The sequence below is a fragment of the Sideroxyarcus sp. TK5 genome (assembly GCF_054601595.1).
In genome coordinates this window covers 1-115,343 of the sequence record NZ_BAAHSJ010000005.1, presented here as the reverse complement: position 1 = coordinate 115,343, position 115,343 = coordinate 1, and the positions used below count along the sequence as shown (strand labels likewise).

100 protein-coding genes (1 of these 100 running past the window's edge) are annotated in these 115,343 nt (G+C 60.7%); 60 read left to right on the top strand and 40 right to left on the bottom strand.

Going from position 1 to position 115,343, the window contains the following annotated elements:
• Positions 1-275, bottom strand: the 5' portion of a protein-coding gene (locus tag ACYPYQ_RS09945) for an ArsR/SmtB family transcription factor (protein WP_459723676.1). It extends 373 nt beyond the left edge of the window; the window shows 275 of its 648 coding nt (coding positions 1-275); the start codon lies at positions 273-275; the stop codon falls past the left edge of the window.
• Positions 276-395: 120 nt separating this feature from the next.
• On the opposite strand from ACYPYQ_RS09945, the gene ACYPYQ_RS09940 reads away from it, so the two are divergent.
• Genes ACYPYQ_RS09940 through ACYPYQ_RS09930 form a run of 3 tightly spaced genes read left to right on the top strand, consistent with a single transcriptional unit; the run spans position 396 to position 2,792 of the window.
• Positions 396-746: a DsrE/DsrF/TusD sulfur relay family protein gene (locus ACYPYQ_RS09940; RefSeq protein WP_459723675.1), complete on the top strand. Its 351-nt coding sequence runs from the start codon at positions 396-398 to the stop codon at positions 744-746.
• Positions 747-762: 16 nt separating this feature from the next.
• Positions 763-1,494, top strand: coding sequence for an MBL fold metallo-hydrolase (locus ACYPYQ_RS09935; protein WP_459723674.1), 732 nt, complete (start codon positions 763-765; stop codon positions 1,492-1,494).
• 2 nt (positions 1,495-1,496) lie between these two features.
• Positions 1,497-2,792, top strand: coding sequence for an MFS transporter (locus ACYPYQ_RS09930; RefSeq protein ID WP_459723673.1), 1,296 nt, complete (start codon positions 1,497-1,499; stop codon positions 2,790-2,792).
• A 70-nt stretch (positions 2,793-2,862) separates the two neighbouring features.
• On the opposite strand, the gene ACYPYQ_RS09925 is transcribed toward ACYPYQ_RS09930, so the two are convergent.
• The 6 genes from ACYPYQ_RS09925 to ACYPYQ_RS09900 form a co-directional block, all read right to left on the bottom strand.
• On the bottom strand, positions 2,863-3,384 hold the full coding sequence (locus tag ACYPYQ_RS09925; RefSeq protein WP_459723672.1) for a cytochrome b: 522 nt from the start codon (positions 3,382-3,384) through the stop codon (positions 2,863-2,865).
• 81 nt (positions 3,385-3,465) lie between these two features.
• Entirely contained in the window at positions 3,466-4,674 is a 1,209-nt protein-coding gene (locus ACYPYQ_RS09920; protein ID WP_459723671.1) for a TIGR03862 family flavoprotein, read from the bottom strand.
• Complete coding sequence (locus ACYPYQ_RS09915; protein WP_459723670.1) at positions 4,671-5,198, bottom strand: hemerythrin domain-containing protein; 528 nt, start codon at positions 5,196-5,198, stop codon at positions 4,671-4,673. Before ACYPYQ_RS09915 ends, ACYPYQ_RS09920 begins: the two co-directional genes overlap by 4 nt.
• A 10-nt stretch (positions 5,199-5,208) precedes the next feature.
• Positions 5,209-5,583 carry a SirB2 family protein gene (locus ACYPYQ_RS09910; protein ID WP_459723669.1) on the bottom strand — a complete coding sequence of 125 codons (375 nt, stop codon included), beginning with the start codon at positions 5,581-5,583 and terminating at the stop codon, positions 5,209-5,211.
• Between the two features lie 2 nt (positions 5,584-5,585).
• On the bottom strand, positions 5,586-6,293 hold the full coding sequence (locus ACYPYQ_RS09905) for an HPP family protein (RefSeq protein WP_459723668.1): 708 nt from the start codon (positions 6,291-6,293) through the stop codon (positions 5,586-5,588).
• Complete coding sequence (locus ACYPYQ_RS09900; protein WP_459723667.1) at positions 6,290-6,715, bottom strand: RrF2 family transcriptional regulator; 426 nt, start codon at positions 6,713-6,715, stop codon at positions 6,290-6,292. The genes ACYPYQ_RS09905 and ACYPYQ_RS09900 overlap by 4 nt, the downstream gene beginning before the upstream one ends.
• A 176-nt stretch (positions 6,716-6,891) precedes the next feature.
• On the opposite strand from ACYPYQ_RS09900, the gene ACYPYQ_RS09895 reads away from it, so the two are divergent.
• From ACYPYQ_RS09895 to ACYPYQ_RS09825, 15 genes are all read left to right on the top strand, one after another.
• Positions 6,892-7,251 carry a hypothetical protein gene (locus tag ACYPYQ_RS09895; RefSeq protein WP_459723666.1) on the top strand — a complete coding sequence of 120 codons (360 nt, stop codon included), beginning with the start codon at positions 6,892-6,894 and terminating at the stop codon, positions 7,249-7,251.
• Complete coding sequence (locus ACYPYQ_RS09890) at positions 7,252-7,845, top strand: c-type cytochrome (RefSeq protein ID WP_459723665.1); 594 nt, start codon at positions 7,252-7,254, stop codon at positions 7,843-7,845.
• A gap of 2 nt (positions 7,846-7,847) precedes the next feature.
• Positions 7,848-9,293: a cbb3-type cytochrome c oxidase subunit I gene (locus ACYPYQ_RS09885; protein ID WP_459723664.1), complete on the top strand. Its 1,446-nt coding sequence runs from the start codon at positions 7,848-7,850 to the stop codon at positions 9,291-9,293.
• 78 nt (positions 9,294-9,371) lie between these two features.
• Complete coding sequence (locus ACYPYQ_RS09880; RefSeq protein ID WP_459723662.1) at positions 9,372-11,087, top strand: cytochrome D1 domain-containing protein; 1,716 nt, start codon at positions 9,372-9,374, stop codon at positions 11,085-11,087.
• 61 nt (positions 11,088-11,148) lie between these two features.
• Positions 11,149-13,383, top strand: coding sequence for a TonB-dependent receptor (locus ACYPYQ_RS09875; protein ID WP_459723660.1), 2,235 nt, complete (start codon positions 11,149-11,151; stop codon positions 13,381-13,383).
• A gap of 17 nt (positions 13,384-13,400) precedes the next feature.
• Positions 13,401-14,612: an NnrS family protein gene (locus ACYPYQ_RS09870; protein ID WP_459723658.1), complete on the top strand. Its 1,212-nt coding sequence runs from the start codon at positions 13,401-13,403 to the stop codon at positions 14,610-14,612.
• Positions 14,613-14,999: a hemerythrin domain-containing protein gene (locus ACYPYQ_RS09865; RefSeq protein WP_459723656.1), complete on the top strand. Its 387-nt coding sequence runs from the start codon at positions 14,613-14,615 to the stop codon at positions 14,997-14,999.
• 71 nt (positions 15,000-15,070) lie between these two features.
• Positions 15,071-16,234, top strand: a complete 1,164-nt coding sequence (locus ACYPYQ_RS09860) for an efflux RND transporter periplasmic adaptor subunit (protein WP_459723654.1) — start codon at positions 15,071-15,073, stop codon at positions 16,232-16,234.
• A gap of 3 nt (positions 16,235-16,237) precedes the next feature.
• A complete protein-coding gene (locus tag ACYPYQ_RS09855) occupies positions 16,238-17,419 on the top strand; it encodes an ABC transporter permease (protein ID WP_459723651.1) in 1,182 nt (393 codons plus the stop codon).
• 4 nt (positions 17,420-17,423) lie between these two features.
• Entirely contained in the window at positions 17,424-18,131 is a 708-nt protein-coding gene (locus ACYPYQ_RS09850) for an ABC transporter ATP-binding protein (RefSeq protein WP_459723649.1), read from the top strand.
• A gap of 15 nt (positions 18,132-18,146) precedes the next feature.
• Complete coding sequence (locus tag ACYPYQ_RS09845) at positions 18,147-18,761, top strand: TetR/AcrR family transcriptional regulator (protein WP_459723647.1); 615 nt, start codon at positions 18,147-18,149, stop codon at positions 18,759-18,761.
• Positions 18,762-18,793: 32 nt separating this feature from the next.
• Positions 18,794-19,195, top strand: a complete 402-nt coding sequence (locus tag ACYPYQ_RS09840) for a hypothetical protein (protein ID WP_459723644.1) — start codon at positions 18,794-18,796, stop codon at positions 19,193-19,195.
• A gap of 226 nt (positions 19,196-19,421) precedes the next feature.
• The gene (locus ACYPYQ_RS09835) at positions 19,422-21,404 is read left to right on the top strand and encodes a methyl-accepting chemotaxis protein (RefSeq protein WP_459723642.1); all 1,983 of its coding nucleotides are present in this window, start codon (positions 19,422-19,424) and stop codon (positions 21,402-21,404) included.
• 96 nt (positions 21,405-21,500) lie between these two features.
• On the top strand, positions 21,501-22,904 hold the full coding sequence (locus ACYPYQ_RS09830; RefSeq protein WP_459723640.1) for a DEAD/DEAH box helicase: 1,404 nt from the start codon (positions 21,501-21,503) through the stop codon (positions 22,902-22,904).
• Positions 22,905-22,934: 30 nt separating this feature from the next.
• Entirely contained in the window at positions 22,935-23,831 is an 897-nt protein-coding gene (locus tag ACYPYQ_RS09825; RefSeq protein ID WP_459723638.1) for an AEC family transporter, read from the top strand.
• Here ACYPYQ_RS09825 and ACYPYQ_RS09820 read toward each other — a convergent pair.
• Both ACYPYQ_RS09820 and ACYPYQ_RS09815 read right to left on the bottom strand, forming a co-directional pair.
• Positions 23,805-25,139, bottom strand: a complete 1,335-nt coding sequence (locus ACYPYQ_RS09820) for an ATP-binding protein (protein ID WP_459723635.1) — start codon at positions 25,137-25,139, stop codon at positions 23,805-23,807. The two genes, ACYPYQ_RS09825 and ACYPYQ_RS09820, sit on opposite strands and share 27 nt — an antisense overlap.
• The gene (locus ACYPYQ_RS09815; RefSeq protein ID WP_459723633.1) at positions 25,136-25,846 is read right to left on the bottom strand and encodes a response regulator; all 711 of its coding nucleotides are present in this window, start codon (positions 25,844-25,846) and stop codon (positions 25,136-25,138) included. The genes ACYPYQ_RS09820 and ACYPYQ_RS09815 overlap by 4 nt, the downstream gene beginning before the upstream one ends.
• A gap of 162 nt (positions 25,847-26,008) precedes the next feature.
• On the opposite strand from ACYPYQ_RS09815, the gene ACYPYQ_RS09810 reads away from it, so the two are divergent.
• From ACYPYQ_RS09810 to ACYPYQ_RS09800, 3 genes are all read left to right on the top strand, one after another.
• Entirely contained in the window at positions 26,009-26,368 is a 360-nt protein-coding gene (locus ACYPYQ_RS09810; RefSeq protein WP_459723631.1) for a hypothetical protein, read from the top strand.
• A 65-nt stretch (positions 26,369-26,433) separates the two neighbouring features.
• On the top strand, positions 26,434-26,739 hold the full coding sequence (locus ACYPYQ_RS09805; RefSeq protein ID WP_459723629.1) for a hypothetical protein: 306 nt from the start codon (positions 26,434-26,436) through the stop codon (positions 26,737-26,739).
• 15 nt (positions 26,740-26,754) lie between these two features.
• Positions 26,755-27,582: a hypothetical protein gene (locus ACYPYQ_RS09800; RefSeq protein WP_459723627.1), complete on the top strand. Its 828-nt coding sequence runs from the start codon at positions 26,755-26,757 to the stop codon at positions 27,580-27,582.
• 5 nt (positions 27,583-27,587) lie between these two features.
• Here the strand turns inward: ACYPYQ_RS09800 and ACYPYQ_RS09795 are convergent, their stop codons facing one another.
• The 3 genes from ACYPYQ_RS09795 to ACYPYQ_RS09785 form a co-directional block, all read right to left on the bottom strand.
• Entirely contained in the window at positions 27,588-27,953 is a 366-nt protein-coding gene (locus ACYPYQ_RS09795) for a YajD family HNH nuclease (protein ID WP_459723625.1), read from the bottom strand.
• Positions 27,954-28,023: 70 nt separating this feature from the next.
• Entirely contained in the window at positions 28,024-28,938 is a 915-nt protein-coding gene (locus ACYPYQ_RS09790; protein ID WP_459723623.1) for a response regulator, read from the bottom strand.
• 14 nt (positions 28,939-28,952) lie between these two features.
• Complete coding sequence (locus ACYPYQ_RS09785; protein ID WP_459723621.1) at positions 28,953-30,278, bottom strand: sensor histidine kinase; 1,326 nt, start codon at positions 30,276-30,278, stop codon at positions 28,953-28,955.
• A gap of 198 nt (positions 30,279-30,476) precedes the next feature.
• On the opposite strand from ACYPYQ_RS09785, the gene dbpA reads away from it, so the two are divergent.
• Entirely contained in the window at positions 30,477-31,895 is a 1,419-nt protein-coding gene (dbpA, locus tag ACYPYQ_RS09780; RefSeq protein ID WP_459723618.1) for an ATP-dependent RNA helicase DbpA, read from the top strand.
• A gap of 196 nt (positions 31,896-32,091) precedes the next feature.
• On the opposite strand, the gene ACYPYQ_RS09775 is transcribed toward dbpA, so the two are convergent.
• From ACYPYQ_RS09775 to ACYPYQ_RS09760, 4 genes are all read right to left on the bottom strand, one after another.
• A complete protein-coding gene (locus tag ACYPYQ_RS09775) occupies positions 32,092-33,648 on the bottom strand; it encodes an ankyrin repeat domain-containing protein (RefSeq protein WP_459723616.1) in 1,557 nt (518 codons plus the stop codon).
• A gap of 296 nt (positions 33,649-33,944) precedes the next feature.
• Positions 33,945-34,493 carry a M48 metallopeptidase family protein gene (locus tag ACYPYQ_RS09770; RefSeq protein ID WP_459723614.1) on the bottom strand — a complete coding sequence of 183 codons (549 nt, stop codon included), beginning with the start codon at positions 34,491-34,493 and terminating at the stop codon, positions 33,945-33,947.
• Positions 34,490-35,326, bottom strand: a complete 837-nt coding sequence (locus tag ACYPYQ_RS09765) for a peptidoglycan DD-metalloendopeptidase family protein (protein ID WP_459723612.1) — start codon at positions 35,324-35,326, stop codon at positions 34,490-34,492. Before ACYPYQ_RS09765 ends, ACYPYQ_RS09770 begins: the two co-directional genes overlap by 4 nt.
• A 77-nt stretch (positions 35,327-35,403) precedes the next feature.
• Complete coding sequence (locus ACYPYQ_RS09760; protein ID WP_459723609.1) at positions 35,404-38,229, bottom strand: adenosylcobalamin-dependent ribonucleoside-diphosphate reductase; 2,826 nt, start codon at positions 38,227-38,229, stop codon at positions 35,404-35,406.
• 173 nt (positions 38,230-38,402) lie between these two features.
• Here ACYPYQ_RS09760 and ACYPYQ_RS09755 point away from each other — a divergent pair, with 173 nt between their 5' ends.
• Both ACYPYQ_RS09755 and ACYPYQ_RS09750 read left to right on the top strand, forming a co-directional pair.
• On the top strand, positions 38,403-41,729 hold the full coding sequence (locus ACYPYQ_RS09755) for an ABC transporter substrate-binding protein (RefSeq protein WP_459723606.1): 3,327 nt from the start codon (positions 38,403-38,405) through the stop codon (positions 41,727-41,729).
• A gap of 139 nt (positions 41,730-41,868) precedes the next feature.
• The gene (locus tag ACYPYQ_RS09750) at positions 41,869-42,588 is read left to right on the top strand and encodes a diguanylate cyclase domain-containing protein (RefSeq protein WP_459723604.1); all 720 of its coding nucleotides are present in this window, start codon (positions 41,869-41,871) and stop codon (positions 42,586-42,588) included.
• 74 nt (positions 42,589-42,662) lie between these two features.
• Here ACYPYQ_RS09750 and serB read toward each other — a convergent pair whose 3' ends face one another.
• Positions 42,663-43,502: a phosphoserine phosphatase SerB gene (gene serB, locus ACYPYQ_RS09745; protein WP_459723602.1), complete on the bottom strand. Its 840-nt coding sequence runs from the start codon at positions 43,500-43,502 to the stop codon at positions 42,663-42,665.
• Between the two features lie 169 nt (positions 43,503-43,671).
• On the opposite strand from serB, the gene rlmF reads away from it, so the two are divergent.
• On the top strand, positions 43,672-44,628 hold the full coding sequence (gene rlmF / locus ACYPYQ_RS09740; protein WP_459723601.1) for a 23S rRNA (adenine(1618)-N(6))-methyltransferase RlmF: 957 nt from the start codon (positions 43,672-43,674) through the stop codon (positions 44,626-44,628).
• 49 nt (positions 44,629-44,677) lie between these two features.
• Here the strand turns inward: rlmF and ACYPYQ_RS09735 are convergent, their stop codons facing one another.
• The 3 genes from ACYPYQ_RS09735 to ACYPYQ_RS09725 are packed head-to-tail and all read right to left on the bottom strand — an operon-like array spanning position 44,678 to position 45,604.
• Entirely contained in the window at positions 44,678-44,932 is a 255-nt protein-coding gene (locus tag ACYPYQ_RS09735) for a SemiSWEET transporter (protein ID WP_459723599.1), read from the bottom strand.
• 55 nt (positions 44,933-44,987) lie between these two features.
• Positions 44,988-45,377, bottom strand: a complete 390-nt coding sequence (locus tag ACYPYQ_RS09730) for a DUF5615 family PIN-like protein (RefSeq protein ID WP_459723596.1) — start codon at positions 45,375-45,377, stop codon at positions 44,988-44,990.
• On the bottom strand, positions 45,374-45,604 hold the full coding sequence (locus ACYPYQ_RS09725) for a DUF433 domain-containing protein (RefSeq protein WP_459723594.1): 231 nt from the start codon (positions 45,602-45,604) through the stop codon (positions 45,374-45,376). The genes ACYPYQ_RS09730 and ACYPYQ_RS09725 overlap by 4 nt, the downstream gene beginning before the upstream one ends.
• A 335-nt stretch (positions 45,605-45,939) precedes the next feature.
• Between ACYPYQ_RS09725 and ACYPYQ_RS09720 the strand changes: the two genes are divergently transcribed.
• The 4 genes from ACYPYQ_RS09720 (at position 45,940) to ACYPYQ_RS09705 (ending at position 50,683) form a co-directional block, all read left to right on the top strand.
• Complete coding sequence (locus ACYPYQ_RS09720; RefSeq protein ID WP_459723592.1) at positions 45,940-47,190, top strand: helix-turn-helix transcriptional regulator; 1,251 nt, start codon at positions 45,940-45,942, stop codon at positions 47,188-47,190.
• Between the two features lie 305 nt (positions 47,191-47,495).
• Positions 47,496-48,515, top strand: coding sequence for a hypothetical protein (locus tag ACYPYQ_RS09715; protein WP_459723590.1), 1,020 nt, complete (start codon positions 47,496-47,498; stop codon positions 48,513-48,515).
• A 48-nt stretch (positions 48,516-48,563) separates the two neighbouring features.
• Positions 48,564-49,466, top strand: a complete 903-nt coding sequence (locus ACYPYQ_RS09710; RefSeq protein WP_459723588.1) for a formylglycine-generating enzyme family protein — start codon at positions 48,564-48,566, stop codon at positions 49,464-49,466.
• Entirely contained in the window at positions 49,463-50,683 is a 1,221-nt protein-coding gene (locus tag ACYPYQ_RS09705) for a hypothetical protein (protein WP_459723586.1), read from the top strand. Before ACYPYQ_RS09710 ends, ACYPYQ_RS09705 begins: the two co-directional genes overlap by 4 nt.
• Positions 50,684-50,742: 59 nt before the next feature.
• On the opposite strand, the gene mfd is transcribed toward ACYPYQ_RS09705, so the two are convergent.
• Positions 50,743-54,147 carry a transcription-repair coupling factor gene (gene mfd, locus ACYPYQ_RS09700; protein ID WP_459723584.1) on the bottom strand — a complete coding sequence of 1,135 codons (3,405 nt, stop codon included), beginning with the start codon at positions 54,145-54,147 and terminating at the stop codon, positions 50,743-50,745.
• 107 nt (positions 54,148-54,254) lie between these two features.
• Between mfd and ACYPYQ_RS09695 the strand changes: the two genes are divergently transcribed.
• From ACYPYQ_RS09695 to ACYPYQ_RS09630, 14 genes are all read left to right on the top strand, one after another.
• A complete protein-coding gene (locus tag ACYPYQ_RS09695; protein WP_459723581.1) occupies positions 54,255-56,759 on the top strand; it encodes a PAS domain S-box protein in 2,505 nt (834 codons plus the stop codon).
• Positions 56,760-56,788: 29 nt separating this feature from the next.
• On the top strand, positions 56,789-57,469 hold the full coding sequence (gene ispD / locus ACYPYQ_RS09690; protein WP_459723579.1) for a 2-C-methyl-D-erythritol 4-phosphate cytidylyltransferase: 681 nt from the start codon (positions 56,789-56,791) through the stop codon (positions 57,467-57,469).
• Between the two features lie 2 nt (positions 57,470-57,471).
• Complete coding sequence (gene ispF, locus ACYPYQ_RS09685; RefSeq protein WP_459723820.1) at positions 57,472-57,945, top strand: 2-C-methyl-D-erythritol 2,4-cyclodiphosphate synthase; 474 nt, start codon at positions 57,472-57,474, stop codon at positions 57,943-57,945.
• Positions 57,945-58,619, top strand: coding sequence for a tRNA (adenosine(37)-N6)-threonylcarbamoyltransferase complex dimerization subunit type 1 TsaB (gene tsaB / locus ACYPYQ_RS09680; RefSeq protein WP_459723576.1), 675 nt, complete (start codon positions 57,945-57,947; stop codon positions 58,617-58,619). Before ispF ends, tsaB begins: the two co-directional genes overlap by 1 nt.
• Positions 58,616-59,056, top strand: coding sequence for a ribosomal protein S18-alanine N-acetyltransferase (rimI, locus tag ACYPYQ_RS09675; RefSeq protein WP_459723572.1), 441 nt, complete (start codon positions 58,616-58,618; stop codon positions 59,054-59,056). Before tsaB ends, rimI begins: the two co-directional genes overlap by 4 nt.
• On the top strand, positions 59,053-59,811 hold the full coding sequence (locus ACYPYQ_RS09670; protein ID WP_459723569.1) for a uracil-DNA glycosylase: 759 nt from the start codon (positions 59,053-59,055) through the stop codon (positions 59,809-59,811). Before rimI ends, ACYPYQ_RS09670 begins: the two co-directional genes overlap by 4 nt.
• 7 nt (positions 59,812-59,818) lie before the next feature.
• A complete protein-coding gene (locus ACYPYQ_RS09665; RefSeq protein ID WP_459723564.1) occupies positions 59,819-64,921 on the top strand; it encodes a bifunctional diguanylate cyclase/phosphodiesterase in 5,103 nt (1,700 codons plus the stop codon).
• Positions 64,922-65,015: 94 nt separating this feature from the next.
• Positions 65,016-65,987 carry an ABC transporter substrate-binding protein gene (locus ACYPYQ_RS09660; RefSeq protein ID WP_459723561.1) on the top strand — a complete coding sequence of 324 codons (972 nt, stop codon included), beginning with the start codon at positions 65,016-65,018 and terminating at the stop codon, positions 65,985-65,987.
• 4 nt (positions 65,988-65,991) lie between these two features.
• Complete coding sequence (locus ACYPYQ_RS09655; RefSeq protein WP_459723558.1) at positions 65,992-69,207, top strand: EAL domain-containing protein; 3,216 nt, start codon at positions 65,992-65,994, stop codon at positions 69,205-69,207.
• 6 nt (positions 69,208-69,213) lie between these two features.
• The gene (locus ACYPYQ_RS09650) at positions 69,214-70,185 is read left to right on the top strand and encodes a diguanylate cyclase (protein ID WP_459723556.1); all 972 of its coding nucleotides are present in this window, start codon (positions 69,214-69,216) and stop codon (positions 70,183-70,185) included.
• A gap of 223 nt (positions 70,186-70,408) precedes the next feature.
• Positions 70,409-71,650, top strand: coding sequence for an HD-GYP domain-containing protein (locus tag ACYPYQ_RS09645; RefSeq protein WP_459723553.1), 1,242 nt, complete (start codon positions 70,409-70,411; stop codon positions 71,648-71,650).
• A gap of 21 nt (positions 71,651-71,671) precedes the next feature.
• A complete protein-coding gene (locus ACYPYQ_RS09640; RefSeq protein WP_459723551.1) occupies positions 71,672-72,160 on the top strand; it encodes a macro domain-containing protein in 489 nt (162 codons plus the stop codon).
• Between the two features lie 37 nt (positions 72,161-72,197).
• Positions 72,198-72,869: a response regulator transcription factor gene (locus ACYPYQ_RS09635; protein ID WP_459723548.1), complete on the top strand. Its 672-nt coding sequence runs from the start codon at positions 72,198-72,200 to the stop codon at positions 72,867-72,869.
• Positions 72,866-74,221 carry a diguanylate cyclase gene (locus tag ACYPYQ_RS09630; RefSeq protein ID WP_459723545.1) on the top strand — a complete coding sequence of 452 codons (1,356 nt, stop codon included), beginning with the start codon at positions 72,866-72,868 and terminating at the stop codon, positions 74,219-74,221. The genes ACYPYQ_RS09635 and ACYPYQ_RS09630 overlap by 4 nt, the downstream gene beginning before the upstream one ends.
• A gap of 20 nt (positions 74,222-74,241) precedes the next feature.
• Here the strand turns inward: ACYPYQ_RS09630 and ACYPYQ_RS09625 are convergent, their stop codons facing one another.
• On the bottom strand, positions 74,242-75,411 hold the full coding sequence (locus ACYPYQ_RS09625; protein WP_459723542.1) for an HD domain-containing phosphohydrolase: 1,170 nt from the start codon (positions 75,409-75,411) through the stop codon (positions 74,242-74,244).
• Positions 75,412-75,636: 225 nt separating this feature from the next.
• On the opposite strand from ACYPYQ_RS09625, the gene ppk2 reads away from it, so the two are divergent.
• The gene (gene ppk2 / locus ACYPYQ_RS09620; protein ID WP_459723538.1) at positions 75,637-76,803 is read left to right on the top strand and encodes a polyphosphate kinase 2; all 1,167 of its coding nucleotides are present in this window, start codon (positions 75,637-75,639) and stop codon (positions 76,801-76,803) included.
• Complete coding sequence (locus ACYPYQ_RS09615) at positions 76,787-76,972, top strand: hypothetical protein (RefSeq protein ID WP_459723534.1); 186 nt, start codon at positions 76,787-76,789, stop codon at positions 76,970-76,972. The genes ppk2 and ACYPYQ_RS09615 overlap by 17 nt, the downstream gene beginning before the upstream one ends.
• On the opposite strand, the gene queD is transcribed toward ACYPYQ_RS09615, so the two are convergent.
• From queD to ACYPYQ_RS09590, 5 genes are read right to left on the bottom strand one after another with little or no spacing between them, the layout of a single operon-like run.
• Positions 76,973-77,413: a 6-carboxytetrahydropterin synthase QueD gene (queD, locus tag ACYPYQ_RS09610; RefSeq protein WP_459723530.1), complete on the bottom strand. Its 441-nt coding sequence runs from the start codon at positions 77,411-77,413 to the stop codon at positions 76,973-76,975.
• 29 nt (positions 77,414-77,442) lie between these two features.
• Entirely contained in the window at positions 77,443-79,380 is a 1,938-nt protein-coding gene (locus ACYPYQ_RS09605) for a transglutaminase TgpA family protein (RefSeq protein ID WP_459723526.1), read from the bottom strand.
• Positions 79,377-80,345, bottom strand: a complete 969-nt coding sequence (locus ACYPYQ_RS09600) for a DUF58 domain-containing protein (protein ID WP_459723522.1) — start codon at positions 80,343-80,345, stop codon at positions 79,377-79,379. Before ACYPYQ_RS09600 ends, ACYPYQ_RS09605 begins: the two co-directional genes overlap by 4 nt.
• A gap of 10 nt (positions 80,346-80,355) precedes the next feature.
• Positions 80,356-81,273 carry an AAA family ATPase gene (locus ACYPYQ_RS09595; RefSeq protein ID WP_459723519.1) on the bottom strand — a complete coding sequence of 306 codons (918 nt, stop codon included), beginning with the start codon at positions 81,271-81,273 and terminating at the stop codon, positions 80,356-80,358.
• Between the two features lie 9 nt (positions 81,274-81,282).
• Positions 81,283-81,654, bottom strand: a complete 372-nt coding sequence (locus ACYPYQ_RS09590; RefSeq protein ID WP_459723516.1) for an Mth938-like domain-containing protein — start codon at positions 81,652-81,654, stop codon at positions 81,283-81,285.
• Positions 81,655-81,786: 132 nt separating this feature from the next.
• Here ACYPYQ_RS09590 and ACYPYQ_RS09585 point away from each other — a divergent pair, with 132 nt between their 5' ends.
• The 6 genes from ACYPYQ_RS09585 to ACYPYQ_RS09560 are packed head-to-tail and all read left to right on the top strand — an operon-like array spanning position 81,787 to position 87,859.
• Positions 81,787-83,016, top strand: a complete 1,230-nt coding sequence (locus tag ACYPYQ_RS09585) for a pyridoxal phosphate-dependent aminotransferase (RefSeq protein ID WP_459723514.1) — start codon at positions 81,787-81,789, stop codon at positions 83,014-83,016.
• Between the two features lie 19 nt (positions 83,017-83,035).
• Entirely contained in the window at positions 83,036-84,349 is a 1,314-nt protein-coding gene (locus tag ACYPYQ_RS09580; protein WP_459723819.1) for a homoserine dehydrogenase, read from the top strand.
• A 22-nt stretch (positions 84,350-84,371) separates the two neighbouring features.
• Positions 84,372-84,872, top strand: a complete 501-nt coding sequence (locus tag ACYPYQ_RS09575) for a hypothetical protein (protein WP_459723512.1) — start codon at positions 84,372-84,374, stop codon at positions 84,870-84,872.
• Positions 84,873-84,901: 29 nt separating this feature from the next.
• Positions 84,902-86,335: a threonine synthase gene (gene thrC, locus ACYPYQ_RS09570; RefSeq protein WP_459723510.1), complete on the top strand. Its 1,434-nt coding sequence runs from the start codon at positions 84,902-84,904 to the stop codon at positions 86,333-86,335.
• Between the two features lie 22 nt (positions 86,336-86,357).
• Positions 86,358-87,263: an AEC family transporter gene (locus ACYPYQ_RS09565; protein WP_459723507.1), complete on the top strand. Its 906-nt coding sequence runs from the start codon at positions 86,358-86,360 to the stop codon at positions 87,261-87,263.
• Positions 87,260-87,859 (top strand): SAM-dependent methyltransferase, encoded by a 600-nt coding sequence (locus tag ACYPYQ_RS09560; RefSeq protein ID WP_459723505.1) that lies wholly within the window; start codon positions 87,260-87,262, stop codon positions 87,857-87,859. The genes ACYPYQ_RS09565 and ACYPYQ_RS09560 overlap by 4 nt, the downstream gene beginning before the upstream one ends.
• 6 nt (positions 87,860-87,865) lie before the next feature.
• On the opposite strand, the gene ACYPYQ_RS09555 is transcribed toward ACYPYQ_RS09560, so the two are convergent.
• The 4 genes from ACYPYQ_RS09555 to ACYPYQ_RS09540 all read right to left on the bottom strand — a co-directional run bounded on the left by ACYPYQ_RS09555 (position 87,866) and on the right by ACYPYQ_RS09540 (position 93,168).
• On the bottom strand, positions 87,866-88,891 hold the full coding sequence (locus ACYPYQ_RS09555; protein ID WP_459723501.1) for a GGDEF domain-containing protein: 1,026 nt from the start codon (positions 88,889-88,891) through the stop codon (positions 87,866-87,868).
• 76 nt (positions 88,892-88,967) lie between these two features.
• Entirely contained in the window at positions 88,968-90,275 is a 1,308-nt protein-coding gene (locus tag ACYPYQ_RS09550) for a phenylacetate--CoA ligase family protein (protein ID WP_459723498.1), read from the bottom strand.
• A complete protein-coding gene (locus tag ACYPYQ_RS09545; RefSeq protein WP_459723494.1) occupies positions 90,272-91,030 on the bottom strand; it encodes a class I SAM-dependent methyltransferase in 759 nt (252 codons plus the stop codon). The genes ACYPYQ_RS09550 and ACYPYQ_RS09545 overlap by 4 nt, the downstream gene beginning before the upstream one ends.
• A gap of 29 nt (positions 91,031-91,059) precedes the next feature.
• Complete coding sequence (locus ACYPYQ_RS09540; RefSeq protein ID WP_459723492.1) at positions 91,060-93,168, bottom strand: sulfotransferase; 2,109 nt, start codon at positions 93,166-93,168, stop codon at positions 91,060-91,062.
• A gap of 229 nt (positions 93,169-93,397) precedes the next feature.
• Here ACYPYQ_RS09540 and ACYPYQ_RS09535 point away from each other — a divergent pair, with 229 nt between their 5' ends.
• The 4 genes from ACYPYQ_RS09535 to ACYPYQ_RS09520 are packed head-to-tail and all read left to right on the top strand — an operon-like array spanning position 93,398 to position 103,177.
• On the top strand, positions 93,398-100,057 hold the full coding sequence (locus tag ACYPYQ_RS09535; RefSeq protein WP_459723490.1) for a two-partner secretion domain-containing protein: 6,660 nt from the start codon (positions 93,398-93,400) through the stop codon (positions 100,055-100,057).
• Between the two features lie 10 nt (positions 100,058-100,067).
• Positions 100,068-101,654 carry a ShlB/FhaC/HecB family hemolysin secretion/activation protein gene (locus tag ACYPYQ_RS09530; RefSeq protein ID WP_459723488.1) on the top strand — a complete coding sequence of 529 codons (1,587 nt, stop codon included), beginning with the start codon at positions 100,068-100,070 and terminating at the stop codon, positions 101,652-101,654.
• 14 nt (positions 101,655-101,668) lie between these two features.
• Entirely contained in the window at positions 101,669-102,259 is a 591-nt protein-coding gene (locus ACYPYQ_RS09525) for a FecR family protein (RefSeq protein ID WP_459723486.1), read from the top strand.
• Positions 102,260-102,283: 24 nt separating this feature from the next.
• Positions 102,284-103,177: a FecR domain-containing protein gene (locus ACYPYQ_RS09520; RefSeq protein WP_459723484.1), complete on the top strand. Its 894-nt coding sequence runs from the start codon at positions 102,284-102,286 to the stop codon at positions 103,175-103,177.
• Between the two features lie 48 nt (positions 103,178-103,225).
• On the opposite strand, the gene ACYPYQ_RS09515 is transcribed toward ACYPYQ_RS09520, so the two are convergent.
• The 5 genes from ACYPYQ_RS09515 to ACYPYQ_RS09495 form a co-directional block, all read right to left on the bottom strand.
• Positions 103,226-103,426 (bottom strand): hypothetical protein, encoded by a 201-nt coding sequence (locus tag ACYPYQ_RS09515; RefSeq protein ID WP_459723482.1) that lies wholly within the window; start codon positions 103,424-103,426, stop codon positions 103,226-103,228.
• On the bottom strand, positions 103,405-103,839 hold the full coding sequence (trxC, locus tag ACYPYQ_RS09510; protein ID WP_459723478.1) for a thioredoxin TrxC: 435 nt from the start codon (positions 103,837-103,839) through the stop codon (positions 103,405-103,407). The genes ACYPYQ_RS09515 and trxC overlap by 22 nt, the downstream gene beginning before the upstream one ends.
• Before the next feature lie 195 nt (positions 103,840-104,034).
• Complete coding sequence (gene nadC / locus ACYPYQ_RS09505; RefSeq protein ID WP_459723476.1) at positions 104,035-104,871, bottom strand: carboxylating nicotinate-nucleotide diphosphorylase; 837 nt, start codon at positions 104,869-104,871, stop codon at positions 104,035-104,037.
• A gap of 3 nt (positions 104,872-104,874) precedes the next feature.
• Entirely contained in the window at positions 104,875-105,810 is a 936-nt protein-coding gene (locus ACYPYQ_RS09500) for a bile acid:sodium symporter family protein (RefSeq protein ID WP_459723818.1), read from the bottom strand.
• Between the two features lie 61 nt (positions 105,811-105,871).
• Positions 105,872-106,342, bottom strand: coding sequence for a hypothetical protein (locus ACYPYQ_RS09495; protein ID WP_459723473.1), 471 nt, complete (start codon positions 106,340-106,342; stop codon positions 105,872-105,874).
• A gap of 105 nt (positions 106,343-106,447) precedes the next feature.
• Between ACYPYQ_RS09495 and clpB the strand changes: the two genes are divergently transcribed.
• The 3 genes from clpB (at position 106,448) to ACYPYQ_RS09480 (ending at position 110,150) form a co-directional block, all read left to right on the top strand.
• Positions 106,448-109,033: an ATP-dependent chaperone ClpB gene (clpB, locus tag ACYPYQ_RS09490; protein ID WP_459723471.1), complete on the top strand. Its 2,586-nt coding sequence runs from the start codon at positions 106,448-106,450 to the stop codon at positions 109,031-109,033.
• A 66-nt stretch (positions 109,034-109,099) separates the two neighbouring features.
• On the top strand, positions 109,100-109,408 hold the full coding sequence (locus ACYPYQ_RS09485; protein WP_459723468.1) for a hypothetical protein: 309 nt from the start codon (positions 109,100-109,102) through the stop codon (positions 109,406-109,408).
• A 166-nt stretch (positions 109,409-109,574) separates the two neighbouring features.
• A complete protein-coding gene (locus tag ACYPYQ_RS09480) occupies positions 109,575-110,150 on the top strand; it encodes a CZB domain-containing protein (RefSeq protein ID WP_459723465.1) in 576 nt (191 codons plus the stop codon).
• Positions 110,151-110,171: 21 nt separating this feature from the next.
• Here the strand turns inward: ACYPYQ_RS09480 and ACYPYQ_RS09475 are convergent, their stop codons facing one another.
• Positions 110,172-111,227 (bottom strand): RNA methyltransferase, encoded by a 1,056-nt coding sequence (locus ACYPYQ_RS09475; RefSeq protein WP_459723463.1) that lies wholly within the window; start codon positions 111,225-111,227, stop codon positions 110,172-110,174.
• Between the two features lie 234 nt (positions 111,228-111,461).
• Here ACYPYQ_RS09475 and ACYPYQ_RS09470 point away from each other — a divergent pair, with 234 nt between their 5' ends.
• Entirely contained in the window at positions 111,462-111,707 is a 246-nt protein-coding gene (locus ACYPYQ_RS09470) for a hypothetical protein (RefSeq protein ID WP_459723461.1), read from the top strand.
• Between the two features lie 39 nt (positions 111,708-111,746).
• On the opposite strand, the gene ACYPYQ_RS09465 is transcribed toward ACYPYQ_RS09470, so the two are convergent.
• On the bottom strand, positions 111,747-112,421 hold the full coding sequence (locus ACYPYQ_RS09465; RefSeq protein WP_459723459.1) for an SIMPL domain-containing protein: 675 nt from the start codon (positions 112,419-112,421) through the stop codon (positions 111,747-111,749).
• A gap of 248 nt (positions 112,422-112,669) precedes the next feature.
• Between ACYPYQ_RS09465 and ACYPYQ_RS09460 the strand changes: the two genes are divergently transcribed.
• Complete coding sequence (locus ACYPYQ_RS09460) at positions 112,670-113,068, top strand: S24 family peptidase (protein ID WP_459723457.1); 399 nt, start codon at positions 112,670-112,672, stop codon at positions 113,066-113,068.
• A 181-nt stretch (positions 113,069-113,249) separates the two neighbouring features.
• Here ACYPYQ_RS09460 and ACYPYQ_RS09455 read toward each other — a convergent pair whose 3' ends face one another.
• A complete protein-coding gene (locus ACYPYQ_RS09455; protein WP_459723455.1) occupies positions 113,250-114,689 on the bottom strand; it encodes a hypothetical protein in 1,440 nt (479 codons plus the stop codon).
• Between the two features lie 127 nt (positions 114,690-114,816).
• On the bottom strand, positions 114,817-115,095 hold the full coding sequence (locus ACYPYQ_RS09450; RefSeq protein WP_459723452.1) for a hypothetical protein: 279 nt from the start codon (positions 115,093-115,095) through the stop codon (positions 114,817-114,819).
• Positions 115,096-115,343: the final 248 nt, after the last annotated feature.

Sequence of the window (115,343 nt, the reverse complement as noted above, 5' to 3'; positions counted from 1 at the left end):
TGCACCCACAGGTCGGCCACCGATCTGTTGGCCAGACGGTAGAGGATGTTCTTTCCCTGCCGCTCGGTCTCGACCAGTTGCGCCATGCGCAATTCGCGCAGATGCGAACTGGTCAGCTTCACGCTGATCGATGCTTCGCGCGCGAGGGTCTCCACCGTCTTCTCACCCTGACAGAGCAATTCGATCAGCTCCAGCCGTTTGGGGCTGGAGAACACCTTGCCGATGCGGGCGACCTGTTCGTACAACAGATCCTTGATCTTGCGGGCGTCTTTCATTTTATCAATCCATTGATTTGCAGAATGTATGGCGGCCACTGTAATACAGATTGACACGTGCGAACAAGCGATGCTCTAATCATTCCAGCAAACACTAGAATGATAATTCGGGAGGTCATCATGAATCACCTGTACATCCTCAACGACGCCCCATACGGCAGCGAACGAACCTATAACGCCCTGCGTCTGGCGGGTGAGGTCTCCAAAGTGGAAGGCAACACGGTGCGCGTGTTCCTGATCGGCGACGCCGCTACGGCCGCTAACAAGGGGCAGAAGGTGCCGCATGGTTTTTACAACGCCGAAGTGATGCTCGGCAATGTGGTGCGCCACGGCGGCGAGATCGGCATCTGCGGCACCTGTATGGATGCGCGCGGCATAAACGAGAACGGGATCGCCGACGGCACCCGTCGTAGCACCTTGGCCGAACTGGCCGAATGGACCATCTGGGCCGACAAGGTTCTGGTGTTTTAACTTCAGGGAGAGAGCGATGTTCTTCAAGCAACTGGCAACAAAGGAGTCTTCACTGTCGTATTTCTTCGGCTGCGGCACCAAGGGCAAGTCCATGGCGGTGGACGTGGTCGCGGGCGACGAGGCGTGGTATATCGAAGAGGCGAAGAAAGCGGGCGTCACCATCAATTATGTGATCGACACCCACGTGCATGCCGACCACTACTCCGGCGGCCGCAAGCTGGCACAGATGGTGGGTGCGCCTTATTGCCTGCATGAATCGGACAAAGGCCGGGTCAAATTCGACTTCGAACCCCTGACCGACGGACAATCGCTCAACCTCGGCAACGTCAACGTCGAAGTGCTGCACACGCCGGGCCACACGCCGGATAGTGTCTGTCTGCTGGTGACCGACATGCGTCGCGGCGAACTGCCCTGGTTCGTCATCACCGGCGACACGCTGTTCGTCGGTGCCATCGGTCGCCCCGACTTGCTCGGTCGCGAGAAGGAGATGGCAGCGCAGCTCTACGACAGCATCCATGCCAAATTGCTGACCCTGCCTAACGAGGTCGAGATCTATCCCGGCCATCAGGCAGGCAGCGTCTGCGGTGCCGGTTTGTCCGGCAAGCCGAGTTCGACCATCGGTTTCGAGAAACGCTGGAATTCAGCCCTGACGGGCAGCAAGGAAGCGTTCGTCGAATCCCTGTTGCAGGAGATCCCGCCGCGCCCCGCCGAGATGGACAAGATGGTTGCCGCCAACATCGCGGGATGATGATGACGCACGCCACACTGACCCACGGCATCCGCGACAACCTCTCCCAGTTCCTGCACCAACTGCTGCAAGTCATGCTGGTGGGTTTCACCATCGGCATGATGCGCACGGTGGTGCCCGCGCTGTCCGAATCCGAATTCGGCGTGCCGAAGGATTCCTTCATGCTGCTCACCGCTTTCGTGGTGGCGTTCGGGCTGGTCAAGGGCACGCTCAATTTTGTGGCGGGTCGCCTGTCCGAACGCATCGGCCGAAAGCAGGTGTTGCTGCTGGGCTGGGCGGCGGCACTGCCCATTCCCCTGCTGGTTTACTTTGCGCCGTCGTGGAACTGGATCGTCGCGGCCACGGTGCTGCTCGGCATCAACCAAGGCTTGACCTGGTCGATGACGCAGACTTCCAAACTCGACATCACCCGGGCCGACCAGCGCGGTCTGACCATCGGTCTCAATGAGTTCTCCGGCTATGTCGGGCTGGCGCTGGCGGGCATCATCACCGCCTATTTGGCGACCATGCTGGGGCCGCGCAGCGGTCTGCTGTTGTTCGGCATGACCACCATCCTGCTCGCCATCCTGCTCACCCTGTTGTGGGTCAAGGACACACTGCCCTGGGCCAAGAGCGAAGCGGCGAAACACAAAGCCGGTTTGAGTAGCGGACCGCTGGCGCGTTACCCGACCAACATCAGCGCACAGCCGACGACGTGGGAAGTGTTCACGCTGGTGTCGTGGCGCGACAAACGCCTCGCCGCCATCAGTCAGGCCGGGCTGGTGGAGAAGTTCGTCGATGCGCTGGTGTGGGTGTTCTATCCGGTGTTCCTCTACCAGCGCGGCATCAGCCTGCCCGACATCGGCTGGATCGTCGGCGTGTACGGCTTCGTCTGGGGCGGTTCGCAATTCTTCACTGGCAAACTCTCCGACCACATCGGCCGTTATATTCCCAATGTCCTCGGCATGTGGATATGCGCTGCGGGCGTGGCGATGATGCTGTTCGGCGAAGGCATGGTGTGGTGGTCGTTCTCCGCCGCCGTCTCCGGTATCGGCATGGCGCTGCTGTATCCCAACCTGTCGGCCGCCATCGCGGACATCTCCCATCCCAACTGGCGCGGCTCGGCCATCGGCATCTACCGCTTCTGGCGCGATCTGGGTTACGGCATCGGCGCACTCGGTCTCGGCCTCGCTGCGCATTTCAGCGGTTCGGTGGAGGCGGCGTTCTGGTTCGTGGCGATCTCGATGTTCCTGTCGGGAGGTTTTCTCTTGCTGTTCGGAGAGGAGACGCATCCGCGTATCAATCCGCTGCAACCGTAAGATTGGCGCAGCGACTGGAAACAAAAAAGCCCGGAATGCCGGGCTTTATTGTTGAGAGGCGTGTGTACGCTCAGTCTTCGAAGCGTCTCACCATGATGCGGCGCAGCAGGTTGTCCTTGACGATGAACTGGTGATACAGCGCGGCCGCGACGTGGAAGGCGATCAGCAGCAGCATGACGGCGATGAACATCTCGTGGAACTCTTTGGCGGCCACCGTCTTGAAATCGGGGATCAGTTCCGCGTTGCCGGTCTTCAGCGCTTCGATCACGCCCGAGGTGGCGGCGGTGGCGATGCCGGAGACGACCACGGCGATCAGCGACAGGTTGAGCAGCTTGTGGGTCGCGTCAGCGACCTTGTTCAGCAGCGGGTTGGCGTTGGCCGGGGCGGGTTCGCCGTCCTTCTTGCGGAAGTAGAGACGGATCAGGGTGAGCAGCAGGACCAGGTCGCCGATCAGGAAATGCATCGGGTACATGGAGAGTTTTTCCGCCCCGTTCTGTGATTCATGCACCTCGTGGCCCAGATAGAAGGCGATGCACACCAGTGCGAAGATGATCCAGTGGAACAGTGCGATGCGTTTGCTGTATTGCTTCATTATCGATCCTTGATGTGGTGAAGAAGACGGCGCGCATTGTAGCGCAGCAATTCCCCGGAAGCTGTTACAGCCCTGTAGTGATCAGGGCTTTAGCAGCCATTGCGACACGCCGTTCCCTGCGGCATGTCCGCTGGCGAAACAGGCCGTCAGCAGGTAACCGCCGGTGGGTGCCTCCCAGTCCAGCATCTCGCCGCACACGAACACGCCAGGCAGTCTGTTCAACATCAGCTTCGCATCCACTTCCTCGAAACGCACACCGCCTGCGGTGCTGATCGCTTCGGCCAGCGGGCGCGTCGCGGTGAGGCGCAGCGGCAATCTCTTGATGGTCTGGCTCAGCAGTTTCGCATCCTGCACCTGTTCGGCACTCAACACTTCGCGCAGCAGATTGGCCTTCGCGCCTTTCAATCCTAGGCGGCTTTGCAGATGGCTGGAGAGTGAACGCGAACCTCGCGGATGCACGACCTCTTTTGCTATGCGCTCCGGTGTCCAGTCCGGCAACAGGTCCAGATACAGCATGGCATGGCCGTTGGCTTCGATCTCGTCGCGCAGCGCGGCCGACAGCGCGTAGATCAATCCGCCCTCGATGCCGTGCGCATCGATCATGCATTCGCCCTGTTTGCGTATCGCACCGAATTCGGCGACCACCGATTTCAGCGGCTCGCCCGCATGGCGATCACGGAAGTGTGGACTCCATGCGATCTCGAAGCCGCAGTTGCTCGGGCGCATCGGGGCGATGGCGATGCCGCGCTGAGCCAGCAGCGCCGTCCATGCGCCGTCTGAACCGAGCTGCGGCCAGCTTGCGCCACCCAGCGCGAGCACCACGGCCTCGGCTGAAATACTGTGTTCGCCGTCCACGGTGGCGAAGCGCAGCGCGCCCGCCACATCCCAGCCCAGCCAGCGATGGCGCATGTGGAAGCGCACGCCGTGTTCGCGCAGCCGGTGTAGCCAGGCGCGCAGCAGCGGTGCGGCTTTCATCTCCTTGGGGAACACGCGGCCGGAAGTGCCGACGAAGGTTTCGACGCCGAGGCCGTGTATCCAGTCGCGCAGCGCCTGCGGCGGAAAGGCTTGCAGCAGCGGTGCGATCTGTTCACGCCGCGCGCCGTAGCGCATCAGGAAATCCTCGAACGGTTCGGCGTGGGTGATGTTCATGCCGCCTTTACCCGCCATCAGGAACTTGCGCGCCGCGCTGGGCATGGCGTCATATACATCGACTCGCAGGCCGCGTTGCGACAGCACCTCGGCGGCCATCAAACCGGCCGGGCCGGCGCCGATTACCGCCACATGCTTCAATCCGCCACCCCGCGACGCTCGGCCATGCAGCGCCCCAGCAGCTGCAGTTGCTGCGTATCCAGCAAAGTTGTCGCCAGCGGCAGCAACAGGCTGTTCTCGAATGCGATGTGTCGCGCGTAGCTGTCGATGAAATGTGCGGCGACGTCTGCATCCAGCGTGTTGGCATTATCTTCCGCGATGGCGATCAGCAAAGGGCGCAAAGCCTGCCAGGCGGCATTCATCACCTTGTGTTCGGCCAGCAGGCGGGCGACGTATTCGCTGGCAGACGGGTTACCGCTGGCGAGCAGCGCGGGGAACAGGTCCTGTTCCTCATCCTGATGGTGATACTGGCCTGCCGTATCGAAGTAGCGCAGGATGGCGCGCGCTGCCTGTCCGGCTTGTTCGTCGTTGCCGTGCGTCTGCAAGTGTGCAACCAGTCGCTGCAGGGTGTCGCACTGTGCCGTGATGCGACCATGACAGGCTTGCAGCATCTCCAGCGGATCGTCGAAGCCAGGCGCGGCCGGGGTGTTGAAAGGATCACTCATGATCGGCGTATTACAGCGAGAGTAGCGGGTCGTGCGTGATCGCGGCGGCCACGATGTAGCCGAACACGAGCAACGCACCCAACCATGCGGTGAGGCGCTGCGCAGTCGTGCGCGCGAAGCGGAACGCCAGCATGCCTAACGCTATATACACCAGAAGTGCGACGATCTTTGCAGCCAGCCAGGGGGAATTGAACGGTGTGACACCGAGTTGCCAGGCGAGCGCGATGGCGCTGACGAGCAGGACGGTATCCACGCTGTGCGGGGCGATCTTCACCCAGCGCTGCCGCATGACGGGCGAGGCGCGCAACAGCCAGACGCCGCGCAGGAAGAACAGCGTGAAGCTGATGACCACCGCGCTGATGTGGATGAGTTTGAGCGTGACCATGCTCAGCCCTTGCGTGTCGCAGCCTCGAAACGGAACTGCGCGCGACGTTGTGCCGCGTTGTACAAGCCGGTCAGGTCTTCCGCGCTGATGTCCAGCATGCTGTCTTCCTGCGCCAGTGCCCATTCGATGTCCTGCTGTTCGGGCAGCACGCGTATCGCCGGCGGGGGCGGGGCGGGGGCAGCAGGTGCCTGCGGATAGTGGCGGCGCGGCAGGGCATTGTTGATGGTCAACGCCAGCAGCAGCGAGAGGAAGGCATTGGCACCCACGATGGTCAGTGTCCACCCCGCGCCCATCTGCAGGAACTGCGTTGCGCCAAGCACCAGCGTCAGTGCGGTGGCCGCGCCGGGCGGATGCAGACAATCCAGCACATACATCAGGAAGATGGCGCAGCCGACCGCGAGTCCGGCCGCAGCCAGCGGGTCATGCACGAAGCTGATGGTGAGCCAGCCGGCCAGTGCCGAGATCAGGTGGCCGCCGATCAGGTTCCACGGCTGTGCCAGCGGACTGTGCGGGACCGCGTACAGCAACACTGCCGATGCCGCCATCGAGCCCAATAGCAACAGGGGAAGTTCGGGCTGCGGCAACAGGTGCAGCGCCCAAGCCAGCAGGAAGATGCCCAGTCCACCGGCGAAGCCGCTGCGCAGGCGTTCGGCGAACGGGGCAGGGGAGCGGTGCGGGGCGAACGATCTCAGCAAGGTGGGGATGTTCATGGCTTCACCTTGATGGGTTTGCTTGGCAACAGATCGCTCAGGGTGCTTTCGTTGAGCGAGGCCAGGAACGCCTTCTGTGCCTTGCCGAAGGTCTTCTTCAGTTTGCAGCCCGGCAACAGCGGGCAATCCGTCTCGGTCGCGTCCGGCCGCATGCAATACACCAGCGCCATGCTGGGCTCCATGGTCTGCACCACATCTCCGATGCGTATCTTGGCGGCGTCGCGCGCGAGGCGGATGCCGCCATTGCGGCCGCGCTCGCTGGTCACCAGTCCCTGTGCGACCAGTGTCATCGCCACCTTCATCAAATGGGTCTTGGCGATGCCGAATGCGGCGGACACTTCGGCGATGGTGGCGGGCGCATCCTTCTGGCCCAGATAGATCAGCGTGCGTAGCGCGATGTCGGTGGAAAGGTTGAGTTGCATGCCGGGTCACTCCTTTTCTGTCGGCGCGATTATAGGCGGGCGGCTGTGGTTAGTGGCGCTGAATATTAATACATTCATAAAGCTTGCATAATTAAAAAAACAGGAATACATTGACTCGCAATGAATCTTTGAATGAAGCGGGGCGGGTAGTCCGATCCGCCGCACAAGGGGGCAACATGATAGAGCCGGCCGGTCTTGCCGATTTCTTCACCATCTTCTTTTCCTCGGCCATGGTCATCCTGCTCGGCGCGCTGTACGCGCTGCTGTTCGCCTACGCGCGCATCCGCTCCATGCCTGTGCTGATGCCGCTGGCCTATCTGGCCTATGCCGGCCTGTCCATCTCCACGCTGTTCCTGGCGCAAGCCGCCAACCTGTTGTCGCACCCGCTGTGGGCGACGGTGGTGGCGTGCATGCTGCTGGGCTATCTGCTGGCGCCGCACGGTATCTGGCATCTGTGTGTGGGGACGCATGCGGCTGGCACAGAGAAAGATGCAGTAACGGAAGTGATCCCTGAATCAATGACTAAGGAGGCGTAAATGGCGACGAATCAATGGTGGGCGTCGGAATCTTTCTGGCGCAAGACGGCGATATGGGTGACCGGCGGTTCGTTCGTCGTGCTCATGCTGCTGACGATGGATACGCTGTCGCAGATCAGCACGGGAACGACGCGCGTCCCGGCGTATTCGGTGATCAATCATCGCATCGAGTACAAGTTCGACGAGCAGCGCCGTGTGCAGGTGCCGGTGATCGGCGTCAAGGAGCCGCTGTTCGGCAAGGAGCTGAGCGAAGAGGAGGCCGAGGCGCTGGTCAAGCTGGGCAAACTGACCACGCAGGCCAAGAACTGCATGAACTGCCACACCCTGCTCGGCAACGGTGCCTACTACGCACCCGACCTGACCAAGTCCTGGCTGGACCAGTACTGGGGGACCTCCGAGATCCGCGAGGTGCAGATGGTCGAGTTCATCAAGGACCCTTCCGACAAGCTGCACAACAGCATGGGGCGTCGCATGCCCAAGCTGGGCATCACCGACGAGGAAGCGCGCGGTGTGGTGGCCTTCCTGAAATGGATGTCCAGCATCGACACCAACGGTTTCCCCTATAACTTCAAATCCATCGAACAGGAGAATTGATCATGGCTACGCCAGGAATATGCGACAGCGCCAACCTGAACGGTGGGCAAAAACTGGCGGTGAAGTATTTCACCGTCGCCATCACGCTGTTCGGTGCACAGGTGCTGTTCGGCCTGCTGGCCGGACTGCAATATCTGATGCCGGACTTCCTGTACGGTGTGCTCGATTTCAGCGTCAACCGCATGGTGCATATCAACGCGCTGGTGGTGTGGATGCTGTATGGTTTCCTCGGCTCGGTGTACTGGCTGCTGGAGGAGGAGTCGCAGCATGAGGTGGTCGGCCTGAAACTCGGCAACCTGATCTTCTGGGTGCTGACATCGGCGGTCACCGTGGTCGTGCTGGTCTACCTGCTGGTGCAGGTCGGGCCGGGCAAGGAATCCACCATCTGGCTGATCAACGAAGGCCGCGAATACATCGAGGCACCGCGCTGGGCCGACATCGGCATCGTGGTCAGCGTCTTGGTGGTGTTCTACAACGTCGCTGCAACCTTCGCCAAAGGCCGCTACACCGGTATCGCCGGGGTGCTGGTGCTGGATATGCTGGCGCTGTTCGGTATCTATCTGGCCGGTATGTTCTACACCACCAACATCTCCATCGACCAATACTGGTGGTGGTGGGTGATCCATCTGTGGGTGGAAGCGACCTGGGAAGTGATGGTCGCCTGCATCATGGCTTACGGTCTGATGAAGGTGCTGGGTGTACGCCGCAAGATCGTGGAGACCTGGTTGTACATCGAGGTGGCGCTGATGTTCGGCTCCGGCATCCTCGGTCTCGGTCACCACTACTTCTGGATCGGCACGCCGGAATACTGGTTCAGCATCGGCGGCTTCTTCTCCGCGCTGGAACCGATCCCGCTGGTGGCGATGGTGGTACATGCGGTGTTCGACGCGGGCGCGCGCCATGCCAAGAACTCCAACCATCCGACCATGGCCTGGCTGATCGCGCACGCCTTCGGCAACTTCTTCGGCGCGGGCGTGTGGGGCTTCATGCACACCCTGCCGCAGATCAACCTGTACACCCACGGCACGCAATGGTCGGCCTCGCACGGTCACCTCGCTTTCTTCGGTGCCTACGCCACCATCATCATCGCCATGTTCTACCTCGCGGTGCAGAAGTGGCGCGGCGACGTGTGGATGTCGGGCGATCTGCCGGGTAACGGCTGGAAATGGAAATGGGCGCTGGGCTTGCTCAACCTGGGCATGGTGGGCATGACCATCTCCATGCTGGTGTCCGGTTACGTGCAGTCGCAGATCGAACGCGCCATCGAAGGCTCCAGCTGGATAGGCTACTTCGCCGCGCAGGCGCATCCGTGGTTCACGCAGGGCATGTGGTGGCGCGAACTGTTCGGCGTGATGTTCACAGTCGGGTTCGTGTTGCTGGTGTGGGACCTGATGACCATAGGTCGCGGTGAGAAGCGCACGCTGGTGCCGGCTGAGTCGGAAGCATAACTGCCACGCTAACTGCCCGCATCGTGTGCGGGCAGTTAGCGATGGCAACGGATACAGGTTCAACTTCAGGAGACGATGATGAGAACGTACACAGGCAAGACACTCGCGGCACTGGCGGTGCTGACCGCACTGCCGTTCATGGCACAGGCCGCGCCGCGCGTCGCGGCGGAAGACGCCGCGCACCACACCGGCACGTCGCCGGTCGGCTCGGCACTCATGCACAAGAATGCCAACACCTCGGCGCCGCCGATGACGGTGGCCGAGTTCGATCAGGCGCGCCAGCTTTATTTCGAGCGCTGCGCGGGATGTCACGGCGTGTTGCGCAAGGGCGCGACCGGCAAGGCATTGACGCCCGAGACCACGCTGAACCAGGGCACGGAATATCTCAAGGCCTTCATCGGTTACGGTTCGCCCGGCGGCATGCCGAACTTCCTGACCTCGGGTGACTTCAACGAGAAGGAAGTCGACCTGATGGCGCGCTATCTGCAACAGGAGCCGCCTATCCCGCCGGAGTGGGGCATGAAGGAGATGACCGAGAGCTGGAAGCTGGTGGTCAAGCCGCAGGACCGCCCGAAGAAGCAGATGAACAAGATCAACCTGAAGAACGTGTTCTCGGTGACCCTGCGTGATGCGGGCGAGGTCGCGCTCATCGACGGCGACACCAAGAAGATCTGGGGCATCGTCAAGACCGGTTACGCCGTGCATATCTCGCGCGTTTCCGCCTCGGGTCGCTATGTGTATGTGATCGGCCGTGACGGGAAACTGGACCTGATCGACATGTGGTACAAGCAGCCGACCGTGGTGGCCACGCTCAAGGTCGGCATCGAGGCGCGTTCTGTCGAGACATCCAAATTCAAAGGGTTCGAGGATAAGTATGCAGTCGCCGGTTCCTACTGGCCGCCGCAATACGTGATCACCGAGGGAGATACGCTCAAGCCGCTGAAGATCGTGTCCTCGCGCGGTATGACCGTCGATGGTGAATATCACCCGGAGCCGCGCGTCGCTTCCATCGTGGCGTCGCCGCACAAGCCGGAGTGGGTGATCAACCTGAAAGAGACCGGCATGATCCAGCTGGTGGATTATTCCGACATCAAGAACCTGAAGACCACCACCATCGAGTCGGCCAAGTTCCTGCATGACGGCGGTTGGGATTCGACCAAACGCTACTTCCTGGTGGCGGCCAACGCGTCCAATAAAGTGGCGGTGGTGGATACCAAGCTGGGCAAGCTGGCTGCGCTGGTGGAGACTTCACCCAAGCCGCATCCGGGGCGCGGGGCGAACTTCGTGCATCCCAAGTTCGGTCCGGTGTGGGCGACCTCGCATCTGGGCTCCGATGTCGTCACGCTGATCGGCACCGATCCGGTGAAACACAAGCAATACGCCTGGAAAGTGGTGCAGGAACTGAAGAACCACGGTGCCGGATCACTGTTCGTGAAGACGCATCCCAAGTCGAACAACCTGTGGGCGGATGCACCATTGAATCCGGACAAGGAATTGTCCGAGTCGGTCTCCATCTACGACATCGCCGATCTGAGCAAGCCCCCCGTGGTGCTCAATCTGGTCAAGCTTTCCGGTCTGCCGGAGAGCAAGCTGGTGAAGCGTGTGGTGCATGCCGAGTACAACCAGGCCGGTGACGAAGTGTGGTTCTCGCTGTGGGCCGGAAAGGACGAGCAGTCGGCCATCGTGGTGATGGACGACAAGACGCGCAAGGTGAAGACTGTCATCACCGACCAGCGTCTGGTCACGCCGACCGGCAAGTTCAACATCTGGAACACGCAGGAAGACATCTACTGAGCCGCCCTGAAGCAAACCGAAGGGCGGGGAATCCCCGCCCTTTTTTATGAGACAGACCGCCATGCGCATCCCCCGAATACGAATCGCCCTTTGCGGCCTGCTGCCTGTCGTGTGCTGCACAGCGGCGCAGGCGCAGGAGACGCAGATGCTGCCCGAGCTGGTGGTGACGGCGACCCGCAGCAGCAGTGCGGCGGAGCGTGTGCCGGCGGCGGTGACCGTGGTTGAAGCGGAAGCTATCGCGGAACGTGACGTGACGCGGCTGGGCGATGCGCTGGAGCAGGTGCCCAGCCTGTACCTGCGCGGCGGGGCGCTCGGGCAATCGCAGGGCACACAGGGCACCAGCAGCATGTCGCTGCGCGGCATCGATCAGTCGCGCACGCTGGTGCTGCTGGACGGGCAGCCGCTGCAGGATGCCGGCTCGGGCAAGGTGAACTGGCGTGTGCCATTCGTCGACGACATCGAACGTATCGAAGTGGTGCCCGGTGCCTACTCGGCCCTGTATGGCAGCAATGCCATAGGCGGCGTGATCAACATCATCAGCAAGCGTCCGGACCGCGAGGAACGCAGTGTGCGCATCCGCCAGGGATGGGGCGATGCGCAGGGCACGGATGCGAGTCTGTATCTGCGCGACAGACTGGACGAAAGCTGGGGCATCGTCGCCGGTCTGGGCTATCAGGACCGCGCCAGTTATGTGAACGAGTTCGTGGTGAAGTCGCCCTCGTGCCCACCACCGCCTGCTCCCTGCACGCCGGGTATCCCGGTCAGCGGTGCACAGGCGATCACCACGCGTGACGGCACGCCGGGTTATGTGGTGGGCGACCTCGGCAGGACGCCGTGGCGCACCCTGAACACCACGGCCAAACTGTTCCACGAACTGGATGCGCGCTCGACGCTGTACACCGCCATCAGCCACCAGCAGACCGACCAGCACCAGACGATGTTCAATTCCTGGCTGCGCGATGCGGCGGGCGATACGGTCAGCAGCGGCACACTGGATATCAATGGAGAGCGCGTCGCGCTGAGCGCTTATGATTTCACCCTGTTCTCCTTCCAGCCGCTGCACGAGGCCAGCACGCAGTATCGGCTCGGCTACGACGGCACGCTGGGCGACGATATGCTGCTGAAAGCCGAACTGGCGAGCATGGTGCGCGCATACCGCTATGCCCTGGCCAGCCCGACCGCCACCTGGGACAGCGGCAACGGCACGCTTGCCGATACGCCCAACCATGCGCTGGATGGCAATGTGCAACTCAGCTTCCCGCTGGCTGAACGCCATTTCATGGTGAGCGGTGTAGCGGTGCATCAGGATGCGGTGGACCAGAATCTGCTCGCGCTCTCCGCATGGCGCGACCCTTCCTCGGTTACCGCCGTGAACGGCGGATATCACGGCCGTTCCACCACCTGGTCGCTCTATGCGCAGGACGAGTATGGCGCGTCGGACAAGCTCACGCTCTATCTCGGCGGGCGCTGGGACACATGGCGCACGCGCGGCGACAATTTCAGCAACGGCACGACGCCGGTGAGCAACGTCTACGCGGAACGCACAGTAAACGCCCTCAGCCCCAAACTGTCGGCCGTCTACCGCCCCGATACGGCGCTGACACTGCGCACTTCGTATGGCCGCTCCTTCCGCGCGCCCACCCATCAGGATCTGTACACCACCTCCACCAGCCGTGGCCGCACCACCTCCGGCGATCCGGACTTGCAGCCGGAGCAGGGCACGACCTGGGAGATCGGCGGGGACTGGCGGCCCCGCGCTGCGAGCAAACTGAGTGCGACGCTGTATTCGACCGAGTTGCGCGATCTGATCTATCTGCAACAGTTGTCCGCCACGCAGTCGCTGCGCATCAATGCCGGACGGGCGCGGGTGAACGGTGTCGAGCTCGCACTGGAGACGCGGCTGACGAACTGGCTCACGCTGGGCGCGAACTATGCGCGCATCGACACCCGCATGCTGGAGAACACGGCCGACCCGGCCAGCGTCGGCAAACGTCTCACCGATGTGCCGGATCGCATCGCCGGCCTCATGCTGAAGGCGCAGCAAGGCACATGGGACGGACGGCTGGAGATGCGGCATGTCAGTCATGTGTACTGGACGGCGCAGAACACAGATGTGGTCGAGGGCGTGCCGGGCAGTTATGACGGACATACCCTGGTCGATGTCGGTGCCGGTTACGCGCTCTCGAAACAAGTCCGCGCCAGCCTGGCTATCAACAATCTGTTCGACCGCAAGGCCTATGCCTATTTCCTGTTGCCGCGCCGCACCTTGAGCGCCGAACTTCGCTTTACGTACTGAACCACTGGAAGGTAATCATGTTGAAAAGCTTCATCGCTGCACCCCATCGTGTCATGTTCTTAGGCGGGGCCGTGCAGACCCTGCTCGCCATGTCGTGGTGGCTGTTAGAACTGGGTACCCGTTATCTGTTGCCGCAATACAGCGTGAGCTGGCCGCTGTTCCCGACTGCCGCCCATATCTGGCTGCTGCTGTTCGGCATGTTGCCGTTCTTCTTCTTTGGCTTCCTGATGACCACTTTCCCGCGCTGGATGGCGGGGAACGAGATTCCGGCGTCGCGCTACGTGCCGGCCTTCGTGTTCATGTTCGCCGGTGTGTCGCTGTTCTACGCCGGGCTGTTCTTCGCACCTGTGTTGCTGATACTGGCGAGCGCATCAATGCTGGTCGGCTGTGGCGTTGGACTGTACGCACTATGGCGTGTGCTGCGCGATACGCGACCCGGCGACAAGCGCCATACCGGCGTGCTGTTCGCTGCGTTCAGCATCGGCTGGCTGGCGCTGGCAGCCTTCCTGTATTGGCAAGTGACCGGCAGGCACGAAGCGCTGCAACTCGCGCTGCGCGCAGGACTGTGGGGTTTCGTGCTGCCGGTGTTCACCACCGTGGCGCATCGCATGATCCCGTTCTTCACCTCCAGCGCGCTGCAGCAAAAGGAAGTGCCGCGCCCGTTCTGGCCGTGGTGGACCATGCTGGCGGCCAGTCTCGTGCACGGCCTGTTGGAGTTCTTCGGTCTGCCTGCCTGGTTGTGGCTGGCAGACTTGCCGCTGGCGTTCTCCGCACTCACGTTGAGCTGGTTGTGGGGCTTCCGGCGCAGTTTCAAGAATCCGCTGCTGGCCGTGCTGCATGTGGGCTTCGTCTGGCTGGGCATCGCCATGTTGCTGTATGCAGTGCAAAGCCTGTGGTTGCTCACGCACGACGGCAGCGGCTTCATCCTCGGGTTGGCACCCCTGCACGCGCTGACCATAGGTTGCTACGCCACGCTGGTGATCGGCATGGGCACGCGCGTCACGCTGGGGCATTCCGGTCTGCCGTTCGCCATCGATACGCCGGTCCAGCTGATGTTCGCCGGCATCCAGCTCACCGCGCTGCTGCGCATCGCGGCCGACCTGCTGCCGTCACAGTCAAGCTGGCTCTATCTCGCCGCCACCCTGCTGTGGCTGGCCTGTTTCGGCCCGTGGGTACGGCGCTACCTGCCCGCCTACTGGCGGCCGCGCGCGGACGGGCAACCGGGCTGAATGATGCAACGGAGTCCCTTGCTGCAGCCGTTGTCGCGTGAACATCATCAGGCGCTGAAGCTGGCGAAACGATGCGCGCGCGCGGCCGCAACGGGCGATGCGGAGCAGATCGCGCAGGCTTGCGAAGCCGCCTTGAAAGCGTTTGCAACGGAGCTGGAGCCGCATTTCCAGTTCGAGGAGCGCGAGCTGTTGCCGAACTTGCATACGGATGCGGGTCTGGCGCTGGTGCAGCGTACGCAGGCGGATCATCGCGTCTTGCGCGAACTGTGCGCAGGTTTGCAACATCGAGATGGGGCGGCACTGGCTGAGTTTTCCAGGTTGTTGCATGCGCATGTGCGTTTCGAGGAGCGCGAACTGTTCCCCTATATCGAGGCTTTGCTCGACTGAAGATCGTTGCATCTTGTGTGTTGCCATTTATCCGACTAAGATAGTAACCAATTACTTATTTGGTGGCTGACATGTCCGGGCAAAAGATCAAACTTCTGGTGGTGGGTGGCGCTGTGCTGGCGCTGTTCGTGTGGGTCGTCTTGACGCAGGGGCCGCTGGCATCGATCAAGGTCACGGTCGAGCAGGTGCAGACTGGCGATCTGACGAACAGCGTGTTCGGCGTGGGTACGGTGCAGGCGCGGCACCGCCACGATCTGGCGCCGACCATGACCGGCAGGGTGAAGAGCGTGCGCGTCGATCAGGGCGATACGGTCAAGGCAGGGCAGGTGCTGGCAGAGATGGACCCGGTCGATCTGGACGACAAGCTGGCTGGCGGGCGGCGCATGGTCGACAAGTCGCTCAATGCGATCCGGGTGGCGGAGGCGCAGTTGAGCGAGGCACAGAGCCGGCTCAAGACCGTGGAGGCCACCATGGTTCGCTATCAGGAGTTGCGCAGCGGCGGCTTCGTCAGCAAGGAGATGTTCGATGCCAAGCTGCACGAACAGAGCGCGGCACAGGCTGCGGCTGTCGCAGCCGTCGCCAATCTGGCCTCAGCACGCGATGAAAATGCACGGGCGCAAGCCGAACTGCGCGGCATCGGCAAGGCACGTGCGCAGATGCAGTTGATCAGCCCGATCGACGGCGTGGTCACGCTGCGCCGCATCGAGCCGGGCAGCACAGTGGCCGGTGGGCAGCTCGCATTGCAGGTGGTCGATACATCCCGATTGTGGGTCGAGACGCGCATCGCACAACAACAGGCCGGACAGGTGCATGCCGGACAGATGGCGCAGATCGTGCTGCGTTCCCGCCCGCATGCGCCGGTCGCAGGCAAGGTCGCGCGCGTGGACCGGGTGAGCGATGCGGTGACCGAGGAGCGCATCGTCAACGTCACGCTCGATATGCCGGATGCCAGCCTCGGCGAATATGCGGAAGTCACCATCGCGTTGCCGGTCATGAAACAGGTGCGCAGCATCCAGAGCGCCGCTGTGAAGACGGTGAGCGGCCAGACCGGCGTGTGGGTCCTGCAAGACGGTGAAGTGCGCTTCAAGCCGGTGCGTATCGGCCTCGCCACGCTCGACGGACGCAGTCAGATCCTGGAGGGGTTGGATGACGGCGAGACAGTGATCGTGCACAGTCAGCAATCCCTGCGTGTGGGCTTGCCAGTGAAGGTAGTGCCTGCGCTGGTGCGGGGCTGATCCGTGATCAATCTGGCGAGTCGCGACATCCTGCACGGCTGGGGGAAGTTCGTCTTCACCGGCATCGGGCTGGGTCTGCTGATCGGTGTGACGCTGACCATGGCCGGCGTCTATCGCGGCATGGTGGACGATGCGCGCGTGCTGATCGAGAACGCGGGTGCCGACCTGTGGGTGGTGCAGCAGGACACGCTGGGGCCTTATGCCGAGCCGTCCAGTGTGCGCGACGATGTGGCGCGTGACCTGCTGGGGCTGCCGGGCATACGCGAGGCCGGCAACGTGACTTACCTGACCATGCAGATGAACCATGCCGGCAAGGATATCCGTGTGATGGTGGTCGGTTTCGAAACCGGCAAGCCGGGCGCGCCGGGCTATCTGGTGGCGGGTCGTCCGGTCACCCGCTCGCATTACGAGGCGGTCGCGGACATCAAGACCGGTCTGGCGCTAGGTGACCGGGTCAACATCCGCCGCCACGAATACACGGTGGTCGGCCTGACGCGGCGCATGGTCTCGTCCAGCGGCGACCCGATGATCTTCATCCCGCTGCAGGATGCGCAGGAAGCGCAGTTCCTGAAAGACAACGATGCGCTGCTCAACGAGCGCGCGCGTACTGCCGCCAATCCCGCTTTCAATCGTCCCGGTGTGCTGGAGGCGGTGCAGGCCAGCCAGACCTCCAGCCATCTGGTGAACGCGGTGCTGGTGCGCACCGCGCCGGGCGAGGAAGCGGCGGTGGCCGCGCAGATCGAACGCTGGAAACATCTGCAGGCCTATACCAAACCGCAGATGGACGAGATCCTGGTGGCGCGCCTGATCGCCACCTCGTCCAAACAGATCTTCATGTTCCTGGTGATCCTTGCCGTGGTCAGCGCGGCCATCGTCGCCTTCATCATCTACACCATGACGCTGAACAAGGTGCGCGAGATCGCGGTGCTGAAACTGATCGGCGCGACCAACTTCACCATCAGCGGCATGATCCTGCAGCAGGCGCTGGGCCTTGGGCTGATCGGCTTCATGGTGGGCAAGCTGTCTGCCACGTTGTGGGCGCCGCTGTTCCCCAAGTTCGTGCTGCTGCTGCCGGGCGATGCGGTGACCGGTTTCATCCTGGTCATGCTGATGTGTGCTGTCGCCAGCGTCTTCGCCATTCGCGCCGCATTAAGCATAGATCCGGCCACGGCGATTGGAGGATAGCCATATGCGCGAACCCGCTATCCATATCGAAAATTTGAAGAAACGCTACGGCGAGGGCGAGACTGCCGTGGACGCGCTAAAGGGTGTGGACATGACCATCTGGCCGGGCGAGGTGGTGGGACTGGTCGGGCCCAGCGGCTCAGGCAAGAGCACGTTGCTCAAATGTCTGGGCGCGGTGATCGAGCCCACCGCCGGGCGCATGACGCTGGGCGGGCAGACCATCTTCGACGGGAAGTGGCTGATCGACGATCTGCGCGAACTGCGCCGCGACCGCATCGGCTTCGTGTTCCAGGCACCGTACCTGATCCCCTTCCTCGATGTGACCGACAACGTCGCCATCCTGCCCATGCTGGCCGGCATGGCGGATGCGGACGCGCGCAAGCGTGCGCTGGAACTGCTGCAGGCGCTGGACGTGGGCCATCGCGCACGGGCCGCCGTCTCGCACCTGTCGGGCGGCGAGCAGCAGCGCGTCTCCATCGCGCGCGCATTGGCCAACCATCCGCCGGTCATCCTGGCCGACGAGCCGACGGCGCCGCTGGACAGCGAACGCGCGCTGAACGTGGTGCGCATCCTCAACCAGATGGCGGAGCAGTACCAGACCGCGATCATCGTGGTGACGCACGACGAGAAGATCATCCCGACCTTCAAGCGCATCTATCACATCCGTGACGGACGCACCTACGAGGAAGCGGGCGAGGGTAAACATGTATAAGACAGGAGGCAGTGCATGAGCCAGGAAACAGTGAAACGCAGACTCAGTACGGAGGAACGGCAGAGCGAGATCATCCGCGTGTCGATCGAGCTGGCGGCCGAGAAGGGCGTGGACAGCGTCACCACGCAGGACATGGCCGATGCCATGAACCTGACGCAGGGCGCGATCTTCCGCCACTTCGCGACCAAGGACGATATCTGGGTCGCGGTCATCGTGTGGGTGCGCGAACGGTTGATGAAGGTGCTGGACAAGGCGGCGAGCGGGGCGTCCGACCCCCTGCAGGCGATCGAGCTGATGTTCTTCGCGCACATCGCGTTCATCAGCAAGCATCCGGCCATCCCGCGCCTGCTGTTCTCCGAACTGTTGCACAAGAAGAACAGCAAACTGCGGCAACTCATCGAGGGCATCATCTCCGGTTACGAGGCCAAGGTGGCGGGCCTGCTGGAACAAGGCAAGGCGCAGTCACTGGTGTCCGCCGACCTCGACAGCCAGAGCGCGGCCGTGCTCTACATCGGCATGATCCAGGGGCTGGTCATGCAGTCGTCCATCTTCGGCGGCAAGCGTGCCTTGCAGCGGGAAGCGGAAAAGATATTCCCGATCTACCTGCAAGGCGTACGCGCCCGCAGTTGATCCATTCTTTCTCAACATACCAAGGAGGCAACATGGAAGCAGCAGCACATCAACGCGGCATCACAGTCTGGCTCATCGCGCTGGTCGCGGTCGGTTTCGGATCCATGACACTCAAGGGCGGCGGCGCAGTGTTGTTCGGCGACGAGGCGGCGCGCATCGCGGCCGGTAATTATGTGCCGCTGCTGCTGTGGTTCAACTTCCTGTCCGGCTTCGTCTACATCGCCGCCGGCGTCGGGCTGTGGCTGCAGCAGCGTTGGGCGGTGCGGCTGAGCATGGTCTTGGCTGCGGCCATCGCACTCGCATTCGTGGCGTTCGGCCTGTACATCCTCTCCGGCGGTGCCTACGAGCAGCGCACCGTCATCGCCATGAGCGCGCGTCTGGGCGTGTGGGCCGTGATCGCGGCGGTGGCTTATCGCCTGTTGCGGCGCGGGTGATCGTCGGCCGTTGTCTCTGATTGGCGGTTCCACTCAGCCCCGGTTCGCAGCCGGGGCGGGCCGTGTCCCATGATGTTCTTTCTAAAGTTATCCGCTTGCCTGCCGACAAATCAATACATTCAAACATACGGAATGTATTATCCTGACACAGGGATGTAGGGATCGCCTGCGCGTCGAAAGCGGCCGCTTGCCGGTTGTCTGAATAACACGTGCGGGGGAGCACTGAATGAATCTTTCTTCTATCAAGAATCGGCTGATCCTGCTGGTGGCGGTACCGCTGCTTGCACTGGTCATGATGGCAGGTGTCCTGCTCAATCAATCCTTCGGGACCTATCGCAACAGCATCCAGACGCATGCGCTGATGGAGGTTTCCGTGAGCGCGGGAAATCTGATCCATACCCTGCAGATCGAGCGGGGTGCCACGGCGGGTTTCCTGCAGTCCAAAGGACAGAAGTTCGCCGACGTGCTGCCGCAGATGCGCAACCAGACCAGTGAGCGCCTGGCGGCGTTCACGCGCCAGGCGGCTGCCATCGATGCCAAGAGCATGCCGCTGCTGGCCGCTGCCGTCAGCGCTGCCCGCAGCGAACTGGACAAGTTGGAGACGATCCGCCAGCGCGCCAGCGACCTGTCGCTCACCGTCCCCGAAGAGGTGGCCTATTACACCGGCACTATCTCCCGGCTCATCGAAGCGATGAGCGTCGGTGTCGAACTGAACCGCGATGCCGCGATCTCGCAGCAGATGATCGCGTATCTGGGTTTCGTGCGCGCCAAAGAGAACGCCGGACAGGAGCGCGCATTGGTGACTGCCGCCTTCGCCGCCGACCAGCTTAATCCTGCCCAGTATCGCAACATCCTGACCAGGATCAACCATCAGGAAGCCTATCTGAACATGTTCAACAGCCTCGCCAGTGAGGAGCTCAGGACCTCACTGGCAGCCGTGCTGGCGGGGGATCCGGCGCAAGATGTGGCGCGCTATCGTGACCTGCTGATCAACCGCGCGGCGGAAGGCGGTTTCGCGGTCGATCCTACCGTATGGTTCCAGACCATCTCCGCAAAGATCGATGCACTGCATGCCACCGAAGACCAGATCACGCGCAAGATCATGGCGGATGCCGCATCACTGCAGGCTTCCGGCCGCAATGCGCTGATCCGCTTCCTGTTGCTGGCTTTGCTGGCGCTGGGGCTGACCGTGGTGGTGTCCTGGTGGGTGGGGCGCAGCATCAGTGCGCCACTGAACGCGATGGTGCATTTCACCGAGCGGGCGATCGCCGACGATGATTTCTCCGGCAAGGTGCCGGAGCAGGGGGCCTCGGAGGTGGTGCGCACCGGACGCGCCCTGAACCAACTGATAGAAAAGTTCCGCAAGATCATCCTGGATGCCAAGCAATCCAGCGAACGGATCACCGCTGCCGCCCATCAACTGGCAGTGTCGAGCAAGTCCGTCACGGAGAACTCATTGGTGCAATCCACTGCGGCAGAATCGGTGGCCGCTGCGGTCGAGCAGTCGTCTGTCAGTATCACCGAGACGGCCAGCAATTCGCAGGCGGCGGCGCAGATGGTCCTGCATGCCCGCAAGGACAGCGAACATGCCGGGCAGGTCATGAAGGAGACCGTCAAGAAGATGGACGAGGTCGCCAAATTGATCAAGGAGTCGGGTGCGAGCGTGCATCACCTCGACGAGAGCTCGCAGCAGATCGGCAACATCGTGAAGGTGATCAAGGAGATCGCAGACCAGACCAACCTGCTGGCGCTGAATGCCGCCATCGAGGCGGCGCGTGCCGGCGAGCAAGGGCGGGGTTTCGCGGTGGTGGCGGACGAAGTGCGCAAGCTGGCGGAACGCACCGGCCAGGCGACCGGCGAGATCGCCGGGCTGGTGCAGGCCATCCAGGGCGGCATTGGCGATACCGTGCTGTCCATGCAGAAAGCCAACGAGCATGCCGCGTCCAGTCTGGCGCTGGTCAATGATTCGGCCAACGAACTGACCAAGATCGACGAGGACGACCAGGAGGTCTCGGTCAATGTGCAGAACATCTCCAATGCGCTGGCCGAACAGGATGCGGCCATCCGCCAGATCGCCGTGAACGTGGAACAGATCGCCCAGATGACGGAAAGCAACAACAGCGCCTCGATGCAGAACGACAAGACCGCCAGGGAACTGGATGAGCTTGCGCGGCAATTGCGTGACGCGGTGTCGGTCTACAGGGTGTAGCGGTCTGCGGCGGCTGGCGGGCGAAGGAGGGGGCCGGGCGGGTTTGCGGCTGAAAAGCGCGATGCACCGGCTAGCCGCGTATAATGCCGCCTACTTATGACGACAACCGCAGAGACCTCTACATTGAACACTGTCAGTTTTGCCGACCTGAAGCTCGCCCCCGAGATCCTCAAAGCCCTCACCGAAGCCGGTTACAGCACGCCCACGCCGATCCAGGCGCAGGCCATCCCGGTCGTGCTCAGCGGCGAGGACCTGATGGCGGGCGCGCAGACCGGCACCGGCAAGACCGCCGCGTTCGCTTTGCCGCTGTTGCAGCAGTTGCTGCCGCACGCCAGCGCCAGCACTTCGCCGGCCAAGCATCCGGTGCGCGCATTGATCCTGGTGCCGACGCGCGAGCTGGCGGTTCAGGTCGAAGAGAGTGTGAAGATGTATGCCAAGTACACCAACCTGCGTTCGCTGGTGGTGTATGGCGGGGTGGACATCAAGACCCAAACGCCGCACCTGAAGACCGGTGTGGAGATCCTGGTGGCGACACCTGGCCGTTTGCTCGATCACATTGAACAGAAGACCGTGCTGTTGAACCAGGTGCAGATGCTGGTGCTGGACGAGGCAGACCGCATGCTGGACATGGGCTTCATGCCCGCGCTCAAGCGCATCCTCGCGCTGCTGCCGCGCCGCCGCCAGAGCCTGATGTTCTCCGCTACCTTCTCCGACGACATCAAGAAGTTGTCCGAGGATTTCCTCATCTATCCCTCGCTGATCGAAGTGGCGCGCAGCAACGCGACCTCCGAGAACATCAAGCAGAAGGTCTTTCTGGTGCCAAGCGAGGACAAACATGCGCTGCTGGCAAAACTGCTCAAGGGCGACGACGCCAAGCAGGTGATCGTGTTCACCAAGACCAAGCTCACCGCCAGCCGCCTGACGCGTCAGTTGCAGCGCGAAGGCATCGAAGCCGATGCCATCCATGGCGACCGCAGCCAGCTCGAACGCCAGCAGACGCTCGAAGCGTTCAAGCAAGGCAAGGTGGCAGTGCTGATCGCCACCGACGTGGCCGCGCGCGGACTGGACATCGACCATCTGCCGATGGTGATCAACTACGAGATCCCGCATGCGGCGGAAGACTATGTGCACCGCATCGGCCGCACCGGCCGCGCCGGCGCGAAGGGCACGGCGCTGTCGCTGGTGTCGCCCGAGGAAGAACGTTATCTGGTCGACATCGAGAAACTGATCAAGACCAGCATCGAGAAAGAGCAGGCCAGCGTGCAACATGCGCCGCGCAGTGAAGCGCGACCGCAACGCGAACCGCGTGAACAGCGAGAGCCACGCGAACCGCGTCAGGCCTATCACAAGCCGGTGCCGAACAAACCGGCGCACGATCCCTGGTTCGACCAGCCTTATGTGCCCAAGGTCACTGAGCCCGCACCCTCGACCAGCAAGCCGGAGCTGCCTGCAGCCAAACCCAGGGCGGCGATCCCCGCCCTGTTCCGGCGCTCCAGCTAAAAGTCCCTTCCGCGCGGCAATCATCCAGCCATGACCGTCGCGCAGACCATCGTTCCCATCTTCCTGCTGATCCTGCTCGGCGCGTCCATGCGCCGCTGGTTCGGTCTGCGCGACGAATTCTGGCCGCAGCTCGACCGCCTGATCTACTACGTGTTCTTCCCCGCGCTGCTGTTCCACACGCTGTCCCACTTCACCATCGATCTTGGGACGGCGGCACCGATGATGGGCGTCGCTGTCCTGTTCATGGGCGCGGGTATCCTGCTCGGCCTGCTGGCGAAACCGCTGTTCCATGCGCCGCCCAAGGTGTACGCCGCCACCTTCCAGGCGACGTTCCGCTTCAACAGCTATGTCGGCCTGTCCATCGCGGGCAGCTTGCACGGTACGACAGGTCTGGCCGCCATCGGTCTGCTGATGGGATTCATGGTGCCCATCGCCAACGTCGCCAGCGTGCTGATGCTGGCGCGCCACAGCGAGAGCCACTGGCTGCGCGAGATCATGCTCAATCCCTTGATCCTTGCCACGGCGGGCGGCATCGCCTTCAGCCTGAGCGGGCTGCACCTGCCTTCCATGCTCAACACCACGCTCGCGCTGTTGTCGCAGGCCTCGTTGCCGATGGGCTTAATCGCGGTCGGTTCGGCATTGCGCCTGAAGGGCTTGCATCAGCAGCGCGGCACATTGTGGTACGGCGTGCTGGTGAAGTTGCTGCTGCTGCCCGCCATCGCCTGGGCATTGGCGACGTTGTTCGGGCTGGAGGGGGTGTATTTCAATATCGCGGTGCTGATGGCGGCGCTGCCGGTCTCGACGATGGCCTATGTGCTGGCGACGCGCATGGGCGGCGACGGCGACACCATCGCGGCACAGGTGGTGTTGAGCACCTTGCTGGCCGCGCTGACGCTGCCCTTATGGCTGTTCCTGCTGGGCTTCTGAAAGCGGCAATCTGAGTTCGGCCACCGTGCCGCCGCCTTCGCGCGCATGCAGCGCGACCTGCCAGCCGTTGGCCGTGCACAGTTGCTGCACGATGGCCAGTCCCAGGCCGCTGCCGCCGGTATCGGCGTTGCGCGAAGACTCGATGCGGTAGAACGGGCGGAACACTTTTTCCATCTCATGCGGCGGGATGCCGGGGCCGCGATCCAGTATCTCGATCACCGCTGCGTTTTCCTTGCCTTGTGCTTCGATCCGCACCGGCTTGCCGTCGCCGTAGCGCACGGCGTTGCCGAGCAGGTTCTGCAGCACGCGATGCAGCGCGAGCGGACCGGCGCGCACGCTCAGGCCAGGCTGTACATGACATTCGACCTGTGCGCGCTGCGCCTCCTTCTCTTCCGCCAGCTCGCGCAGCATCGCTGCCAGTTCGATCTTCTCCGGCGCTTCCTGTTGCAGGTCGCGGCTCAACGCCAGGAACTCGCCGATCAGCACATTCATGTTCTCGATGTCGCGGCGCAGACGCTGGACGGTCTTGGTGTCGCTGTTCTCGGGCAGCATCTCCACCGCCAGCCGCATGCGCGCCAGCGGCGTACGCAAGTCGTGCGAGATACCGGCCAGCAGCGTGGTGCGGTTGGCCAGCAGTTCGCGCACTTGCAGCGCCATCTGGTTGAAAGCGGCGGCCAATTCAGAAAGTTCCTGCACGTCGTTGTCGGGCAGGTCTTCCGGGATGCCGCCTGCGCCGATGCGTTGCGCGGCCTGCGAGAAACGCGCCAGCGGCCGCGTGATACGGCGCGCCAGGATATAGGCGGTGAGCAGGCTGAGCATGGCCGTGGCGATCAGCGCGAGCAACAGCATCATGGGCGGGTCGGTGAGCAGGCGCGACCTGGGGAAACCGATGCGGATCAGTTTGCCGCCGGCCGGAATCTCGGCCCAGAACCAGACGGTATCGAGGTCGGTCATCTTTACCGAGACAGGCTCGCCCAGGCGCGCGGACAGGGCATCGTCCAGCAGCGCGAGATAGGGCAATGTGAAGGCGCGATCGGGCAGCGGCGCGGCATCGTCGAACAGCATGAACTGATGTTCGCGGATCAGTTCCAGTTCGAAATCCTTGCGCGTTTCCGGCGGCAGTTCCACCCATGTCCTGGCGGACAGGATCATCAGTGCCGCCAGATCGTCGGCGCTGCGCTGCGCCATGGGCAGCACGACGTAATGCACGGTGGCGGCGATGAGGATGATCTGGAACACCAGCAGCGCGGCAGCCACCGTGCGCACGGTGCTGTAGAACAGGGAGCGCGGCTTGCGGGGGCGGCTCATGGCGAGTTCGTGCCGTTGGGCGAGAACAGGTAACCCTCGCCCCACACGGTGCGGATGAACACCGGCGCGTTCGGATCGTCCTCGATCTTGCGCCGCAGGCGCGTCACCCGCACGTCAATGCTGCGGTCGAACGGAGAACGCTCATAGCCTTTGAGCATGTCCATCAGGTTGTCGCGCCCGAGCACGCGGTTGGGGTGTTCGGCGAAGATGCGCAGCAGATTGAATTCGCCGGAGGTGAGCTGCACGGTCTGCGCGTGCTTGTGCAGCACGCGTGCATCCACATCCATGCTGAACGGGCCGAAGCGGCGCACGTTGCTCTCTTCAGGCTTGAGTTGTCCCTGCGCGTTGCGGCGCAGCAGGGCGCGGATGCGTGCCAGCAGTTCGCGCGGGTTGAACGGTTTGGCCAGATAATCGTCCGCGCCCACTTCCAGCCCCACGATGCGGTCCACATCCTCGCCGCGCGCGGAGAGCATGATGATGGGCAGGCTGCTGCGGGAACGCAGGCGGCGCGCCAGCGACAATCCGTCTTCGCCGGGCAGCATCAGGTCGAGGATCAGCAGGTCGACCGGATGTTGCGCCAGATGCGCATCCATCTGCACCCCGTCGGCCACGGTCGCCACCTGCAAGCCCTGCGCGGAGAGATATTCCTGCAGCAATTCGCGCAGGCCGGCATCGTCATCCACCACCAGTATGTGTCTGCTTTCCATGCGCTCACTATAACCGAAGCAAATGGCTTAAGGCAGGGCGCGGGCGGGGCGGTAACACTCTGTTACAAACTGTTGCAATGCGGAAATCGCCGGGTAACGGCTGGCGCGCACCATGCAGCCATCAGAGATCGTTCTGATATCCAAACAACCAAGGAGAACATCATGAAGACCACCTCAATTTTGCTGAACAGCCTGCTCGCTTTGACCCTGGCCGGTATCGGCAACGCCTACGCTGCCGAAGAGGCACAGGTGCAGACCCGCGAAGAGATCCGTGCGCAGCACCGTGAAGAGACAGCCGGTATGACTGCGGCGCAGCGCGAGGAATATCGTCTGCAGAAACAAACCGAGATGACTGCCGAGCAGCGCGCCGCACTGCGCGCCGAGAAGCAGAAAGCCAAGGCCGAGCAGAAGAAGAACAAGTCTGCGACCAAACAAGGCGCCGGTAACGGCACCATGTTGCGCGACGGCTCCGGTGCCGGTTCGCAACGCGGCAGCCAGGGCGGCATGGGTATGGGGCGCTGAGGGCGGATCGTGCGAACCGCTGATCTGGCGGTTCGCACTTTTTCAACCGACATCTGGAGCGTGAAATGAATATGCGGCATCCATATTTTTTGGCATCACTGTTGTTCGCCTTGCTGGCGAGCGGCGTTGCCCGCGCGGAAGAAACGCCACCAGCGTATCCGGCCATGGGCGAGATGACGCAGGAAGAATATGCCGCCTATCGCGCACGCATCAGCAAGCAGCTGGAAGAGAAAGAGCAATCCGGCAGCAGCGAAGCAAAGGAAACCAGGATTAGAAAACCTGCAAACGGCTACGGTCAGGGTTATCGTGCGCGCCAGGAGCGTGCCAGAGATGCCGGCATGATGGGCCGCGCGGCGGGTCGCAATCGCTGATTGAAGGAGAGAGTGATGAAACAACGATTTATGTGGATCCCGGTGGCCGTGTGGATGGCGGCAAGCAACAGTGCCTGGGCGGAGGGTGACGGTTATCTTTCGCTGGGGATCGGCTTTGACCGCAGTTCCGGCAAGTACGGCGGCACCTCGACGATAGAGAGCACCTCGATCCCGATCTCGCTGCGGTATGCGCGCGATGATTGGTCGCTCAAGCTGACTGTGCCTTACCTGTCGGTGACCGGTGACGGTTCGGTGATCATCAACGGCATACGCGGCAGCGGCAGCGGCGGCATGCGCATGGGGATCGGCATGGGGGGCGGAGGCGGTACAAGCACGTCCACTACCACCTCGTCCAGCCGTGTCACCAACAGCGGATTGGGCGATGTGTCGCTGTTCGCCAGCTATGCGGTATGGCAGAACGAAGAAGGTGATGCCGGTCTGGATGCGGCTGCGCGCGTCAAATTCGGCACGGCCAGTACCACGCTCGGCAGCGGCGAGAACGACTATGCGGCACAGCTTGCAAGCTACGCCTCGTTCGGTGATTTCACGCCCAGCCTGATGATCGGCTATGAGAAGTTGGGCAGTACCGCAACGGCACCGCTGGACAACGCCGCCTATGGCTCTGCCGGTTTGGACTATCTGCTGAGTGATGAATCGAACATGGGGGTGGAGTACTGGTATGCGCAACAAGCATCGGCCACCGGCTTCGCGCAGAAGGAGCTGTCGCTGTATGCCGCGACGCAGATCGGCGATGCCGCAACGCTGCGCGCTTATGTGATGAAAGGTCTGTCGGACGGCAGTCCGGATAGCGGCTTGGGCGTGTCGCTGTCGAGCGGGTTCTGACCGGTTTATTTCTTGAGCAACGCCTTCAAGTCTGCAAAGGGATTATGCGTGGCCGGTGCCGGGCCGCTCTCCTTGCGATCCCGTACCGCCTCGTCCATCACGCGCGAATGCTCGTTGTCGTGGCAGTAGAGGCATAACAACTCCCAGTTGCTGCCGTCCGGCGGGTTGTTGTCGTGGTTGTGGTCGCGGTGATGCACCGTCAACTCGCGCAAGCGCGCGCCCGCAAACTCCCGTCCGCAACGCCCGCAGATGTGCGGATAAATCTTGAGCGCGCGTTCGCGGTAACCCGCTTCGCGCTGTTCGCGTTGCTTGCGGGCCTCGGCCACGACGCGGTCGAGGCGGGCATGGTCGGGTGTGGTGTGCTTTGGCATGGTGTCTCCCTCGCGAAGTTACCGTGACTATAGCAGGGGAGATTGCGCCAAAGAAATCCGCATGCGGCTGTCAGACGCCCATTCTGGAACGCAGCCTGCCCAGCATGCCGATGAAGTTCCCCGCATTGACTCTTTCCTTCGGGTCGCTGATCGGTTCGACGGCCTGCCGTTTTTGCAGCACCGGCTGGCTGCGCACCAGATGGAAACGTTCCAGCATGGATTCCAGATTGCGCGCGAGGATGCCTTTGCTGACCGGCTTGGGCAGGAAGCGGGTGATCTGCGCCTGGTTGATGAGCTCGATCAGGCGCGAGGTGTCGTTGAATGAGGTGACCACGATGCATTGCGTCTGCGGGTTGAGCTGCTTGATGGTCTTCAGGATGTAGCCGACATTGGTCTCGCCCAGCATCAGGTCGGACACCACTACCGACACATCCTGTTTCGCCAGTTCCTCCATCGCGTGCTGGGCATCGGATGCCCAGACGATCTCGCAACGGTCGCCCAGTGTCTCGTGTACTGTTTTTGCGGTCGCTTCATCGTGATCCATGATGAGCACGCGCGGCTTGCTGCCGACAGTTTCGGCTGACGGTTCCGCGTGCGATTGCACGGCGAAGCTGGCTTCCGCGATGGCAGCCGCTTCGGACACGACCTTTTTAACGTCTTCCGCGTTCCACGGCTTCATCAGATAACGAAAGACCTCGCCTTCGTTCACGCTGGCGATGGAGGCATCGAGGTCGGAGTAGCCGGTGAGCAGGATGCGCATGGTGGCGGGCGAGGTCTCGCGTGCGATGCGCAGCAGCTCGGAACCTTGCATCTTCGGCATGCGCTGGTCGCTGACGATGACATGCACTTTTTCTTCGCGCAGGATGCGGATGGCTTCGCCCGGTTCGGTGGTGGTGCGTACGTTGTAGCCGACGAAGAACAGCATGCGCAGCGAGCGCAGGATGCGCTCCTCGTCGTCGATCAACAGCAATGTGGGTTTGCTCATGGAGTCGTCCTTTCTTAAGCCATCTCCGCCAGGGCGGAAGCGTTGGATTTTGCGTGGCCGTCTAGCGGCAGGCTGATATGGAAACTGGTACCTTCTCCCGGACGGGATTCGACGCGGATGCTGCCGCCGTGCTGCTGGATGATCTGGTGGCTGATCGCCAGTCCGAGTCCCGTGCCTTCGCCGACCGGCTTGGTGGTGAAGAAGGGATCGAAGATGCGCCCGATGATGTCCGGCGGTATGCCCTTGCCGTTGTCGCTCACGCCGATGTGTATGCTGTCGGCGTCATGCCAGGATTTGATGAACAGCTTGCCCTGCGTCTCCATCGCCTGCGCGGCATTGGTGAACAGGTTGAGGAACACCTGGTTGAGCTGCGAGGGCGCGCACATGATCTCGGGCAGCTGCGCCAGGTCTTTCACCACTTCCACCTTGTTCTTGAGCACGTTGCGGCCGATGTTGAGCGCACTCTCGATGCAGTCGTTCAGGTTCGCCAGATCGTTGGCGGCGGCATCCATGCGCGAGAAATTCTTCAGGTCGTGCACCAGGCCGGAGATCTGCTCGATGCCGTACAGCGAGTCGGCCATCAGTCCGTTCATCTCTCCCAGCATCTCCTGCATGTTCGCATCGCGGCGCATCGCGGCGGCGAGCTGCATCTGCGCGGCCAGTTGCTCTTCGTCCGCATTGCCGTCCAGCAACTGGTCGATCAGCGACTCGTAGGTGCCGAGCACGCCCTGCATCTGGGCGAACAGTTCCTGTCCGATGGCGACATTGTTCTGCACATAGCCCAGCGGCGTGTTGATCTCGTGCGCGACACCGGCCACCATCTGGCCCAGCGACGCCATTTTCTCCGACTGCACCAGTGCCAGTTGCGACGACTTGAGCTGCGCATAGGCTTGTTCCAGTTCCGCCGTGTTGGCGCGCATCTGCACTTCCATCGCTTTGAGCAGATCCATCACGAAGCCGATGCCCAGATAGCGTCCGCGACGCGTCACGATGAAATCCTCGGTCAGCGGAAACTGCATGTTGGCCGCGACATGCTGCGCCGCCTCGGCCAGCGGCTGATCCAGCTCCACCAGCAACGGGGTGTTGTTGATGAATCCGCGCAGCGGACGCTTGCCATACAGCTCGCGCGCGTAGAGCTTGAGGTAGATGTTCATGAACTGATAGCGGCTGATGACCCCGATCGGGCGGCCGTTCTCCACCACGGGCAGCGAGAGCAACCTGGCATTGCGCGGGTCGGCGAACTGCTCGGCGACTGCTTCCAGCGGAAGGTCGGGCGACAGCGCATCGATAGGGATGACCAGCGAAAATATGCTTTCGCCGGGTGTGCTCGGGTTGTTCATGCTGCCTCCTGTGTTGCTGTTTTTTTTGTTTGTGACGCGGCAGGATTCTAGATTTCAACTGTTACAGTCCGGTTAAACGCTGCCGAAAATCGGGTCGGGTGCGCGCATCGCACCTTCAACGGCACATGATCCGTGGCCGTCCATGCCGATTGTTGCGGTATCAGTGGCAGTACGCAGCATAGTCGCGGATAATCGCGCATGACCAAAACAAGCCCAACCCCCACCCCGACCGCCAGCGGTCCCGCTTTCAACACACTGAAACTGCCGTCCGCCATGCTGGACAACCTGCAGCAGCTTGGCTACCTCACCATGACGGCTATCCAGGCCGAGAGCCTGCCCATCACGCTGGCCGGCCAAGACCTGATCGCACAGGCCAAGACCGGCAGCGGCAAGACCGCCGCCTTCGGCCTGCCGCTGCTGACCAAGCTCAACCCGAAATACATGGGCGTGCAGGCCATGGTGCTGTGTCCCACGCGCGAACTGGCCGACCAGGTCACGCAGGAACTGCGCCGTCTGGCGCGCTACATGCACAGCATCAAGATCCTTACGCTGGTCGGCGGCAGCACCATGCGTCCGCAGCGCGAGAGTCTGGGCTTCGGTGCGCACATCGTGGTCGGTACACCGGGCCGCATCATGGACCACATCGAACGCGGCACGCTGGAACTGAACGCGATCAACACGCTGGTGCTGGACGAAGCCGACCGCATGCTGGACATGGGTTTCTACGACTACATCGCCTTTGTGGCGAAGCGCTGCCCGGACCGTCGCCAGACCATGATGTTCTCCGCCACTTATCCGGACGGCGTCACCAAACTGGCGCGCCAGTTCATGCACCAGCCGCAGGAAGTGAAACTGGTCGAACAGCACGACGAGAACAAGATCCGCCAGCGTTTCTACGAAGTGCGCCACGAGAGTCGCCTGCCCGCGGTCGCCGCCTTGCTCAAGCATTACCGTCCGGTCAGCACGCTGGCCTTCTGCAACACCAAACAACAATGCCGCGACTTGCTCGATGTGCTGCATGCCGAAGGCATCCACGCACTCACGCTGAACGGCGACATGGAGCAACGCGAGCGCGACCAGGTGCTGATCCAGTTCGCCAACCGCAGTTGCTCCGTGCTGGTCGCCACCGACGTTGCCGCGCGCGGGCTGGACATCGCGCAACTGGAAGCCGTCATCAACGTCGACGTCACCCCCGATCCCGAAGTCCACATCCACCGCATCGGCCGCACCGGGCGCGCCGACGCAGAAGGCTGGGCGCTCAACCTGGTCAGCCCCGCCGAGATGAGCCGCGTCTCCAACATCGCCAAGATGATGGGCATCGAACCCGAATGGGAAGAACTGGAAAAACTGCAGCGCGAACACAACGCCCCGCTGGTGCCGCCCATGGTCACGCTACAGATCCTCGGCGGCCGCAAAGAAAAGATGCGCCCCGGCGATGTGCTGGGCGCGCTCACCGGCGAAGCCGGCTTCACCCGCGAACAAGTCGGCAAGATCACCGTCACCGACATGTCCACCTACGTCGCCGTCACCCGCGACATCGCGCGCGAAGCCGTGAAGCGACTGAACGCGGGCAAGGTGAAGGGCAAGTCGGTAAAGGTGAGGGCGCTGGAGGATTGAGAGTTTAGTGGCGGTCTTGCCGAACACTACAGTCTCATCAACCAAGATATTGAGGTAACTCTTCGCCAAAGGTGAATTGGGAGTGACAGAGACCTTATTTGTATCATCTGCCGAGAGAGGTTTATTGTTAACCGCTGAGGCTGATAGAGAATTCTGACCGACCTCGGGAGTCTTCTTACCCCTTTTAAATTTATACTTATTTACGATATATCCATACAGTGAGATCAACGTTGTAATCGGAAATTGCAATAGACACTGCGCCTTTTCCGGTTCCTCCCTTCCATTCATAACCTGGGAAATTGGTACTTTTCTTAAACTCGTCAAATTTCTTGTTTCCAACCATTTTCCCCGAATAAAAACTATTCAGGTTTTTGACGTCTTGGTCAAATGAAGTAACCTTCATGGAATAAATACAATTGGTTATGGAACACCTGACGGTTTCATATCCTGAAGGTATAGGAACCTGGGTACCCCAGATTTCAATCTGACCGTTGACTACTTTTATATCCTTATACAGTTTCCCTGCATTGGAAGGCAGGTTTCGTATTCCAGTAATTTTCTTTCTTGGTGAAATACCTTCATTGTTCTTTATATCCAGGTTGGCACCCCTTGACACTAATAGATCTGCAATATCTCTGACGAACTGATATTCAGTTGTCTGGACCAAGTGTGCAGGTGTATCTCCATTTTTATTCCTGGCGTTGACATCGGCTCCTTTATCAAGAAGGTATTCGATCCTCTCATAGCCCCCCGAGTCGGCAACCGCGTGCAGGGCTGTGTTGCCATTATTGTCTTTTATATCTATGTCAAAGCCGTTTGCCAGAAGAAGATCAGATATTTCAGGGTGTTGTGCTGAGAGAATGAACGCAGTTCCCATGTCTGGATCATCATTATTTACTTTCGGAATTTTAGATAAATAAAATTCAACCGCTTCTTTATCTCCCCACCCACAGGAAAGCATAAACGGGGATTCATTTTTTGAGTTCTTTGCCAAGATATCTGCGCCTTTTGACACCAGCAGTTTTATCACTTCGATATTTTTTGAGGTGGCCGCAAAGTGAAGGGCAGTCATGCCGTCCGAACTCGGAGTATTGACATTTGCCCCCTTTGAAACAAGAAATTCTATATTGCTGATATTGGCATTGTTTTGTAATGCTTTAAAAAGAGGTGTTTCATTATTTCGATTCAGAGCCTCGATTTCCGCTCCCTTTTTTAAAGCCATATCCATTGCTGCACGTGTGTCTGATGCAGACAAGGCAAGGTAGTGCAGCAGAGTCAGCCCGTAAGGGCCGGCGATGGTAACGTCAATACCCTGATCGATATAGTATTTAGCGAGATCAGGACCATACTCTCTATCCGCTACGTACATGGCAGGATTCATCCCCTGAAACTCAAAGTTTGAGAGAGGAGCCAATTCTTTGTATCGGGGAGCTACAATTTTTGCCATTTCAACAGACTTGCAGTAAAAAAGTGCCCCTTTGCCCTTGCTGTCAACCGCCCAGAGATTTGGGTTTTTATCGAGCAGCAAACTGGTTATTTCTTTTTTTTCTTCTTTGATGGCAATCATCAGCGGAGTCATGCCATTTTCAAAGGTGGTTTCAATATCCACTCCGGCATTTAGCGCTTTTTCAACAGCTACCTTGTCGTTATTGACAATGCCATCATGAAGCATTTGGTTTGACTGTTCTGAACCACCAGCATATGCCGGACTCAGTAATAAAATATAAGTAAGCAATACGGTTAATTTATTCATACAAGCAATCCGTTTACCGTTTTTAAATGTCGATAAAAATAGCTGGTCAATAAAGATATGGCAATAACACAATAACTAGGAACATGTTCGCAATTTTATTGCGGGGGTAAGAGATAACTTTTCCCGGTATTCTGTTCTCCCAAATAAAGCAGAAAAATACCGTACCAATTTAATATCCGTTGAGGAGTAACCATCGCACGATTCCGATTCCGTCTGACAAGTCAGGTAAGGCGTGCGAAGAGACTATCTCTACCAGCCAGCGTAGTGTCCGGATAAGGCGAGCAGCCCCCCAGAATTCACTCCGCCCCGTTCAAGCCTGCATCAACCCCACCCCATAACTTCCCGCCGCCCGCATCCCGATAACTCAGATACACGCGCAGGTCGAACTCCAGTTGCCCGTAGTCCGGTTCCATGTGCATGCACAGTTGGTAGAAGGCCTTGTCGTGTTCGCGCTGCTTCATGTGCGCCAGTTCGTGTACGACGATCATGCGCAGGAATTCGGGCGGTGTCTCCTTGAACAGGGAGGCGATGCGGATCTCTTTCTTGGCTTTGAGGTTCAGCCCTTGCACGCGCGAGTGGGTGGTGTGGGTGCCGAGGGCGTTGCGCAGTACGTGCAGTTTGTTGTCGAACATCACCTTGCTCAGTTGTCCGGCGTTGCGCATGTATTCGTTCTTGAGATCCTGGACGTAGTCGTACAGTGCCTTGTCGGTGCGCACGTCGTGCGAGTCGGGATATCTCTTGCGGAGCAGGTCGGCGACCTTGTCCTGTTCGATCAGTTGCCGCACCTGCGCCACCAGCGCGGCGGGGTAGCCGGTGAGGTAGGGCAGGGGCTTGCAGGTGTTCATTCCGTGCCGCGCGGCAGGAATAGCTTGGGGTTCACCATCGCGCCGTTGAGGATGACGCTCCAGTGCAGATGCGGGCCGGTGGCGCGGCCTGTCTGGCCGGAGAGGCCGATGGGCTGCCCTTTGATCACGGCCTGGTCTGCGGCGACGTCGATGCGGTCCAGATGGCAGTACATGGTGATGAGGCCGTTGCCGTGGTCGAGGAACACAGTCTTGCCGTTGAAGAAATAGTCGTCGACGGCGAGTACTTTGCCTGGCGAGCTGGCGACGACCTCGGTGCCGGTCGGGACGGCGACGTCTATGCCGGCGTGCGGTGAGCGCGGTTGGCCGTTGAAGATTCGGCGCAAACCGAAGTGGCCGGACAGTCTGCCTTGGGCGGGCTGGATGAAGGCGGTGTCGGTGTCGGGACTCGGCTGCCAGTGCAGCTTGAGTTGCTTGATGCGCGCGATCTCGCCGATGGCACGTGCTTCGTCTTCCGGCGAGAGTTCCACCTTGCTTTTATCCTTCAGCGTGATGCGCTGCTCGGGATACTTTTTGTGACGGACTTTGAAGGCATAGCGTTTGGACGTTTCTCCCTGCTTGACCTGCAGCGCATGCGATCCCGTCTTCATGTCTAGCGGCAGGCCGACCACGGCGTACCATTTTCCTTTGTCTGGCACCACGAGCACGGGTTGTTCGCCGAGCCAGGCTTGCGGCGGTTGGTCGTTCTTCACTGCCGCGCCGAGCTGGACGAGCGCGACGCCACCGGGGACGTTGGACGCTTGCGGCAGGGCGGCGTGTGCGTTCAGGGGCAGAGCGAGGAACAGCAGGAAAAGTTTGAGGCAGAGACGGTTCATGGTTTTAGCAATCGTGTAGTGCGTGGTTGGAACGTACCGCACTCAGGCGGTACGTTCAACAGTGGATTTCTCTCAGGTCAGCCACATGCGCCGATCGCGCCGCAACTGGTGCAGAACTCGCAGCCGTCCTTCTTGATCAGCGTGGCGTTGCCGCACTCCTTGCAGTGCTTGCCTGCCAGCGGTTTGACGGTGGTCGGTTTGATCTGTCCCTCGGGGATCTCCAGCACGCCCATCTGCTGCACCGGGTAGCCGTGCTCGTCGAGGATGCCGAGCATGGCGTAGCGGTGGATGATGAGTTGCGCCACATAGGACACGGTGGAAGGGTAGCTCTCCATCTTGTTGTCGCCCGGCACGCGCGCCATGAAGTCGCCCAGCGGTTCGCCGAAGTTGAGCAGCTTGCGCAACTTCATGCCGATCCAAGCCGGGTCGATCACGCGCATATCCAGGCTCAGCACCTTGCACAGGCCGTCCAGTGCGCGCGGATACACGCCGGACAGCCACATCGAATAGGGACGGCGCTGGCCGTCCGGCAGCACCAGTTCCTTCAGGCCCAGCACGAAGTCGTCGCCGCTGCCCGCGTTGGAGATGTCCACCGTCCAGCTCATGGTGCCGTCCACACCGGTCTTCGGTTCTTTCTTCGCGAACAATGCATCCATCATCGGTGTGGTCGAGTCTTCGCAGACTTCCAGTGCGCCAAGTTGTTCGATGCGGTATTTCAGAAGGTGGGCGAAGGCCGCGACCAGGCTGGGCATGCGCTTCACCTCGCCGTCCGGTGGCATCGGCATGTCGAAGGCGTCGTCGCCGGCGGACTTCATCAGCATCTCCAGCTTCATGCGTATCCACACCGGATCGCGCGTGCGCATGTCCATCGACAGGGACTTCGCCAATGCGCCGAGGCCGCGCGGTTGTTCGGAACCGTTCACCCATACTTCGAAGGGGTGGTTGCAACCATTGGTCGTGTGCGACACGAAGGCGACGAAACTGCCCAGCGGATGTTTCACCACCTGCGATACCCAGCCTTCGCTGCCCGCTGGCAGGTCCGGGCGGCCCGGCCAGCGCAGCGAAGCGAGTGCGGGCTTGGGTGCGGATTCCAGCACGATGCGGCGATCCTGGTCGAACACGAAATCCTGCGGCTGTTCTTCTTCCTTCTTCTCCGGTGTGACCGACAGCACGGAACCCAGCACGCTGTTGGGGCGATAAGTGGCCAGGCCTTTCAATCCGGCTTTCCATGCTTCGGTGTACAGGTCCTTGAAATCCTCGTAGGGATAGTCGGCAGGCACGTTCACCGTCTTGCTGATCGAGGTGTCGATGAACGGCGCGACGGCGGCCACCATCTTCATGTGGTCGATGGCAGAGATCTCCAGCGCAGTGACGAACGACGGCGGCAGCTTGTTGGTGTCGCCGCCCTGTTTCTTGTAGAGGCGCCAAGCGTGGTCTTCCACCTGATAGTCCTTGGTCGTGCCGTCCGGCATGCGCTTCTTGCGCGTGTAGAACCATGAGAAGGGCGGTTCGATGCCGTTCGACGCATTGTCGGCGAAGGCCAACGAGATGGTGCCGGTCGGCGCGATGGAGAGCAGGTGGCTGTTGCGGATGCCGTGCTTGCGTATCTTGTCCTTCAGTTCATCGGGCAGGCGTGAAGCGAAGCGTGGTGCGGCCAGATATTTGTCCGCATCCAGCAGCGGGAATGCGCCGCGCTCTTTCGCTAGTTCCACCGAAGCTTCATACGCTTCGTCGCGCATGATGCGGGTGATGTCGGCGGCGAAGGCGCGCGCCTCGTCGGTGTCGTAACGCAGGCCCAGCATCGCCAGCGCATCGCCCAGCCCAGTGAACCCCAGACCGACGCGGCGCTTGCTGCGCGCCTCCTCCTGCTGTTCCGGCAGCGGCCAGGCGGTCACGTCCAGCACATTGTCCAGCATGCGGATCGAGGTGCGCACCAATTGCTTGAATGGCTCATGGTCAAAGCCCGCATGATTCGTGAACGGATTCTTCACCATGCGCGTAAGGTCGATGGAGCCGAGGCAGCAGCAGCCGTAGGGGGGGAGGGGTTGCTCAGCGCATGGATTGGTCGCCTCTATCACTTCGCAATACGACAGGTTGTTGTCGCGGTTCATCAGATCGATGAACAGCACACCCGGTTCGGCGTGGTCGTAGGTGCTGGCGATGATCTGCTTCCACAGGTCGGTGGCGCGCACTTTGCGATAGATCCACTTGCCGTCTGCACGCTGGGTCGCGCCGGCTTCCTTGATCGCGGCGGAAGGTTCGGCGGCATGCACCAGTTCGAATTCCTCGTCTTTCTCCACCGCCTGCATCAAGGCATCGGTGACGCCGACCGAGATGTTGAAGTTGCGCAGGTCGCCCTTGTCCTTGGCGCTGATGAATTTTTCGATATCGGGATGGTCGCAGCGCAGCACGCCCATCTGTGCGCCGCGCCGTGCGCCGGCGGATTCGACGGTCTCGCAGGAGCGGTCGAACACGCGCATGTAGGAGATGGGGCCGGAGGCGCGCGAGTTGGTGCCTTTCACGTGCGCACCTTCGGGGCGGATGGTGGAGAAGTCGTAGCCGACGCCGCCGCCGCGCCGCATGGTCTCGGCGGCCTGTTGCAGCGCGTCGTAGATGCCGGGGCGACCGTCAGTGAAGCCGGAGATGGCGTCGCCCACCGGTTGCACGAAGCAGTTGATGAGCGTGGCCTGTATCTTGAGGCCGGCGGCGGAGTTGATGCGTCCGGCGGGGACGAAGCCGTTCTCCTGCGCCTGGAAGAAGGTCTCTTCCCACTGCGCGCGCTGCTCCGGCTTCTCGGCCTGCGCCAGCCCGCGCGCGACGCGGCGGCGCACGTCCTGCACCGTGTTCTCGTCCGCTTCCGCGTATTTTTCGAGGAGGACTTCGGTGCTGATCTCTTGTGTCATGTCTGGGCTTTCGGTTGGCCCCTACCCCATGAAGGGGAAGAGAGCGGAAACGGGCTTCGATTATACGGATAGCGCAAGGCATTTACAGGGCGCATTTTTTCAGAGGATGCGGTAATGTGCTCCCCGTTTGTGTCAGGCCGCATAGCGATTGAACAGGAATGGGAGAAAAGTCTTTGATCGAACCGGTCCGTCTTGGACTGATGCCGCCGTTGACGGGGCTGGTCGGGCTATATGGCAGCGAGATATGCCATGCCGCCCGCATCGCCTGCGACGAGATCAATGCCGCCGGCGGTGTGCTGGGGCGACCGCTGGAACTCATCATCGAGGATGACGGCAGTCTGCCCGATACCGCCGTGCCGGCCGCCCTGCGTCTGGTCGAACAGCATCGGTGTGACGCCATCATCGGCAACCTGCTGTCGAACTCGCGCATCGCCGTCGCCGGGCAGGTCGCCGAGCCGAAACGCATCCCCTACCTGAACTTCTCTTTCTACGAAGGCAGCATTTCCGGGCGTTATTTCTTCCACTTCGCCGCCTTGCCCAACCAGCAGATCGACAAGATGATCCCCTGGCTGGCCGATCATCACGGGCCCAAGATGTTCTTCGCCGGCAACAACTACGAGTGGCCGCGCGGCTCCATCGACGCGGCCAAGCAATCGCTGCGGGCGCTGGGCGGCGACATCCTGGGCGAGGAATACCTGCCTATCGGCGCCAGTGCGCAGGAGATTGATGACTTGCTGCAGCAGGTCGCCCGCTCCGGTGCCGATGTGTTCGTGCCATATTTCGCCGGTGCGGACCAGGTGCAGCTGCTCACGCGCTTCACCGAGATGGGGCTGAAGAAGCGCATGGCAGTGGCGATGGGGCATTACGACGAGATGATGGTCAGCCAGCTGCCGGCAGCGGTGCGCGAGGGCTTCTATTCCAGCAATACCTATTTCATGTCGGTCGACACGCCGCAGAATCGCAGTTATCTCGAACGTCTGGCGCAGGTGCCGGGCATCAGCGGCATCTGGCCGAGCGGCAACGGCATCCTCACCAATTTCGGCGAGGGTACCTATCTTTGCGTGCGCGCCTATGCCAGGGCAGTGGAGTTGGCCGGAACCACCGAGGCGGAATCCGTGGTGGATGCGCTCGAGCGGGTGCGGGTGGATGCGCCGCAGGGCGAAGTGGTGATGGATGCCGTCACCCATCACGCCAGCGTCAATGCCTATCTCGCGCGCTGCAATGCGGACGGCACCTTCAGCATCATGGAGTCGTTCGGGCGCATCGATCCGGTGATCCCTGCACGCTATCGCGAGCAGGCGATGGGGGTGAAGCTGCACGAGTCACCGCCGAGCCCGCAGGTCTCAGCGCGCATCTCGGCGGAAGCCAGCGCCGCCATGCAAAGGCTGGGCACGGTACAACAGATATTGTCCATCGCCGACATGGCCATCATCGCTACCGACGAAGAAGGTGTCATCGCCGAGGCGAACCCTGCCGCCTGCCATCTTTTCGGTTACAGAATGGAGGAGATGGTCGGCATGCCGGTGCATCAGCTGCTGCCGCCGCATGTGCGCCAGCGGCATGCGGAGCTGGTGAAGGCCTTTGTCGAAGGCAGCGAGATGGAACGCCGCATGTCGGCGCGCGGCGAGATATCGGGTTACCGCAAGGACGGCTCGTTCTTCCCGCTGGAAGCGGCCATCGCGAAATTCAGGAACGACGACAGCTGGATGCTGGTGGTCACCATGCGCGACATCACCGAGCGCAAGCGCGCCGAGGAGGACATGCTGTGGCGTGCGACCCATGATGTGCTGACCCGGCTGCCGAACCGCGCGCTGATCAGCGAGCGGTTGGTGAACGCGCTGCAGCGCTCGCAGCGGCAAGGGTTGAGCATCGCGGTGTTGTTCATCGACCTTGATGGCTTCAAGCTGGTGAACGATGTGCACGGCCACGAGGCGGGCGACGCACTGCTCAAACAGGTGGCCGCGCGGCTGATCGACCTGGTGCGTCCGGGCGACACTGTGGCGCGTCTGGCGGGCGACGAGTTCGTCGTGCTTTGCGAGCAGCTGGAGCAGCCCACTACCATCTCGGCGCTGGCGGAACGCATCAACGAGGCCTTGCGCCAGCCGGTCGATTTCAATGGCGTGCAGCTGTTCGTGACGGCCAGCATCGGCATCGCGGTGGGGCATGGCACCACCCATTCCGCCGAAGACATCCTGCGTTCCGCAGACAGCGCCATGTACGAGATGAAGCAGAAAGGGCGCGACGGCTGGCAGTTCTTCAGTGACAGTCTGGAACAGAAGGTGCGGCAGCGTCTGGCGGTGACGGAAGGACTGCGCAACGCGCTGGCCCGCAGCGAACTCACCTGCCGTTTCCAGCCCATCGTTTCCGCCGAGAACCGGCGTATCGTCGGGGCCGAGCTGCTGTTGCGCTGGCGCCCGCCGGGCGGGGAGATATCGCCGGCGGTGTTCATCCCCATCGCGGAGATGACCGGTGCCATCATCGCCATCGGACTGTGGGTGTTCCGCCAGGGCTGTCAGGCCGAGGTCAGGTGGCGCGAACGCTGGGGGGCGCAGGCGCCGTCCTATGTCTCCATCAACGTCTCCACGCGCCAGCTCGACGAAGAGAATCTGGCCCATGATTTCGAGCGCATCCTGCGCGAGACCGGTGCCGACCCGTCGCGCCTGCTGATCGAGATCACCGAGACCTCGCTGATGGCCAACGTGGAGGCTAACCTCAATGTGTTGCGGCAATTGGCCACGCTGGGTCTGCATGTCGCGGTGGATGATTTCGGCACCGGATACTCCTCGCTGGCACAGCTAACCCGTATGCCGGTGAGCGTGCTGAAGATCGACAAGGCCTTCGTCGACGGCGTGGACAAGCATGCGGACAGTCGCACTATCATCCGCACCATCATCGGCTTGGGACATTCGCTCGGCATGAAGCTGGTGGCGGAGGGGGTGGAGAACGAGGCGCAACTGCTGGAGCTGCACTCGAACGGCTGCGATTTCATCCAGGGCTATCTGTGCTATCGCCCGCTCGACGACCAGCAGTTCGTCGAGGCGGTGGACCGCGAGATCGGCAGCAGACAGGAAGGTGTGACACCGGGACTGTATTTCCTCATCTATGTCAGCCAGGCGACCGGCGCGCTGGATGAGGCGACACTGGACGGGATCGTCAGGACCGCCCAGCGATACAACCAGGAGAACGGCCTCACCGGCTGCCTGCTGTATCAGGATGGTTGTTTCATGCAGATGCTGGAAGGCAGCCGCGAGAACGTGCAGAGACTGATGGCGATGATCGGCAGTGACAAGCGTCACAAGGATCTGCGCATCGTGATCGAAGGGCAAGAGCAGCGGCGCGTCTTCCTGGACTGGAACATGCAGTTCCGCGATGTTTCCAGGATGGCTGGCAGCCCCGATTTCACGCAGTGGGGCAGCAAGCACATCAGCTTCCTCGAACTCGCCGAGGATGCGCGCCTCTGCTACAGCTACATCACAGCCTTCAAGGGCAGCGTCATGTAGCCTGACGGGCTGGTCCGCATTGCCGGGGGGCATGCCGACGGTGATGTCCGATACGAAAAAAAGGTGTCGGTAAACGGGGTGAGCGGGTAGAGTCACGGTCAAGCGGCCAACTTGTTGTACACCTGATCCGGAGGGTTCCATGAAAGAAGGCATCCCGATGCGCCATTTCTTCCTGTTGCTGGGGCTCATCGCCCTTGCTGAGTTGCTGCTGATGGTCACCGTCGACCCGGTGATGGAGGCGCATGGCTATCCGGTCTGGATACGCGCCATGACCGATGCCGGCCTGCTGGCCGTCATCTGCGTGCCGTTCATGCTCAGTTTCCAGCTGCGGCCGATGCAGATGGCCTATCACGATGCGCTGACCGGATTGCCCAACCGCCAGTTGTTCAACGACCGGCTGGCGCATGCACTGGTCGTGGCCAGGCGCGAACAGCGCAGTTTCGCGGTGATCTTCCTCGATCTGGATGATTTCAAGCCGATCAACGACCGCTTCGGCCACCGTGTCGGCGATGTGGTGCTGAAACTGGCGGCGGTGCGTATCGAGAGCGGTGTGCGCGAGAGCGATACGGTGGCGCGTCTCGGTGGCGATGAGTTCGCTATCCTGCTCGCCGATGCGGAGAGCACGGCGGATGCGGATCGCGTGATCCGCAAGATAACCGTGGCCTTGTCCCGCCCGTTCGAGGTGCGCGGTCAAACGCTGAAGCTGGGCGTCAGTGCCGGGGTGGCGTTCTATCCGGCGGACGGTGTGAACGGGATGGAGCTGGTCGATGCCGCCGACGATGCGATGTATCGCAACAAGGGTATGAGGAAATCGCTGGGGGAGGCCGAGTTGCCGGAGCCTGTGCGTTCTTCAGCCTGAGTGTCGCAGTGCCCGTCAGGCCTGGAAGAGGGCGGGACCCGCGCGATCGGTGACCGATGCCGCGATGGCGGGGCTCATGCCTGCTCGAACAGCGTGACCAGGCCGTCCAGCCCGACGAAGTTCAGTGCATGGCTGGCCTGTGCGCGCACCACCGGCTTGGCGTGGTAGGCCATGCTGACGCCGGCCTGCGCCATCATCTTCAGGTCGTTCGCACCGTCGCCCATGGCGATCACCTGTTCGCGGCCCAAGCCCAGTTCCTCGCGCACCCGGTTCAGCCAGTCGGCTTTGCCCTGTGCATCCACGATGTCGCCCAACACCTTGCCGGTGAGTTTCCCATCCACGATCTCCAGCGTGTTGGCGTGCGCGTAGTCGAGGCCGAGGCGCGCTTTCAGACGCTCGGTGAAGAACACGAAACCGCCGGACACCAGCATCGTCTTGATGCCGTGCCGCTTCATCGCGGCCAGCATCTTCTCCGCACCGGGATTGAGTTGCAGGCGCTCGTCGTAGACGCGCTGCAAGGCCGATTCGTCCAACCCTTTCAGCAAGGCCACGCGGCGGCGCAGGCTCTCGGCGAAGTCCATCTCGCCGCGCATCGCCGCTTCGGTGATCTCGGCCACCTGCGGTTTGAGGCCCTGCATGTCGGCGATCTCGTCGATGCACTCGATGGAGATCAGCGTGGAATCCATGTCCATCACCAGCAGGCCGAAGTCGCCCAAGTGCTTGCCCTGCGGCACGTATCCGCAATCGATCTGATGGGCCTGACAATATTCCGCGATGATCTCGTGCGGCTCCGCATCGCGCAGACGACAGGCGTGCGGCGTGATCTGTTCGATGCGAGCCGTACCGGCCAGACTGGCGATGTGTTCGATCTGGACGGCGGGGATAGGATGCAGGGCTTGGAGGATGAGGTTCATGTGCGGTCGGGCATCCTGCGCGGACGCGGGGTCGTTCGGTTCAAAAGGGGGCGTATTTTAGTTCATCGGCAGCCGCGCAAGCGACGGAAGTTCATTTTTGTCATGGATGGGGCAGAGCGGCCTGGCGGTTTGTATAGAATGACGCGCCTCGGCTTCACATCCATCCGCCATGTCCCAAGTCCAGACCAAAACCAATCTGCACCCGCGCAACCCGCATCGTGAGCGTTACGACTTCGCGCGACTCGTTGCCGTCAGCCCTGAATTGGCAACCTATGTGGCGGTGAATGCCTACGGCAACGAGTCGATAGACTTCGCCGATCCGGCGGCGGTGAAAGCGCTCAACCGTGCACTGCTGAAGCAGCATTACCAGGTCAGGGAATGGGACATCCCCGACCAATACCTGTGTCCGCCCATCCCCGGCCGCGCCGACTACCTCCACTATCTCGCCGATCTGCTGGCCGAGAGCAACGGCGGCGAGATCCCGCGCGGCGATGCGGTACGCGTGCTCGACATCGGCGTGGGCGCGAACTGCATCTATCCGCTCATCGCCAACGCCAGCTACGGCTGGCATTTCGTCGGTACGGATATCGATGAAGTCGCACTGGAGAATGCCCGGCATATCATCGAAGAAAACAAACTGAGCGAAGCCGTCGAGCTGCGCTTGCAAGCTTCCAGCGCAGACATCTTCTCCGGCGTCACCTACGCCGACGAATATTTCGCGCTCACCCTGAGCAACCCGCCGTTCCATGCTTCGCTCGCCGAAGCCAGAAAAGGCGCGCAACGCAAATGGCAGAACCTCGGCAAGGAACACAACAAACACAAAAAACCGGTGCTGAACTTCGGCGGACAGAGTATGGAGTTGTGTTGCGAGGGCGGCGAAGAGGCCTTTGTCACCCGCATGATCGAAGAGAGTGCAAGCGGCGGCGAACACTGCCTGTGGTTCACCACCCTGATCTCAAAATCCACCAGCTTGCCGCAGGCCTACAGTGCTTTGCAACATGCAGGCGCGGTAGACAGCCGCACCATCGAAATGGCGCAAGGGCAGAAGAAAAGCCGCTTGCTGGCCTGGACGTTCATGAATGGGCAGCAGCGGCGGGAATGGTGGGGGAAGCACGGAAAGAAGTAACGTAGTGACCCGGCACGTTCGATCTGAGCGGGCCAGGAATGAACATTTTCTAGCCGAAGCGTAGCTTCATCACCAGCACGGCCCCAGCCAGCAGCAGTGTGATGCTGTTGGCGACGATGATGGGCCATGCCTGCAGCAGGATGCCATATGCCAGCCACAGCGCCACGCCCAGCGTGAACATGGCATACATCCCCAGCGAGATGTCGGCGGTGTGGCGGGTGTGCCATACCTTTAGCGCCTGCGGTATGAATGCGGTGGTGGTAAGTATTGCAGCGGCGCTGCCTATCCAGTCGACAGAGTTCATGAGCGATATCCAAAATTGTGAACGATTCTTGAGCCAACAGGTTCTGCAACGGGCTTCACTTTGCGCTGAAGCTACTTCTCAACGGCAACACCCTGACGCGCTCGCGATACTCGTCCACGACCACCAGAGCGCCGGAAGAAAGTTGTGGCGTGAAGCGATGCAATAGATCAATAGTTCGGGGAGAAAGGGCTTCGGGGCTTACGTCGTTGGTACGTATCTGGAAAACACTGGGAGATTCTGCCTGGGTCGCGTTCAGCATTGCGCCGAAATCGAGATCATGGGTGAAGACGATGTGCTCGTGCGTCCTTGCCCATTCGAAAAGTTCACTGTCCGGGGCATCGAGCTTGCCAAGTTGAGACCAGTGTTCTGCTTCGAATCCGGCCTTGCGTAGAACCTCCACCCATGAAGGCGAGAGGTTCATGTCGACCAGCAAACGCAATGTCATGCCGCGACTAGAGGCAACTCAATCTCTTCAGAGCGCCATGCGGCATAACGCAATGCCTGAGTGATATCTTCTGCTTCAATGTAGGGGTAAAGGGTAAGAATCTGCTCAGTTGTTTTTCCGCTGGCGACCAAGCCGATGAGTGTCCCTACCGTTACGCGTTGACCACGGATGCACGGCTTGCCACCCATGACGAGGGGATTGCTGGTGATGCGGTCTAGTTGTTGCATGACGACACTCCTTGCGGTGAGGTGACTGGCCGCATTCTAGCGCGCCAGGGCGCAATAACCAACGGGCATTGCGCCGTATGATTTGTACATCCGTTGCACTCGCTGCACCCTACGCCTCTTTTTTTTACACTCACCATCACAAGCACCTGCTGTTCCAGGTCTTCATGCTTCAGTTCGATACGCAGTCTGTCCTGTCCCGACATCTTCACGTAGTGCCGGCTCTGGATCAACGTGATGATCTACATCGGGCCTATCGGTGGATTGGGGACGAACTGGATGACGATGGTCTCGCTTGAGGCATCTAGTTTGCTCATGCCCAAGGACGTGGCGAGGATATGAAGGTAGTGCGAGTAGGAAGCACTCCGTCCGGGGTGCTTGGGTTATTATTAAATCGTTTACATAATTTTGTTTTCGATATAAAACAACATAGTAACGAAATTCTGGGGCTAGTCCATCAAAAGGGAGGGATGATGCTGAGGAGTGATGAACATTGGCTTTCCGTTGCCGATGCTTTTAATGCGGCTGCCGTGGGGAGCGGTAACTGGCTCGATGCACTGGATGGTCTTGCACGTGCGACGGGCTCATGTGCCGGACAGTTGATCGGGCTCGGCTCGGCGCATGCCGTGCCTTTCAATTGGGCTGCCGGCCTCGGTTCGGACTGGGGTGAAGATTTCATTGCCAATGGCGGCAGTAATCCTGCAATTAATCCCTACGTCCGTATGGGCTCGGATGGTCCCGTGTTGGAAGTAAGGGCAAGCTGCGATCACGTCACGCGCAAAGAGCGACGTACCAACCAGTTCCTCAATGAATTCGCCCATCGTTACGACACACCATATATCTGTCTGACACCCCTCGTCAAAGAAGACAACATGCTGGTCGGGATGGCTGTCATGCGCTCTTCGCGCCAAGGCGAGATCGGCGACGCGCAGCGCGCCGTGTTCGCCTCCATCGCGCCGCACGTGCGGGCGGCGGTCAGGACCCAGATGGCATTGGAGCATCAGGGCACGTTGCTGGTGGCGGGTGCCTTGGAAGCGCTGTCTCTGACCGTATTCGTCTGCGATGCACTGGGCATAGTGAAAGCGATGACGCCCGCAGCGGAAGCGATGCTGAGCACGGGCAATGCCCTGCGTCTCAAACAAGGTGTGCTGGCCACAGCCATTTTTGCTGAGACTCAAACATTGAATAAAGCCATTGATGCAGCAACTGACGGCCTGCTCAAGCCTGGCGCACCATTGGCGGGCACCGTGGTCGTGCAGAGCATTAACAATAAACCATTGCTGCTGGATATCCTGCCCATGCCGCGCCGCGATTACGCCTTCGGATTTGATGCGCGTGCGCTGGTCGTCGTCCGTGGCGCGCAATCCGATTGCGGGCGCATGAAAGACCTGCTCCGCATGGTTTACCGCTTGACCGAGGCCGAAGCCGACGTGGCGCTCTGGCTCGCCGAAGGCCATTCCCCCGAAGCCATCTCCGCCGCGCGCAACACCACCATCGGCACCACGCGCATGCAGATCAAGGCCATCTACGCAAAACTCGGTGTGCATAGACAGAGCGAACTGGTGGCACGGCTCGGGCAGTTTCGGTGAAGTGAGGGGCATATCCCAAATGGGAGATGCTGCAAGGTTGAAAAGAGAAATACTATTCAGCGAGAACGAAATCTGTGGATGGTGGAAAACGTTTAAACCCGATTCCTGGAATAAATACAGGTTTTAGTGCTTGAGGGCGTTTTGCGGAAGGCATACACGTCAAACCGCCACCAGATCGGCCGACAGCGTGTATAACCGGGCGATTGGCAGTTTGGCGCAGGTAAGAAAAACAGGATTCACCAGGGCGGTTCGCTGCCCCTGAAAATCTGTCAGACAGTTGATTCTTTGAAAAAGGGAAATTGAAGATGATCTGCACCGTCAGCACTCAGCACTCAGCAGCACCCGGCATCACGTTTTTCCTGTCTCTTCGCAATACATCGTATCCTGTAGTTCTTTCGCAATCTGGCGGAGTTGATGCGAACTCAACTTCTTGCTGGGATTCATCTAATTATTGGTCGCTTTCCAGGAAACTGATTTCCTGGTTTCTCGCGTTCTTCTTATTAAGCCGCGGATGCAGCGTCTTTGCTGCTGAGTCCCCCGCTTCTGCCCAAGCCGTAGCCGCCTCCAGCGTACCAGCAACCGCCCCTAGCGATGAATATGACTGGAAAGGCGACAAGGTTCAACTTCTTGTCGATGTTACCAAGATAAAAAAATCGGCGGATGAATCAGGGGATTACTTTGCCCCCGAAAGCACCATTTTTACCGTATCGAATGATGACAAAAAAACCAATAAACTCACGGTTAAGTTCCTTAATGTCAAACCCGGTGATGGTCAAAATGTTCATGTGGAGCCAACTGATGAATTACCGCTATTTTCAAAAATCTTTGCAGGTCTCGGCTGGAAGTACGTCACTGCTGATAAAGACCGTGTTGCTTCTGACGGCAGTCAACCCGTTGATACACATGGCGCTTACGTTCTGGATAAAGCTGCCGTGGAAAACATTCCACACACCCGCTACGGCTGGACGTTTGGCGCACTGATAGTGCCCTTCAAGTACCAACTATCAGACAAATCTTTCGGCGGTTCCAGCACTATAGGCCCCTATGTGGGCTACCGTTTTCAGGACAATCAGGGGGCGGTTACCCCCGTTGTTTCCGCAGGGTGGGTGAATAACATTCCGGTTGCGCTGGCAAACGGCGGCGGTACCATCAATCGCAGTGGATTTTCCTGGGCGGCAGGTGTGATCTTCTCTATAGACAAGGGGACAGGCTTTCAGGCGGGTGTGTTAGTCGGGCAAGACCGCTTGGGGAGTAATGCGGCAGCCCCTTATCAATATGAGGGAAAGTATTGGCTGTCGCTATCTGTTGGCTACAAGTTCTTCTGATGCCTTGCCTCACGACCTATCGGAATATATCGCACTAAAGGAAATCACATGAAACCAATTTGGCTTACACCGCTCCTTTCCCTCTTGCTGCTGGCGTCTTTCAACGCACACGCCGCCGGTTCCGCGCTACGCATCGTCTGCGACGGCGACGCTGACGGCGCGGAGGTGTACATCAACGACAAGTTCAAGGGCGAATGCCCGCTGGATTTGAAGGTGCCGGAAGGCAGGCTCAAGCTGCGCGTGCAGATGACGGTGGATGCCGACCACGAGCCCCGGCTGTTCGAGCAGGAAATCCGCATGGGCGACGGTGTGATGAAGAAGGTCGAGGTGCAGTTAAGCCCGCTGGAGTTAACCGCAGAAGGCAAGCGCCGCCAAGAGGAAGAGACTATCCGGCTATTCGAGCTAGGTATGGTAGCCATCCCCGGCAAGAACTATGCGATCGGCAAGCACGAAGTTACGCAGGGGCAGTGGAAGGCGATTATGGGCAACAACCCGAGCCTCTTTAGAGACTGCGGCGACAATTGTCCGGTGGAGTATGTGAGCTGGAACGAAATTCAGGAATTCCTCACCAAGCTCAACCGGATGACCGGCAAGCAATACCGCCTGCCCAACGAGGCCGAATGGGAGTACGCCTGCTATGGCGGCAGCCAGACTGAATACTGTGGCGGCAACAACATTGATGCGGTGGCATGGTATGAGAACAACAGCGGAGGAAAAAGTCATCCGGTCGGGCAGAAACAGGCGAACGGCTACGGCCTGCACGACATGAGCGGCAACGTGGCGGAATGGATGGAAAACTGTTATGACAATAATTGCACCGAGCGCATGTATCGCTGCGGTTCGTGGAACTACTCTGCGGAGTTGTCGCGCGCGGCGGATGCCAGATGCTGGAAGAGTCCGGCGGACCGGGCCTTCTATAACGGCTTCCGCCTAGCCAGGACGCTGCCGTGAAACGGCAGCATTGCCCTTTGGTTTTCTTACCCTTTTACCCCTCGAAAAATACCCGGCGTCAAGCCCATGACGATGCGGCGATAGACGGCGGTGCGTGCCGGGATGAGGATGGTTTTCCAGAAAGCGAAGCAGGAAGCAGCGGCCACATATTGAAAGGTGTCATGAAAATCACTTCATTGCGTAAATTCCTGTTGCTCCCGACTGCCCTGATTGTCATGGCGATCTTCTGCACGCCCGCGCTTGCGGCGAAGAAGAGCATGGTTGCCGATGATGACATGTCCAGCCTGCTGGAGATGTCCGATCAGTTCGACCAAGTGGACAAGGAGGATTTCAAGACAGCTATCGACCGGGCCAACGATTGCACTCATGCGCGAGACTTTGCATGCAGCGAAAAGGAACTTGCCAAGGCGGCCAAGGCGGCAAGAAGCGGGCATGACAAGAAGATTCTGGCTGTAGCACGCCAAAAAGTGACAGACGAAAAGGCTCACATCGCAGAGGAAGCACGCCAACGTGAGTATGAAGCCGAAAAGGAGCGGCGACGTGCCGAAGCGGAAGCTGAGAATGAGGTGAGTTCTGCAGCCATGTTTGCCGGAGTGCTTAATGCTTTGAATGCAGCGGAAGCCAGGGACCAGCAACTGCGATCGGGGTATGCTGAGGCCATGGCTCGGGCGTCTGCGGCAGGTGAAGCTGAACGGCGGCGCAGGGAGAATGCTGAGGCGAAACGTGGGGCAGATCGGCGGCAGAGAGAGGTTGCGGCGAGGAATGATACCTATCGCCAGCAATCTGCTGCCGTGAATCAAGGTTCATACTTGACAACCCAGAATCAGAGTGAACTAGGCAGTTCGCACAACGGCGCGAGTGGAGGGGGGGCGCAGACTTCTGCACCGGGCGTGTATAAGCCTACGCCACATGAACCACGCTCCCGAGATTGTACTTTGGTGCCATCTAAAGAAATGACGTTTAGTATGGCGGACAGGGATAAATCAAAGGCCCAGATTACGGCCCGGAATGATGCGAAGTTTGCTTGCATTGCCCGGGGGGGCTACAAACTTATCAATGAAAACTGTGAGAGCAAAGCCCTCCATAAGTCTGAGGTCACCAATGGGAAACTTGCAATCATAGAAGACGGCATTGAGTGGGCTTGCCGTGTAACGGTAATTTGCAACAAGCCGGAAGAGCGATGCGCAGCGATTACAAGCGGTGCAAGTGAGCAGTAGGCCTCGCAGTGGTGCGCAAGGGGCGATTTTTGAAAGGCATGCATGTGGTGGTGTGAGGGCTAACCCAGCTCCTTGAAGAAATTCACAATCGCCAACACCCTCTGCTTCAACTCCCCGTACTTCAATTCGATCCTCAGCTTGTCCTGACCCGCCATCTTGATGTGACGTTTACTCTGGATCATGGTGATGATCTTCATCGGGTCGATGGGCGGGTTGGGGACGAACTGGATGACGATGGCCTCAGATGAGGCATCCACCTTCTGGATGCCAAGCGGTTTGGCGAGGATGCGCAGGCGGTGGCAGTCAAGCAGGGTCTGTGCCGGCTCTGGCAGCAAGCCGAAGCGGTCGATGAGTTCCTGCTGCATGTCGTCCAGCTCTTCCTGCGTGTTGCAGTTGGCGAGGCGTTTGTAGATGACCAGCCGCTGGTGGATGTCGCCGCAGTAGTCGTCCGGCAGCAGGGCGGGGGTGTGCAGGTTGATCTCGGTGGTGACGCCCAGTGGGTGCGCCATGTCCGGCTCGTGGCCGGCCTTAAGAGATTTGATGGCGGCATTGAGCATGTCGTTGTAGAGCGAGAAGCCGATCTCCTGCATCTCGCCGCTCTGCGATTCACCCAGCACTTCGCCCGCGCCGCGTATCTCCAGATCGTGCATGGCGAGATAGAAGCCGCTGCCCAGTTGTTCCATGGCCTGGATGGCTTCCAGACGTTTCTTGGCCTGTGCGGTGAGGCCTTCATTGTTGTCCACCAGCAGGTAGGCATAAGCCTGGTGGTGCGAGCGTCCGACGCGGCCGCGCAACTGGTGCAACTGCGCGAGGCCGAAGCGGTCGGCGCGGTTCATGATGATGGTGTTGGCGGTCGGTACGTCGATGCCGGTCTCGATGATGGTGGAGCAGAGCAGCACATTGAAGCGCTGGTGGGTGAAGTCGCGCATCACGGCTTCCAGATCGCGTTCGCCCATCTGGCCGTGCGCCATGCGGATGCGCGCCTCGGGTAGCAACTCGGTCAGTTTCTCCAGCATGTTGGGCATGGTGTCCACTTCGTTGTGCAGGAAGTACACCTGCCCGCCGCGCTTGAGTTCGCGCAGCACGGCTTCACGGATCACGCCTGCGCTGTAGTTGCTGACGAAGGTCTTGATGGACAGGCGGCGCTGCGGCGCGGTGGCGATCACCGAGAAGTCGCGCAGGCCTTCCAGCGACATGGCCAAGGTTCTTGGGATGGGCGTGGCGGTGAGCGTGAGCACGTCCACTTCGGCGCGCAGCGCCTTCAGTCTTTCCTTCTGTTGTACGCCGAAGCGGTGTTCTTCGTCGAGGATGACCAGGCCGAGATTGTGGAACTTCACATCTTTCTGGATCAGCTTGTGCGTGCCGATGACGATATCTACCCTGCCGTCCGCCAGGTCCTTCAGCGCCTGCGTGGTCTCCTTGGTGGAACGGAAGCGTGACAGCTCGGCGAGCTTGATCGGGAAGTCGGCGAAGCGGTTGGAGAAGTTCTGGAAGTGTTGCTCGACCAGTAGCGTGGTCGGGGCGAGAACGGCCACCTGCTTGCCTTCCATCGCGGCGATGAAGGCGGCGCGCAGCGCTACCTCGGTCTTGCCGAAGCCGACGTCGCCGCAGATCAGGCGGTCCATCGGTTTGCCGGATTGCAGGTCGAGGATGACGGCTTCGATGGCGGCGGCCTGGTCGGCCGTCTCCTCGAAACCGAAACCGGCGGCGAAGGCTTCGTAGTCGTGATAGTTGAACTTGAACGCATGGCCTTTGCGCAGCGCGCGCTGGGCGTAGATGTTGAGCAACTCGGCGGCGGTGTCGCGCACCTGTTGCATGGCGCGGCGTTTGGCCTTGTCCCATGCGCCGCTGCCCAGCTTGTGCAGCGGCGCGGTCTCGGGTGCACCGCCGCTGTAACGGCCGATCACATGCAGTTGCGACACCGGCACATACAGCTTGGCTTCGTCCGCATATTCCAGCAGCAGGAACTCGTTCTCGCCTTCGCCCATGTCGAGATTGACCAGCCCGTGATAGCGCGCGATGCCGTGTTGCTCGTGCACCACCGGGTCGCCCGGCTTGAGCTCGGACAGGTCGCGCAGCATGCCTTCGACATTGCTCTTCTTGGCGGTGCGCGAGATGCGTGCGCGTGACGGCGTGGCATACAGCTCGCTTTCTGTCACCAGCGCGATGTTTTCATCCGTGAGCAGGAAGCCATTGCCGACAGTGGCCACACCGAGCATGAACTTCTCGCGACTTTCGAGGAACGCTGCATAGTCTTCGCACACCGCCGGTGCCAGTCCGTATTCCTCAAGGTAGTTGGACATGATCTCGCGGCGGCCCAGGCTGTCGGCCAGCAACAGCACGCGCCCGTCGTAGTCGCGCAGGAAGTCGGCGAACTTCTGCGTGGGGATCTCGGCGCGGCGGTCCACGGCGATGTCGGGCAGTGTCGAGGTGGGGCAGGCGGAGGCGTTCGCACCGCTGTCGTTCAGTGCGATGTCCAGACGCGCGAAGTCCTTCGCCTTCACGAAGAACTGCTCCGCGCTCAGGAACAGCTCCTTCGTTTCCAGCAAAGGATGCTGCGGATCGCCGCGCAGCAGGTTGTAGCGCGAGGCGGCATCCTGCGCGAACTGCTGGATGGCGGCATCGACATCGTGATGCAGGCACAAGGTGGCATTGGCGGGCAGGTAGTCGAACAAGGTCGCGGTCTGCTCGAAGAACAGCGGCAGGTAATACTCGATACCGGCCGGGGCGATGCCCTTGCTCACATCCTTGTAGATGCGCGATCTGGACGGGTCGCCCTCGAAGCGTTCGCGGAAGTTCTGGCGGAAGGTGGCTTGCCCCTTCTCGTCCAGCGGGAATTCGCGCGCGGGCAGCAGGCGGATCTCCGGCACCGGGTACAGCGTGCGCTGCGTATCCACGTCGAAGGTGGCGATGGTCTCGATCTCGTCGTCGAACAGGTCGATGCGGAACGGCAGCATGCTGCCCATGGGGAACAGGTCGATCAGGCCGCCGCGCACGCAATATTCACCCGGTGTCAGCACCTGCTGCACATGGGTGTAACCGGCCAGAGTCATCTGGTTGCGGAAGCCGTCCAGATCGAGCGCTTCGCCTTTCTTCAGGAAGAAGGTGTAGGCCGCCAGGTAGCTCACCGGCGGCAGCGGGTAGAGCGCCGTGGTCACCGGCACCACCACCACATCGCAGGAATTGGTGCGGATCTGGTGCAGCGTGGCGAGGCGTTCCGAGATCAGGTCCTGGTGCGGGGAAAAATGGTCGTAGGGCAGGGTCTCCCAGTCCGGCAGCAGGTCCACCCTCAGCGCCGGATCGAAGAAGGGGATCTCCTCCACCAGCCGTTGTGCCTCCAGTGCATCGGCGGTGACGATCACCAATGGCACGCGGGAGGTGGCGAACTGCGCGAGGGCGAGCGAATCGGACGAACCGGTCAGGTTGGTGTAGCGGGGCTGGGGATGGGGCGAAACGAACAGCATGGCGGAACTCGAAGCAAAGGGCGCGCATTATACCGCCGCCATCCGCCGCGCCGCGCTCGTGTATCATCCTGAGAAAACATAAATCCCTCAGGAGGATGGTCACGCATATGGCTTCCGCCCAGCTTTCCCGGCACGCTTTGCTCAAACGCAGCACACGCTTCCTCATGCTGGCATGGAGCGTGGTCATCGCCGCCTCCCTCGGCTGGTCACTGTATTCCCAGCAGCATGCCTTCGATACTTCGCTGCACGCGCAGGCGGTCTCCATCCATGCCATGGACATGGAATACCGCAACTGGATAATCCACAGCGGGGGTATCTATGTGCCGGTGGACAGCCGTGTGCAACCCAGTCCGTGGCTGGCGCATGTGCCGGAGCGAGACATCACCACGCCGTCCGGCAAGCAGCTCACTCTGCTGAACTCTTCCTATGTGGTGCGCCTGGTGCACGAGGGCATGGCGCACAGCGGCGGTGAGCTGCGCGGTCACATCGGCAGCCACAAACCGATCAATCCGAACAATGCGGCGGATGCCTGGGAGCGGCAGGCGCTGGACGCCTTTGCGCGCGGCGCGAAGGAATGGGGGCAGATCGATACATCGGCAGCGGGGCAGACCTACTATCGCTATATGCGGCCCATGGTGACGGAGCAGGAGTGCCTCAAATGCCATGCGAAATATGGCGACAAACTGGGCGATATCCGCGGCGGGGTGAGTATCGCCATCCCCATCGATGGCATGCTGGCGGCGGAGGCGCGCGGACGCAACGTGATGGTCGCCGGGCATGGTCTGATCTGGGGGGTGGGCCTGCTGGGCCTGTTCTTCAGCGCACGGCGGCAGGACAAGGATATACGCAAGATCGAGCAGACCGAGGCCGAGGCCACGTTGCTTGCAAATTCCATGGCGCACGCCATCTTCGGGCAGGACATGGACGGCAACTGCACCTTCATCAACGTGGCGGGTGTGAAGGTGCTGGGGTATGCCGATGCGGCGGAGCTGGTCGGGCAGAACATGCATAGGCTGACACACCACACCCGTGCCGATGGTTCGCCCTATCGCTACAAGGATTGCCCGAACTATGCCTCCATCCACTCCGGCCGTTCCTTCCATTCCGACAGCGAACTGTTGTGGCGCAAGGACGGCACCTCTTTCCCCGCCGAATACTGGTCGTATCCGGTGGTCAAGGATGGGCGGGTGCACGGCGCGGTGGTGACCTTCCTCGACATCAGCGAGCGCCTGCGCATCAGGGATGAGCTGAAACAGTCACAGGCGCTGCTCGGCTCCATCGTGGAGAACATCCCTGCCATGGTGTTCCTGAAAGATGCCGAACATCTGAGGTTCGAGCTGTTCAACCGTGCGGGGGAACAGTTGCTGGGCTACCGGCGCGAGGATCTGCTGGGCAAGAATGATTACGATTTCTTCCCTAAGGAGCAGGCGGATGCCTTCACGCAGAAGGACAGGGCGGTGCTGGAAAGTCGCAAGTTGCTGGAGATCCCCGCCGAGCCTATCAAGATCGCCGACGGCAGCGAGCGCTGGCTGCACACCTTCAAGACCGGCCTGTATGACGATGCGGGGCAGGCGACCCACCTGCTCGGTATCTCGGTCGACATCTCGGACCGGATCACGATGGAGGAAGCCTTGCGCTCCAGCCAGCAGCGACTGGCCGAAGCGCAGCGCATGGCCCATCTGGGCCATTGGGAACTCTATCTGATCAAGAACGAACTCAAGTGGTCGGACGAGATATTCCGCATCTTCGAGATCGATCAGCAGCGCTTCGGCGCGACCTACGATGCTTTCCTGGATGCCATCCATCCGGAGGATCGCGAGGAAGTGAGCAAGGCCTATGAGGATTCGCTGAAGAACCGCTCTGCCTACCAGATCCATCACCGCCTGTTGATGAAGGACGGCCGGGTCAAATACGTGCTGGAGAAATGCGAGACGATGTTCGACGCCGACGGCAGACCCTTGCGTTCGCTGGGTACGGTGCAGGATGTGACCGCGAGCATGTTCGCCGAGAAGGCATTGAACGAACAGCAGCGGGTGCTGGAGCAGGCATTGGAAGGCACCATCCATACCGTATCGATGGCGGTGGAACTGCGCGATCCCTATACGGCCGGTCACCAGCGCAGGGTGGCCGATCTGTCCTGCGCCATTGCGCACAAGCTGGGATTGGAGGATGAGCGCATCAAGGGCATCCGCCTCGGTGCCACCATCCACGACATCGGCAAGATCGGCATCCCGGCGGAAGTGCTGAGCAAGCCGGCCCATCTGACCGACATCGAGCTGCGCATCGTGCGGGAACATGCGCGCATGGGTTATGACATCCTGAGGGAGGTGCGCTTCCCCTGGCCGGTGGCGGACATCGCCCACCAGCATCACGAGCGCGTCGACGGTTCCGGCTATCCGCAGGGACTGAAGGGCGAAGCCATTGCGCTGGAAGCGCGCATCGTGGCGGTCGCGGACGTGGTCGAATCGATGGTGAGCCACCGTCCCTACCGCCCCGCATTGGGCATCGAAGCGGCACGGGCGGAGCTCGCTGCCGGGCGCGGCACATTGTTCGACGCGCAAGTGGTCGATGCCTGTCTGCAGGTTCTGGATGGTGGTTTCACGCTCAGTTGATGCACGCGAAGTTTGGTAGACTCGCGCCCATGCCAGAATTCCACGCCCTAGTCCCCGCTGCCGGTTTCGGTGCCCGCATGGGCCACGAACTGCCCAAGCAATACCTCGACCTCGCCGGTCGCCCCATGATCTGGCATGCGCTCACCACGCTGTGCGCCAGTCCGCAGATCAGGACGGTGTTCGTGGTGCTGGCCCCCGATGATGAATATTTCGCGCGTTACGACTGGTCGCATTGCGGCGGCAAGCTGGAGCCGCTGTATTGCGGCGGTGCCACCCGCGCCGAGAGCGTGGCCAACGGCCTGCTCGCTTCCGAGCTGGAGCCGGACGACTGGGTGCTCGTGCACGACGCGGCGCGCCCCTGTCTGACGCAGCATCTGCTGACGCGCATGATCGCCGAATTGCGCGACGACCCGGTGGGCGGCATCCTTGCCGTGCCGGTGGCGGATACGCTCAAGCGCGCCGACGCCCAGCAGCGCATTGCCCACACCGAGCCGCGCGAAGGCCTGTGGCAGGCACAGACGCCGCAGATGTTCCGCGCCGGACTGCTGGCCGAAGCCCTGGCACGCAGTGTCACGGTCACCGACGAAGCCTCGGCCATCGAGGCGATGGGCCTGCAACCGAAACTGGTGGCGAGTGACAGCAGCAATTTCAAAGTGACCTATCCGCAAGACATCGAGCTGGCAGAACTCCTGCTGCAGAAGAGGACATGAGCATGCGCATCGGACAAGGTTTCGACGTCCATCAACTGGTCGAGGGGCGCAAGCTCATCATCGGCGGGGTGGATATCCCGTATGAGAAAGGCCTGCTCGGCCATTCCGATGCCGATGTGCTGTTGCACGCTATTTGCGACGCGCTGCTGGGCGCGGCGGCGCTGGGCGACATCGGCAGGCATTTTTCCGACACCGACGCGAAGTTCAAGAACATCGACAGCCGCATCCTGCTGCGCGAGACGCTGCATCTGGTGCGCGAGGCGGGATATCGCGTCGGCAACGTTGACGCCACCATCATCGCGCAGGCGCCCAAGATGGCACCGCATATCCATTCGATGGTCGACAACATCGCCGCCGACCTGCGTCTGGAGAAGAGTGCTGTCAATGTGAAGGCGACCACCACCGAGAAGCTCGGCTACACCGGGCGCGGCGAAGGCATCGCGGCGCAGGCGGTGGTGCTGTTGCTGGCGAATTGATGCGCATCCTTGCCATAGAGACCTCCACCGAATATTGCTCCGTCGCCCTGTGGCAGGGCGGTACCATCAGCGCGCGCAGCGAGAAGGTGGGGCAGAAACATTCGGAAGTGCTGATGGCCATGGTCGATGCCGTGCTTCAGGATGCAGGGATCAGGATTAGGGAAGTCGAAGGCATCGCCTTCGGTAAAGGGCCGGGTTCGTTCACCGGCGTGCGCATCGCCTGCGGGGTGGCTCAAGGTTTGGCGTTCGGTGTCGATGTGAATGTGGTGGGCGTGTGTACCTTGCAGGCACTGGCCGAGGCGAGCGAAAAGGATAAAGTCATCGCCGCGCTGGATGCGCGCATGGGCGAGATCTATTTGGCGGCCTATGCGAAGGAGGCCGATGTCTGGCGCACTGTCTTGGAGCCCTGTCTGTGCAAGGCCGAGGATGCGCCGGCCCTCGCTGGAGACGGCTGGTTCGGCTGCGGCAGCGGCTTCGCCGTGAGCGAGGTCTTGCAGCAACGCTATGCCGCGCAACTGGATGGTGTGGATGCGCAGGCCGTGCCGCAGGCCGAGGCCGTGGTGCGGCTGGCGGCAGTCGAATTTGCGCAGGGCAATGCGGTGGATGCCGCGCTGGCCTTGCCGCTCTATCTGCGCGACAAGGTCGCGCTGACCACACGCGAACGCGCGGCATGATCCTGCGCGCCATGAAGGAGTCGGACCTGGATGATGTGCTCGCCATCGAGCGCGCAGTGCATGCGCACCCGTGGACGCTGGGCAATTTCAGCGATGCCCTGCGCAGCGGTTATGCGTGCAAGGTATACGAGACGGATGCGGGAGCGTTGATCGGTTATGCCGTGATGATGCTGGCGGTGGATGAGGCGGAGTTGCTAAATATCGCCATCGCTTCTTCGCAACAGCGACAGGGGCAGGGCAGGATGTTGCTGGGCGAGATGCTGGCGCTGGCCAGGAAGAAAGAGATGCGGCGCATGGTGCTGGAAGTGCGCGCGTCGAATGCTTCCGCCATTGCCCTGTATCGCAGCGCGGGTTTCAGTGACATCGGCCTGCGCCGCGATTACTATCCGGGCCATGCCGGGCGTGAGGATGCGATATTGATGGGAAGGGGCCTGTGAACGTTCGCGATGAAAACGTGCTGCGAGAACTGAACCTGTATCCGCTCTGGGTACGGCGCGGTGTGCCCGTGCCGGAAGCGGTCGTCGCCGAGCCCGTTATGCCCGCAGTGGCTGAAGTGCTCCCTCAAGTGAAAGCGGAAGCACCTGTCGCAAAAGCGCCGTCAGTCGTTGAGATCCCCGATGTCGCATCGGTCCCGGAGATCGCATCGCTGGACTGGGCTGCGCTGAAAGAAAGAGTGCGGGACTGCGCCGTTTGCAAGCTGCGCGCCGGTTGCACGCAGACCGTGTTCGGCGTCGGCGACGAACAGGCCGACTGGCTGTTCGTCGGCGAAGGGCCGGGCGCAGACGAGGATGCGCAGGGCGAGCCGTTCGTGGGGCAGGCGGGCAAACTGCTCGACAATATGCTGTTCTCCATCGGCTTGAAGCGCGGCGAGAAGGTGTACATCGCCAATGTCGTCAAATGCCGCCCGCCCGGCAACCGCAATCCCGAGCCGGACGAGATCTCCGCCTGCCTGCCTTACCTGCAACGGCAGATCGCGCTGATCCAGCCGAAACTCATCGTCGCGCTGGGCAAGACCGCCGCCACTGCGCTGCTCGGCCGCGATGTACCGCTGGGCTCGCTGCGCGGCACGCTGCATGATTTCCACGGTACGCCGCTCATCATCACCTACCATCCGGCCTACCTGCTGCGCAGCCCGGCCGAGAAGGCCAAGGCCTGGCAAGACCTTTGTTTCGCACGGCAACAGATGGAGTGAGCACCCGATGAAGCCCGCCGACATCAGCCTCTCGACCCGCATCACTTTGCTGGCGCTGGGGCTGGTGGCGGCGGGCGGGCTGCTGTGGACGTGGAACGAGAACCAGCGGCTTAAGACCGAACACCTGATGGAGCGCGAATCCGCGCTGGATGCGGCGCTGCATGTCGAGCGCGAGCGTCTGCAATTGCAGGTCGAGACGCTGAAGCGGGATGCAGTCTTCCTCTCCCATACGCCGCCGATCGGCGGCATCATGCGGGCCATCCGCAACGGTGGCATAGATCCGCGCGAGAACAATACCCGTCAGGAGTGGGAACGCCGTTTGCAGGATATCTTCGGTGCTTATCTGGACGCCCACCCGGAATACTTCCAGGCTCGCTACATCGGGCTGGCCGACGACGGGCGCGAACTGGTGCGCGTCGACCGCACGACGGAAGGACGCTTCCGGGTGGCGCCGCCGCGCGAACTGCAGCGCAAGGGCGACCGCGATTATTTCCAGGCGGGTCTCGCGCTGTCGGCGGGCCAGGTCCATCTGTCGCGCTTCGATCTCGATCAGGAGCACGGACAGGCCGAAGTGCCGCACCGGCCGACCTTGCGCGCGGTGACAGCGGTGTTCGACGAACAGGGGCGACGCTTCGGCATGCTGGTGCTGAACATGGATGTGACATCGCTGCTGGCAGCCGTCAGCAAAGGGTTGCCATCCGGCATCCAGACCTACATCACCGATCAGCAAGGCTATTACCTCGCGCATCCGGACAAGCGTCGTGCCTTTGTCTTCGACACAGGTGGCGGGGTGGGCGATATCCGCGATGACTTCCCCGTCCTGCGCAGCAAGTTCGCCACGGATGCGGGTTCCTGCCTGCCCCTGCGTCAGTCCCCGGACGGGCGGGGCGGCTATCTGGCTGCGGAAAAGGTGGTGTTCGACCGTGACGATCCCGCGCGCTTCCTGTTGCTGGCTTACCATGTCCCGCAACAGGCGCTGCAGATGGACGAGATCGGCATCCCCTGGCGCAGCCAGCTCAATGCATTGCTGCTGATGCTGCTGGCATCCGGCGTATTCATGCTGGTGCTGCGTGTCATCCTGAGTCCGCTCAAACGCATCGCCGTCGCCGCGCGCGAGATCGCGGACGATCACCGTCCGCCGCATTTGCGCGAAAAGGGGAGCGGTGAGATCCGCGAACTGGTGCGATCGCTGAACATCATGCTGGAGAAACTCACAGCCGGCGATGTGCTGGAGCGCGAGAACGCCTTCCGCAAGGAGTTGATCGACTCGCTGCCCGGCGTGTTCTACATGGTCGGTATGGATGGCACCTTCCTGATGTGGAACCGCAACTTCGAGCAGGTGCTCGGCGTCGGCGCGAACGGACTGGACGGCAAGAACGCGCTGGAGCTGTTCGAGGGCGAGGATAGAAGGGTGATCGAGGCACGTATCCGCGAGGTGTTCGAGCGCGGCGAATCCGAGGCGGAGGCATCGCTGCTGACGGCATGGGGTACGCACATCCCCTACCATTTCACCGGACGGCGCGTGATGTTCGACGGCAGCCCGGTGCTGGTCGGCCTCGGACTGGATATCTCGGCGCGGCGCAGCTACCTGCGGCAGATCGAAGCGCAACTCAAACGCAACTTCGCGCTGCGCGACAACTCCATGGAAGGCGTGCATGTGATGGATGCGCAGGGCAAGCTGATCGAGGTCAATGCCGCCTTCTGCAACATGCTGGGCTATGCGCGCGAGGAGGCGCTGCAGCTCAATGTGCGTGACTGGGACGACCAGTTCAGCAGCGATGAGCTGGCCGAGCGCTTCCGCCAGCTGAACGGCAAGAGCGCCATCTTCGAGACGAAGCACAAGCGCAATGACGGGACCTTGCTCGATGTCGAGGTCTGTGCCACCGGCGTGGAGATCGACGGCGAGCTGTACATGTATGCCGCCAGCCGCGACATCACCGAGCGCAAGAAGGTGGAAGAGGTGATGCTGCGCCATCACCATGTGGTCGAGACCGCGATGGACGGCTACTGGATGACCAGCGCCGACGGCTTCCTGCTGGAGGCGAACGAGGCCTATGCGCGCATGTCCGGCTACACCGTGCAGGAACTGCTGACCATGCACATCAGCCAGCTGGAGGCCAATGAACGGCCGGAGGATGTGAAGGCGCACATCGACAAGATCATCGCGCTGGGGCGCGACCGCTTCGAGACACGGCACCGGCGCAAGGACGGCAGTGTGATCGACATCGAGGTATCGGCGACCTTCCGTGATGGCCATTTCTACGTGTTCAGCCGCGACATCAGCGGGCGCAAGCAGGCCGAACATGCGTTGAGGGACAGTGAGAACAAATTCCATGCCCTGTTCGACAGCATGACCGAAGGTGTCGCGCTGCACGAACTGGTGCTCGACGCATCCGGCGTGCCGGTCGATTATGTGCTGCTGGATGTCAATCCAGCGTACGAGACCATCACCGGCCTGCGCCGTGCCGACGTGATCGGACACCGGGCCAGCGAGGCCTATGGGACACAGCAAGCGCCCTATCTCGACCGGTATGCGGCGGTTGCGCTGACCGGACAGCCGGATCATTTCGATACGCGCTTCGAACCGATGCGACAGGTCTTTGCCATCTCGGTCTTTTCACCGGCCAGGATGCAGTTCGCCACCGTGTTCGAGGACATCACCGAACGCATGAAGGTGGAAGAGGTGATGTTGCGCCACCACCAGGTGGTCGAGGCGGCGATGGACGGCTACTGGATGACCAGTGCCGATGGCGTGCTGGAGGAGGCGAACGCGTCCTATGCGCGGATCACGGGTTATACCGTGCAGGAACTGGTGGGCATGCATATCAGCCAGCTGGAGGCCAATGAACGCCCGGAGGAGGTGAAAGCGCATATCGACCGCATCATCGCGCGCGGGCACGACCGTTTCGAGACGCGGCACCGGCGCAAGGACGGCAGCCTGGTGGATGTCGAGATGGCGGTCACATTCGATGCCGAGAGCCGGCGGTTCATGGCGTTCTGTCGCGACATCTCGCGCCGCAAGCGCGATGCCGACCGTTTGCAGCACCAGCAGGACCTGCTCAACGAGGCGCAGCGTCTGGGGCAACTGGGCAGTTGGGAGTTCGTGCCGGATACCGGCGAGTTGATCTGGTCCGACGAGACCTTCCGCATCCTGGAACTGGAGCGCGATAGCGTCGTCCCCAATTACGAGCGATTCCAGCAAGCCATCCATCCGGATGACCGCGACGCGGTGGATGCCGCCTATCAACGCTCCCTGCGCGAGGGGGGGGCTTACGACATCGAACACCGTCTGCTGTTCGCGGACGGGCGTATCAAGTGGGTGCGCGAGCATTGCCGCACCACCTACGATGACACCGGTAGACCTTTGCGTTCGGTGGGCATGGTGCAGGACATCACCGCGCGCAAACGCGACGAGGAGCAGTTGCGCGTGGCGGCGGCCGCCTTCGAGACGCACGATGCGATCCTGATCACCGACGCACAGTCCAACATCCTGCGCGTGAACCATGCATTCACCCAGATCACCGGTTATCGCGCATGGGAGGTGGCGGGGATGAATCCGCGCATCATGAGCTCGGGTCGTCACGATGCGGATTTCTACAAGGCGATGTGGCGGCAGTTGCTGGAGCAGGGCGCATGGTCGGGCGAGATATGGGACAGGCGCAAGAACGGCGAGATCTATCCGAAATGGATGACCATCACCGCCGTGAAGGACGAAGCCGGCAGCACGATCAACTATGTGGCCATCTTCAGCGACATCACCGAACGCAAGCGCAACGAGGAAGAGATACGCGGCCTGGCGTTCTACGATGCGCTGACGCGGCTGCCTAACCGCCGCCTGTTCCTGGACCGGTTGCAGAATGCGCTGGCGGCCTCGGCGCGGAACGGGGATTTCGGTGCCTTGCTGTTCATCGACCTGGATCGTTTCAAAGTGCTGAACGATACGCTGGGCCACGATTACGGCGACCTGCTGCTGGTGGAGGTGGCGGAGCGCATCAAGGGCTGCGTGCGCGAGATCGACACGGTGGCGAGGCTGGGCGGCGACGAGTTCGTGGTGGTGCTGGAGGGGATAGGTGCCGATCGCGAAGAGGCGTCGCACAAGGCGGGATTGGTGGCGGAGAAGATCCGCGATTCGCTGGCACACCCGTATCAACTCAAGGAACACGAGCATTACAGCTCGCCCAGTATCGGCGTGGAGTTGTTCCACGACGGCGAGGAGAACACGGACGACCTGATCAAGCACGCGGACGTGGCCATGTATCAGGCCAAGAACGCGGGACGCAACACGGTGCGTTTCTACGATCCCGGCCTGCAGCACGATCTGGATACGCGCGCCATGCTGGAGAACGACCTGCGCCGCGCCATCGAGAACGAAGAGCTGCAGTTGCATTACCAGGTGCAGGTGGACAACGAACGCAAGCTGGTGGGCGTCGAGGCGCTGTTGCGCTGGCAACATCCTGTGCGCGGCATGATCCCGCCCGCGAAGTTCATCCCGGTGGCGGAGGAGAGCATGCTGATCGTGGAGTTGGGCGACTGGGTGCTGCACCATGCCTGCGCACAGCTGGTCCTGTGGGCGGACGATCCGCTCAGGTCGGGGCTGACGATGGCGGTCAATGTCAGCGCCCACCAGTTCGCCATGCATGATTTCGTGGAGCATCTGGCCGCCATCCTGCAGCGGCACGGCGTGCAGCCGGCGCGCTTGAAGCTGGAACTGACCGAAGGCGTGGTGCTGAACGACATCGGTGATGTGGTGGAGAAGATGCGCAAGCTCAAGGCGCTCGGGGTGCAGCTGTCGCTGGACGATTTCGGTACCGGCTATTCCTCGCTCTCCTATCTGAAGAAGCTGCCGCTGGACCAGCTCAAGATCGACAAGAGCTTCGTGCGCGACATCACCGTGGACCAGAGCGATGCGGGCATGGTGCAGAGCATCATCGACATGGCGAAGAACTTCAAACACGATGTAATCGCCGAGGGGGTGGAGACGGAAGCCCAGTTGAGCTTCCTCAAACACCATGCCTGCCTGGCCTATCAGGGGTATTTCTTCAGCAAGCCGCTGCCGCTGGAGGAGCTGGAGCGCCTGATCGCCGATTGGGGATCGAAGCTGGACGATTGACCGTATAATTCTGCGCGTCCCGGCGCGGATGAACCGGGCCCTGCTTCACGAGACCGCGAAGAGTCTTGGCAGGATATTCAGGAGGGGAGCCAGCTTGAAGTCATTTGCAACACGTGCGCCGATCTCATGGCTGTTGCTGGCAGCGGTCATGCTGCTGGCCGCATGCGACCGCGTGCATGAGCCGCCCCTGCGCGTCGCCAGCAGCCCGTGGCCGGGCTACGAACCGCTGTATCTGGCACAGGAGATCGGATATCTGACCGAGCGGGACGCACAGCTGTTCGAACTGCCGTCATCCGACATCACGCTGGAATCCTTCCGCAACCACTCTGCCGATATCGCCACCCTGACGCTGGACGAGACGCTGGACCTGCTGCACAGCGGGGTGCGCTTGCGCATCCTGATGGTGATGGATGTGTCGAACGGCGCGGATGCGGTGATGGCCTCGCCCGGCGTGAAGTCGCTGGCCGGACTGAAGGGCAAGCGCATCGCCATCCTCAATATCCCGCTCGGTGTGTATATGCTGAGCCGCACGCTGGATGCTGCAAAGCTGACGCGCAAGGATGTGAAGGTCATCCCCAGTGCCGAGAGCAAACACGAGGAGATGTACCGCCAGGGGCGGGCCGATGCCTTCATCACTTTCGAGCCGTTCAAGACACGCCTCGCGGCGCAGGGCGCGCAGGTGTTGTTCGACAGCAGTGACATCCCCAACGAAGTGTTCGACCTGATGTTGGTGCATGAGGATGTTTTCGTCGCGCGCCGCGCCGGGGTCTGCAATGTGGCGCGGCAATGGCTGCGCACGCTCGATTACATGGAACAGTCGCCGCAGCCGGCGGCGGCCTCGATCGCCAAGCGGCTGGGAGTGACGCCGCAGGAATATCGGACCATGGTGCAGGGTATCAAGACGCCATCGGGGGCGGAGAATCTGGAACTGATCGGCAGCGGGCGGGGCATCCTGCAACCGGCACGACGTCTGGGGGCGGTGATGCTGGAAGAAGGCCAGCTCAAGCACAGTGTCGATCCGGCCTCAGCCTTGATCCCCGACCTGCAGGCTTGCCTCGGATACTGAGCCCATGAAGCAGAGACTCTCCATCCTGATCCCGCTGGTGCTGATGAGTGTGACCCTCGTCAGCGCGCTGCTGATGTTCGTGCAGCAGGGGCGCAACAACCGCAGCAGCATCGAGCAGCACATGCAGCGCGAGATCGGTCTGGAGATGGCGCAGCTGCAGAACATCCTCTACAACCGCCTGACCGAAGGCGACGAGGCGGAAGCCATGCTCAGCCTGTCGCTGATGGCCATGCGCCCGGGGATCAACACTTTGGTGCTGTCCGACACGCAGCACCGGGTGATCCTGTCCAACCGCTTCCGCTGGAAGGGCGAGCCGGTCGCGGCCCATACGCTGTACGAGGAGGGGGTCGCTCATGCCGTCGCACAGGGGGCGGCCAGCAGGCTGGCGTTCAATCCGCAACAGCCCTCGCTGCTGCAGGGCTACTTCCCGCTGGTGGTTTCCTATCGCCAGGGCGGGTTGGACAAGCAGATGGGGGTGTTGTATGTCGAGGCCGATATCAGCCGCCAATTGTCGGCCGCGCGGCAGGAGGCGGTGGAGCAGGCGCTGGTGTTCAGCTTCATCATGTTGCTGGCGTCCATGCTGGTCGCCTACATCCTGCACCGGCTGGTCAGCCAGCGTGTGCGCGTGCTGCTCGATGCCGCTACGCGGCTGGCGGATGGCGACTTCTCGGTGCGTACCAGCCTGCGCGGCGAGGATGAGTTGTCAGAACTGGGCCGGCGTTTCGACAGCATGGCCGAGCAGATCGGGGAAAACATCCGCTTGCGCGAGCAGGCGGAGAGCAGCCGCAAGCATCTGCTGGACACCACCATCGACGGTTACTGGATGCTGGACAGGCGGGGATGTCTGCTCGATGTGAACGCATCCTATTGCAACATGTCCGGCTACAGCCGCGAGGAACTACTGGATATGTGCGTACCGCAGCTGGAAGCGATGGAGCAAACCCCCGAGGCGGTCGCGGCGCATTTGAAGGAGGTGCTCGAGCGCGGCTGGGACGTTTTCGAGACGCGGCACCGGCGCAAGGACGGGAGCACGTTCGATGTGGAGATCACGGCCACCTACTGGAAGGGCGAGGACCGTTTCTTCGTCTTCGTGCGCGACATCGAGGACCGCGTGCGCGCGCGCGCGGAGCTGGAGCGGGAACGCAAGCTGCTGCAGGATGCGCAGGATGTCGGCCACTTCGGCAGCTGGGAGCTGGACCTCGTCGCCAACAAACTGAAATGGTCCGACCAGATATTCCGCATCTTCGAGATCGACCGCGATCGTTTCGGCGCGTCGTATGAGGCCTTCCTCAATGCGGTCCACCCGGATGACCGCGAGAAGGTGGAGCGGGCGTATGCCGAATCGCTGCAGGACAGGAAACCTTACCGCATCATCCATCGCCTGCAGATGCCGGACGGGCGCATCAAATGGGTGGAAGAGCGCTGTTCCTCCACCTTCGACGAGACCGGTAAGCCGCTACGCTCGCTTGGTACCGTGCAGGACGTGACCGAGCGCGAGACGCTGGCCGAGCAGGGGCGTATCGCTTCCGTGGCGTTCGAGACGCAGGAAGCGATCATCGTGACCGACCGCGACGCGAACATCATCAAGGTGAACCATGCGTTCGAAGTGACGACCGGTTTTTCGGAGGAAGAGGCGCTGGGCAAGAATCCGCGCATCCTCGCTTCGGGGCGTCACGATCGGGCGTTCTACCGGGACATGTGGGATGCCGTCCTCAACGAGGGGCGCTGGTCCGGCGAGGTATGGGACCGGCGCAAGAGCGGCGAGATCTATCCCAAGTGGCTGACCATCACCGCCGTGAAGCACATGGATGAGGTGACCCACTTCGTGGCGGTTTTCGTCGATATCACCGAACGCAAGAAAGCCGAGGAAGAGATCCGGAACCTGGCGTTCTACGATCCGCTCACCTCGCTGCCGAACCGGCGCCTGTTGCAGGACCATCTGCTGCGTGCGCTGAAACAGAGCGCGCGCAGCGATCATTTCGGCGCGCTGATGTTCATCGACCTCGATCACTTCAAGGTATTGAACGATACCAAGGGCCATGAATACGGTGACCGCATGCTGGTGGAGGTCGCCCGGCGGCTGCGGACCTGTGTGCGTGACACCGATACCATCGCACGCTTCGGCGGCGACGAATTCGTGGTGTTGCTGGAGGATTTGAACGTGCGCAAGGACGAGGCCGTCGCACAGGCCGGGCGTATCGCCGAGAAGATCCGTGTCGCCTTGTCGCAGCCGTATGACTTGTCCGGCACGATGCACCAGAGTTCGCCCAGCATCGGTATCGTTCTGTTCCGGGGGGATGGCGTCGGCAGCGAGGAATTGCTCAAACAGGCCGACCTGGCGATGTACCAGTCCAAGGAAGGCGGGCGCAACAAGGTGAGCTTCTTCGAGGCTTCCATGCAGGCGGTGCTGGAATCGCGCACCCTGCTGGAAGGGGCGTTGCGCGATGCACTGTCCAAGGGAGAGCTGGAGATGTACTACCAGGTGCAGACGGATGAATCGAGGACGCTGCTCGGGGCGGAGGTGCTGCTGCGCTGGCGCAGCGCGGAACTGGGCATGGTGTCGCCGGCGCAGTTCATCCCCATGGCCGAACAGACCAAATTGATCCTTCCCATCGGACACTGGGTGCTGGAGAACGCCTGTCGCCAGCTCAAGCTATGGGAGACGCACCCGCAGTTGGGGCGCATGCATCTGGCGGTGAATATCAGCCCGGTGCAGTTCCATCAGCCGGATTTCGTGCGCCAGGTCAAAGACATCCTGCGCGATAGCGGTGCCGATCCGCGCAGGCTGGAACTGGAACTGACCGAGAACCTGGTGCTGGAAGACATCGAAGAGGCGACGCGCAAGATGGCGGCGCTGAAAGAGATCGGCGTGCGTTTCTCGATGGACGATTTCGGCACCGGCTATTCCTCGCTGCAATATATCAAGCGCCTGCCCATCGACCTGCTCAAGATCGACCAGTCCTTCGTGCGCGACATCCTCACCGATAGCGGCGACGCCATGATGGTGCAGACCATCGCCGGCATGGCCGGGAATTTCGGCTTCGGTGTCATCGCGGAAGGGGTGGAGGAGCACGCGCAGATATCGCCACTGGTCGAGCGCGGCTGCTCGAAGTTCCAGGGCTATCTGTTCGGTCGTCCACTGCCGTTGGCGGACTTCGAGAAGCTGGTGGAACAGTGGCAGCAGGATCGATCCAATTCACTAGGATCGCCACAGAAATAGCAGCACATGGATAGCAACGTGGACGCACTCAAGATACTGGTGGTGGAAGACAGCAAAGTCACGGTCAAGGTATTGAGGAACTACCTGGCGGCCATGCATGTCAGCGACCCGCTGATCGCCGAGAACGGCGAGCAGGCGCTGGAGATCTACGAACGCGAACAGCCCGATGTGGTGCTGCTCGATATCAAGCTGCCGGACATCGACGGTTTCGAAGTGGCGCGCCGGATACGCAAGCTGGAAGGCGAGCAGGAGTGGGCCGCCATCATCTTCCTGACGGCGATGAGTTCCGACGAGGATCTTGCGCGCGGTATCTCCGCCGGCGGCGACGACTATCTGGTCAAGCCGGTCAGCGAAGTGGTATTCCATGCCAAGGTGCGCGCCATGCAACGGCTGGTCGGCATGCAGCGCAAGCTGGTCGATGTCACACAGAAACTTGATGGTGCCAATGCCGAGCTGCTGCGGCTGTCCACCACCGATGCGCTGACCGGCATCGCCAACCGGCGCTCGCTGGATAGCTTCCTGGAGCGCGAATGGCGGCGCTGTCTGCGCATGAAGAAGCCGCTGGCGCTGGTGATGATGGATATCGACTACTTCAAGCTGTTCAACGATAAATACGGCCATCAGACGGGTGACGACTGCCTGAAGAAAGTGGCCGACCGGATCGCGCGCGCCGCTCCGCGTGGCACCGACCTGGCGGCCCGTTTCGGTGGCGAGGAGTTCACGCTGGTGCTGGGCGAGACGGATCAGGATGGCGCGATGTGGATCGCCGAAAGGGTGCGCCAGATGGTGGCCGATCTCAAAGTGCCGCACTACGCGACCGGCAGCAAGTTCGTATCTATCAGTTGTGGCGTGGTATCCGTGCTACCGGACGATAAGGTCTCTTTGGAAATATTGGTGAAGTCGGCGGATGCGGCCTTGTATCAGGCCAAACGCAGCGGCAGGGACAGGGTCGTGGCGGGCGCGTACGGCAAGTATTAACTTATCTGCCCGGTCTGCCCGTGGTGACGTTATCGGGTTGTCAGCTACCCTAACTTCATCCTTATTCGGTCTTTCAAGAAAATCCCAATTCACAGCTGGTATTGGACCAAAGGCCAATATCCCCCGGCTGGTGATTTAGATAGCATTCGACGGTTGAAAATGCCCCCACCAGCAGGGGCAGATGGGGGTGATCACCCTCGAACTGGTAACCGTCCCGAGGATCATGGCCACATATAACGTCAATCTGCACGAAGTGGTGTATTCGCTCTCAAATGCGCTGGATCTGGTGGGGGTCAGCCACATCCATCATGGCAAGCGGGTGGCGTACATGGCGACAGAGATCGGCAAACAGCTGGGCTGGAACGGTGCCATGCTGGACGAGTTGTTCCAGAGTGCGATCCTCCATGACATCGGGGTGTCGAAGACACAGGTGCACAAACATCTGGCAGAGCTGGAATGGGAGCTGGAGAAGGACCATTGCGTCGTTGGTCATGATCTGTTGCAGGGATGTTCGCTGCTCGTCCACCTCGCGCCGAATATCCTTTATCACCACACACACTGGGAGATGCTGGAACGGCTGGATTTGGCTGATTCGACCAAATTGATCGCCAATTGTATCTATCTGGTCGATCGGGTCGATGTGCAGACGCTCAGGGAGATAACCGACGGGAGAGATATCTTGCTGGGCAAAGAGAGGATATGCGCCGTGGTCGGGAATTATGCGGGAGACTGGTTCTATCCCGGTCTTGTCGATGCTTTCATGGAAGTGTCCAAGTCGGATGCATTCTGGTTCCGGTTAGAGCGGGAGCATGTGAACGGCTATCTGGCGACCTGGCTCTCGCATTCTGGAGAGAGGGCGGTCTCGTTCGAGGAATTGAAAAGTGTCGTGGGGGTCTTTTCCCATGTGGTTGATGCCAAGAGTAGTTTCACCAAGGAACATTCCGAAGGGGTGGCCAGGCTTGCGCAACATTTGGGAAATGAGTTCGAACTGTCTGAGGAGAGTTGCGAATTGCTGGAGTTGGCCGGATTGCTGCATGACATAGGCAAGCTGCGGGTTCCGGATGAGTTGCTGGAAAAGCCTGGGAGTTTGAGTGAGACCGAGCATTGCATCATGCACCGGCACAGTTTCGACACCTACGACATCCTTAAGAATGTCAGGGGGATGGAGCAGGTGGCGACCTGGGCATCGCAGCACCATGAACGGGTCGACGGATCTGGTTACCCGTATATGACCGGAGAGCACGAGATTTCGATCGAGGCCAGGATATTGGCGGTGGCCGATGTCTTTCAGGCGCTGGCGCAACGAAGACCGTATCGCGAGGCACTGCCGCCCGAGCAGATACTGGGGATACTCAGGCTGGAGGCGGATAACGGCAAGCTCGACAAAGGCGTGGTGGAGAAGGTCGGGGCGAACCTGCAGCGATGCTGGGAAGAATCGCTATTGATGGATCGTACAGAACATTAAGTGTTGAGCGGGGGGATGTGAATGATCTATGAACTGGACGGGGACATATTGGGTAGCGGGGCACAAGTCATCGCGCATGGCGTTTCTCCCAACGATGATTTCCATCAGGGGCTGGCCTTGCAATTGCGCGAGGGCATGCCTGAGATGTACAAGGATTTTCGTCACCATTGCAAGACCCTGCATCCCAAGCCGGGAGCATTGGCGACATGGAAGTTCGGCGAAGGTCGGTTGCTGGTACACCTTTTCACCCAGGAGCCCGCCTATGACCATGGCAGCAAACCCGGGCGCGCAACTGTCAGTCATGTCAATCATGCGTTGCATGCATTGCGGGCACTGGTGGTGAAAGAAGGACTCGACAGTGTCGCATTGCCGAAGCTGGCATGCGGGGTGGGCGGACTGGAGTGGCAGGATATCCGGCCACTGATAGCCAAACAGCTTGGCGATCTGGACATCCCGGTCTATGTCTACGTGAACTATCATAAGAACGAGAAGGCCAACGAGCCCAAGTGAACATGGCCTGTCGAACGCGGCAGGGGAGGAGGATGTGGTGAAAGAGGCAGCAGCCGGGATGGTCGTCGTCATCGATGAGGATATAGCCACCCTCAAGGGTATCTCGCGCATCGCCGCAGAAGCGGGCTTCGCTGCGGGTGCGTTTCCGGATTGCCGGAGTCTTGCGGAGTGGCTCGACAATCATGCTGCGGATAGTGCGGTCGCTTCCCGCTCGTTCTGTCTGGTGGTCGATGTCCGTTCTTTGCCGGCCGAGGCCGCCTGGTATGCGAACGAACATATCCGCACGATACCCAAGCTATGCATAGGCACGCCCGCTGCCACTGCGGCGACCGGGCAGTTGCTGAACCTGTTCCAGGGGGAGTTCATCCGCAAGCCGTTCACCCTGTCTGCGATCCGCACGCAGATACAGGATGCATTCGCCCGCCATGCCAGTCTTGCCAGCGAGGAATCGGAGAGCAGGGGGGTGCTGGCGATGTTCGCGCTGTTGACGAAGCGGGAGCATGAAGTGGCGGGACTGGTCGGCAGCGGAAGCTCCAATCTCGATATCGCCGACGTTCTGGGCATCACCCTGAAAACGGTCAAGGCGCACCGGGCCAAGGTGATGGAGAAGACCCAGTCGAACACGATCGCGGACTTCGTCAGGAAGTTCGAGCGTTACAGGCAGGCCAGCCTGAAGCTGGAAGACGGCAGGTCACGGAGCGGCATATGAAGCATGCGGTCTTTCCCAATATAGGTTCCGTCGCGCACAGGGATATCCTGCGCTGCGATCCGGCCATCAGCGTCAGGGAGGCCGCGATCCTGATGGACAAGGAAAAGGTCAGCAGTGTGGTGCTGGAGACCGGGGGAGCGCGGCATATCTTCACGGTGGAAGATCTGCTCGGTTTTGTCCACTCGGGCGGTGACTACACCACCCGGCTTTCGGCATTGCCCATCAGGCATCTGGAGTGCATCCCGGAGAAGGAAAAGCTGCTGGTGGTGCTCGAACATTTCGACCGCACCGGCGTGTCCCATTTCGGGGTGGTGGATGCCGGCAACAGCCTGGTCGGGATCGTTACCCGGACCGACATCCTGACCTCGATCGATCCCGCGATACTGCTGGAGCGGAAGAAGATCGGTGAGATGATCATCCGGACGGAGCCGGTGATGTTCACGTCAGACTGGGTGCTCGAGGACGTCATGCACCATTTCCGCAAGGCGGAAGACGCGATCATCGTGGTCGACGAGGGCAGGCCGATCGGTATCGTGACCACCAAGGATGTGTTCGGGATCATCTCTTCCGGCAAGGCCGCGAACAAGCCGCTGGCCGCATACATGACCACGCCCGTCATCACTTCGCCACGTTCCGCATCGATCAACGAGGCCATGCTGCAGCTCAAGCAGCACCGCATCAAGCGCGCGATCGTGGTGGATGAGATGGGGCAGCTGGTCGGGGTCATCTCGCAGAGCGAGCTGATCAGCTATGCCTATGGCGCCTGGATCAACATCCTGAAGAACCACTCCTCCGAACTGCATGAACTCGTCGATATGCTGGAAGAGAAGGCGCGCAGTCTGGAACACCTCTCCGTCACCGATGTGCTGACGGGACTGGGTAACAGAAGGCTGCTGCAGATCAGGATGGACGAGGAGAAAGAGCGGGTCAAACGATATGGCGCAGCGCCCTTCTCGCTGGTGATCCTGGATATTGATCATTTCAAGCAGATCAACGATACACACGGACATCTGGTCGGCGATGCGGTGCTGAAACTGCTCGGTTCCGAGATCACTGCCACCATCCGGAAAGTGGATAGCGCCGTGCGCTGGGGCGGCGAAGAGTTCGCGATCCTGCTCAGCAACACGCCTTTGAATGCCGCGGCGGGTTTCTGCAACAGGCTGCGTGCTGCCATCGAGCGGAAGGAACTTGTGAACGGCATACGGATGACGGTCAGCCTCGGGGTGGCCGAGTATGATCCGGAGGAGGATGAGTCCAGCTTGCTCGACCGTGCTGACCGGGCCTTGTACAACGCGAAACGCAGGGGGCGGAACAGGGTGGAGGCGGAACCGGTCATCAGGATCTCGTCATGACCGTGTCGCGCAGGGAAGGGCTATCCTGCGCTGGGTGGATTCGTATGGCCTGTCGTGACGTCATCCTGGAATCTGGCCTGGATATCGATAATCGCGGGCAGATTGTCCAGCAGGATCTCCACGCACCGTTTGTCCAGTTTCCATTCCGCTAGTGCGCGCAGTTCTTTGCATGCGGCCGCATTGCTCCAGGCTTCTTTGTAGCAGCGTTTCGAAGTGAGCGCATCGAACACATCGGCGGCTGCGACGATGCGCGCCTCGATCGGGATGTCTTCGCCCCTTAAACCGCAAGGATATCCGCTGCCATCCATGTTCTCGTGGTGATAGGCGGCGATGTTGGACATCATCGGTGCAAGGCTGCTATTGCCGAAGTTGAAGTTGCTCAGCATGTTGTCGATGAGTTCGCGGCCTTTGGTCGTATGTGCCTTCATCGCTTCGAACTCGTCATGTGTGAGCTTTCCGGGTTTGCGGAGTATGTGATCCGGGATGGCGATCTTCCCGATGTCGTGCATGGGGGAAGCCCACAGCATGGTCTCCGCGAACTCGTCATCCATTCCGCAGTCCAGCGCGATCTCCTTGGCGATCAGTCTCGAGAAGTGAGACATGCGTTCCAGATGTGCCCCTGTCTCGGGATCCCTGTAGCTGGAGAAGCTGGTTGCCGTCCTGAGCGCGCCGTGTATGGTTTTGACCATGTTCAGTTCCAGTTCGACCAGCAGCGAGATGAGCCTTGCGATCATGTCCAGGTTGGTCAGGGCTTTCTCATGCAGCACATTGGGCAGCCGTGAATTGAAGAATATGAAGCCGGAAAGTTGTTCGTTCGCATACATGGGGATGGTGTAGCTGGAGCGATAACCGTGATCCACGATCCGTTTCGTGTGTGTCTGTTCGCTTTCTATCAGCACCGAGAGGTCGTTGATGATGCGCGGCTTGCCGCTCAGGAATATCCGTTTCAGTGATGGTGTGTCAGACAGTCTTGTCTGGTAACCGGGGAGTGGGTTCCCGTCATCCGTGCTGTGGGCAAGCGTCTTGAGCAGGTCGAGCCTGGGGTCATAGATGGCAACAGAGATACGGTGGATGAAGTCACAGCAGCTGCTGGCCGCGGCACGGATGGCCTGCATCTTCTCCGACAGCGATCCGCGTTGGTTCAGTTGGGCCAGTATGTCTGTGCGATTGAATCCGATCTCTGCGTCCATTCGATGCTCTGTATTCAATGATCCGGGGATTCCCGATTCCGGGCAGCTTTTTGTCAGGAATACTTGTCCGTGTCTATTGGGCCAAAGGCCAATGTGACTGGGGTGGATGTTCCGTTAGCATTCGGCACTGAGTGGATCAACCGGCAGGTGTGCGCGATGAGGCAGCGGGTCGTGTCTTGCCGGTGATCCGAGTGTGTGACTGGAACATCAAGCGGAACGATACTCATGGAACGATCTAACAGGACGCCGGCTGTGGCGGGGCAAGTCAGTCAGGCTGCGGCAAGACGACGAAAATCTGCCACCAGGGCGGTTTCGGCAGGTGACGTACCACCCAAACTGACGCCCGAAGCAATAGAGGATTTCACGGTGGAGCAGGCGGTAGATGCAGCGATCGGTGCCAAGGCTGCTGCACTGCAGGGGATACTCACCTCCATCGATCCGGGCGATACCGATGCATTGGGAAAGGCACTCACCGTGATACTCGACGAGGCATCTCCGGACGAGGCTGTGAAGCTCCGGGCGGAGTTGATGCGCCACCCGGTGCTGACCAGAACTGGCGCAAGTCATCCTGATGATGAATTGGCTGATGATTGGCGCAGCGGCGGCTATCCTTACCGACATTTGCTTTCGCGCAAGAGTTATGAGAAGCAGAAGTTCCAGCTACAGGTTGAGTTGTTGAAGCTGCAGGCCTGGGTGAAGGAGACGGGTCAGAAGGTGGTGATCCTGTTCGAGGGTCGCGATGCGGCAGGCAAGGGCGGTACCATCAAGCGCTTCATGGAGCACCTCAATCCTCGCGGTGCGCGCGTGGTTGCACTGGAGAAACCTTCTGAAGTCGAGCGCGGCCAATGGTACTTCCAGCGCTATGTTCAGGAACTGCCGACCGCAGGGGAGATCGTGCTGTTCGACCGCTCCTGGTACAACCGTGCCGGAGTCGAGCAGGTCATGGGATTCTGCACACCCGACGAATACAACGAGTTCATGCGTCAGGCGCCCGAGTTCGAGCGCAACCTGGCCCGCAGCGGCATCCATCTCATCAAGTTCTGGTTCTCTGTCAGCCGCGAGGAACAGCGTCGGCGTTTCAAGGAGCGCAAGGTCCATCCGCTCAAGCACTGGAAACTGTCCCCCATCGATCTCGCTTCGCTGGACAAGTGGGACAGCTACACCAAAGCCAAGGAAGCGATGTTCTTCCATACAGATACTGCGGACACGCCGTGGACGGTGATCAAGTCGGACTGCAAGAAACGCGCTCGACTGAATGCGATGCGCTATGTCTTGCACAAGCTGCCTTACTCGAACAAGGATATGGGGCGCATCGGCCCGGTGGATCCGCTACTGGTCGGACGTGCGCATGTGGTTTACGAGCGAGGTGAGAAAGATGCTGCCATCCTTTGAAGAGGACAGCGACGCTGCGCTGACACGCGAGATCCGCCTGCACTCGCACGACGGGGATGAGGCGGGCAGGAACCTCTGTGCCGCTGTGCTCATATCCTGTTGCACAGATATGTCCGAGGGCAGTGCCATGCACGCACTGCTGGATGATACTGAGGAATCCGGGACCTGATCAGCGCGTGTGGTCGGCCCAGTTGTTGGGGGTCTCGTACAGGCGCACGCGTTCCAGCCGCAGATGGTTGCCGTAGATGTCCTGATATGCGCCGTCGAGCAGATCGAACGCCACGCGCGCCAGATTCTCCGCAGTCGGCACCACATCCAGCACCACCGTCTTGTGTCCCGGCAAAGTCCCCAGGAACTCCAGCACCGTCTTGTCGTTGCGATACACGATGAACGCGTGGTCCCACGCATCCACCACTTGTTCCTTGGCGATGCGCTTCACATCCGAGAAATCCATCACCATGCCCTGTTCCGACACGCCCTCGGTGGTGATGACCTCGCCGGACAGTGTGATCTCGATGGCATAGCGATGGCCGTGCAGGTGCCGGCACTGGCTGTTGTGGTTGGGGATGCGGTGACCGGCATCGAATTCCAGTCTGCGGGTGATCTGCATGATGCGGGCCTCGTTGAAAATGGCGCGGATTATAGCCTGAATGATGCAACGGCACGCTTGAAGGCAAGCAGTGCGGTGTCGTCGCCGGGTGCCCGGTAGCGCAAGGCGACATAGCGTGCGGCCAGGTCGTCCATGCTTGCCGCAACTTCTGGATGCGCGGCACCGACGCGCGCCGCGTAATCCAGCGGGCCTTCGTGCGGCGCGCGCGGCAGCCCGGCCTTTCCCAGCTTGAGGCACAGTCTCAGCCAGGATGCCTGCACCGGGTCGCTGCTGCGCACCACCAGTCGGCGTAACAGCAGCAGCGTGAACACGCCGACCAAGATGAAGATACCGGCCAGCATATTGAGCGCCAACTTCTGCCAGCTGATGTCTTCCATGCCCAGCCGGGTGAGGAAGGCGAATTGTGTCTCGCTGTTGTAACCCAGCACCCACTGGTTCCACTGGTTGGCCAGCGCGTCCCAGTTGAAGCGCAGGTTGCGCAGCCAGGGTGGCGGGTTGCGTGCCATGAAGGGCAGGGCGGCCGGGTTGCTGACGGCGGCAGACAGACCGCTCTCGATGCGCGCAGGGGCGATGGCGGCAGTCGGGTCGTAACGCACCCAGCCGCGCTTGCCCAGCCACACCTCGGCCCAGGCGTGTGCATCGGCCTGGCGCAGGATGTAGTAATCACCCAATGTGTTGTATTCCCCGCCCTGATAGCCGGTGACCACGCGCGCCGGGACGCCGGCGGCGCGCAGCAGGTAGACGAAGCTGCCGGCGTAGTGCTCGCAGAAGCCCTGCCGGGTCTGGAACAGGAACTCGTCGACGCCGTTCATGCCGAGCAGGGGCGGTTCCAGCGTGTATTCGAATCCGCCCTGATTGAAGTGGCGCAACACCTCACGCACGATCGCGGCGTCATCGTCAGGATGCTGAGTGCGCCAACCCTGTGCCAGCTCGTGCGCCTGCGGATTCAGGCCGCGCGGCAGGTTCAGTGCGCGCTGCAATTGCCGTGGCGGTTCATCCGGATTGGCACGATAGCTGAGGAGGGATTCGGCGTGGTAACGCAGGCGCGTGCTCACATCCTTTTCACTCAGTAACTGGAAATCGGGCGTGAGCCGGTGTGGGATGGAGAGCTTGTCCGGCATGTCGAGCGCGAACAGCCAGCGTTTGTTGTGCGGTTCCAGCGTGACGGTGTAGCCGAGCGACATGCCGGTGTCTTCCAGTGTGCTTTTTTGCGTGGTGGCGTTTCGGCCGCGCTTCCAGGTCGTGCCGTCGAAATCCCACAATACCGGTCCGCGCCAGTACATGCGGTCGCGCGACGGGGCCTCGCCGTCGAAGTTGACGCGGAACGCCACCGCGTCGTTCAGAGAGAGTTTGCTCATGCTGCCCGGTGACATGGTGTCGGACAGTCCGCTGCTGGCATAGGCGTCCTGCGGCAGGCCCCACAGCGGCCCCTGCACGCGTGGAAAAAGCACGAACAGGATCAGCGACAGCGGGATGGCTTGCAACAGCAGCATGCCGCCGATGCGTAGTCTGGGCTTGAAAGCGAGGTCGCCGGTCTGCATGTGCACCCAGGTGGCGAGGATGACCAGCAGGGTCGCCAGCATGAACAACGCGGTGGGGATGCTCTGCGAGTAGAAGAAGTTGGTGATGATGATGAAGCACGACAGATAGACCACGATGGTCGCGTCGCGCACGGCCTTCAGTTCCAGAAGCTTCAGCGTGGACAGCAGGATGAGCAGAGTGACGCCGACCTCGCGCCCGAACAGCGAGCGGAAACCGATGGCGATGCCGACGACGCTGAGCAGGGTGATGCCGAGCAGCAGCCAGCGCGGCGGTAGCGCTTTTCCGCTGCGTGCCAGCCAGGCGCGCCACAGCAGTAATGCACCGCACTCCGCGCTGACCCACAGCGGCAGATGCTCGGCATGAGGGGCGCTGACCATCAGGATGCAGGCGACCAAGCCGTAGACGAGTTGGGCGGAGAGCTTCATGGCTGCGGAATCCCGTACAAGGCCAGCCTGCGCAGGCATTCCGCGCGATGTGCAGGACCGTGTTGTGGTATGACCTCCCCGTCCGGCAACCGCAATCCGTAATGCAGCCCCTGCGTATCGGCATCCAGCACCCAGCGCGTGAGCAGTTCCAGTTTGCGCTCTTGCGCGATGTCCGGCAGTTGCGACCAGTCCAGCCATAGTTGCTGGCCCTGCTGTGCCGAGAACTCCTTCACCTGTAGCCCCTGCTCGCGTGCCAGCGCTTTCCATGCGATGCGCGGCATGGCGTCGCCCGGCACGTAGTTGCGCAACCCGGCGAAATCCTCGTCGCCGCGTATCGTCGTTTTACCGCTGCCGTCCGGTGCGGCGGCGATCGGTAACGCTTGTGGCGCAGCGGGTTTGGGATAGACCAATGCGCGCACATCGAAGTGGATGTAGCTCCAGGCGTTGAACAGCCCCAGCGGGAAGCGCGTGTAGAGTGTCAGGCGGCCGCTGTCCAGCCAGCCGCGTTTTGTGGCCGGAAGGGCGAGTTCCACCGGGGTGGAGGTCAGTGCGGGCAGGTCGAACACGGTCTCGTGCCCTGCGTCGTCGTGCAGATGGATCTGGTGTCGCGGCAGCGAACCGGGATTGTTGAAGTGGAACACGAAGCGCGCCTGTTCCCCGGCGAACACTGGTTCCACATATCCGGCATGGATCTCCAATTGCGCCATGTTGCGGAAGGCATACAGCATGGACAGCCCGCCGGTGGTGGCCAGCAGGAAGGTGAGCACGTAGCCCAGGCTGAGGTTGTAGTTGATGTCGCCCAGCAGCATCAGTACCAGCACGAAGCCGAAACCGAAGAACTGGCGCGTGGGCAGGATGTAGATGCGCCGCTGGTTGAGCAGTACCGTGCCGGTCTCGACGGTACGGCGGAAGGCCCAGTTGCGGAACTTATGTTTCAGAGAGCCGCGAATGTCTGGCAGTTTCATCGCGCGCCCCTCAAGGGATGGCGACCGCCTCGATCAGTTCGCGCGCCAGTCTCTCGCCGTCCGAAGCTTGTGTGTCGTGCACGCTCTGCAGACGATGGCTGGCGACGCCGGGCAGCACGGCCTGCACGTCTTCCGGGATGACCGCATCGCGTCCGTCCAGCAGCGCCCAGGCGCGGGCGGCGGCGAGCAACGACAGACCGGCACGCGGCGACAGACCGTGAACGAAGCGCGCCGATTCGCGCGTGTGGCGCAGGATGGCTTGCACATAGTCGAGCAGGGCGGGTGAGACGAACACCTTGCGCACCTGTTCCTGCAGGGCGAACAGTTCGGAAGTCTGCATCTGCGGCTGGAGGTCGGCGATCAGGTCGCGCCGATCCACGCCGGACAGCAGGCCGCGCTCGGCAGCGGCATCCGGGTAGCCGAGCTGGATGCGCATCATGAAGCGGTCGAGCTGCGATTCTGGCAGAGGGAAAGTGCCGATCTGGTTGGTCGGGTTCTGCGTGGCGATGACGAAGAAGGGCGAGGGCAGCGGGCGCGTCTCGCCCTCGCTGGTGACCTGGTGTTCCTCCATGGCTTCCAGCAGCGCGCTCTGCGTCTTGGGGGTGGCGCGGTTCACCTCGTCGGCCAGGATCATCTGCGAGAAGATCGGCCCCGCGTGGAACTTGAAGTCGCCGCTCTCGCGCTGATAGATGGAGACGCCGAGGATGTCGGCGGGCAGCATGTCGCTGGTGAACTGGATGCGCTGGAACTGCAGGCCCAGCGTGCGCGCCAGCACATGCGCCAGCGTGGTCTTGCCCACGCCCGGCAGGTCTTCGATCAGCAGGTGGCCGCGCGCCAGCAGGCAGGCGAGGGCGAGGCGGATCTGTTGCGGTTTGCCGAGGATGACTTGTTCGGTCTGGGCGAGGACGTTCTTCAGGGCTTCGGTCATATTGTTTCCTCAGGATGGCAGGACCGCCGCCACGACCTTGCGATCCTCCGCGACCAGGATGTTGTAGGTGCGGCAGGCGGCGGGGGTGTCCATGAATTCGACGGCGATACCGGCCTGGATCAGTTGCTGGTACAGCTGCGGATGAGCGAACTGTTGCCGCTTGCCGGTACCCAGCAGCAGCACTTCCGGGTGCATCGCCAGGAAATACTCGAAATGATCCCCAGTCAGGCCGGCGAAGTCGGTTGCGGGCCAGTCGGTCTGCACGGCAGCGGCGGTGACGACCACGGCCTGCTCATAACGCCGGTCATTGACGGTGACGTAGCCGTCGCCGTGTCCGGTGAAGGTCTTCAGGTGCGAGACTTTCTCAAGGTGCAGGGCCAATCTTCTCTCCAATCGTTTGCCGCAGCGGGGGTGGCGCAGGTAAAATCCCGTCCCTTGCGGAAATTGCGGGGTTGCGCCGGATTCTACCATCGGCTGCGATTCGCGTTTCCGGGCCAATTCGAGTGAGTGACCGTGAAACCCATATTGAAATCGTCCAAGCTTGCCAACGTCTGCTATGACATCCGCGGGCCGGTGATGGAACGCTCCAAGCTGATGGAAGAGGAAGGCCAGCGCATCATCAAGCTGAACATCGGCAACCTTGCGCCCTTCGGCTTCGAAGCGCCGGAAGAGATCCAGCAGGACGTGATCCTCAATCTGCCGAATTCATCCGGCTATTCCGATTCCAAAGGCATGTTCGCCGCACGCAAGGCGATCATGCATTACTGCCAGTCGAAGAAGATCAAGGGCGTGGGACTGGACGACATCTATATCGGTAACGGCGCGTCCGAGCTCATCGTGATGGCGATGCAGGGCCTGCTCAACCCCGGCGACGAGGTGCTGGTGCCGGCACCGGATTATCCGCTGTGGACGGCGGCGGTGACGCTGGCGGGCGGAACGCCGCGCCATTATCTGTGCGACGAAGCGAAGGAGTGGAACCCGGACCTGAACGACATGCGCAGCAAGATCACCGAGCACACGCGCGCCATCGTCATCATCAATCCTAACAACCCGACCGGCGCGCTGTATTCGGACGACATCCTGAAAGAGATCATCCAGATCGCGCGCGAGCACGAGTTGGTGATCTTCGCCGACGAGATATACGACAAGATGCTGTACGACGGCGCGAAGCACACCTCCATCGCCTCGCTGGCGGACGATGTGCTGTTCGTCACGCTGAACGGTCTGTCCAAGAACTACCGCGCCTGCGGTTACCGCTCCGGCTGGATGGTGATCTCGGGCGAGAAGAAACATGCGCAGGATTACATCAACGGCCTCACCATCCTCGCCTCGATGCGCCTGTGTTCCAACGTGCCGGGACAGTTCGCGATACAGACAGCATTGGGCGGTTACCAGAGCATCGACGATCTGGTGGCGCCGGAGGGAAGGCTGACAAAACAGCGCGATCTGGCCTACCAGTTGCTGACCGCCATCCCCGGCGTGAGCTGCGTCAAACCCAAGGCCGGCCTGTATCTGTTCCCGCGCTTCGATCCCAAGGTCTATCCGATCGAGAACGACCAGCAATTCATCCTCGAACTGCTGGAAGAGGAGCGCGTGCTGGTGGTGCAGGGTACCGGTTTCAACTGGCCGACACCGGACCACATGCGCATCGTCTTCCTGCCCAACGCGGACGACCTGCGTGAAGCTTTCAATCGTCTGGCGCGTTTCCTCGAGAACTATCGCAAGCGTCACGGCACCAACTAAGAGAAAGAGAACCATGAGCATCAAGCCAATCAATGTAGGTCTCCTGGGTATCGGCACCGTCGGCGGCGGCACCTTCACCGTGTTGCAGCGCAACGCGGAAGAGATCACCCGCCGTGCCGGCCGTCCCATCCGCATCACTGTGGTGGCGGACCGCAATCTCGATCTGGCGAGGAAGATCACCGAGGGTGCTTGCCGCGTGACGGACGATGCGTTCGCGGTGGTGAGTGATCCGGACGTGGATATCGTGGTCGAACTGATCGGCGGTTACGGTGTGGCGAAAGAGCTGGTGATGAAGGCCATCGCCAACGGCAAGCATGTGGTCACCGCCAACAAGGCACTGCTGGCAACGCATGGCAACGAGATCTTCGAGGCGGCGCAGGACAAGGGCGTGATGGTCGCGTTCGAAGCGGCGATCGCGGGCGGCATCCCTATAGTCAAGGCGGTGCGCGAAGGTCTGACGGCGAACCGTATCGAGTGGGTCGCCGGCATCATCAACGGCACCACCAACTTCATCCTGTCCGAGATGCGCGACAAGGGCCTGAGCTTCGACACCGTGCTGAAAGAAGCGCAGCGTCTGGGCTACGCCGAGGCCGATCCGACCTTCGACATCGAAGGCGTGGACGCGGCACACAAGATCACTTTGCTGGCCTCGCTGGCATTCGGCATCCCGGTGCAGTTCGACAAGGCGCACATCGAGGGTATCTCCAAACTCGATGCCATCGACATCCGTTACGCGGAACAGCTCGGTTATCGCATCAAGTTGCTGGGCATCAGCAAGCGCACGGAGGAAGGCGTCGAGCTGCGCGTGCATCCGACCCTGATCCCGAGCAAGCGCCTGATCGCCAACGTGGAAGGAGCGATGAACGCGGTGCTGGTGCAGGGCGATGCGGTCGGCCCCACGCTGTATTACGGCAAGGGGGCCGGTGCCGAGCCGACCGCCAGCGCGGTGATCGCCGATCTGGTGGACGTGACGCGCATGCATACCGCCGACCCGGAGAATCGCGTGCCGCATCTGGCGTTCCAGCCCGACGCGATGTCCGACCTGAAGATATTGCCGATGGACGATGTGCAGACCAGCTACTACCTGCGCCTGCGCGTGCAGGACAAGCCGGGTGTGCTGGCCGACATCACCCGCATCCTCGCCGACGAGAAGATCTCGATCGGCGCGGTGATCCAGAAGGAGCCGGGCGAAGGTGAGGCACAAGCCGACCTGATCATGCTGACGCACCAGACACGCGAGAAGAGCATCAACGCGGCGATCGCCAAGATCGAGAAGCTGGGTGTGGTGGCGGGCAAGGTGACCAAGCTGCGTATGGAAGAGCTGGGAAAATAATTTGCTAAAAGTGAGGTAAAACATGGCATCGTTTACAGTTAAAGGCCCTTTTGAAGTTCCTGTAAAAAAGGGAAAGTCGGGTCGTGTTGTGACGAGTGATGAGTCAATCAAGTTTTGGGATGATCATTCGTCGGTAGCGACTGGGGTAGGATGCTATGTTTTTGCTCTTCGAGCTGGGCGTGGGTCGAAACCGGTCTATGTTGGCAAGGCAACAAAAAGTTTTAAGCAAGAAGTATTTACTGACCATAAGAAAAATAAATACAACGAGGCTTTGGCGGATCAGGGAAAAGGGACGCCTCTTTTGTATTTTGTAATGCTTGATAAAAAGGCTGGCCCGGTGAACAAAACAGCGATTGATGAAGCCGAGTCTTATCTTATTCAAAGTGGATTGGCAGCAAATAAGAATTTGCTTAATGATAAAAAGACTGCTGTTGAAAAATGGAAAATTAAAGGTGTAGTTCGTAGTGGGCAGGGTGATTCAACTAATGCCGCTAAAGAATTAAAGCAGTGTTTTGGTTTGTAGTTCGAGTAATTCTAGATTAAGGCGATTTGATGAAATACATCTCCACCCGCGGCAATGCGCCCGCCAGGACCTTCACCGAGATACTGCTGGGCGGTCTCGCGCCGGACGGCGGCCTGTACCTGCCGGAGCAATATCCGAAAGTGACGCGCGAGGAGCTGGATGCGTGGCGCAAGCTGTCGTATGCCGACCTCGCCTTTGCCGTGCTGTCCAAGTTCGCTACCGACATCCCTGCTGCCGACCTGAAGGCCATCGTCAGCAAGACCTATACCGCCGAGGTGTACGGCAACGGTCGCCCCGATAGCGATGCGACGCAGATCACCCCTTTGCGCAAACTGAGCGAGGGCGTGTTCATCCAGGAGTTGTCCAATGGCCCGACGCTGGCGTTCAAGGACATGGCCATGCAGTTGCTGGGCAACCTGTTCGAGTATGCGCTGGCGAAGCAGGACGAGGAACTGAACATCCTCGGCGCGACCTCGGGCGACACCGGTTCCGCCGCCGAATATGCGATGCGCGGCAAGCGCGGCATCCGCGTGTTCATGCTGTCGCCGAACGGCAAGATGTCGGCCTTCCAGCGCGCGCAGATGTATTCGCTGCAAGACCCCAACATCCACAACATCGCCATCAACGGCATGTTCGACGATGCGCAGGATATGGTTAAGGCAGTGTCCAACGACCACGCCTACAAGGCCGCGCACAAGATAGGCACGGTGAACTCGATCAACTGGGGACGCGTGTCGGCGCAGATCGTGTACTACTTCAAGGGCTACTTCGCCGCGACCCAATCCAACGACGAGCAGGTGGCGTTCTCGGTGCCGTCCGGCAACTTCGGCAACATCTGCGCGGGCCACATCGCGCGCATGATGGGTCTGCCCATCGGCCAGCTGATCCTTGCCACCAACGAGAACGATGTGCTGGACGAGTTCTTCCGCACGGGCGTCTATCGCCCGCGCGGCACCGACCATACCTACGAGACCAGCAGCCCGTCGATGGATATCAGCAAGGCCTCCAACTTCGAGCGCTTCGTGTTCGATCTGGTCGGTCGCGACGGTGCCAAGGTGCGCGAGTTCTGGAGCAAGGTGGACCAGGGCGGTTCCTTCGACATCAAGGGCACTGAGTATTGGCATGCACTGTCCGGCTTCCACTTCTCGTCCGGCAAGAGCACGCATCAGGACCGCCTGAAGACCATCCGCGAGGTGTGGCAGGAATACGGCGTGATGATCGATACGCATACCGCAGACGGCCTGAAGGTCGGTCTGGAGCAGCGCCGTCCGAGCCTGCCGTTGATCTGTCTGGAGACCGCCTTGCCCGCCAAGTTCGCCGAGACCATCCAGGAAGCGCTGGGCCGCCAGCCCGAACGTCCGGCATCCACGGTCGGGCTGGAAGACTTGCCGCAGCGTGTGGTGGTGATGGATGCGGATGTGGTGAAGCTGAAGGCGTTCATCTCCGAACACATCAAGCCCTGATCCCTCACGATCAAGCAGAGGCATGAACAACCTCATCCTGCTCATCCTCTGCTTCGTCGCGGGCATGCTGCTGCGCCGCTTCCGGCGCATGCCGGACAATGCACCCGCCACGCTCAACAGCTTCATCATCCATGTCTCGCTGCCCGCGCTGACGCTGCTGTATATCCATCAGATCCACCTTTCCGGCGATGTCGTGCTGACCGCCTTGATGGCGTGGATCGTGTTCGGTCTGTCCGCGCTCTTCTTCTGGTCTGTCGGCCGCTGGCTGGATCTGCCGCGCAAGACCTCCGGCGCGCTGATCATTGTCGGCGGGCTGGGCAACACCTCCTTCTTCGGCTTGCCCATGGTCGATGCCTTCTATGGCAAGGAAGGGCTGGCCACCGCCATCGTAGCCGACCAACTGGGATCGTTCTTCGTGCTGTCGGTGCTGGGCATCACTGTGGCGGGTATCTATTCTTCAGGGCGGCCGACAGCGGCGCAAATCGTGAAGCGCATCGCGACCTTCCCGCCGTTCATCTCCATGGTCATCGCTTTCCTGCTGATCCCGTTTGAATATGCGGACTGGTTCACGGTATTGCTTAAGCGCCTGGGTGACACGCTGGCACCGCTGGCGCTGCTGTCGGTCGGCCTGCAATTGCGGCTGGGGCATATCGCGGAACACAAGCGCAATCTCGCATTAGGACTGGGCTTTAAGCTCATCCTGGCACCGCTGGCGATCTATCTTTTGTATGTGCAATGGCTTGGTGCACAGGGGCTGGCGATACAAGTTACCTTGTTCGAGGCGGCGATGCCCTCCATGATCACTGCCGCCATCGTGGCGAAAGAGCATGATCTCGACCCCGACCTGTCCAATCTGATGGTGGCGGTGGGATTGATCCTGTCCTTCTTCACGCTCAGCGCGTGGTGGTATCTGTGGAGTGGCGTATGAGTATCTGGAACGAACGCTACGCAGGTGCGGAATATTTCTACGGCACGGAGCCGAACGCCTTTCTGGTCTCGCAGCACGGTCTGCTCAGGCCGGGCATGAGTTGTCTGGCCGTCGCCGACGGCGAGGGACGCAACGGTGTGTGGCTGGCGGAGCAGGGGCTGGAGGTACTGTCGCTGGATGCCTCGCCGGTGGCGCAGGACAAGGCGAAACGACTGTCGAAGACACGCAACGTGACGATGCGTTTCGAGCAGGCCGACCTTCTGGCTTGGCGCAGCACCGAGCGATTCGATGTGGTTGCGGCCATCTTCATCCAGTTCGTCGGGCCGGATCTGCGTCCGGTGCAGTTCGAGAATCTCAAGCGCCACCTGAAGCCGGGTGGGCTGTTGCTGTTGCAGGGCTATACGCCGCGCCAGCTGGACTACAAGACCGGCGGCCCCTCGCAGGTGGAGAACCTATACACCGAGACCATACTGCGCGAGTTATGTGCCGACATGGATATCCTGCATCTGTGTGAGCACGACAGTGTCATACATGAGGGCACGGGACATAGCGGGATGTCCGCATTGATCGATCTGGTGGCGCGCACCAGACCTTGATCGGCCTCAGTCGAGGATGGTGATGCGGTTGCGCCCCTCCTTCTTGGAGCGGTACAGCGCCTTGTCGGCACGGGCGATCATCTCGTTCAGGTCTTCCTTGTCCTTGCGCGGCGAGATGCCGATGGAGATGGTGATGCCGTCGATGTTCTGGTTGGAATCGAGGCGGCGGATCTTGCCGCGTTGTACCGCCTGGCGGATGTGCTCGGCGACCACGAAAGCACCGTCCAGATTGGTGTTCGGCAGCAGGATGGCGAATTCCTCGCCGCCCAGCCGCCCGACCAGGTCCTGACCCTGCACCTTGCTCTTCAGGGTGGTGGCGATGGCGGTGAGCACCTTGTCGCCCAGCAGGTGGCCGTAGTTGTCGTTGATGTTCTTGAAGTGGTCCACGTCCAGCATCAGCAGGCAGAAACCTTTGTGGCTGGCCGCATCCGGCTCGGCGAACAGCGTATCGGCACAGCTCTCGAAACCGCGCCGGTTCAGCACGCCGGTCAGCGGATCGGTCATCGCCGCCCCCTTGAGCGCTTCCAGTTCGCGGTTGAGGCGTTCCACCTCCTGGTGGCTGGCCTCCAGCTGCACATGGATCTTCTGCACCGAGGTGTGCATGCGCTCGGTGTCCTGCGTGATGTCCTTCACCAGCAGGTCCAGCTCGGCCACGCTGAGTTCCCCTTGCAGGCGGCTGCCGTAATCCTGCAGATGGTCGCCGTATTCCGAGGTCTTCTCGTCGGCCTCCGAGGTGAGGCGGTTGAGGCGCTCCAGCAGCTGCTTCAGGTCTTCACGCAGCGTGAGGTGGATCTTCGAGCCGCACTCCGAGACATGGTCGGCATACAGCTGCTCGATATGCTCGTCCTGGAGTTTGGTATGTTTCTTCAGGAGTTTTTCCAGCGCGCTGCTCAGCTCGGGATTGATGCCGGAGACATACTCGTACCAGACCGCGAAATTGGGCGGGGTGAATGCGGCCTGATGCGCGGCCATCTTCTGCAGGGCGATGCGCGAGACTTCCGCGCTGGCGCTGCGTTCGTGCGGGTACTTCATCTGTCCTCCTGGGGACGCTGCCGTAGTTGTGAGTGTGCCGGGCCGGGCAGATCGGCCGGATGGACGGCAGTATAAGTCAGGGCAGCAGGGAAATGAACTCTTCGAACTTGCCGCCGGTGGTCTTCGGCAGTTCCTGCGCCGAGTAGCTGAAGCGCAGCGGGAAAGGGTGGCCGATGGCGGCATGCAACATTTCGGTGAGCCGCGCTTCCTGTTCGGGGGTGATAACGTCCGGCGTCACCAGCCGCACCTCCACATCCGTCAGGCTGTGCTGCACCACCTGGTACTGGCGGATGTCCGCGATCTCGCGGAAACGATGAGCGCCGACCAGCGGCCAGTGCCGGCTGCCGTCCGGCAGCATCACCATGTTGCGGCGACGCCCCATGATGCGTTTGAGTGTAGCCAGGCCCCGCCCGCAGGAGCAGGGCGGGCCGGCCTCGGCGTGATCGCGTATCTCGTAGCGGATCAGCGGCGTGGCGTAGTTGTGCAGGTCGGTGATGACCACGCGACCGACTTCGCCCGGCGCGCAGGGCAGTCCCTGTTCATCCAGCACCTCCACGATGAGGTTCTCGTCCTGCGTGTGATACAGCCCGCTCTGCGGGCATTGCAGCGCGATGATGCCGAGTTCCTGCGAACTGTACAGGTCCACGACGGCCAGCCCCAGCGCCGCGCAGCGGTCGCGCAGGCCGGGATGCAGCGTCTCGCCCACGGTGCGTACCTCGCGCAGCGTGGCGGGTAGCGGGGCTTCGCCGCGCTCGTGCAGATCGAGCAGCGCGGCGAGGTTGGTGGGATAGGTCAGCAGGGTGTGCGGGGCGATCCGCGCCAGCCAGCGCGCCTGCTGCGCGACCGGCATAGACAGCGGCTGCGAGTAGCATGGGCCGGTCTTTCCAAGCAGCGAGGCGGGCGGCCCCCAGCCTTGCCGCGCTGCCAGTACCGGGTCGTCCACTACCGGCGTGGTCGCCTTGATGACGGCGAGCGTGGCGGAGAGGTCGCGCTGCTGCCACAGGTGGTCGCGCATCGAGCAGGCCAGCCAGAACAGTTGCGTGGCGTCGGTACGCAGCACGGTCACGGTCTGTCCGGTGGAGCCCGAGGTCTGAGTGCGGTAGGTCTGTCCATGCCCCGGCGGCAGGGCATGGCACTGCAGGTGTTCCAGCTGCAGCATCAGTTCGCTGCGGGTGAGCAGCGGGATGCGGGTGTAGCGTTCGCGTGTCCACGGTTCGCGCACATCCAGTCCGGCCTGTTCGAAGCGCAGGCGGTAGAACGGCGAATGCTGCCAGGCATGTTGCGCCAGCCGCGCGAAACGCTCCATCTGCAGCGTTTGCAGTGTCTGCGCGCTCTGCCACTGGCTATGTTCGAGCTGCGCCAGCAGATCGCGCAAAACCTTCATGCGCGGCGCTCCCACACCAGGATGGGGCAGCGTTCGGCGAGTTCGTAACTGCCGTGGCGCACTTCGATCTCGCGCAGCGGGAGCGGGACGATGCTGCGCAAGGCAGACAACGGCGGGTAGCTGTAGCGTGCCGACGAGCCGCGATAGAAGTCGATGGTGGCGATGTCCTGCAGGCTCCAGCCGGTGAGGGCGGCGAGCTGTGCGCGGTCCGGCAGCAGGCGCTCGAAGGTGTGCAGGGTGTCTGCGATGCAGAAGGTGTAATCGCGCGACCGGGCGGCGAGCGCCATGGACAGCCGCCACTTGAAGGCATGGAAGCCGCGGATGTCGCCGGCCAGCGCCATGGCGCAGACTTGTTCCGGTGTCTCGGCCTGCTCTGCGCCGACGAAAACGCGCAACACCAGCTTGCCTCCCGGTTTTAGCACGCGCGCCGCTTCCGCGAACAGGCGTTCGTGCTGCAGCGGATGGTCGAGCAGCACCGGGCAGCCATCGCCGATCACATGGTCGAAGGCAGCCTCTCCGAACGGCATGTCCAGCCAGTCGCCGAGGATGGCATGTTCGTTTTGCGGCCACAGCGCGCGGATCATGTCCGCGCTGTTGTCGAGTGCGGTGATGCGTGAGGAAATCTGCGCCAGCTCCGGCGTGACGCCGAGCAGCAGACACGCTCCCGGCGTGCCGCCGAGCGCGAGGCGGAAATGCTCCACGTCTTCCGGACAGGGGCGCAATGGCGGTCCGAGCCGGTTCCATCCGTCCGACATGGCCTTCCAATGGGCATTGCGAGCGGACATCAGCGCTGCGGCACCAGGTCGCCCAGTTCGTCCAGCAACGGGCCGAGATGCTTCTCGTACTTGCGCCAGCGCTCCACCGACGAGGTGTAGATCGGCTGGCGCACCTGCGTCACGCTGGCGGTGCGCACCTGGCGCTCGGTCTTGTGGAAGTCGAGACAGGCGTCGTTCCATTCCAGTCCGCACCATTCCAGCAGGCGGCGCGAAGCCTTTTCCTGGTCGGCCACGATGTCCTCGTACTGGATGTCGAGGAAGGCGTCCGGCGGCAGCACGCTGCGCCAGTGCGCCATCAGCCGTGCATAGTCGGCGTAGTAGCGGCCCAGCTCGGCGAGGTCGTAGGTGTGTTCCTGCTTGCGGTGGAACAGGCGCGTGAAGCAGGAGACGCAGGTGTCCACCGGGTTGCGGTTGACGTGGATGATCTTCGCGTTCGGCAGCATCAGGTGGATCAGCGGCACGGCAAAGAAGTTGGCCGGCATCTTGTCGGTGATGTGCTTCGCCTGCGGTGCGCGCTGGGTGAGGCCGGCGAGGTATTCCTGCGCCCAGGCGGTCAGTGTCGCGGCGTCGAGGTGGCCGAGGTTGGCGGGGAAGGTGTTCACGTCCGGATGCGTCTTGCGGTGCGCGATGCGCAGCAGGTCGGGCAGTTCGCCCGCGCCGTGTACATCGGGATGGCTGGCGATGATCTGCTCGGTCAGCGTGGTGCCGGAGCGCGGCATGCCGAGCACGAAGATGGGCTTGGCCGATGCATCACCGCTGCCGCGCAGACGGTCGATGTAGTCTTTGCTGAAGATCTGCCGCAATTCGGCGAGCTGTGTGGCGGCGGCATCCGGGTCGTAGTCGAACTTGGCGCGCTTCAGTTTGCAGCCGGCCAGATAGTGTTCGAAGGCGCGGTCGTATTCACCGGTATCGTCATAGCATTTTCCCAGCGCGAAATGCAGCGAGAGGCGGCGGTTGTCGGAAAGCCCGGCCAGTCTCTTCTCTTCCTCCTGCAGTGCGGCGAAGTTCTCGTCTCCTTTCTTCACCTTGTCGTTCTGCACCAGATGGATGCGCGCGGCGGTATCGTCCGGCTTGAGCGACAGGGCGCGCCGGAACAGTTCGCGCGCGCGTTCGAGCTGGCCGTTCTCGGTGCACAGGTGACCGAGGCCGAGCAGGGTCTCGTTGCTTTCCGGCTTGAGCTGCAGCGCCCGCTCGAACTCTGCCTCGGCCTGTTCCGGCTTGGACATCTCGGTGTGGATGCCGGCCAGGAGTGCATGCACCTTTGGGTTGCTCTCGTCGAACTGCAGGGCGCGTACCGCGGCCAGCTCCGCTTCCGTCAGGTTCTCCAGCGCCTGCAATGTCTTGGCGAGGCCCATCTGCGCCTCGACATACACCGGGCGCATGGCCAGCGCGCGGCGGTAGTGTTCCAGCGCCTGTTCGTTGGCTTCGCGCGCGAGATGCACGCCGCCCATGTTGCAGATGGATTCCGGATAGTTCGGGTTGAGTCGCAGCGCCTGCTGCAGCACGGCCTCGGCTTCGTCGATGCGGTCCTCTTCCAGCAACAGCGCACCGAGGTTGTTCAGCGGTTCGAGATAGTGCGGGTTGGCGGCCGCTGCTTTGCGGTAAAGCTCCAGTGCCTGTTCATGCTTGCCACGCTCGCGCCAGATGCTGCCCAAGTTGTTGAGCGCGGCGGCGAAGTCCGGCGCGATGGCCAGCGCGCGCTGCTGGCAGGTCTCCGCCCGGTCGTAATCCTTGCGGTCGAAATATGCGATGCCGAGGTTGCTGTGCGCCATTGCCATCGACGGGTCGAGTGCGGCGGCGCGTTCGCCATGCGCCACGGCGCGGTCGAGCTGTTTCTGCTGGCGCAATATTTCGCACATGTTGGCGTGGAACAATGCGACCTGACCGTTCAACGCGATGGCGCGCTGCACCAGTTCCGCCGCCTGCGGCAGCTGGCCGGCCTGGTAGGCGATGACGCCCAGCAGGTGCAGGGCGAAGGCGTGTTGCGGTTGCTGTTGCAGGATCTGGCGCAACAGGTGTTCGGATTCCTGCAGCCGTCCCTGTGCTTGCAGCTGGTTCGACAGGTTCATGGCCTGATCGATGGTCAGTGCTGCAGTTGGGGTAGGGGGCTGGGTCATGGCTCGGGGGAGTTGTTTTTGTCCATCCTGCCACGGATGCAGGATTTCTGCCATGTCATCATTGGATTGGACTGGATTGATAAGTAGCGGCATGAACATCGGGCCCGATGGAGACGGGGTATACAGGCAGGCATATATATTCTGGCATATGGATTCGGCCTGTATATCAGTGTAGGATTTCCGACCGTATAGAGGGCGGCATCACGCATGGTGCTGGCGGGGAAAAGCAATGAATCCACTTAATAAAATATATCGCACCATCTGGTCCGAAGCATTGGGTGCTTGGGTGGCCGTGTCCGAACTGGTCAAATCCAAAGGCAAGCGTGCCGTTTCCAGTCTGGAGCGAGTATTGAACATCGGCGGCGTGGATGCCGCCACGGATGATATCCACCGCCACCGCTTCAAGCTCACTGCGCTGGCCGCACTCTGCCTGTTCAGCCTCGGTGCTCAAGCCAACCCCATGGGTGGCCAGGTCGTCAGCGGCAGCGCCAGCTTCAACACCAGCGGCAACACCCTCACCGTCACCAACACCCCCGGCGCCATCATTCACTGGCAGGACTTCAGCATCCAGCAGAACGAGATCACCCGCTTCGCCCAGCAAAGCGCCAGCTCCGCCGTCCTCAACCGCGTTGTCGGCGGCAACACCAGTCAGATCCTCGGCAGCCTGCAATCCAACGGTCGCGTATTCCTCGTCAACCCCAGCGGTATCGTGTTCGGTGCTGGCTCCACGGTCGATGTCGCTGGTCTGGTCGCCACCTCGCTCAACCTCAGTGATGCCGACTTCCTCGCCGGTCGCCACCGCTTCAGCAACGACCCGAACGCGCAAGCCGTCCGCAATGCCGGCAATATCAGTGCGCAACAGGGCGGCGAGATCTGGCTCATCGCCCCGAATGTCGAGAACAGCGGCGTCATCAATGCCCCCAACGGCGAGATACTTCTCGCTGCCGGCGCCAGCGTCGAACTCACCAACAGCCTCGACCCCAATCTGCGCGTCAACATCACCGCCCCGGCGGGCGACGCTACCAACGTCGGTCAACTCGTTGCCAGCGCCGGCCGGCTTGGCCTGTTCGGCACCCTGGTCCGGAACAGCGGCAGCGTCAGCGCCGACAGCGCCACGATGCAAGGCGGCAAGATCGTGTTCCGTTCCAGCCAGCGCACAGAGGTCAGCGGCAGCGCCAGTGCACAAGGCGCAGGCGGCGGCGAGATCAAGGTCCTCTCCGACATGGGGCAGGGAACGGTCGAGGTCAGCGGCACACTGGACGCCTCCGCCCCGCAACAGGGTGATGGCGGCTTCATCGACACCAGTGCGGCGCATGTGCAGATCAGGGACGGTGCGCGTATCAGCACGCTTGCGGCGAACGGGAAGAGCGGCAACTGGCTGATCGACCCGACGGATTTCTATGTCTCCGCCACCGATCCGGCGAACGGCAGTAGCTGGATGGACAATACGACACTATCTGCCAACCTCGGGTTGGGCAATATCACGATTCAGACGTTGGCAACTGGTGCGGGGAATGGCGATATCTTTATCAACGATACGGTGAGCTGGAGCACAAGCAGTACGCTGACGCTCAATGCGCATCGTGACGTTAATATCAACCCGCTGATCAGCAATACGGGTGCGGGTGGATTGCGGATCCGCGCTGATTTGAACGGCACGGGAACAGGTACTATCAATTTTGCTGGTATCGGCAGCGTTTCCCTGACTGCAGGTGCGGCAGATCTTTATTACAACCCGACAGTGTTCGGTACGCCGAACAACTACACTGCAAAAGTCACCGGCACACTAAGAGAGTGGATGCTGGTCAGCAATGCCGCCAACCTGCAGGCTATCAATACCAATCTGGCTGGAAACTACGCGTTGGGCAGGAACGTCGATGCTTCCTCGATTCCGAGTTTCGTGCCGCTGGGTAATACAACGACCACATTCACTGGCCAGTTCGATGGACTGGGACACACTGTCAGCAATCTTTCGATTCCAACCCCTGCGGCTAACCAGGTCGGTTTGTTCGGGGTTATCGGTGCAACCGGTACTGTCAAGGATCTGGGTTTGACCAGTGTCGCCATTCAAGGGAATTCCTCTGTGGGCGCGCTGGCCGGAATCAACTTCGGCACCATCTTCAATACCTATGTGTCTGGCGGATCAGTACAGGGTGGCAACGGTGCCGCAGGCGGTCTGGTAGGGGTCAACCAAGGTGGCGATGGCTCGGCTGCAGTGGGTACGACACCCGGCACGGCGGGCAGCAATGCCAGCATATCGAATAGCTATGCGGAGAAAGTCGCGGTCAGTGTAACTGCTGCAGTGTCGCCTGCTGTGGGTGGACTGGTCGGTATCAACCGTGGTGGTGCGGGTGGCGCAGGTGGTGGGGCAAGTATCAGTGCGCCCGGAGGTGTGGGCGGCGCGGGTGGAGCAGCAATCATCACGAACAGCTACGTGTCCGGCGGCAGTGTTTCCGGCATGGGAGCATTCACCACGCAATTTGCAGGCGGTCTGGTGGGGCAAAATCTCGGTGGCAACGGCGGCAATGGTGCCAATGGATCGACCAGTATGAATGTGGCGGGTGCAGGGGGAGGGGGCGGAGCGGCATCCATCAGCAACAGTTACGCTAGCACCGGAATAGTCTCTGCGAGCAGGGTGGGCGGCTTGATCGGCAATAACCTTTCAGGGGCGGTTGGTGTGGCAGGCACGGGTATCCTGCCAGGTGGACCGGGACCGGCAGGTCTGGCCAGCGCCACGACGGTAGCGTGGGACAGCGTTACAACAGGTCAGGCTGTGCCCATCGGTAGCGGCAACCAGGATACAGTTGTCAACATCAGTGCAACACCCTATAGCCAAGCCGCATATACCGGTTTCGATTTCACCAACACTTGGTGGATTTCCGAAAGCAATACCCGCCCCTTCCTGCGCAGTGAGTGGAGTACGACCATCGCCAATCCGCATCAACTGCAATTGATGACGATGAATCTGACGGCGAGCTACATGCTGACGAACAACATCGATATGGCTCCTGCTTTGGCAGCGGGAGGGATGTGGGGTAGCGCAGGATTCGTGCCGGTATTGAGTTTTTCTGGCGCGCTGAATGGTCAGGGCTATACCGTCAACAATCTGTACATCAACCGCCCCGCGACTACGGATATCGGACTGTTCAGCGCGCTGAGCATGGGGTCTTCGGTGAGCAATCTCGGTTTGGTTGGAGGTAGCGTAACGGGCAACTGGCGGGTCGGGAGCTTGGCAGGTATCAGCGATGCCACTATAACAAACTGCTATGTCAGCGGTATGAATGTCTCTGAAGCAGGGGCTAGCACGCTCGGCGGGCTGGTGGCCCAGAACGGATTCTATGGAAGCATAGTCAACAGTTTTGTCGATAGCGGTACGATCACGGGTTCCGGGCGCTGGATCGGCGGTCTGGCAGGTTTGAATTACGGTGTCATCGACGGCAGCCATGTTGCCAATAGTGTCGTGAATGGGGGTACGTTAGGCGGTTCCGTCGGTGGCATGGTGGGTTGGAATGCATCCGGGGGCAGTATCACCAACAGTTATGTCAACACCGGTAATGTGTTCGGGAGAACTTCTGTCGGCGGTCTGGTGGGCTGGAACTCCGGCAGTATCGGCAATAGCTATAACAGTGGCGGTTCTGTTTCCGGTACGGGCAGCGTCGGCGGAGTTGTGGGATATAACAGCAGCACGATAGATGCAGCCTTTGCGACCGGTGTGGCCGTGACAGGCAACTCGACCGTAGGCGGTTTTGCGGGGGCAGCCTACGGTGCCATCAGTAATAGCTATGCAGCTGGCGGTAGCGTGACAGGTTCTAACCTGTTTGGTGGTTTCGCCGGCGCAATGTCTTCAGGAGCCATTTCGAACAGTCATTACAATATCTCCAGTATGACGATCAATGGTTCGACCGGGACGATGGTCACACCATACGGTTTGTATAACGATGTGCTCAATACGAGTGCCACAGGGCAGTTCTCCGACTGGCTTGCCGACAGCACTTTGAACATCGCCGACTATAGCAATGTATTGCCGGGAGGCGTTGGCAACCATACTGTAGGTAGCCTGGACGGCATGAAGGCACTGCTGGGCTTTTCGGAAGATTCAACCCTCAATTTCACCCTGACGTCCTCGCTCAACCTCACTGCGCTACCGGGCTATTACGTGCCCGTGCTGGGGGCCAACTTTGATGGCGGCAGCTTCACGATTTCCAATCTGAGCATCAACCAGTCCACGTCTGACTATCTTGGCCTGTTCGGTCATGTGCTGTCTGGCACCACGGTGAGTAATGTGGTGCTGCAGAATGCGACCGTCAACGGCAGCCTCAATGTCGGAGCGCTGGCGGGATGGAACGAGGGCGACATTCTCAACAGCAGTTCGACCAACGGTGTCATTGCGGGTAACTCGAGTGTCGGCGGTCTGGTCGGTTACAACAAGAATCCCTATCTGTATAGCGTGTGTAGTGGGACATGTACCAATCCACCGACAGGCGGCAATATCAGCAACAGCTTTGTCAGTGGCGGCACCGTGCAGGGAGCTTTCACTAATGTAGGCGGTCTGGTGGGACATAGTTTTGGCGGCACCGTCGATACCAGCTATGTCACCGGGGGGAATGTGTCGGGTTCGAGCGGTATCGGCGGTCTGGTCGGATCCGATGGGGGCGAAGGTGGCTTTATCAGCATCAGCAACAGCTATGTCTCCAATACGCTCGTATCCGGTGTGAGCGATGCCGGCGGTCTGGCAGGTTGGCTCAACGGCAGTATCTCGGGCAGCCATGTCACGGGAGGAAGCGTGAGTGGCAACAGCAATATCGGCGGCATGATCGGACGGTTGGGGTTGGGCTCTATAGCTTCATCGCCAAACAACTTCATCAGTAATAGTTACGTCGATCTGGGGACCATCACCGGTGCGTCGTCAAACATTGGTGGTCTGGCGGGAAGCAGCCAGGGGAATATCGATGGCAGCCATGTCATGAATTCTGCTGTGTTGGGTAGTGCACAGTTCAGTGCGGTCGTGGGGGGATTGGTCGGCCATAACATCGCTGGCAGCATCAGCAACAGTTATGTGGATGGTGGCTCGGTGCAGGGCGTCGGGCTTGTGGGCGGTCTGGTCGGTTGGAATGAAGGTGGGGTTGGAGGCTGGGGAAGTAACATTACCTTCCCGGGATTGCCTGGCACAGCGGCAAGCATCAGCAATAGTTTTGTCACCGGCGGAACCATAACTGGTGGTGGCGGTGACATCGGCGGTCTGGTCGGATTGAACATCAAGGGGCTGCAGGGAGGCGGGGCCTATGGCGGGGTCGGCGGCGATGCCCTCATCAGTGATAGTTATGTCAGCGGCAGCAGTGTCAGTGGCAGTACTTCGGCCAACCTGGGCGGACTGGTCGGAAGGAACAATAGCGTCATCGGCACAAGCTACACCAGCATCGGCACCCTTTCCGGCGGGGGCAATATGGGTGCGGTAGTGGGGAGCAACGATATGGGAGGCAGCGTCACCGGTACGTTCTGGGACAACACGATCCTGGGCGCGGGCGTGACGGGCATCGGTTTCGATTACAACACCTTCGGCCCCACGGATGTCGGTGCCGCACCGCTCGATGCGGTCGGCATGACGACGATGTCGAACTTCACCAATGCCGGCTGGAGCATCGCCAACACTGGTGGAGCGGGTATGACCTGGCGTATCTATGAAGGTCATACCGGCCCCTTGTTGACCAGCTTCCTTACGCAGACCACTGTGACCGCGAATGATGCGACCAAGGTCTATGACGGTATCGCCTATAGCGGCGATAACGGATATTCCACTTCGGTTGCCGGCGCGCTCCTGCTGGGCAGCATCGGCGGAAGTTCGCAGGGTGCAGTCAACGCAGGGTCATATGTCTTTGATGTGACCGGTCTGTATTCCAGCCAGTTGGGCTACGACATCACAGGCTACACGAACGGCACGCTCACTATCACTCCAGCCGGGATCACATTGCTCAGTATCACTGCCAGCGATGCAAGCAAGGTGTACGGTGATACCTATACATTCAATGGCAGTGCTTTCATACCGGTCGGCTTGCTGGGCGGGGACACGATAGGCAGTGTCACTTTGAGCAGTGCGGGGGCAGTGAGTAGCGCGAATGCCGGTACTTACGCCATCACGCCCAGTAATGCCGTATTTACCGTGGGTAGTGCATCCAATTATTCGATCAGCTATGTGAATGGCACGCTTACCGTGACACCGCGCAGTATCACCCTGTCGGCACCGAGCCTGACCAGGACCTACAACGGTACAACGTCCTACACCGCCACGACAGCCCAACTCGCCGCTTTCAGCAGCGCGCTGGTGTCGGGTGATGTGGTGAATGCTGCGGATATGAGTTATGCAGACAAGAATGCCGGAACGAACAAGGTCGTCAACTTCAATAGCGTGGCGATCAACGATGGTAACGGTGGAGGGAACTATAGCGTGACACTGGTGGGGAATAGCACCAGCACTATCGATCCAGCCAGCTTGGTCGTGACTGCGCTTCCGGCCCAGAAAGTGATGAATGCGGGCGATCCTGCGATATTTCCTTACAGTGTGGTCAATCTGTTCGATCCGGTGGCTACCGTGCTGAGCGGAACGTTGGCGCGTGATCCCGGTGAGTTGATCGGAGAGTACGCCATCAAGCAAGGCTCGCTGACCTTGCTCGATACCCAGAATTACACGATGACCTTTGTGCCGGGCAAGTTCTCCATCATGGCTCCGGCTGTCGTACAGGAGATCACCCAGGTCGCGTTCTCATCCGGGACGCCGGAGAGCGATACGACCGAAGAAGAGAAGGAGAAGGAAGAGGAGCAGGTTCTGGCCGAAGCAGACATTGGCAACGATCAGGGTAGCGGGCTGCCGGACAACCTACCGGTCTGCCGTTAACGGAGTGATGATGAAACTGCGTGCCACGCTTTCAAGGGTAGTCTGCATCTTGCTGGTCGGAATGTCGCCTCAAGTCGTTGCGGCAGTGGATGACGACACCCCTCCTGTGCTGAAGTTTCCGATCAAGCAGTTCGTGGTGGATGGTGCCAAATTGTTGGCGAAATCCGATTTCGACCAGGTCGTAGCCCCTTACGTGGGAGCCGAGAAAGACTTCTCCGATGTGCAATATGCGCTGGAAGCGGTCGAGGAGTTGTATGCGGAGCGTGGCTATTCCGCTGTGCATGTTTTGCTGCCCGAGCAGGAGCTGGAAGCCGGCACGGTACGTTTCGAAGTGATCGAGAGCCGTTTCGGGAAGGTTGAAGTGAAGAACAACAAGTTCTTCAGCAAGGCCAATGCGCTCTATGCGCTGCCCGCTGTGCGGGAAGGTGGTGTGCCGCGTGCGAAAGACATCGCGCGCCAGTTGCGTCTCGCCAACGAGAACCCCGCTCGCCAGCTCAATGTCGTGCTGAAGGCAGGCGAGACGGATGACGAGGTGAATGCCAGCGTGCTGGTCAACGACAGCAACCCGAAACAATGGGTCGTGACGCTGGACAACAGCGGCTCCAAGGAGACCGGTGTATCCCGTCTGGGGGTGTCGTTCCGCGATGCCGGCATGTTCAACCGCGACCATGTTGGGCAGATGCAGATGCAGATCTCGCCGCAATATGTGAGCCGGGTGAAGGTGCTCGGCGGCAGTTACAAGATCCCGTTGTACACCCTCGGTCACAGTGTCGAGTTCTTCGGTGGCTATTCCAACATCAATTCGCTGGTGGGCGGGCTCTCCAACTTCCAGGGGGGCGGCCTCATGTTCAGCTCGCGTTACAACATCCCGCTCGATCGCATCGGCAGTTTCGACCCCAAGCTGTCGCTCGGTCTGGATTGGCGCAAGTTCAGCAAGATCGAGCTGACGAATCCGCCGCCTACCGTGTTGTACACCGATATCGTGGTCACCCCGTTGAGCGTCGCCTATGCCATCCAGGGGAAATTGGCGAAGAGCGATGTCAACGGCAATGTCTCCTTCACTGCCAATATGCCGATCGCCAGCAAAGGGAAATCGGCGGATTTCGCAGCGTATGATCTGGTGAACTTCTCCGACCCCACACCCGCTTACAAGGTGCTGAGGTTCGGTGCCGGACTCTTCACGCAGTTCGGCAAGGATTGGCAGTTCCGGGTTGCCTTCGATGGCCAATGGAGTGGCGACAAGCTGATCCAGGGCGAGCAGATGCGGCTGGGTGGGGCGAGTGGTGTGCGTGGTTTCTCCGAAGGCAGCGAGACCGGCGAGCAAGGTGCTAAATTCAATATCGAAACCTACACCCCCGCCTGGGAGCGCGGTCAGATGAATGCGCGCGCGCTGGTCTTCCTGGATGGCGGCAATGTGAATTCCTCCAGCGCCAACAACTCGACCAGCATCGCCAGCGCGGGCTTCGGTTTGCGGGCGGGTTACGGGAATAACTACGGTTTGCGGATGGATGCCGGGCGCATCTTGAAAGAAGGTAACGATCCCGCACAGATGAATGGCGACTGGCGCATCCACGCCACGCTGACCGGGACGTTCTGAAGGTGAGGTGTGAAGTGAAAAAGTTACTGCTGGGATTGTCGTTGACCGGTCTCCTGCTCGCGGGCGGCAATACATATGCTGCCGAGACGGCCGGTACCATCCGCTACATGAGCGGCACGCTGGTCGCGCAGCGCGGCGATGGCACGATACGCGTGCTGACGCCGAAATCCACGGTGCAGCCCGGCGATCTGCTGGTGACAGGCAAGAAGAGCTATGCGCAGGTGGTGATGAACGACGGCACCAAGATGACCATGCGTCCCGACTCCAATCTGAAGATCGAGGCATACCAGTTCAAGCAGAGCGCCCCCAAGGACGACAGTGCGGTGTTCAAGTTGCTCAAGGGCGGTTTCCGCACCGTCACCGGCCTGATCGGCAAGCGCGGCAACAAGGATGCCTACAAGCTGCGTGCCTCGGGTGCGACGATCGGTATCCGCGGGACCGATTTCACCTCACGTCTATGCGCCACCAAGAGCTGCGAGGATGATGCCGAGGCGGCAGCCCCTGCGCCTGCGGAGAAGCCGAAGCCAGCCGGTCGCGTGATGCGCATCGCAGGACAGATGGTCGCCAAACAGGCGGACGGGGAGATCAGGAAACTCACCCTGTGATCTCCCGTATTCGAGGGCGATACATTGCAGAGCGACATCGCATCGCATGCCGTGGTGGCATTCCGCGACGGGGGACGCATCACGTTGCAGCAAAGCAGTATCTTCAAGGTGGAGGCGTTCAAGTACGAGAAGAAGGGCGGCGTGCAGGAGAACATCGCCCTGCGCCTGATCAAGGGCGGCGTGCGCGTCGTCACCGGACTGATCGGCCGCGCCAACCGCGACAACTACCAGTTCCGCATGTCCGGAGCCACCATAGGCATCCGCGGCACCGGCTTCGATGCCTGGTGTAACGGGGCCTGCGCAGAAGATGCGGCCAATCCGGTTGCGTCGACCGGTGATGCTTTCAAGTACGGCTCGCTTTGGTCGCAGTATGCCGAAGCACAAGCGGATGGCATCCTGAGTGATGCCGGAGTGCAGACCTCGGTCAGTGGCCAATATATGCAGCTGGCCGAGGGCCCTGCCGATCCGATGAATGGCGCGGGGGTCTATGTCTGGTCGGGTGAGGTGGTGATGGTCGGTCCCGGCGGCTCCTTTACGGTGGCGGTCAACCAGGCAGCCATGCTCGCCCAGCAGACCGGGAAGCCGGTGAGGATCATGAACATCCCGGCCTCCGTGCTGAGTAACGATGCACCGCGTCCCGATTCGGTACCGGTCGATCTGGACAAGATATTCCAGGAAGTGGATGCCGGTTCGGAAGCAGGGGCTGGCTTGTACGTCACCGTACATGACGGACAAGTGATCCTTGAGAAGGGCGATCAGAAGGTGGATCTGGGCAAGGGTGAGAGCGGTTTCACCAACGATCAGATCATGACCCGCCTGGCCGCGACCCCCGGATTCATGGAGGGCGATGCCAAGATGGAGAACATCGAGCAGAACGGTAACGGCGGCGGAGGCGATCAGGGCTGCGTCGTGCGCTGATCCGAAAATGTCAGGAATGAGAACGGGAAGCCGGACGGCTTCCCGTTTTTACTTTGAATCGGCGCTTTCCAGCGATTTCCGATAACTGTCGTGATCCGGCGCGGGCTGCATCGCGCGATCTTGTGGCGTGCGCTTCGCATCGTTGCTTTGTCGTATCCCCTCATACAGGTTGTGCGCCGGGTCGGCACACCCTGCCAGCAACAGCAGCGCGAGCAGGCCGATCCGTGTCATATCTTCGATCTCGCCCACGCCACGATGCCGCGTGCATCCATCGCACCGGCCTGCCGCGCCACCTCGCGCCCGCCTTTGAAAACTGCCAGCGTCGGGATGCTGCGGATGTTGAACTGCGCAGCGAGGTGTTGCGCCTGTTCGGTATCCAGCTTCACTACGCGCATGAGCGGTTCCAGTTGCTGCGCCGCTTGTGCATAAGCCGGGGCCATCATCTTGCACGGGCCGCACCAGGGCGCCCAGAAATCCACCAATACCGGCACGTCGCTGTTCGAGATGTGGCGCATGAAGTTGGCCTCGGTGAGTTCGACCGGATGCGCGTCGAACAAGGCTTGCTTGCATTTCCCGCAGGTCGGTTGTGCTGACAGCTTGTCGGCGGGGACGCGGTTCACCGCATCACAATGCGGGCAGACGATGTGTTTCGGGTCGGACATGATCGCTCCTTTATTGATTAGCGATTCCTTATATATGGGTGGCCGGCGAGAATTCAAGCCCACCACACGTCATTCCGGCGAAGGCCGGAATCCAGCCAAAGAAAACACGCTGCGAAGTAGACAACTTCAGGTTTTGCCCCACTGCGTGGGAATTATCTCAATCATCTGGATTCCGGCTTTCGCCGGAATGACGGCTCAGGGAAGCAGCACGCGCATCGACAGGTCGATGGCTTTCACATCCTTGGTCAGCGCGCCGATGGAGATGCGGTCCACGCCGGTTGCGGCGATCAGCGGGATGTTCTCCAGCGTGATGCCGCCCGAGGCTTCCAGCTCGGCGCGACCGGCGGCGTGCTCCACGGCCAGTTTCATGTCGGCCACCGTGAAGTTGTCCAGCAGGATGAGCTTGGCTCCGACCAGCAAGGCTTCGTCCAGTTCGGCCATGTTCTCCACCTCGATCTGGATGGGGATATGCGGTGGTGTCACCCGGAACGCAAGTTCCATCACCTTGCCGATGCCACCCGCAGCCGCGATGTGGTTCTCCTTGATCAGCACGCCGTCGAACAGGCCTACACGCTGATTGCGCCCCCCTCCCACCGTCACCGCGTATTTCTGCGCATGGCGCAGGCCGGGCAGCGTCTTGCGTGTGTCCATGATCTTCGCCTTGTGCCCGCCTGCGGCCTCTACGTAGCGTCGCGTCACCGTGGCCACGGCCGACAGCGTCTGCAGGAAGTTCAGCGCCGGGCGTTCGGCCGACAGCATCGCGCGCGCATCGCCGCTTATCTCGCACAGCGTCTGGTTGGCCTCGGCCCGTTCGCCTTCCTTCAATTTCCATTCGATGCGGCAGGCCGGATCCAGCGTCAGGAAACATTCCTCGAACCACAAGGTGCCGCACAGTACGGCAACTTCGCGCGTGATGACGGTCGCCTGCGCCTTGCTGCCTTCGGGGATCAACTGGGCGGTCAGATCGCCCGTGCCGATGTCTTCTTCCAACGCGGCTTTCACGTTGGCGCGGATATGCGGGGTGAGACTCATGCTTTACTCCTTGTGTGCCGGGCGCGACCGCCACCAGGCGGCCAATATGCTACCGATGATCGAATGGAAACTTGCCGAGATCGCGGAAGGCACCGGCGCCAGCGCCATCTGCGGAAAGCTGCTGCGTGCCAGCACCGCCCCAAGCCCGGAATTCTGCATGCCCACCTCGATGGAGATGGTGCGCGCCGACAGTTCGTTCAGGCGCAGCACGCGCGCCAGCGCATAGCCCAACGCGAAACCGCCGGCATGCAGCAGGGCCACCGCCGAGAACAGCACGCCCGCCGAATGCTTCACCGTGTCCGCGTTGCTGCCGATGATGCTGGCGCAGATCAGCGCGATGAAGATCACCGACACCAGCGGCGCGACCGGCAGGATGGACTGCACGCTGCGGTGCGCGTAGCGGTTGAGCAGCATGCCGATCACCACCGGCAACAGCACCACTTTCACCGTGCTGGTGAACAGGCTCCACGCATCCACCGGCACATACGCGCCTGCCAGCAATTTGGTGAGCAGCGGCGTCATCGCCACTGCCGCGAAGGTCGAGCACATGGTCATCAGCACCGACAGCGCCACATCCGCTTTCGCGATGTAGCTCACCACGTTGGATGCCGTGCCGCCGGGGCAGCAGGCGACGAGGATCAAGCCCACCGCCAGTTGCGGTTCGAGGTGCAGCGACAGCGCGATGAACCAGCCGAGGAAGGGCATGATGGCGAACTGCGCGAACACGCCGATCACCACCTGTTTCGGCATCTGCAGCACGCGGCGGAAATCGTCCAGGCCCAGCGTGATGCCCATGCCTATCATGATCATCGCCAGGCCCCACACGATCATCTGGCCGTTGAACCAGGTGAACCAGTGCGGGAAGAGCAGGGCCAGGCCGCTGCATGACAGCACCCACAACGGGAACAGGTTGGCGAGCAGGTCGAACAGGCGGGCCACAGGTATCAAGATTCAGGGATGGACAAGGGCGCGAAGGCTATCACAGCAGGCAAGATCCAGCTCATGACGGCGCGCGCTCTTCGGCCAGCGCTTTCAGATACTTCACGAAATCCGGGTCCTCGCCGCCAAGTTGTTCGGCCAGCGCCGAGCGGAAATCCTCGCGCTGGCACCACTCGCGCATGTAGTCCTCCCACGAACGCCAGCGCCGCCACTGCTTGGGCGTCATGTCGTCCTCGTACAGCAAGAGGTAAGCGCGCTCGAACAGCGAGATCAGCATGCTGAACACGATATACATGCGCTCACGCTGGATGTCGTCCAGATCGCCGGTCTTCTCGGTCGAGAACAGGCGCAGGTCGGAATGTTCCAGCGCCACCTTGAGGAAATCCTGGTAGTTGTCCGACAGCAATTGATAGACCGCCTCGTCCTCGTTGTCGCGCTCCTTGCGCTGCTCGAAGATGAACACGAAGATCGCCAGCGGCAGACCGACCACGGTGACGACATAACTCAGCAATTCCCAGGTTTCGAGGTTCATAATGGGAACGTACCCCGCCGCCTGTGCCCGGTCAATAGCCACTTGAAATCCCGGATGACTGCCCCATTTACCCGGCAGACAACAATTCCCGTCAAGGAGTGCACCATGCGTTTCGACAAATTCACCACCAAGCTGCAACAAGCCCTGTCCGATGCCCAAAGCCTGGCCGTCGGCGCCGACAACCAGTTCATCGAGCCGCAGCATCTGCTGCTCGCCATGCTCAACGATGCCGACAGCGGGGCAGGCTCGCTGCTGGCGCGCGCCGGCGGCAACGTCAACGCGCTGAAGACCGCACTCAACGAGGCGGTGACCCGCCTGCCCAAAGTGGAAGGCCACGGCGGCGAAGTGCAGGTCGGCCGCGACCTGTCCAACCTGCTCAACCTCACCGACAAGGAAGCGCAGAAGCGCGGCGACCAGTTCATCGCCAGCGAGATGTTCCTGCTCGCCGTCACCAACGACAAGGGCGAATGCGGACGTCTGTACAAGCAACACGGCATCACCCGCGCCGCGCTGGAGACCGCCATCAACGCGGTGCGCGGCGGCGAATCGGTCGGCTCGCAGGAAGCCGAAGGGCAGCGCGAGGCGCTCAAGAAATTCACCCTCGACCTGACCGAACGCGCCAGACAGGGCAAGCTCGACCCGGTCATCGGCCGTGACGACGAGATCCGCCGTGCGATACAAGTGTTGCAGCGCCGCACCAAGAACAACCCGGTGCTGATCGGCGAACCCGGCGTGGGCAAGACCGCCATCGTGGAAGGTCTGGCACAGCGCATCATCAATGGCGAAGTTCCCGAGACGCTCAAAGGCAAGAAAGTGCTGTCGCTGGACATGGCTGCATTGCTGGCCGGCGCCAAGTATCGCGGCGAGTTCGAGGAGCGCCTGAAATCCGTGCTGAACGAACTGGCCAAGGACGAAGGCCGCAACATCGTGTTCATCGACGAGATCCACACCATGGTCGGTGCGGGCAAGGCCGAAGGCGCGATGGACGCGGGCAACATGCTCAAGCCCGCGCTGGCGCGCGGCGAACTGCACTGCATCGGCGCGACCACGCTGGACGAATACCGCAAGTACATCGAAAAGGACGCCGCGCTGGAGCGCCGTTTCCAGAAGGTGCTGGTGGACGAGCCATCCGTGGAATCCACCATCGCCATCCTGCGCGGCCTGCAGGAGAAATATGAACTGCACCACGGCGTCGAGATCACCGATCCCGCCATCGTCGCGGCCGCTGAACTCTCGCATCGCTACATCACCGACCGCTTCCTGCCGGACAAGGCCATCGACCTCATCGACGAGGCCGCCGCGCGCATCAAGATGGAGATCGACTCCAAGCCGGAAGTCATGGACAAGCTCGACCGTCGCCTGATCCAGCTCAAGATCGAGCGCGAAGCGGTGAAGAAAGAGAAGGACGAGGCTTCGCAGAAACGTTTCACCCTGATCGAGGACGAGATCGCCAAGCTGTCGCGCGAATATGCCGACCTCGAAGAAGTTTGGAAGGCGGAAAAGGGCGCGGCCCAGGGCACGGCCCACGTGAAGGAAGAGATCGACCAGGTGAAGGCCGAGATCAACCGCCTGCAACGCGAAGGCAAGCTGGAGAAAGTGGCCGAGCTGCAATACGGCAAGCTGCCGCAACTCGAAGCCAAGTTGAAAGAGGCCGCGCAGCGCGAGGCCGAAGGCGGCGCGCAGAAGAACAAGCTGCTGCGCACCCAGGTCGGCGCGGAAGAGATCGCCGAAGTGGTGAGTCGCGCGACCGGCATCCCCGTGTCGAAGATGATGCAGGGCGAGCGCGACAAACTGCTCAAGATGGAAGAGAAGCTGCACGAGCGTGTGGTGGGGCAGGACGAAGCCGTGCGCCTGGTGTCCGACGCCATCCGCCGTTCGCGTTCCGGTTTGAGTGATCCGAACCGTCCCTATGGTTCCTTCCTGTTCCTCGGCCCCACCGGCGTGGGCAAGACCGAGCTGTGCAAGGCGCTGGCCGGCTTCATGTTCGACTCGGAAGACCATCTCATCCGCATCGACATGAGCGAATACATGGAGAAGCATTCCGTCGCGCGTTTGATCGGCGCGCCGCCGGGCTATGTCGGTTATGAAGAAGGCGGCGGCCTCACCGAGGCCGTGCGCCGCAAGCCGTACAGCGTCATCCTGCTGGACGAAGTGGAGAAGGCGCACCCGGACGTGTTCAACGTGCTGCTGCAAGCGCTGGACGACGGTCGCATGACCGACGGTCAGGGGCGCACCGTGGACTTCAAGAACACCGTGATCGTGATGACGTCAAATCTGGGTTCGCAGATGATCCAGCAGATGAGCGGCGACGATTACCAGGTGGTGAAGCTGGCGGTGATGGGCGAGGTGAAGACTTATTTCCGTCCCGAGTTCATCAACCGCATCGACGAGGTGGTGGTGTTCCACGCGCTGGACGAGAAGAACATCAAGTCCATCGCCCGCATCCAGTTGCAGTATCTGGAGAAACGTCTGGCCGCGATGGAGATGAAGCTGGAGATCACGGAAGCCGCACTGTCCGAGATCGCCAACGCCGGTTTCGATCCGGTGTATGGCGCACGTCCGCTCAAGCGCGCCATCCAGGCACAACTGGAGAACCCGCTGGCCAAGCATATCCTCGAAGGTCACTTCGCTGCGAAGGACACCATCAAGGTGGATTGCAAAGCGGGTGTGATGCGCTTCGACAAAGGCTAAGCAGCAAGACGGCGCGCCGGCTCGATCCGGCGCGCCGTTTTTTTCAATCCACAAAAGGTTCGCTTGATGCAGATCCGATTCGTAATGCCTCCTCCCGCCAACCCGCCCAGCCTGTTGCGCAAGATCGTGGGGGTGGTCGTCACCATCGCGGTTGCCGTCGTTGCCTTGATGTTCTCAGCAGTGTTCTTCGCGGTCATCGCCGTCGTCGGTCTGATCGCATGGGCATACATCTGGTGGAAGATGCGCGGAGTGCACAAACAGATGCGTGCATTCGCAGAGCAGAGCCAATCCGTGATGCGTGAACAGCGCGCCAGCAACGACGAAGTTTTTGAAGGCGAAGTGATACGAGTGGTCGATCCCAAAGAAGTGAAATGAGCGAGGCGGGGCATGCCGGGGTTCGTTGATTGCATAAAAGCAACAAATTGATCGCGATATTTCAATGGCTTAGCGTAGAATGCGCCCGCGCCGTGTAAATGCAAGGCGATTGGCCGGGATGATGCGGTCCTTTTGAGCAGTCAAATCTCACACAGTATGGTGGTCGATGAAAAAGCTCTCGTTCATTATCAACGTCGTCATCGTATTTGGCATCAGCGTCGAACTGGTGCTTATCCTGTTCGGCAAGCTCAGTGCCGATCAACTGTTGATCTCCAGCGCGGTGTCGGGTCTGGTGATCCTGGTCTCGGTGAAGCTGCTCAAAGATGCGTTGATCAAGCTGTTCGGTCTGTCCGACGACCAGCGTGAGGCGGTCAAGAACGAGATCAACGTCATGGACGAGATCGAAGCTCACATCGCGTGGAAGCTGAGCCTGCAGAACTATCTGGATGGCAAAACGAAAGGGGATGTGCAGCTTGAACAGATCATGCGCGACGACCTGTGCGATCTGGGCAAGTGGCTGCACGGCCCGGCAAAGACCGTTTTCGGCCCGAACAACAAAGGCATCCAGACCCTGACCGAACAGCACTCCCGCCTGCATACCGCAGCCGGTTTCGTGGTGAAGAACATCCAGGAAAAGAATCTCGCCGCAGCGAAGAAGATCATGGACGGAGAAGTACGCATCGCCTTCCACGAAGTCATGCGCACCCTGAACGTATTGAACACAGTGCTCACCACCAAGTGACCGCGCCCGACTGGCTTGCGCTCACAAATCTTGTAACAACGCCTTCTTCCGCATTTCCAGACGAGTGACGGTCTGCCCGGCTGTCGCATGCCTTGCGCGTAACTGACCGCAGGCACCTTCCACCTCCTGACCCGCCGAATCGCGCAACTGCGTCACGATACCGTTCTGTTTCAGCGTGCCCACCATGCGCGCCATGCGTTCGGCAGAAGGGCGGCGGTAGGGCAGGCCGTCCACATCGTTGAACGGGATGAAATTCATGATCGCGTATCTGCCGCTGAGCAGCTCGACGATGCGCGCCAACTCATCATCGCTGTCGTTCATCCCTTCGATCAAGGTCCACTGGTACTGCGTCGGATATCCCGTCGCGCGTGCATACACCTCGCAACGTTCCACCAGTTCGGCCACCGGTATCAGCGGCGCATGCGGCAACAGCGTCGCGCGCAGCGCATCGTCGGTGGCATGCAGCGACAGCGCGAGGGCGGGCTTCACGGTCTCCTGCGGCAACCGCTCGAACACGCGCAGGTCCCCCACCGTCGAAAGCACCAGGTTCTTGTGCGGGATGTTGCCCTGCATCCCCAGCACCTCGATAGCTTCCAGCACATTGTCCAGATTGTGCGCCGGCTCGCCCATGCCCATGAACACCACCTTGCTCACCGCGCGGCGTCTGCGCGCCAGCACCACCTGCGCCACGATCTCCGCGCTGCTCAGTTGGCGCAACAAACCGGCGCGGCCGCTCATGCAGAACACACAGCCCACCGCGCAACCCACCTGCGTCGAGATGCACAGCCCGCCGCGCGGCAGCAACACACTCTCCACCATCTGCCCGTCGTTGAGTTCCAGCAGCAAGCGCGCCACTTCCGCATCGGCAGGATATTCGCCATGCAACCGCGCCAAGCCCTCCAGCTCCGCCTCGATGGCAGGCAAGGCTGCACGCATCGCGGCAGGGAAGAAGGTTGCCGCCGGACTGCCCTTGATGTCGTAAGACCGCACCTGACACCAGCCGCGCAGCAAACGGTCTGCATGGCAGGGTTTCGCGCCGAGGTCGTACAAGCGTTGACGGAGGAGGGAGAGACGCATGGAATGGTATTGATGGGTCGCAAAGGCGGAGCGGATTCTAACTCAAGCCGTTAGCGCCATCGGGAAGTGGCAGGTGGAACTGCCCATCTGCTGGCAGCCATCAGCGAAGTTTGATGCAACCCAAAAGCCGCATATATGTTAAGGTTATTGCGCGACCGATCGTAACGGCAGTCCGGGATCACAAGAAAATAAATATGATCGCCGCGAAAGTTGAAGGACTTGACGGGGAGAGACATGCATAAATTCTTTTTTTTCATAAGGACACGCGACGGCCTGCCTATCGCGCGCCTGATGATCTCGGGCAGGGATCGGGCGGAAGCAGAACGCAAACTGAAGCAGATGTACCATCACTGCGAGATCGTCAGTTGTGAGTCCGGCCATCACTCGGCAAACACGCATCGTGTGAACCAGCTCGCCGAAGGTCTTTGCGCATTGTTCGCAAAGAAAGAAAGTCAGACCGGGAAACACCCCACCCTCTAGTGGTGCCGCAAATCCGCTGGCCACGTGAACGTGGCTGACTCAATGGGTCTCTATCGTCCCGCTGATCTGCACGGTCATGCGGCTCTCGCCGCTGGCGAATTCCGGTGCTGAGATGGAAGAACTCACCTTGGCCGCGCGCATCATCGGCATGGGGTGGTTCGGCATGCCGCTGTTGATGCCCATATGCACGGTCTTGTAAGCCTTCGCACCCACAGCGGCACGTATCGCCTCGGCACGCTGCTGGAAAGCCTTGATAGCCTCGGTGATCAACCCATTCTCGATCCGCGCGCGCGTGTCCGGTGCCACACTGAACTGCACGCCGCCCAGTTGCATGCCGGACTGCAACTGCATGATCAGCTCGCCCGCCGCCTTGAAATCGCGCGACTCGATGCGTATCTCGCCGTGCCCGCGCCATGCCTCGATCTGGTTGTTTCGGCCATACACAGGAAAGGTCTGCTGGTTGCCGCTGCTCGCCTTCACCGCGCTGAACGCCGCCGCCTTCTTCAGCGCATCGTTCAGCGCCGCATTCATCTGCTGCGCAACGCGCGCGGGCTGTTTGTCCTGAATATCCACCGACAAGGTCGCGGTCAGCAGATCATTCGCCACCTCGCGCGCCGCCTCCACCTGAAAATCCACGCGGTTGTACACCGCCGGTTCCGCCAACGCCCACCCACTGGCAAACAAAGTCCCAAACAACAATGCAAAACGCAACATGGCAACCTCCCGGAAATGAACGTCCCGTATGCTAAAACAAAACAGATGGAGGCAATGAACAAGAATGGTTTCGTCGTTCCCGCGAAAGCGGGAACCCAGTTAAAACAAAAAGCTGGATTCCCGCTTTCGCGGGAATGACGACTCGGTCGGTGCTTTTATAGTGAGATGTGCCGCAGCCCCCTAACGGGTCATTCAACCGCCGCCGGATAGACGCTATCATCCGCCCAAACCAAACAGAGCGATAAAGCATGCAACCGCGCAAACCCATCGACATCCCCGTCATCTCCGCCGACACCCCGACAGGCGAACCCGCCGGCAGCAACTGCGACGGCAAAGAGATCGTTGCGCTCATGGTGCTGGGCGACAGCATGGCCCCTGAATTCACCGAAGGCGAGATCCTCGTCATCCAGATGGGCGCGCCCGCCACCGAAGGCGCATACGTCATCGCAGAAGTCGAAAAGGATGACTTCATCTTCCGCCAACTCAAGCGCGACGAGAATGGCGGCTGGCGACTCGTCGCCCTCAACTGGGCATACCCCGACACACCGCTCTCAGGGCTGGAATCGATCAAGGGCGTGGTCACGCACAAGCGCAACGCAAGGTCGCGGAAGTCGGTGAAGAGTTACGTGCCGCAGGCGGAGGGGTGAGGGGGGTGTTGTTTTGCAGATAATTGAAAAGCCCGGCGATGCCGGGCTTTTTCGTGGGGAATAATGTGATGCTGACACCTTTGATTCAAGGGGTATGCGATGCTGACCCCTTTAGCTCTCTTGTTGATTCCCCTCTTTGATTCTCTGTGGGTATTGCGATGTTGACCCTATATCGCTGGATTTAAAATGGTCTATGTGGAATCAGCAAACATTTGGCTTCTTTAGACTCCCACATATTATCTGCAATAAGTTTATCTCGAATTTGTTCAGAATATTCTGAAGGCAATGGTGCTTTGCCAAAATCTATCAACAGATATTCCACCGAAGTTAGCTTGGTGTTGCCTGGCTCAATAGCTATTCCAATCACCTCACGCACGCTATCAAATTTAAGTTTACATCTATAGCTGTACGCAATAAGGTCATTCCATTTTTGTTCCTTATATTGTTTGTCGGTATATTCTGGCGGCCTAGGTAGCGACATAAGAACATACGCGAGATCATTTTCCGGGCTCCTGAAAATTGTTCGAGTGAATCGTTTTCCTTCAATATTTACTTCGTTTGCTCGGTGAAAGCTTTCTCCTAGAGTTCGTCTCGTAATCCGATCTTCCTGAGCCATCGCGCGCATGATGCGCTCGTACATTTCAATTGATTCATCTCCAAATATCGTACTCGCTGTGCCAGAAATTATATGTTCGTTCTGGAATTCAATTAGATTGTCCCAGAGATAACTGATTTCATTTTCCTTGATTCGCTTGCGATATTCTTTGCTCGACACAAGTTTTGTCCAACCACCTTCGCGGAGTGCTATCAATGATCCAGGCGGGGCTTCAGGGAAATGGTGTTGATTGCTTACTGGGTCATATCTTGTTAAGTAAGTAGCAAGCAGTTCCTCTTCACCAGGAACTATTAAATCGACGCCCGATGTTGAAAATACTTCCTGTTTTTTTGTCAGATAGTTTACGAAGTCTGAAATGGTGTCGAGTTCCTGCAAAACTATATCGAGGGTAGTTTCATCAAAAACATGAACAATTCTCCGACTTGGTAGTGTCCACCCAATACGGAATGGGGCACTGTAATGGTCTCTTTGAACAAGTTCCGTATCTATGAATAAGCTACCAGAGCTACCACCTCCCCAATATGCTGTTGCGTGCTCGGAAGCCCCCCGAGCTACCGCAATCAAATGAATGCGTTGTTTCGAAGGATCGGGTAGTTGTATGGGGAGTTTGGTAGTGCAGCTTGGGTCGAGGAATAACTTATCAGGGAATCGTTTTAGCCATGCTTCTGCTCCGGAAAGTTGCTTGGCGGATTTTTCAATTGCGCGTTTATACCAACGACTCCAGGCAACATTTATATCAGCATGTGGTTTGAACTCACAGTGCTTGTCTGAGAAGAGAATGACATCATTTCCAAATACCACCAGAAGGTCACAGAACTCCTTGCCGTTTCCTGTGCCTTTTCGACCCTCATCCGTGTAAACATTTGAATAGCTCCACAGAGAAAGAAAAGCTTTCTGAGCTAGACGGCCTAGATATCTCTCTGATTCTGTGGTGCCGGACGTGGCACGGGAATTAATCCATGCTTTCGAATAATGTGGAGGGATGTCAGGTGCAGATGTTGGCATCGTTATTGTGCGCAGTTTAATTGTTATTTAGACCTGCATGCTTGGGTAGTGGAAGGCGTGCCGATATTCAATTGGAAGCCGTGGTCAGTCCTTGATTAATATAATCATTGTGATGTTGCCCCAATCACTACTTCCCCTTTTTCTTTCTTAGTTGCGCAGTACTTTGCTCGGGGATATCAATCAAGGCATAAACAACGGCATGCTTTCGTTCGAGACTCGCAGTGACAACCTCTTTCATAAAATCGCTTTCTTCAGCGGAAGTTCCAATCCACCCACCTTTTGCCAACGTAACGAATTCCGTATTGTTTAAGTATCGATGGCAATTTCGATAGCCGATTTGCTTGCCGCCGTTCTGCCCTGTTGCTTGAGGTAAGGCTAGAAACTCTTCGACATGAAGTGCATTCATTGACATCCCTGAAACAAGGCTAGCTTCAGCTGCATCTGGCTTCCGTCGTTCACAAAATTTGAAATAGAATGGCTCATCATTTAGCCTAATTCCTGCTAGAGATGAGGTTATCCCCCCCCGCTTTCGCATAGCTATCCGTGACCTGCTCCCTATAGACCGTACCATCTAGAAGTTAGTAAAGTCCGCTTTTGAAGAGAGGCGGAAATGAAGAAGAGTCGATTTAGCGAAGAACAGATCATTGGGTTCAT

Coding starts and splice junctions, on each gene's coding strand:
- ACYPYQ_RS09940 (WP_459723675.1), top strand. CDS start 396: ATGAATCACCTGTACATCCTCAACGACGCCCCATACGGCAGCGAACGA.
- ACYPYQ_RS09935 (WP_459723674.1), top strand. CDS start 763: ATGTTCTTCAAGCAACTGGCAACAAAGGAGTCTTCACTGTCGTATTTC.
- ACYPYQ_RS09930 (WP_459723673.1), top strand. CDS start 1,497: ATGACGCACGCCACACTGACCCACGGCATCCGCGACAACCTCTCCCAG.
- ACYPYQ_RS09925 (WP_459723672.1), bottom strand. CDS start 3,384: ATGAAGCAATACAGCAAACGCATCGCACTGTTCCACTGGATCATCTTC.
- ACYPYQ_RS09915 (WP_459723670.1), bottom strand. CDS start 5,198: ATGAGTGATCCTTTCAACACCCCGGCCGCGCCTGGCTTCGACGATCCG.
- ACYPYQ_RS09910 (WP_459723669.1), bottom strand. CDS start 5,583: ATGGTCACGCTCAAACTCATCCACATCAGCGCGGTGGTCATCAGCTTC.
- ACYPYQ_RS09905 (WP_459723668.1), bottom strand. CDS start 6,293: ATGAACATCCCCACCTTGCTGAGATCGTTCGCCCCGCACCGCTCCCCT.
- ACYPYQ_RS09900 (WP_459723667.1), bottom strand. CDS start 6,715: ATGCAACTCAACCTTTCCACCGACATCGCGCTACGCACGCTGATCTAT.
- ACYPYQ_RS09895 (WP_459723666.1), top strand. CDS start 6,892: ATGATAGAGCCGGCCGGTCTTGCCGATTTCTTCACCATCTTCTTTTCC.
- ACYPYQ_RS09890 (WP_459723665.1), top strand. CDS start 7,252: ATGGCGACGAATCAATGGTGGGCGTCGGAATCTTTCTGGCGCAAGACG.
- ACYPYQ_RS09885 (WP_459723664.1), top strand. CDS start 7,848: ATGGCTACGCCAGGAATATGCGACAGCGCCAACCTGAACGGTGGGCAA.
- ACYPYQ_RS09880 (WP_459723662.1), top strand. CDS start 9,372: ATGAGAACGTACACAGGCAAGACACTCGCGGCACTGGCGGTGCTGACC.
- ACYPYQ_RS09875 (WP_459723660.1), top strand. CDS start 11,149: ATGCGCATCCCCCGAATACGAATCGCCCTTTGCGGCCTGCTGCCTGTC.
- ACYPYQ_RS09870 (WP_459723658.1), top strand. CDS start 13,401: ATGTTGAAAAGCTTCATCGCTGCACCCCATCGTGTCATGTTCTTAGGC.
- ACYPYQ_RS09865 (WP_459723656.1), top strand. CDS start 14,613: ATGATGCAACGGAGTCCCTTGCTGCAGCCGTTGTCGCGTGAACATCAT.
- ACYPYQ_RS09860 (WP_459723654.1), top strand. CDS start 15,071: ATGTCCGGGCAAAAGATCAAACTTCTGGTGGTGGGTGGCGCTGTGCTG.
- ACYPYQ_RS09850 (WP_459723649.1), top strand. CDS start 17,424: ATGCGCGAACCCGCTATCCATATCGAAAATTTGAAGAAACGCTACGGC.
- ACYPYQ_RS09845 (WP_459723647.1), top strand. CDS start 18,147: ATGAGCCAGGAAACAGTGAAACGCAGACTCAGTACGGAGGAACGGCAG.
- ACYPYQ_RS09840 (WP_459723644.1), top strand. CDS start 18,794: ATGGAAGCAGCAGCACATCAACGCGGCATCACAGTCTGGCTCATCGCG.
- ACYPYQ_RS09835 (WP_459723642.1), top strand. CDS start 19,422: ATGAATCTTTCTTCTATCAAGAATCGGCTGATCCTGCTGGTGGCGGTA.
- ACYPYQ_RS09830 (WP_459723640.1), top strand. CDS start 21,501: ATGACGACAACCGCAGAGACCTCTACATTGAACACTGTCAGTTTTGCC.
- ACYPYQ_RS09825 (WP_459723638.1), top strand. CDS start 22,935: ATGACCGTCGCGCAGACCATCGTTCCCATCTTCCTGCTGATCCTGCTC.
- ACYPYQ_RS09820 (WP_459723635.1), bottom strand. CDS start 25,139: ATGAGCCGCCCCCGCAAGCCGCGCTCCCTGTTCTACAGCACCGTGCGC.
- ACYPYQ_RS09815 (WP_459723633.1), bottom strand. CDS start 25,846: ATGGAAAGCAGACACATACTGGTGGTGGATGACGATGCCGGCCTGCGC.
- ACYPYQ_RS09810 (WP_459723631.1), top strand. CDS start 26,009: ATGAAGACCACCTCAATTTTGCTGAACAGCCTGCTCGCTTTGACCCTG.
- ACYPYQ_RS09805 (WP_459723629.1), top strand. CDS start 26,434: ATGAATATGCGGCATCCATATTTTTTGGCATCACTGTTGTTCGCCTTG.
- ACYPYQ_RS09800 (WP_459723627.1), top strand. CDS start 26,755: ATGAAACAACGATTTATGTGGATCCCGGTGGCCGTGTGGATGGCGGCA.
- ACYPYQ_RS09795 (WP_459723625.1), bottom strand. CDS start 27,953: ATGCCAAAGCACACCACACCCGACCATGCCCGCCTCGACCGCGTCGTG.
- ACYPYQ_RS09790 (WP_459723623.1), bottom strand. CDS start 28,938: ATGAGCAAACCCACATTGCTGTTGATCGACGACGAGGAGCGCATCCTG.
- ACYPYQ_RS09785 (WP_459723621.1), bottom strand. CDS start 30,278: ATGAACAACCCGAGCACACCCGGCGAAAGCATATTTTCGCTGGTCATC.
- dbpA (WP_459723618.1), top strand. CDS start 30,477: ATGACCAAAACAAGCCCAACCCCCACCCCGACCGCCAGCGGTCCCGCT.
- ACYPYQ_RS09775 (WP_459723616.1), bottom strand. CDS start 33,648: ATGAATAAATTAACCGTATTGCTTACTTATATTTTATTACTGAGTCCG.
- ACYPYQ_RS09770 (WP_459723614.1), bottom strand. CDS start 34,493: ATGAACACCTGCAAGCCCCTGCCCTACCTCACCGGCTACCCCGCCGCG.
- ACYPYQ_RS09765 (WP_459723612.1), bottom strand. CDS start 35,326: ATGAACCGTCTCTGCCTCAAACTTTTCCTGCTGTTCCTCGCTCTGCCC.
- ACYPYQ_RS09760 (WP_459723609.1), bottom strand. CDS start 38,229: ATGACACAAGAGATCAGCACCGAAGTCCTCCTCGAAAAATACGCGGAA.
- ACYPYQ_RS09750 (WP_459723604.1), top strand. CDS start 41,869: ATGAAAGAAGGCATCCCGATGCGCCATTTCTTCCTGTTGCTGGGGCTC.
- serB (WP_459723602.1), bottom strand. CDS start 43,502: ATGAACCTCATCCTCCAAGCCCTGCATCCTATCCCCGCCGTCCAGATC.
- rlmF (WP_459723601.1), top strand. CDS start 43,672: ATGTCCCAAGTCCAGACCAAAACCAATCTGCACCCGCGCAACCCGCAT.
- ACYPYQ_RS09735 (WP_459723599.1), bottom strand. CDS start 44,932: ATGAACTCTGTCGACTGGATAGGCAGCGCCGCTGCAATACTTACCACC.
- ACYPYQ_RS09730 (WP_459723596.1), bottom strand. CDS start 45,377: ATGACATTGCGTTTGCTGGTCGACATGAACCTCTCGCCTTCATGGGTG.
- ACYPYQ_RS09725 (WP_459723594.1), bottom strand. CDS start 45,604: ATGCAACAACTAGACCGCATCACCAGCAATCCCCTCGTCATGGGTGGC.
- ACYPYQ_RS09720 (WP_459723592.1), top strand. CDS start 45,940: ATGAAGGTAGTGCGAGTAGGAAGCACTCCGTCCGGGGTGCTTGGGTTA.
- ACYPYQ_RS09715 (WP_459723590.1), top strand. CDS start 47,496: ATGATCTGCACCGTCAGCACTCAGCACTCAGCAGCACCCGGCATCACG.
- ACYPYQ_RS09710 (WP_459723588.1), top strand. CDS start 48,564: ATGAAACCAATTTGGCTTACACCGCTCCTTTCCCTCTTGCTGCTGGCG.
- mfd (WP_459723584.1), bottom strand. CDS start 54,147: ATGCTGTTCGTTTCGCCCCATCCCCAGCCCCGCTACACCAACCTGACC.
- ACYPYQ_RS09695 (WP_459723581.1), top strand. CDS start 54,255: ATGGCTTCCGCCCAGCTTTCCCGGCACGCTTTGCTCAAACGCAGCACA.
- ispD (WP_459723579.1), top strand. CDS start 56,789: ATGCCAGAATTCCACGCCCTAGTCCCCGCTGCCGGTTTCGGTGCCCGC.
- ispF (WP_459723820.1), top strand. CDS start 57,472: ATGCGCATCGGACAAGGTTTCGACGTCCATCAACTGGTCGAGGGGCGC.
- tsaB (WP_459723576.1), top strand. CDS start 57,945: ATGCGCATCCTTGCCATAGAGACCTCCACCGAATATTGCTCCGTCGCC.
- rimI (WP_459723572.1), top strand. CDS start 58,616: ATGATCCTGCGCGCCATGAAGGAGTCGGACCTGGATGATGTGCTCGCC.
- ACYPYQ_RS09665 (WP_459723564.1), top strand. CDS start 59,819: ATGAAGCCCGCCGACATCAGCCTCTCGACCCGCATCACTTTGCTGGCG.
- ACYPYQ_RS09655 (WP_459723558.1), top strand. CDS start 65,992: ATGAAGCAGAGACTCTCCATCCTGATCCCGCTGGTGCTGATGAGTGTG.
- ACYPYQ_RS09650 (WP_459723556.1), top strand. CDS start 69,214: ATGGATAGCAACGTGGACGCACTCAAGATACTGGTGGTGGAAGACAGC.
- ACYPYQ_RS09645 (WP_459723553.1), top strand. CDS start 70,409: ATGGCCACATATAACGTCAATCTGCACGAAGTGGTGTATTCGCTCTCA.
- ACYPYQ_RS09640 (WP_459723551.1), top strand. CDS start 71,672: ATGATCTATGAACTGGACGGGGACATATTGGGTAGCGGGGCACAAGTC.
- ACYPYQ_RS09630 (WP_459723545.1), top strand. CDS start 72,866: ATGAAGCATGCGGTCTTTCCCAATATAGGTTCCGTCGCGCACAGGGAT.
- ACYPYQ_RS09625 (WP_459723542.1), bottom strand. CDS start 75,411: ATGGACGCAGAGATCGGATTCAATCGCACAGACATACTGGCCCAACTG.
- ppk2 (WP_459723538.1), top strand. CDS start 75,637: ATGGAACGATCTAACAGGACGCCGGCTGTGGCGGGGCAAGTCAGTCAG.
- ACYPYQ_RS09615 (WP_459723534.1), top strand. CDS start 76,787: ATGCTGCCATCCTTTGAAGAGGACAGCGACGCTGCGCTGACACGCGAG.
- queD (WP_459723530.1), bottom strand. CDS start 77,413: ATGCAGATCACCCGCAGACTGGAATTCGATGCCGGTCACCGCATCCCC.
- ACYPYQ_RS09605 (WP_459723526.1), bottom strand. CDS start 79,380: ATGAAGCTCTCCGCCCAACTCGTCTACGGCTTGGTCGCCTGCATCCTG.
- ACYPYQ_RS09600 (WP_459723522.1), bottom strand. CDS start 80,345: ATGAAACTGCCAGACATTCGCGGCTCTCTGAAACATAAGTTCCGCAAC.
- ACYPYQ_RS09595 (WP_459723519.1), bottom strand. CDS start 81,273: ATGACCGAAGCCCTGAAGAACGTCCTCGCCCAGACCGAACAAGTCATC.
- ACYPYQ_RS09575 (WP_459723512.1), top strand. CDS start 84,372: ATGGCATCGTTTACAGTTAAAGGCCCTTTTGAAGTTCCTGTAAAAAAG.
- thrC (WP_459723510.1), top strand. CDS start 84,902: ATGAAATACATCTCCACCCGCGGCAATGCGCCCGCCAGGACCTTCACC.
- ACYPYQ_RS09565 (WP_459723507.1), top strand. CDS start 86,358: ATGAACAACCTCATCCTGCTCATCCTCTGCTTCGTCGCGGGCATGCTG.
- ACYPYQ_RS09560 (WP_459723505.1), top strand. CDS start 87,260: ATGAGTATCTGGAACGAACGCTACGCAGGTGCGGAATATTTCTACGGC.
- ACYPYQ_RS09555 (WP_459723501.1), bottom strand. CDS start 88,891: ATGAAGTACCCGCACGAACGCAGCGCCAGCGCGGAAGTCTCGCGCATC.
- ACYPYQ_RS09550 (WP_459723498.1), bottom strand. CDS start 90,275: ATGAAGGTTTTGCGCGATCTGCTGGCGCAGCTCGAACATAGCCAGTGG.
- ACYPYQ_RS09545 (WP_459723494.1), bottom strand. CDS start 91,030: ATGTCGGACGGATGGAACCGGCTCGGACCGCCATTGCGCCCCTGTCCG.
- ACYPYQ_RS09540 (WP_459723492.1), bottom strand. CDS start 93,168: ATGACCCAGCCCCCTACCCCAACTGCAGCACTGACCATCGATCAGGCC.
- ACYPYQ_RS09535 (WP_459723490.1), top strand. CDS start 93,398: ATGAATCCACTTAATAAAATATATCGCACCATCTGGTCCGAAGCATTG.
- ACYPYQ_RS09530 (WP_459723488.1), top strand. CDS start 100,068: ATGAAACTGCGTGCCACGCTTTCAAGGGTAGTCTGCATCTTGCTGGTC.
- trxC (WP_459723478.1), bottom strand. CDS start 103,839: ATGTCCGACCCGAAACACATCGTCTGCCCGCATTGTGATGCGGTGAAC.
- nadC (WP_459723476.1), bottom strand. CDS start 104,871: ATGAGTCTCACCCCGCATATCCGCGCCAACGTGAAAGCCGCGTTGGAA.
- ACYPYQ_RS09495 (WP_459723473.1), bottom strand. CDS start 106,342: ATGAACCTCGAAACCTGGGAATTGCTGAGTTATGTCGTCACCGTGGTC.
- clpB (WP_459723471.1), top strand. CDS start 106,448: ATGCGTTTCGACAAATTCACCACCAAGCTGCAACAAGCCCTGTCCGAT.
- ACYPYQ_RS09485 (WP_459723468.1), top strand. CDS start 109,100: ATGCAGATCCGATTCGTAATGCCTCCTCCCGCCAACCCGCCCAGCCTG.
- ACYPYQ_RS09480 (WP_459723465.1), top strand. CDS start 109,575: ATGAAAAAGCTCTCGTTCATTATCAACGTCGTCATCGTATTTGGCATC.
- ACYPYQ_RS09475 (WP_459723463.1), bottom strand. CDS start 111,227: ATGCGTCTCTCCCTCCTCCGTCAACGCTTGTACGACCTCGGCGCGAAA.
- ACYPYQ_RS09470 (WP_459723461.1), top strand. CDS start 111,462: ATGCATAAATTCTTTTTTTTCATAAGGACACGCGACGGCCTGCCTATC.
- ACYPYQ_RS09465 (WP_459723459.1), bottom strand. CDS start 112,421: ATGTTGCGTTTTGCATTGTTGTTTGGGACTTTGTTTGCCAGTGGGTGG.
- ACYPYQ_RS09460 (WP_459723457.1), top strand. CDS start 112,670: ATGCAACCGCGCAAACCCATCGACATCCCCGTCATCTCCGCCGACACC.
- ACYPYQ_RS09455 (WP_459723455.1), bottom strand. CDS start 114,689: ATGCCAACATCTGCACCTGACATCCCTCCACATTATTCGAAAGCATGG.
- ACYPYQ_RS09450 (WP_459723452.1), bottom strand. CDS start 115,095: ATGAATGCACTTCATGTCGAAGAGTTTCTAGCCTTACCTCAAGCAACA.